Source organism: Pseudomonas sp. S60, assembly GCF_016647865.1.
GTDB classification, from domain to species: Bacteria; Pseudomonadota; Gammaproteobacteria; order Pseudomonadales; family Pseudomonadaceae; genus Aquipseudomonas; species Aquipseudomonas parafulva.
This window is the reverse complement of record NZ_JACVVH010000009.1, coordinates 1-115,343: the sequence shown is the minus strand read 5'-3', so window position 1 is coordinate 115,343 and position 115,343 is coordinate 1. Positions and strand designations below refer to the sequence as shown.

The 115,343-nt window shown below is 54.5% G+C and carries 98 protein-coding genes and 2 pseudogenes (1 of these 100 running past the window's edge); 52 read left to right on the top strand and 48 right to left on the bottom strand.

The genetic code is table 11. From position 1 onward, the window contains the following. Positions 1-937, bottom strand: the start of a protein-coding gene (locus tag IAE33_RS06980; RefSeq protein ID WP_236404039.1) for a TonB-dependent receptor. It extends 1,346 nt beyond the left edge of the window; the window shows 937 of its 2,283 coding nt (coding positions 1-937); the start codon lies at positions 935-937; its stop codon lies off the left edge, out of view. Between IAE33_RS06980 and IAE33_RS06975 the strand changes: the two genes are divergently transcribed. The 3 genes from IAE33_RS06975 to IAE33_RS06965 all read left to right on the top strand — a co-directional run bounded on the left by IAE33_RS06975 (position 914) and on the right by IAE33_RS06965 (position 4,505). Continuing rightward, positions 914-1,957, top strand: coding sequence for a LysR family transcriptional regulator (locus IAE33_RS06975; protein ID WP_201162928.1), 1,044 nt, complete (start codon positions 914-916; stop codon positions 1,955-1,957). The genes IAE33_RS06980 and IAE33_RS06975 overlap by 24 nt on opposite strands. A 131-nt stretch (positions 1,958-2,088) precedes the next feature. After that, positions 2,089-3,672 carry an ABC transporter permease gene (locus IAE33_RS06970; RefSeq protein ID WP_201162927.1) on the top strand — a complete coding sequence of 528 codons (1,584 nt, stop codon included), beginning with the start codon at positions 2,089-2,091 and terminating at the stop codon, positions 3,670-3,672. Continuing rightward, on the top strand, positions 3,669-4,505 hold the full coding sequence (locus IAE33_RS06965; protein ID WP_201162926.1) for an ABC transporter ATP-binding protein: 837 nt from the start codon (positions 3,669-3,671) through the stop codon (positions 4,503-4,505). The genes IAE33_RS06970 and IAE33_RS06965 overlap by 4 nt, the downstream gene beginning before the upstream one ends. A gap of 515 nt (positions 4,506-5,020) precedes the next feature. Here IAE33_RS06965 and ykgO read toward each other — a convergent pair. Next, positions 5,021-5,161, bottom strand: a complete 141-nt coding sequence (gene ykgO / locus IAE33_RS06960) for a type B 50S ribosomal protein L36 (RefSeq protein WP_117139605.1) — start codon at positions 5,159-5,161, stop codon at positions 5,021-5,023. 544 nt (positions 5,162-5,705) lie between these two features. On the opposite strand from ykgO, the gene IAE33_RS06955 reads away from it, so the two are divergent. Genes IAE33_RS06955 through IAE33_RS06940 form a run of 4 tightly spaced genes read left to right on the top strand, consistent with a single transcriptional unit; the run spans position 5,706 to position 10,457 of the window. After that, on the top strand, positions 5,706-7,241 hold the full coding sequence (locus IAE33_RS06955; RefSeq protein ID WP_201162925.1) for an ABC transporter substrate-binding protein: 1,536 nt from the start codon (positions 5,706-5,708) through the stop codon (positions 7,239-7,241). Then, positions 7,238-8,173, top strand: coding sequence for an ABC transporter permease (locus IAE33_RS06950; RefSeq protein ID WP_201162924.1), 936 nt, complete (start codon positions 7,238-7,240; stop codon positions 8,171-8,173). Before IAE33_RS06955 ends, IAE33_RS06950 begins: the two co-directional genes overlap by 4 nt. Then, positions 8,170-8,991 carry an ABC transporter permease gene (locus IAE33_RS06945; protein WP_201162923.1) on the top strand — a complete coding sequence of 274 codons (822 nt, stop codon included), beginning with the start codon at positions 8,170-8,172 and terminating at the stop codon, positions 8,989-8,991. The genes IAE33_RS06950 and IAE33_RS06945 overlap by 4 nt, the downstream gene beginning before the upstream one ends. After that, positions 8,988-10,457 carry an ABC transporter ATP-binding protein gene (locus tag IAE33_RS06940; RefSeq protein WP_201162922.1) on the top strand — a complete coding sequence of 490 codons (1,470 nt, stop codon included), beginning with the start codon at positions 8,988-8,990 and terminating at the stop codon, positions 10,455-10,457. Before IAE33_RS06945 ends, IAE33_RS06940 begins: the two co-directional genes overlap by 4 nt. A 197-nt stretch (positions 10,458-10,654) precedes the next feature. Here IAE33_RS06940 and dksA read toward each other — a convergent pair whose 3' ends face one another. Genes dksA through hisI form a run of 3 tightly spaced genes read right to left on the bottom strand, consistent with a single transcriptional unit; the run spans position 10,655 to position 12,868 of the window. After that, positions 10,655-11,059 (bottom strand): RNA polymerase-binding protein DksA, encoded by a 405-nt coding sequence (gene dksA, locus IAE33_RS06935; protein ID WP_201162921.1) that lies wholly within the window; start codon positions 11,057-11,059, stop codon positions 10,655-10,657. A 31-nt stretch (positions 11,060-11,090) separates the two neighbouring features. Next, entirely contained in the window at positions 11,091-12,437 is a 1,347-nt protein-coding gene (locus tag IAE33_RS06930; protein WP_201162920.1) for a dihydroorotase, read from the bottom strand. After that, complete coding sequence (hisI, locus tag IAE33_RS06925; RefSeq protein ID WP_442967350.1) at positions 12,434-12,868, bottom strand: phosphoribosyl-AMP cyclohydrolase; 435 nt, start codon at positions 12,866-12,868, stop codon at positions 12,434-12,436. Before hisI ends, IAE33_RS06930 begins: the two co-directional genes overlap by 4 nt. 80 nt (positions 12,869-12,948) lie before the next feature. Here hisI and IAE33_RS06920 point away from each other — a divergent pair, with 80 nt between their 5' ends. Both IAE33_RS06920 and hemB read left to right on the top strand, forming a co-directional pair. Continuing rightward, on the top strand, positions 12,949-13,386 hold the full coding sequence (locus IAE33_RS06920; protein ID WP_201162918.1) for a DUF4440 domain-containing protein: 438 nt from the start codon (positions 12,949-12,951) through the stop codon (positions 13,384-13,386). Between the two features lie 69 nt (positions 13,387-13,455). After that, positions 13,456-14,463 (top strand): porphobilinogen synthase, encoded by a 1,008-nt coding sequence (gene hemB / locus IAE33_RS06915; RefSeq protein WP_201162917.1) that lies wholly within the window; start codon positions 13,456-13,458, stop codon positions 14,461-14,463. Between the two features lie 70 nt (positions 14,464-14,533). Here the strand turns inward: hemB and IAE33_RS06910 are convergent, their stop codons facing one another. After that, positions 14,534-15,733 carry an N-acetylmuramoyl-L-alanine amidase gene (locus IAE33_RS06910; RefSeq protein WP_201162916.1) on the bottom strand — a complete coding sequence of 400 codons (1,200 nt, stop codon included), beginning with the start codon at positions 15,731-15,733 and terminating at the stop codon, positions 14,534-14,536. Between the two features lie 183 nt (positions 15,734-15,916). On the opposite strand from IAE33_RS06910, the gene IAE33_RS06905 reads away from it, so the two are divergent. From IAE33_RS06905 to thrS, 8 genes are all read left to right on the top strand, one after another. After that, positions 15,917-16,321, top strand: coding sequence for a Fur family transcriptional regulator (locus IAE33_RS06905; RefSeq protein WP_117139616.1), 405 nt, complete (start codon positions 15,917-15,919; stop codon positions 16,319-16,321). 48 nt (positions 16,322-16,369) lie between these two features. Next, complete coding sequence (zigA, locus tag IAE33_RS06900) at positions 16,370-17,587, top strand: zinc metallochaperone GTPase ZigA (RefSeq protein ID WP_117139617.1); 1,218 nt, start codon at positions 16,370-16,372, stop codon at positions 17,585-17,587. A 53-nt stretch (positions 17,588-17,640) separates the two neighbouring features. After that, complete coding sequence (folE2, locus tag IAE33_RS06895) at positions 17,641-18,561, top strand: GTP cyclohydrolase FolE2 (protein ID WP_117139642.1); 921 nt, start codon at positions 17,641-17,643, stop codon at positions 18,559-18,561. Then, positions 18,551-19,678, top strand: coding sequence for a CobW family GTP-binding protein (locus IAE33_RS06890; protein ID WP_201162915.1), 1,128 nt, complete (start codon positions 18,551-18,553; stop codon positions 19,676-19,678). The genes folE2 and IAE33_RS06890 overlap by 11 nt, the downstream gene beginning before the upstream one ends. Continuing rightward, positions 19,675-21,090 carry a cysteine--tRNA ligase gene (gene cysS, locus IAE33_RS06885; RefSeq protein ID WP_201162914.1) on the top strand — a complete coding sequence of 472 codons (1,416 nt, stop codon included), beginning with the start codon at positions 19,675-19,677 and terminating at the stop codon, positions 21,088-21,090. The genes IAE33_RS06890 and cysS overlap by 4 nt, the downstream gene beginning before the upstream one ends. Next, entirely contained in the window at positions 21,087-21,341 is a 255-nt protein-coding gene (yidD, locus tag IAE33_RS06880; protein ID WP_201162913.1) for a membrane protein insertion efficiency factor YidD, read from the top strand. Before cysS ends, yidD (IAE33_RS06880) begins: the two co-directional genes overlap by 4 nt. Continuing rightward, positions 21,335-21,928 carry a 6-pyruvoyl trahydropterin synthase family protein gene (locus IAE33_RS06875; protein ID WP_201162912.1) on the top strand — a complete coding sequence of 198 codons (594 nt, stop codon included), beginning with the start codon at positions 21,335-21,337 and terminating at the stop codon, positions 21,926-21,928. Before yidD (IAE33_RS06880) ends, IAE33_RS06875 begins: the two co-directional genes overlap by 7 nt. A 114-nt stretch (positions 21,929-22,042) precedes the next feature. Continuing rightward, positions 22,043-24,055, top strand: a complete 2,013-nt coding sequence (gene thrS / locus IAE33_RS06870; protein ID WP_201162911.1) for a threonine--tRNA ligase — start codon at positions 22,043-22,045, stop codon at positions 24,053-24,055. 199 nt (positions 24,056-24,254) lie between these two features. Here thrS and IAE33_RS06865 read toward each other — a convergent pair whose 3' ends face one another. Both IAE33_RS06865 and IAE33_RS06860 read right to left on the bottom strand, forming a co-directional pair. Then, positions 24,255-24,482, bottom strand: a complete 228-nt coding sequence (locus IAE33_RS06865; RefSeq protein WP_201162910.1) for a hypothetical protein — start codon at positions 24,480-24,482, stop codon at positions 24,255-24,257. A 365-nt stretch (positions 24,483-24,847) separates the two neighbouring features. Further along, entirely contained in the window at positions 24,848-26,959 is a 2,112-nt protein-coding gene (locus IAE33_RS06860) for a TonB-dependent receptor (RefSeq protein WP_201162909.1), read from the bottom strand. Between the two features lie 159 nt (positions 26,960-27,118). Here IAE33_RS06860 and IAE33_RS06855 point away from each other — a divergent pair, with 159 nt between their 5' ends. Continuing rightward, positions 27,119-27,841, top strand: coding sequence for a DUF4198 domain-containing protein (locus IAE33_RS06855; RefSeq protein ID WP_201162908.1), 723 nt, complete (start codon positions 27,119-27,121; stop codon positions 27,839-27,841). 92 nt (positions 27,842-27,933) lie between these two features. On the opposite strand, the gene IAE33_RS06850 is transcribed toward IAE33_RS06855, so the two are convergent. Then, positions 27,934-28,524 (bottom strand): TetR/AcrR family transcriptional regulator, encoded by a 591-nt coding sequence (locus IAE33_RS06850; RefSeq protein WP_201162907.1) that lies wholly within the window; start codon positions 28,522-28,524, stop codon positions 27,934-27,936. A 213-nt stretch (positions 28,525-28,737) separates the two neighbouring features. Here IAE33_RS06850 and IAE33_RS06845 point away from each other — a divergent pair, with 213 nt between their 5' ends. Genes IAE33_RS06845 through IAE33_RS06835 form a run of 3 tightly spaced genes read left to right on the top strand, consistent with a single transcriptional unit; the run spans position 28,738 to position 34,459 of the window. Next, positions 28,738-29,868 carry an efflux RND transporter periplasmic adaptor subunit gene (locus IAE33_RS06845; RefSeq protein ID WP_201162906.1) on the top strand — a complete coding sequence of 377 codons (1,131 nt, stop codon included), beginning with the start codon at positions 28,738-28,740 and terminating at the stop codon, positions 29,866-29,868. A gap of 11 nt (positions 29,869-29,879) precedes the next feature. Then, complete coding sequence (locus IAE33_RS06840) at positions 29,880-33,008, top strand: efflux RND transporter permease subunit (protein ID WP_201162905.1); 3,129 nt, start codon at positions 29,880-29,882, stop codon at positions 33,006-33,008. After that, positions 33,005-34,459 carry an efflux transporter outer membrane subunit gene (locus tag IAE33_RS06835; protein WP_201162904.1) on the top strand — a complete coding sequence of 485 codons (1,455 nt, stop codon included), beginning with the start codon at positions 33,005-33,007 and terminating at the stop codon, positions 34,457-34,459. Before IAE33_RS06840 ends, IAE33_RS06835 begins: the two co-directional genes overlap by 4 nt. Positions 34,460-34,756: 297 nt before the next feature. Here IAE33_RS06835 and IAE33_RS24895 read toward each other — a convergent pair whose 3' ends face one another. The 13 genes and pseudogenes from IAE33_RS24895 to IAE33_RS06770 form a co-directional block, all read right to left on the bottom strand. Beyond that, positions 34,757-35,023: a methyltransferase domain-containing protein gene (locus tag IAE33_RS24895; RefSeq protein WP_442967353.1), complete on the bottom strand. Its 267-nt coding sequence runs from the start codon at positions 35,021-35,023 to the stop codon at positions 34,757-34,759. 205 nt (positions 35,024-35,228) lie between these two features. Beyond that, a pseudogene (locus tag IAE33_RS06825) lies at positions 35,229-36,197 on the bottom strand (GlxA family transcriptional regulator); the annotation flags it as partial. 166 nt (positions 36,198-36,363) lie between these two features. Next, a complete protein-coding gene (locus tag IAE33_RS06820; RefSeq protein ID WP_117139632.1) occupies positions 36,364-37,800 on the bottom strand; it encodes an NAD(P)(+) transhydrogenase (Re/Si-specific) subunit beta in 1,437 nt (478 codons plus the stop codon). A gap of 5 nt (positions 37,801-37,805) precedes the next feature. Further along, the gene (locus IAE33_RS06815; RefSeq protein ID WP_117139633.1) at positions 37,806-38,117 is read right to left on the bottom strand and encodes an NAD(P) transhydrogenase subunit alpha; all 312 of its coding nucleotides are present in this window, start codon (positions 38,115-38,117) and stop codon (positions 37,806-37,808) included. Between the two features lie 11 nt (positions 38,118-38,128). Further along, positions 38,129-39,250, bottom strand: a complete 1,122-nt coding sequence (locus IAE33_RS06810; protein ID WP_201162901.1) for a Re/Si-specific NAD(P)(+) transhydrogenase subunit alpha — start codon at positions 39,248-39,250, stop codon at positions 38,129-38,131. A 75-nt stretch (positions 39,251-39,325) separates the two neighbouring features. After that, positions 39,326-40,042 (bottom strand): hypothetical protein, encoded by a 717-nt coding sequence (locus IAE33_RS06805; protein ID WP_201162900.1) that lies wholly within the window; start codon positions 40,040-40,042, stop codon positions 39,326-39,328. A 53-nt stretch (positions 40,043-40,095) separates the two neighbouring features. Continuing rightward, positions 40,096-40,944 carry an S-formylglutathione hydrolase gene (gene fghA, locus IAE33_RS06800; RefSeq protein ID WP_201162899.1) on the bottom strand — a complete coding sequence of 283 codons (849 nt, stop codon included), beginning with the start codon at positions 40,942-40,944 and terminating at the stop codon, positions 40,096-40,098. A gap of 70 nt (positions 40,945-41,014) precedes the next feature. Further along, positions 41,015-41,683, bottom strand: a complete 669-nt coding sequence (locus tag IAE33_RS06795; RefSeq protein WP_201162898.1) for a glutathione S-transferase family protein — start codon at positions 41,681-41,683, stop codon at positions 41,015-41,017. A 10-nt stretch (positions 41,684-41,693) separates the two neighbouring features. Beyond that, positions 41,694-43,460: a Rieske 2Fe-2S domain-containing protein gene (locus IAE33_RS06790; protein WP_201162897.1), complete on the bottom strand. Its 1,767-nt coding sequence runs from the start codon at positions 43,458-43,460 to the stop codon at positions 41,694-41,696. Positions 43,461-43,490: 30 nt separating this feature from the next. After that, positions 43,491-44,345 carry an aromatic ring-hydroxylating oxygenase subunit alpha gene (locus IAE33_RS06785; RefSeq protein WP_201162896.1) on the bottom strand — a complete coding sequence of 285 codons (855 nt, stop codon included), beginning with the start codon at positions 44,343-44,345 and terminating at the stop codon, positions 43,491-43,493. Positions 44,346-44,495: 150 nt separating this feature from the next. Then, positions 44,496-45,581, bottom strand: a complete 1,086-nt coding sequence (locus tag IAE33_RS06780) for a sugar phosphate isomerase/epimerase family protein (RefSeq protein ID WP_117182408.1) — start codon at positions 45,579-45,581, stop codon at positions 44,496-44,498. Between the two features lie 29 nt (positions 45,582-45,610). Further along, positions 45,611-46,954, bottom strand: coding sequence for a nucleobase:cation symporter-2 family protein (locus IAE33_RS06775; RefSeq protein ID WP_201162895.1), 1,344 nt, complete (start codon positions 46,952-46,954; stop codon positions 45,611-45,613). A gap of 100 nt (positions 46,955-47,054) precedes the next feature. Beyond that, a complete protein-coding gene (locus IAE33_RS06770; RefSeq protein WP_201162894.1) occupies positions 47,055-48,122 on the bottom strand; it encodes a Rieske 2Fe-2S domain-containing protein in 1,068 nt (355 codons plus the stop codon). A gap of 397 nt (positions 48,123-48,519) precedes the next feature. On the opposite strand from IAE33_RS06770, the gene IAE33_RS06765 reads away from it, so the two are divergent. Next, a complete protein-coding gene (locus tag IAE33_RS06765; RefSeq protein WP_201162893.1) occupies positions 48,520-49,182 on the top strand; it encodes a GntR family transcriptional regulator in 663 nt (220 codons plus the stop codon). 29 nt (positions 49,183-49,211) lie between these two features. Here the strand turns inward: IAE33_RS06765 and IAE33_RS06760 are convergent, their stop codons facing one another. After that, positions 49,212-50,000, bottom strand: a complete 789-nt coding sequence (locus tag IAE33_RS06760; protein WP_328804816.1) for an outer membrane protein OmpK — start codon at positions 49,998-50,000, stop codon at positions 49,212-49,214. A gap of 665 nt (positions 50,001-50,665) precedes the next feature. On the opposite strand from IAE33_RS06760, the gene IAE33_RS06755 reads away from it, so the two are divergent. Continuing rightward, complete coding sequence (locus IAE33_RS06755) at positions 50,666-51,721, top strand: aromatic ring-hydroxylating oxygenase subunit alpha (protein ID WP_201162892.1); 1,056 nt, start codon at positions 50,666-50,668, stop codon at positions 51,719-51,721. A gap of 93 nt (positions 51,722-51,814) precedes the next feature. On the opposite strand, the gene IAE33_RS06750 is transcribed toward IAE33_RS06755, so the two are convergent. Both IAE33_RS06750 and IAE33_RS06745 read right to left on the bottom strand, forming a co-directional pair. Continuing rightward, a complete protein-coding gene (locus tag IAE33_RS06750) occupies positions 51,815-52,198 on the bottom strand; it encodes a VOC family protein (protein WP_201162891.1) in 384 nt (127 codons plus the stop codon). A gap of 21 nt (positions 52,199-52,219) precedes the next feature. Next, positions 52,220-53,332, bottom strand: coding sequence for an S-(hydroxymethyl)glutathione dehydrogenase/class III alcohol dehydrogenase (locus IAE33_RS06745; RefSeq protein ID WP_201162890.1), 1,113 nt, complete (start codon positions 53,330-53,332; stop codon positions 52,220-52,222). 126 nt (positions 53,333-53,458) lie between these two features. Between IAE33_RS06745 and IAE33_RS06740 the strand changes: the two genes are divergently transcribed. After that, entirely contained in the window at positions 53,459-54,448 is a 990-nt protein-coding gene (locus IAE33_RS06740; protein ID WP_201162889.1) for a GlxA family transcriptional regulator, read from the top strand. An 86-nt stretch (positions 54,449-54,534) separates the two neighbouring features. Here the strand turns inward: IAE33_RS06740 and IAE33_RS06735 are convergent, their stop codons facing one another. Together IAE33_RS06735 and IAE33_RS06730 are read right to left on the bottom strand one after the other, a co-directional pair. Continuing rightward, positions 54,535-55,428, bottom strand: a complete 894-nt coding sequence (locus tag IAE33_RS06735; protein WP_236404041.1) for a metal ABC transporter solute-binding protein, Zn/Mn family — start codon at positions 55,426-55,428, stop codon at positions 54,535-54,537. A gap of 865 nt (positions 55,429-56,293) precedes the next feature. Continuing rightward, positions 56,294-57,499 (bottom strand): S-(hydroxymethyl)glutathione dehydrogenase/class III alcohol dehydrogenase, encoded by a 1,206-nt coding sequence (locus tag IAE33_RS06730; protein WP_201162888.1) that lies wholly within the window; start codon positions 57,497-57,499, stop codon positions 56,294-56,296. Between the two features lie 129 nt (positions 57,500-57,628). Between IAE33_RS06730 and IAE33_RS06725 the strand changes: the two genes are divergently transcribed. Beyond that, complete coding sequence (locus tag IAE33_RS06725; protein WP_201162887.1) at positions 57,629-58,618, top strand: GlxA family transcriptional regulator; 990 nt, start codon at positions 57,629-57,631, stop codon at positions 58,616-58,618. A 141-nt stretch (positions 58,619-58,759) separates the two neighbouring features. On the opposite strand, the gene IAE33_RS06720 is transcribed toward IAE33_RS06725, so the two are convergent. From IAE33_RS06720 to IAE33_RS06705, 4 genes are read right to left on the bottom strand one after another with little or no spacing between them, the layout of a single operon-like run. Then, positions 58,760-59,782, bottom strand: coding sequence for a FecCD family ABC transporter permease (locus tag IAE33_RS06720; protein WP_201162886.1), 1,023 nt, complete (start codon positions 59,780-59,782; stop codon positions 58,760-58,762). Positions 59,783-59,784: 2 nt separating this feature from the next. After that, positions 59,785-60,720, bottom strand: coding sequence for an ABC transporter substrate-binding protein (locus tag IAE33_RS06715; protein WP_201162935.1), 936 nt, complete (start codon positions 60,718-60,720; stop codon positions 59,785-59,787). Between the two features lie 14 nt (positions 60,721-60,734). Continuing rightward, a complete protein-coding gene (locus IAE33_RS06710) occupies positions 60,735-61,526 on the bottom strand; it encodes an ABC transporter ATP-binding protein (RefSeq protein WP_201162885.1) in 792 nt (263 codons plus the stop codon). A gap of 1 nt (position 61,527) precedes the next feature. After that, positions 61,528-63,675 carry a TonB-dependent receptor gene (locus IAE33_RS06705; protein ID WP_201162884.1) on the bottom strand — a complete coding sequence of 716 codons (2,148 nt, stop codon included), beginning with the start codon at positions 63,673-63,675 and terminating at the stop codon, positions 61,528-61,530. 922 nt (positions 63,676-64,597) lie between these two features. Between IAE33_RS06705 and IAE33_RS06700 the strand changes: the two genes are divergently transcribed. After that, positions 64,598-65,935 (top strand): carbohydrate porin, encoded by a 1,338-nt coding sequence (locus tag IAE33_RS06700; RefSeq protein WP_201162883.1) that lies wholly within the window; start codon positions 64,598-64,600, stop codon positions 65,933-65,935. 70 nt (positions 65,936-66,005) lie between these two features. On the opposite strand, the gene IAE33_RS24890 is transcribed toward IAE33_RS06700, so the two are convergent. From IAE33_RS24890 to IAE33_RS06675, 6 genes are all read right to left on the bottom strand, one after another. Beyond that, positions 66,006-66,350, bottom strand: a complete 345-nt coding sequence (locus tag IAE33_RS24890) for a winged helix-turn-helix domain-containing protein (RefSeq protein ID WP_201162882.1) — start codon at positions 66,348-66,350, stop codon at positions 66,006-66,008. Positions 66,351-66,439: 89 nt separating this feature from the next. Further along, positions 66,440-68,842, bottom strand: a complete 2,403-nt coding sequence (locus IAE33_RS06690; protein WP_201162881.1) for a membrane-bound PQQ-dependent dehydrogenase, glucose/quinate/shikimate family — start codon at positions 68,840-68,842, stop codon at positions 66,440-66,442. Positions 68,843-69,242: 400 nt separating this feature from the next. Next, the gene (locus IAE33_RS06685; RefSeq protein WP_201162880.1) at positions 69,243-70,268 is read right to left on the bottom strand and encodes a LacI family DNA-binding transcriptional regulator; all 1,026 of its coding nucleotides are present in this window, start codon (positions 70,266-70,268) and stop codon (positions 69,243-69,245) included. 253 nt (positions 70,269-70,521) lie between these two features. Then, positions 70,522-70,824 (bottom strand): hypothetical protein, encoded by a 303-nt coding sequence (locus IAE33_RS06680; protein WP_201162879.1) that lies wholly within the window; start codon positions 70,822-70,824, stop codon positions 70,522-70,524. Positions 70,825-72,261: 1,437 nt separating this feature from the next. Beyond that, positions 72,262-72,783, bottom strand: a complete 522-nt coding sequence (locus tag IAE33_RS24885; RefSeq protein ID WP_442967352.1) for a DUF6957 family protein — start codon at positions 72,781-72,783, stop codon at positions 72,262-72,264. A gap of 722 nt (positions 72,784-73,505) precedes the next feature. Continuing rightward, entirely contained in the window at positions 73,506-74,231 is a 726-nt protein-coding gene (locus IAE33_RS06675) for a metallophosphoesterase (protein ID WP_201162878.1), read from the bottom strand. Positions 74,232-74,530: 299 nt separating this feature from the next. On the opposite strand from IAE33_RS06675, the gene IAE33_RS06670 reads away from it, so the two are divergent. Continuing rightward, on the top strand, positions 74,531-75,013 hold the full coding sequence (locus IAE33_RS06670) for a helix-turn-helix domain-containing protein (protein WP_201162877.1): 483 nt from the start codon (positions 74,531-74,533) through the stop codon (positions 75,011-75,013). A gap of 180 nt (positions 75,014-75,193) precedes the next feature. On the opposite strand, the gene IAE33_RS06665 is transcribed toward IAE33_RS06670, so the two are convergent. Next, complete coding sequence (locus IAE33_RS06665; protein ID WP_201162876.1) at positions 75,194-75,682, bottom strand: hypothetical protein; 489 nt, start codon at positions 75,680-75,682, stop codon at positions 75,194-75,196. Between the two features lie 248 nt (positions 75,683-75,930). On the opposite strand from IAE33_RS06665, the gene IAE33_RS06660 reads away from it, so the two are divergent. Next, positions 75,931-76,407, top strand: coding sequence for an XRE family transcriptional regulator (locus IAE33_RS06660; RefSeq protein WP_201162875.1), 477 nt, complete (start codon positions 75,931-75,933; stop codon positions 76,405-76,407). A gap of 905 nt (positions 76,408-77,312) precedes the next feature. On the opposite strand, the gene IAE33_RS06655 is transcribed toward IAE33_RS06660, so the two are convergent. Genes IAE33_RS06655 through IAE33_RS06645 form a run of 3 tightly spaced genes read right to left on the bottom strand, consistent with a single transcriptional unit; the run spans position 77,313 to position 79,831 of the window. Further along, a complete protein-coding gene (locus tag IAE33_RS06655) occupies positions 77,313-78,206 on the bottom strand; it encodes a metal ABC transporter solute-binding protein, Zn/Mn family (RefSeq protein WP_201162874.1) in 894 nt (297 codons plus the stop codon). Positions 78,207-78,221: 15 nt separating this feature from the next. After that, positions 78,222-79,094, bottom strand: a complete 873-nt coding sequence (locus tag IAE33_RS06650; protein ID WP_201162873.1) for a metal ABC transporter permease — start codon at positions 79,092-79,094, stop codon at positions 78,222-78,224. After that, positions 79,091-79,831 carry a metal ABC transporter ATP-binding protein gene (locus IAE33_RS06645; protein WP_201162872.1) on the bottom strand — a complete coding sequence of 247 codons (741 nt, stop codon included), beginning with the start codon at positions 79,829-79,831 and terminating at the stop codon, positions 79,091-79,093. The genes IAE33_RS06650 and IAE33_RS06645 overlap by 4 nt, the downstream gene beginning before the upstream one ends. A 538-nt stretch (positions 79,832-80,369) precedes the next feature. Between IAE33_RS06645 and IAE33_RS06640 the strand changes: the two genes are divergently transcribed. From IAE33_RS06640 to IAE33_RS06600, 9 genes are all read left to right on the top strand, one after another. Continuing rightward, complete coding sequence (locus IAE33_RS06640) at positions 80,370-80,624, top strand: type B 50S ribosomal protein L31 (protein ID WP_201162934.1); 255 nt, start codon at positions 80,370-80,372, stop codon at positions 80,622-80,624. 682 nt (positions 80,625-81,306) lie between these two features. Next, a complete protein-coding gene (locus tag IAE33_RS06635) occupies positions 81,307-82,074 on the top strand; it encodes a restriction endonuclease-related protein (protein WP_236406192.1) in 768 nt (255 codons plus the stop codon). Then, positions 82,058-85,126, top strand: a complete 3,069-nt coding sequence (locus IAE33_RS06630) for a hypothetical protein (RefSeq protein WP_201162870.1) — start codon at positions 82,058-82,060, stop codon at positions 85,124-85,126. Before IAE33_RS06635 ends, IAE33_RS06630 begins: the two co-directional genes overlap by 17 nt. Beyond that, positions 85,123-87,489, top strand: a complete 2,367-nt coding sequence (locus tag IAE33_RS06625; RefSeq protein ID WP_201162869.1) for an RNaseH domain-containing protein — start codon at positions 85,123-85,125, stop codon at positions 87,487-87,489. Before IAE33_RS06630 ends, IAE33_RS06625 begins: the two co-directional genes overlap by 4 nt. A 52-nt stretch (positions 87,490-87,541) precedes the next feature. Continuing rightward, positions 87,542-89,110 carry an ATP-dependent nuclease gene (locus IAE33_RS06620; protein WP_201162868.1) on the top strand — a complete coding sequence of 523 codons (1,569 nt, stop codon included), beginning with the start codon at positions 87,542-87,544 and terminating at the stop codon, positions 89,108-89,110. After that, complete coding sequence (locus tag IAE33_RS06615) at positions 89,095-90,114, top strand: AAA family ATPase (protein ID WP_236406190.1); 1,020 nt, start codon at positions 89,095-89,097, stop codon at positions 90,112-90,114. Before IAE33_RS06620 ends, IAE33_RS06615 begins: the two co-directional genes overlap by 16 nt. A 134-nt stretch (positions 90,115-90,248) precedes the next feature. Continuing rightward, positions 90,249-90,533: a hypothetical protein gene (locus IAE33_RS06610; protein WP_201162867.1), complete on the top strand. Its 285-nt coding sequence runs from the start codon at positions 90,249-90,251 to the stop codon at positions 90,531-90,533. Positions 90,534-90,641: 108 nt separating this feature from the next. After that, positions 90,642-92,027: a GAF domain-containing protein gene (locus IAE33_RS06605; protein WP_201162866.1), complete on the top strand. Its 1,386-nt coding sequence runs from the start codon at positions 90,642-90,644 to the stop codon at positions 92,025-92,027. 1,328 nt (positions 92,028-93,355) lie between these two features. Further along, positions 93,356-93,625, top strand: coding sequence for an MbcA/ParS/Xre antitoxin family protein (locus IAE33_RS06600; RefSeq protein ID WP_328804814.1), 270 nt, complete (start codon positions 93,356-93,358; stop codon positions 93,623-93,625). Between the two features lie 880 nt (positions 93,626-94,505). Here IAE33_RS06600 and IAE33_RS06595 read toward each other — a convergent pair. After that, positions 94,506-95,618 (bottom strand): prenyltransferase/squalene oxidase repeat-containing protein, encoded by a 1,113-nt coding sequence (locus IAE33_RS06595; RefSeq protein ID WP_201162864.1) that lies wholly within the window; start codon positions 95,616-95,618, stop codon positions 94,506-94,508. 22 nt (positions 95,619-95,640) lie between these two features. Between IAE33_RS06595 and IAE33_RS06590 the strand changes: the two genes are divergently transcribed. From IAE33_RS06590 to pncB, 3 genes and pseudogenes are all read left to right on the top strand, one after another. Then, entirely contained in the window at positions 95,641-96,120 is a 480-nt protein-coding gene (locus IAE33_RS06590; protein WP_201162863.1) for a hypothetical protein, read from the top strand. Positions 96,121-96,456: 336 nt separating this feature from the next. Beyond that, positions 96,457-96,795 (top strand): annotated as a pseudogene (locus tag IAE33_RS06585) (isochorismatase family protein); the annotation flags it as partial. Then, positions 96,792-97,991 carry a nicotinate phosphoribosyltransferase gene (gene pncB, locus IAE33_RS06580; protein WP_201162862.1) on the top strand — a complete coding sequence of 400 codons (1,200 nt, stop codon included), beginning with the start codon at positions 96,792-96,794 and terminating at the stop codon, positions 97,989-97,991. The pseudogene IAE33_RS06585 and the gene pncB, both read left to right, overlap by 4 nt. A 40-nt stretch (positions 97,992-98,031) precedes the next feature. On the opposite strand, the gene IAE33_RS06575 is transcribed toward pncB, so the two are convergent. Then, positions 98,032-98,814 (bottom strand): IclR family transcriptional regulator, encoded by a 783-nt coding sequence (locus tag IAE33_RS06575; RefSeq protein WP_201162861.1) that lies wholly within the window; start codon positions 98,812-98,814, stop codon positions 98,032-98,034. A 151-nt stretch (positions 98,815-98,965) separates the two neighbouring features. On the opposite strand from IAE33_RS06575, the gene IAE33_RS06570 reads away from it, so the two are divergent. From IAE33_RS06570 to IAE33_RS06550, 5 genes are all read left to right on the top strand, one after another. Beyond that, positions 98,966-99,724 carry an ABC transporter substrate-binding protein gene (locus IAE33_RS06570; protein WP_201162860.1) on the top strand — a complete coding sequence of 253 codons (759 nt, stop codon included), beginning with the start codon at positions 98,966-98,968 and terminating at the stop codon, positions 99,722-99,724. Positions 99,725-99,769: 45 nt separating this feature from the next. Continuing rightward, positions 99,770-100,426 carry an ectoine/hydroxyectoine ABC transporter permease subunit EhuD gene (gene ehuD / locus IAE33_RS06565; protein ID WP_201162859.1) on the top strand — a complete coding sequence of 219 codons (657 nt, stop codon included), beginning with the start codon at positions 99,770-99,772 and terminating at the stop codon, positions 100,424-100,426. Further along, positions 100,423-101,166, top strand: a complete 744-nt coding sequence (locus IAE33_RS06560) for an amino acid ABC transporter ATP-binding protein (protein WP_060483139.1) — start codon at positions 100,423-100,425, stop codon at positions 101,164-101,166. The genes ehuD and IAE33_RS06560 overlap by 4 nt, the downstream gene beginning before the upstream one ends. Continuing rightward, entirely contained in the window at positions 101,163-102,449 is a 1,287-nt protein-coding gene (locus IAE33_RS06555) for an NAD(P)/FAD-dependent oxidoreductase (protein WP_201162858.1), read from the top strand. Before IAE33_RS06560 ends, IAE33_RS06555 begins: the two co-directional genes overlap by 4 nt. Positions 102,450-102,532: 83 nt before the next feature. Beyond that, positions 102,533-102,931, top strand: coding sequence for a GFA family protein (locus IAE33_RS06550; RefSeq protein WP_201162857.1), 399 nt, complete (start codon positions 102,533-102,535; stop codon positions 102,929-102,931). Positions 102,932-102,978: 47 nt separating this feature from the next. On the opposite strand, the gene IAE33_RS06545 is transcribed toward IAE33_RS06550, so the two are convergent. Continuing rightward, complete coding sequence (locus IAE33_RS06545; RefSeq protein WP_201162856.1) at positions 102,979-104,160, bottom strand: N-acetylmuramoyl-L-alanine amidase; 1,182 nt, start codon at positions 104,158-104,160, stop codon at positions 102,979-102,981. Positions 104,161-104,359: 199 nt separating this feature from the next. Between IAE33_RS06545 and yidD (IAE33_RS06540) the strand changes: the two genes are divergently transcribed. Further along, positions 104,360-104,608, top strand: a complete 249-nt coding sequence (gene yidD / locus IAE33_RS06540; RefSeq protein WP_201162855.1) for a membrane protein insertion efficiency factor YidD — start codon at positions 104,360-104,362, stop codon at positions 104,606-104,608. Between the two features lie 5 nt (positions 104,609-104,613). Here yidD (IAE33_RS06540) and IAE33_RS06535 read toward each other — a convergent pair whose 3' ends face one another. After that, entirely contained in the window at positions 104,614-105,507 is an 894-nt protein-coding gene (locus tag IAE33_RS06535) for a LysR family transcriptional regulator (RefSeq protein ID WP_201162854.1), read from the bottom strand. A 109-nt stretch (positions 105,508-105,616) separates the two neighbouring features. On the opposite strand from IAE33_RS06535, the gene IAE33_RS06530 reads away from it, so the two are divergent. The 6 genes from IAE33_RS06530 to uvsE all read left to right on the top strand — a co-directional run bounded on the left by IAE33_RS06530 (position 105,617) and on the right by uvsE (position 113,045). Next, entirely contained in the window at positions 105,617-106,678 is a 1,062-nt protein-coding gene (locus IAE33_RS06530) for a YeiH family protein (protein ID WP_201162853.1), read from the top strand. Between the two features lie 103 nt (positions 106,679-106,781). Then, positions 106,782-108,155 (top strand): nucleotide 5'-monophosphate nucleosidase PpnN, encoded by a 1,374-nt coding sequence (gene ppnN / locus IAE33_RS06525; RefSeq protein ID WP_028633765.1) that lies wholly within the window; start codon positions 106,782-106,784, stop codon positions 108,153-108,155. A 155-nt stretch (positions 108,156-108,310) separates the two neighbouring features. Beyond that, positions 108,311-108,817 carry a (2Fe-2S)-binding protein gene (locus IAE33_RS06520; RefSeq protein ID WP_201162852.1) on the top strand — a complete coding sequence of 169 codons (507 nt, stop codon included), beginning with the start codon at positions 108,311-108,313 and terminating at the stop codon, positions 108,815-108,817. Further along, complete coding sequence (locus tag IAE33_RS06515; protein WP_201162851.1) at positions 108,814-109,815, top strand: FAD binding domain-containing protein; 1,002 nt, start codon at positions 108,814-108,816, stop codon at positions 109,813-109,815. Before IAE33_RS06520 ends, IAE33_RS06515 begins: the two co-directional genes overlap by 4 nt. Next, positions 109,812-112,004, top strand: coding sequence for a xanthine dehydrogenase family protein molybdopterin-binding subunit (locus tag IAE33_RS06510; protein ID WP_201162850.1), 2,193 nt, complete (start codon positions 109,812-109,814; stop codon positions 112,002-112,004). The genes IAE33_RS06515 and IAE33_RS06510 overlap by 4 nt, the downstream gene beginning before the upstream one ends. 27 nt (positions 112,005-112,031) lie before the next feature. After that, entirely contained in the window at positions 112,032-113,045 is a 1,014-nt protein-coding gene (uvsE, locus tag IAE33_RS06505) for a UV DNA damage repair endonuclease UvsE (RefSeq protein WP_201162849.1), read from the top strand. Between the two features lie 19 nt (positions 113,046-113,064). Here uvsE and IAE33_RS06500 read toward each other — a convergent pair whose 3' ends face one another. From IAE33_RS06500 to IAE33_RS06490, 3 genes are all read right to left on the bottom strand, one after another. Next, positions 113,065-113,286 (bottom strand): hypothetical protein, encoded by a 222-nt coding sequence (locus IAE33_RS06500; protein WP_201162848.1) that lies wholly within the window; start codon positions 113,284-113,286, stop codon positions 113,065-113,067. Between the two features lie 139 nt (positions 113,287-113,425). Continuing rightward, positions 113,426-114,130 carry an SDR family oxidoreductase gene (locus tag IAE33_RS06495; RefSeq protein WP_201162847.1) on the bottom strand — a complete coding sequence of 235 codons (705 nt, stop codon included), beginning with the start codon at positions 114,128-114,130 and terminating at the stop codon, positions 113,426-113,428. 81 nt (positions 114,131-114,211) lie between these two features. Beyond that, entirely contained in the window at positions 114,212-115,117 is a 906-nt protein-coding gene (locus IAE33_RS06490; protein WP_201162846.1) for a LysR substrate-binding domain-containing protein, read from the bottom strand. Positions 115,118-115,343 lie beyond the last annotated feature (226 nt).

Genomic DNA, 115,343 nt, shown 5'->3' with positions numbered 1-115,343 from the left:
CCGAGAGAGCATTCTGATATACCTTGCTCCCGTTTCTACCGTCCGTATTGACCTTTAGCTTCTTAGGGTCGGTGATGGGGTCTTGCGCACCTACCCTGGCGTATCGTGCCCGGGTGCTCGCCAGTGGCCCAAAACTCAAAAATGAACGAGTGAGGTCGAGGTCTTCATCGTTGTACTCAGCGATCAGCCTCAAGCTGAAGTCATCGTCAGGCTCAAACAGCAATTGCCCTCGAATGCCCTGTCGGGTGCGGCCTTGGTAATCTCCGTCGTGGACGTTCTTGATGAAACCATCGGTCTCGCTGCGGCTAAGGGAAATGCGACCAGCAACAGCATCTGTGAGTGGCCCCGAGAAACTTCCTCGATACTCCTTCAATCCATACTGGCCCGTGGACACACTGAGATGGTTCTCGGGATAAAAGGTCGGGGCCTTGGTGCGGATGTTCACAACGCCCGCCGTGCTGTTTTTGCCAAACAGCGTACCTTGCGCTCCCCGCAGGACTTCCACCTGTTCGATATCCAGCAGGTCGAAGGCGGCCATGCCTGTTCGACTGAGATACACGTTATCGATGTAGACGGCTGCGCTACCTTCCAGTCCGTCGTTCCTCGGGTTGTTGCCAATACCACGAATGGACAGACTGCTCTGCGCTGCGTGCCAAAATGGCATGTTGACGCTAGGAGCAAGTTGCTGAATGTCCTGTATCGCAGACACACGATTGTCCTGAAGATGCTCACCGGTCAGCGTCGTCATCGGGGCAGGCACGTCTTGAGCTGCCTCATCACGGCGCCGTGCGTTCACCACCACCTTGGACAGCGTGGAGTCATCTCTTGCCTCTGGCTTTGAAATCGGTAAATCGTCTGCGTACACAGAAGCACCTTGCCATGTGTAAGCCAGTGCGACCGACCAGTAAAGCAGATGACACTTAAACCGATGCTGCATATGCATATATCCCCAGGGAATAAAAAAGATGCTCGTTGTGAATATTTGTTATTTGAGGTTAAAATTCGAGCAATTCCCGCGCAAATGCGTATGGCTTATAGGGGTATGCACACGATGCATTTCGAACTGAGAAACTTGCGGCATTTCGTTGCGTTGATTAATCACCGAAGCTTTGTGCTTGCAGCCCATTCTGTTAATTTGTCACAGCCCGCTTTCAGCCGAAGCATCCAGGCTTTAGAGCATCAAGTGGGATGTGATCTTGTTCACCGAGAAAAGAAAGGGCTTCCACCTACCCAGCAAGGCAAAGTTCTGCTGGATTACGCCAATGAGATTCTAAGAAAATCAGACGAACTGGCATTTAGGATTGCTGCCTTTAACAGCAATGCTCAATCCGTTTTGAATTTCGGTTGTGGCCCAGTAGCGGCTGCCTCAATAGTACCTAAAGCAATCGCAAAACTTTTGCAGAACCACCCACATGCCAAGGCTCGATTTGTTGTGGATAAGTGGAATGAACTGAGCTTAAAACTTAACCGCGGCGAAATAGACTTCTTCATAAGCAATACACTTTATTTTGAAGATGACAAGAACCACCAAATAGTTCCTCTCGCGCCAAGAAAGTGGTGCTTATACGCTCAAGCTGAACATCCAGTATTCAAAGAAACGCCAAACAAATACAACATCTTAAAATATCCAATTGGCTGTACGTTTGGTGTTAGGAAGTTACTGTCCACCTACCTATCGGAGCCGGACTACATACCGAGCTTACTTTGCGAGAACGGCTACTCCATTATGGATATCAGTCTAAACTCACACACCATTGGCTGCTCAGCCCTGCTCCCTATGATAGAAGATAATATTCAAAAAAGATTGCTCCGGGTTATCGAGCCCAGTGATTTCCAGGGGGCGCAGCAGGACAGGAATATCTTAAATGGAATTATTTCACTGAAGGGAACAATGACAACTCCTCTAAGGCAGACATTCATACAACTACTGCAAGATTACGATCAAGTTCCGCACTGAATACTTATGCAAGCCGTGCATGTCAATATGCGCTGAAGGCAATTGAGCACCAGAGCATCGCGCCATACAGTGTTCGATCACCTTCTCGGCCCGACTTCTCAGTCGCCCGCCTAGTCAGACAGGCAGCAAAGATGTCTATTTCAATACCGCAAGACCAACCCATTCGAAGCAGGTTGTTCAAATTCGGGGAATGCGCGCACTCGTTGTCCCCCTTGATACTACCGCTAGCTATAGTAATACTCTGGCATCTGGCATCACATTACGATTGGTTGAACAGTCAGGTTCTACCTTCACCGTCCGTGGTTTGGAGTTCAGCACTGGATCTTGCACAACAAGACCTGGTGGCCAGCATTTTGATCAGTCTTCGTAGACTGGTTTTAGGCCTGACCTCTGGCCTCTTGGTGGGTGTACTTCTGGGTACATTGATAGGTCTGAGTGAACGAGCAGAACGCTTGTTTCTCCCCACGTTTTCAGCACTGGCCCAAGTGCCAACGCTGGCGTGGATTCCACTTTTCATGCTGTGGTTCGGCATCGAAGAGACGCTCAAAATAGTCGTCGTCATGAAGGCGGTGATTGTGCCCATGACATTCCATACCGCTATGGGAGTGCGGGACATCCCTTCACGACTCCAGGAGGCGGCAGCAGTTCTTCGCCTATCGCCGTGGGCAAGACTAAGGTACCTCATCATTCCGGCGATGGCGCCCTCCGTCCTCGCAGGATGCAAGACGGCCCTTGGTACCGCATGGTCGTCACTGCTTGCAGTAGAGCTACTAGCCTCAAGCGACGGCTTGGGCTACCTCATGGTGTGGGGCCGCCAATTGTTTATGCTGGACATTGTGCTGGTATGTATCTGCGTGGTCGCAGTGATCGGTATTGTAATGGATCGTGGAATCCGTTGGATTGATCAGCATTGCATACACTGGCCTCAACCGAGTGCGTTAGAGTTGAAACGGCGATCACTGATTGGTATTGAAAATATAGAGCCTTGGATTATTCCTGTTTTAATGCTAACAGCATGGTACGCCGTGTCGGCTGCAGGTGCAGTCAACCCTAACATCATTATCCATCCCAACAAGGTTTTTATCACCTTGTGGCATGGGCTTACCGAGGGGAATATGGCCACATCGCTTGCTCAGAGCTTGCGCTTCTCGCTAATTGGCCTAACCGTTGGTGGTAGCTTCGGAATTATCGTTGGGGTTTTATTGGGCATGAAGCAGGTAGTAGAACATGCCTGCGGCCCAACGCTCTCGGTTATCCGTCACGTCGCAATTTTCGCATGGATTCCTTTAATTACCGCGTGGTTCGGCCTAGGAAATACATCTAAAATTGCTTTCATAGCACTCGCGTGCTTCTCTCCTCTCTATGTAGCCACTCAGACTGGAATCGCGAACCTGTCTATGGATTTGAATGAGGCTGCTCGCGTTCTGCGGCTGGGTTTGTGGCATAGAATGACCAAGCTCATTCTTCCCGGTGCATTATCCAGCATATTCAGCGGACTCCGGGTATCTTTGATTTATGCATGGCTTGCCACTATCGGCGCGGAGTACTTTATTACCACGACTTCTGGAATAGGAAGTTACATGATTGCCGCACAACAGCTATTCCGAATGGACGATGTCATGGCAGCAATGATCTTAATCGGATTAACGGGCGCCGTAATTCATAAGCTAGGCATGAAAATTGAGAAGCTAGCATCGCGCTGGAGATTTAAATGAATTCATCAATCAATGCTGCGTGCGACACGGCTATTGTTTCTTTCAAAAATGTCAGAAAAAAATTCAAGACCACCCAAGGTGATCTGTTAGCGCTTGATGACTTCACGCTGGACATCGCTGAAGGTGAGTCGATTGCTCTCTTAGGATCAAGTGGCTGCGGCAAGTCTACGCTTTTGAGGATGCTCGTTGGACTGGATACAGACTACGAAGGGTCAATCTGTGTTAAAGGCCGCCCGGTTAAGGGCATCGAGCAAGAGCGAGGCATGGTTTTTCAAGAGCACCGCTTGTTTCCATGGCTAACTGTAGCCAAGAACATCGAGTTGGGACTGCTGAATGACCAACTGAGTACACAAGAACGACAGTCGAAAATTGCTGATCATGTGAGGCTAGTTGGGCTGGATGGATTCGCAGACAGCTATCCCCACCAGCTCTCGGGGGGGATGGCTCAGCGCGTATCCATCGCACGAGGACTTGTGAGTAGTCCGCGCATCTTGCTATTGGATGAACCATTTGGTGCCCTAGACGCCAATACTCGCACGCAGATGCAGCAAGAACTTCTTAGGATCAGAGCGGAGTCTCGAATTACCACCATTCTGGTGACCCATGATATAGAGGAAGCTATCTATATCGCCGACAGGATTATTCTACTGGCCCCTCGCCCGGGAAGGATTCAGAAGGTGATAAAGGTTTGTGAAGCACACCCAAGAGAGCGCACTTCATTTGAATTTCTTCGATTACAGAAGGAGCTGCTGTACACGATGACAGGCGATGAGGCGTACGCAGCCGAGACTCGTCGACTCGAAAGCCTATCGCCGAGCGCCATCGCCCTCTAGCCGCCACCAAATAACTTTCTAAGGGTGTCCTCGTAGAGATGCGACCTAAACCGTCTATGAAAAAGATGATTGCTACGTGCCCAGGGGCTCTATCGGGACGGGATACTCAATCCGTCGAGCGCGATCAGGGCGTCATCAAGAGGATGATTTCGGGCGAAGCTCCACGCTAAAACGTAGCGCAGGACATAGGTGCAACACCACTGCAAGAATCTCTGGACTAGCGGGTGGGGTTGGTCGAGCTAACTTTGGTGGCCAGGGCCTGACGACCTTTGCCGTGCGGGGTTTACGACCGGAGATTTCTACTGCAACGGCTTTCCGATACTCGCGGCTAACCTGCTCTCTGACCTTTGTCGGTTAAGCGCATCACCACTAAAACAGATCACATCAGAAACTGATCACCCGCCGCCCAGCTGATGGAGCCTCAGCACACTGCAGTTGACCGACAACCGCGCTCGAAGCTAACAGCGAGCGCAGTTGTCAGCCTACAAAAACGAGGCTCGACATTTTTCAAGAATTTATTTTTTCTTGACACCACCTTGCCTAGCCTTAAACCGCGGGTTGGATTTGCAGATCACGTAAATCCTGCCTCGACGCTTCACGATCTGGCAGTCACGATGGCGATTCTTGGCCTGTTTGAGCGATGAAAGAACTTGCATGGCGCCACTCCTGTTATGTGATAACATTATGTTAACGCGAATCATTCTCGACTACAAGCCTCACCCTCACCCCCCCCTCATCGGTTCTGATTACTGCAGGCCAAGCCACTTGTCATGCAACGATGACTCAGTTCCCGAAACAGCCGACTGCTCACGCATGTACACGTATTGCCCGGCGCAGACGCTCATGGAACACGCCTGCACAGCTGCCTAGCGACCCCTAGGAGGTTCTCGATGAGAGCCCCAGATCTTGGGTTTCCTTCAGCGTCATCATAATGCGTACCCCAAGCGACAGGCGGTGATCAGCTGCTGCCTTGGGATGAAAAATGCGAACCGCCCCAATTACGACACGCATGGCTTGAGCGGGAACGTAACAAGATATTTCAATAATGGACGTTATATCATCACATTGCCTACCATGCGCGACTTCCGCACTGGATGATTTTTTTTCACCGAAACTGATAAGGACGAACAACTCTGAAGCGCTCGGCCTAGACAGGTCGCTTCAACGTTGCCGTCGGGTGTCGAGCAAAAGGAATGTAATGTGGTACTCAAGCCCAAGCTAAAGCTACTCGCGGCAGCAGTTGCCGTCTGCGCGACCTTCGCCTACGCAAACGTCAACGCTGATGACAAAGTCTTTGACGTCGTTGCTCCCTTCGAGATCGTGGGCCTGGATCCGTCCGTATCCGGATTCATTTTTCAGCGAATGCAGATCACTGAAACCCTGCTAGAAGCCGACCCGATAGGACAGCCCCAACCCGCGCTTGCTGAGACGTGGAGTGTCACGGATGACGGAAAAGTGTGGCACCTGGCAATCCGACCCGGTGTGAAATTTCATGATGGAAGCGAATTAACCCCAGTTGTAGCGGCTCATTCACTCAATGTCGCTCGGAACAAGGCGGGCATTCTGAGCAAAGCCAAGATTGAATCGATTACAGCCGAAGGCAACGAAGTTGTCATTCGACTGAAGGAGCCCTTCGCCCCTCTGCCCGCGCTGTTGGCTCACTCGTCCACCAGCATCTTGGCCGCGGCTGCGTATGATTCGAAGGATGTTGTTCAAAAGGTCATTGCCACCGGCCCCTACAAGACAACCCTGGTAGAGCCTCCTCAACGTCTTGCAACGCAAAGATTCGAAGAATACTGGGGCACTAAACCAAGCATCGAGAAAACCACCTACTTGGGCGCAGGGCGCGGAGAAACTCGAACCCTGATGGCCGAGAGCGGCGGCGCTGAGCTTGTGTTTCAGCTCGACCCTCCCAGCATTGCTCGACTCTCACGCTCCAAGGATGTCCATGTACTGAAAGAGCCAGTTCCGCGCGTTGTCATGCTGGCAGTGAATTCAGGCGCAGGGCCGACAGCCTCTGTAGATACCCGTAAAGCATTGAGCCTGGCAATCCAACGGGAAGGTATCGCTGCCGCCGTATTACGTGCACCAGGTACCGGCGCAACACAAATGTTTGCCGATAACGTAAGTGCCTGGCACGACGCTAGCCTTCCACCCTTGAAGTACGACCCAGAAGCGGCACGCAAGCTGTTGGGCAATGAAGGTTGGGTTGCTGGCTCAGACGGGATCTTGATGAAAGACGGGGTGCGTTTCCGTATGAAGCTGCTCACCTTCGGTGACCGCCCTGAGTTGGCACTGATCGCCACAGCCTTACAAGCGCAATTGCGAGAGATTGGCGTCGAGGTTCAAGTGGCAGTGGAAAATGTCAGCGCTATACCCGTGGCATACAATGATGGTTCCCTTCAAATGGCGCTATTCTCCCGCGCTTACGCACTCGTGCCCGATCCCCTCGTAACTATTTTCGGCGACTTTGGAAACGGCGGTGCTGAGTGGGGGCCACTGGGGTGGAAAAACCCTGCTTTTGACTCCGCGATGAACGCGCTGTTGTCCGGAAAAAAGCCAGAAGACCAACAAGCTCTGCGTAATCAGATGCTTGCTCAATTCCAGAACGAGCTCCCCCTGATTCCTGTGGCCTGGTACCGCCAGACAATCGCAGTGTCGAATCAGGTGGAAGGGGCAGCAATCGATCCATTCGAGCGCACGTTCGGGCTAACAAAAATGCGGTGGGCACAATGATCCGGCTTCTAGGCTTTCGACTGCTTCAGGCGGTCATGGTGGCTGTCGTCGTCGGCGCTCTAACGTTTATGTTGATGACGCTCCTCCCTGGTGACGCAGCGTACCGAATTGCCGCAGGCCGTTATGGTTATGACATGGTGAACGGCGCTGCTGCTGAAGCGGTACGCGCAGAGCTCAGCCTCGACCAACCAGTAATCTGGCGCTTTCTCGCCTGGATTAAAGACCTGCTTAACTTTGACCTCGGCACATCCCTGGTGTCTGGTACCCCTGTCACTGACGTTGTACTTCATGAGCTAGGGAGCTCAGTGCGCCTGGCTATTGGAGCGGTGATTCTCTCCTTCCTCATCGGCCCACCACTCGGAATCTTCGCAGGGCTGCGCCCGGGCGGAGTGCTTGACCGAGGGCTACTCATCCTGAGCACAGCAACTCGCGCTATACCGCATTTTGTGATGGGCGTGATTCTAGTATTTGTATTCTCCGTCTCACTCGCAATCCTGCCATCCGCGGGGCACGGAACCTGGGCGCACACCATACTACCTTCGCTTACCCTCGCGCTGGGACTCGCAGTTGTCTCATCTCGTGTGGCGCGAGACGCTACGGTAAAGATTGCCTCCTCCCCATTCTATGCGTTTGGCCGACTGAAAGGGCTCGGCGCGCTGAAGGTCTTCACACGCCACGGCTTACGCAACATTGGCGTACCAGTAGTTACCTACCTGGGCGTTCAACTGGTGTATCTGATTGAAGGCGTGGTCGTCGTAGAAACGCTCTTCGCCTGGCCTGGAATTGGCCATGGCTTGGTGCATGCCATCGTCCAACGCGATCTGCCGATGGTGCAAGGCGCAGCGCTAGCAATGGGTCTCATGTTTGTGGTGCTGAACACGTGTGTCGACCTGGCCAACCATCTGATTGACCCGCGCCGGAGTGACGCATGAATATTGAACTCGAAATCGCAAACGCGGCACCAAAGCCTCGCCACCTACCTCGGCTGGTCGGGTTCGCAATCCTCCTTGCTCTGATTGCCTTTGCCGTCCTCGTTCCTATTCTGTGGGACGTGGACATTGCCAAGCAGGATTACAACGCCATTCTGTCGGGCTCAATAAGCGCGCACCCCCTGGGCACAGATCATTTAGGTCGAGATATGCTCGCACGCTTGGCTTCTGCAGTACGCTTGTCATTGGGGCTAGCGCTGGTGAGCGTAATTACAGCAGCCGTGCCTGGCGTACTTCTGGGCATCCTTGCAGCCTGGAAAGGTGGATTTACCGACAAGACACTTGGCCTTGTTACGGAGTTGGTTCTGGCGCTGCCCGGCCTGCTGTTGGTTCTGCTAATCGTGGCAATCTTCCCAGGTTCCTTTGTCGCCTTGTACGGGGCGATCGCACTGGTGCTTTGGATAGAATACTTCCGCATGACACGCGCCCTGTCCCGCACCGTACTGGCATCGCCAGCCGTCGCTGCCACACGCCTGCTCGGCTTTGGGCCCATGTACGTCATCCGCCGCCACCTTTGGCCAGAGCTAGGGCCCGCGATCCTAACCATTGCGTCGTTGGGAGCCGCCTCGGCGATCATGGCAATCGCAGCCCTGGGTTTTGTCAGCGTAGGCGTTCAACCCCCGACAGCTGAGTTGGGACTGATGATCACAGAATTGCTCCCCTACTTTGCAGAAGCACCTTCAGTAATCGCAATGCCGATCATGGTTGTCTTCCTGATTGTTCTTTCACTCATGCTGATCGCTGGAGGGCGCAAACCATGAAGCCGCTGCTGAAAACTGAAGATTTGGAGATCCGAACAGTTGACACTCGCCTGGTTGATCCACTTTCCATAGAACTGTTCCCGGGTCAGGTGCTAAGCATCATTGGCGAAACCGGCTCAGGGAAAAGCCTATTCGCTCAAGGTGTTGTTGGAAATTTACCGCCGGGACTGCACGCTCAAGGCCGGATTGAGTTCGCGGACGGCGTCAGTGAGGATGGGCGAAGCAATAGGCGCCAAACACTCTGGGGGCGTGAAATTGCCGTTCTCCCTCAAGAGCCCTGGCTGAGCCTTGACCCAACCATGCGCGCACTTCCTCAGGTTTCCGAGACCTATCAGCATGTAGTCGGGAAAAACGCGTCTGAGTCTCGCGAGCTCGCGCAGAGAGACTTGGTTCGACTGGGGCTAGAGCATGCTTCCACGAAGTACCCATTTCAGCTTTCAGGCGGTATGGCGCAACGCTTAGCGTTCGCGGCGACACACGCTGGCGGCGCAAAATTGATGGTGGCAGATGAACCCACCAAAGGCTTGGATCGCGACCGGATTGACGAGATGATCAGCCTCCTGAAAGCTGGCTTGGCCGAGGGTGGTGCGCTGCTGATCATTACTCATGACATGGAGGTTGCCCGCCGCCTGGGCGGCGACATCATGATCATGCTCAAGGGGAAGATCATCGAAGCTGGTAGCGCCGAACAGGTGCTCAACAATCCTACGCACGCCTACACCCGACAGTTATTGGATGCTGACCCGCTGAATTGGAAGATTCATAAACCCGCGCTGCCTGCAGTCGAGCCAGTGGTGCAAGTTAAAAACTTGGCTGTTGATCGCGGGGGGCGCACACTTTTCCAGGGCCTTTCCTTCGATGTTCACCCAGGTGAAATCGTTGGAGTAACCGGCCCCTCAGGGTGCGGCAAGTCGACCCTCGGAGATGTGATTCTGGGGCTGATGGATGCAAGCGAAGGCAACATCGTTAAGCGCGCCGGCACCTCCCGAGTTGCGTTCCAAAAGCTCTTCCAGGATCCAGTCGCCGCCTTCCCGCCGACAGTGACATTAGCCCAAAATCTGGCAGATCTGGTACACCTGCATGGCCTTGATGCCAATCGCATCGGCCCTCTGCTAAAACGACTTCGATTGGAGCAGTCACTGCTAAGGCGGCTGCCTGAAAATGTATCTGGCGGTGAGCTGCAGCGTTTTTCATTGCTGCGAGTACTCTTGATTGACCCAGTGCTCATTTTCGCGGATGAACCAAGCTCCCGGCTTGACCTCATTACCCAGAAGGAAATGCTGGAACTGCTAGTCGAATCCGCAAAAGAAAGTGATACCGCTGTGCTCTTGGTTAGCCATGACGAAGCCCTGATTGATGCAGTTTCTGATCAACGTATTCGGCTTGGCAGCTCAGAGTATCCAGTGTCTGTACATGAAATGGCTAAGACGCCTGCGCAATCAGTTCGTTCAGCAGCCGAGGCTTAAAGTAGCTGTGGCTGGCGTACGACGCACAATTTAACGGGAGTGAGCTCATTCAGCGCCCTACTCGGTAGGGCGCCTGAGCTCTAGCTAGCTGAAGTATCTGATCCGTAATCGACTGGCCGCAGGGATCAGACTTAGTGATACCACTAACCCTTTGATTAGCTTCCACATTTTAGTGATTAACCGGCTGAATGCAGGGGTCAGTCTTCCCGCATGTGCCGCTCCTTCCTTTCCTGCCGCTCCTTCGCTTCAATGCTCAATGTCGCAGTTGGCCGCAGTAGCAAACGCCGTAACCCAATGGGCTCTCCTGTCTCTTCGCACCATCCGTACTCCCCTCGCGAGATCCGCTCCAAGGCTTCGTCTATCTTGTCCAGAAGCTTCTTCTCCCGCTCAAGAAGGCGTAATTGCCACTGGCGCTGCTCCTCGACGGTGCCCAAATCAGAAGGGTCGCTGCTAGGCTCGAACTCTCGCATGAGCTGGAACTCGCCAGATATTCGCTCCTGCAGCTCCGTACGCTGTGACAGCAGCAGGTCTCGGAAGAACCCCTGTTGCGCGGCATCCATGTAATCGTCAACTGGCAGAGAAAGCAGCTCTTGTTCCGTCATGTCGGTCACTCTCGCACGATAATTTGGGTAGTCAGGAGCGTTGCGCGCTGAATGCCAAAGGCAGCCCTTGGCAACTCTCATTCACGCATCCGTCATGCCAGGCCAGTTGGCCAGAAACTACGGTCGTCGTTACTCGGTGCCGCAGCTGGTGATTTTTGAACGGTGTCCACTGACAATGGGCAAGGATCGGGTCAAGGGCAACCGGTCGTGGCTCATCTAGACGCTCAACGAGAGCGAGATCCGCCCAGTACCCCTCACGCAAATATCCGCGCTCCTGGATCGCGAACAAGTCTGCAACCGCATGACTAGTCTTCTGCACGAGCTGGGTAATCGGCAGTACACCTTCTTCCACCAGCTCAAACAGGGCAGGAAACGCATGCTGAACCAGGGGCAACCCAGATGGAGCCGATGCATAAGCCCTCTGCTTCTCCTCCAGCGTATGAGGGGCATGGTCAGTACCGATTACATCGATTCGATCACATAGCAGCGCCTGCCGCAGAGCATCACGATCCTCTCGGCTCTTAATGGCAGGATTGCACTTGATCAGATTGCCAAGGCTTGCGTAATCGTGGTCATCGAACAACAAATGGTGCGCGCAAACCTCGGCGGTAATCTTCTTGCCTGCCAGCGGGCCTGGCTCGAATAATTTCAGCTCCTTAGCCGTGGTCAAGTGCAGGACATGTAGGCGCGTGCCAAACTTATTGGCAAGCTCTACTGCCAAGCTGGAAGATCGGAAACAGGCTTCCGCATCCCGTATTACGCGGTGCATCGCCGGCGTGATGAAATCACCAAATTGCTCTCGGTAACGAGCCTCGTTGGCCAAAATTGAAGGTGTATGCTCACAGTGCGCGAGCAAGATCGTCGGCACATTGGCAAACAGCCGCTCGAGCACACGTGGATCGTCAACGAGCATGTCTCCCGTCGACGCGCCCATGAATACCTTCACACCTGCGACCTGCCGCGGGTCAAGACTGGCGACCACGTCCAGATTGTCCTTGCTGACGCCAAAGTGAAAGCCGAAGTTTGCGACTGACGAAGCGGCGGCTCGGGCTTTCTTATCTTGAAGCGCGGCGAGGGACAAAGTAGCCGGGTTTGTATTGGGCATGTCCATGAAGCTGGTAATACCACCAGCAACAGCGGCTCGGGACTCACTCGCCATGGTTGCCTTGTGCGCAGCGCCGGGCTCACGAAAGTGCACCTGGTCGTCGATCATTCCTGGCACAAGCCAGCGCCCGTGAGCATCAATTTCGACGGAGGCATTAATACCATCGATGCTGCCTGCAATTTTCTCAATTCGGCCATATGCAATGAGAACGTCAGCATCAAACACCTCTCCCTCATTCACCAGGCGAGCGTTTCTGATGAGGATACGAGTCATGATTTGACCACTCCAGGGCTACTCTCCACCACGACCTGGTCGCCCTCGATGACGTTGTAGAAACAGCTACGCCGCCCGGTGTGGCATGCAGCACCTACCTGATCGACGAGGAGCAGCAGCGCATCGCCATCACAGTCCAAACGAATCTCCTTAACGTGCTGCACATTTCCTGAGGTCTCGCCTTTGCGCCAGAGACCATTACGGGAGCGTGACCAATAACAGGCCTGGTGGGTATTCAAAGTTTCCTGGAGAGCCTCCTCGTTCATCCAGGCGAGCATCAGCACCTCTCCGCTGTCGTGCTGCAGGGCGATCGCCGCTATGAGCCCTTGTGGGCTCCATGGCACCTGACTGAGTACGTCGCTGAGGGCAAAACGGCTTCCCGCCTCCGCCCGCTCGAGCTTGAGGAACATGATCTGTGACCCATAATTCATTAGTTATGTTATAACATATCACGTTTTTTCGATATTCTGAGTACCTCCCTCACAATTTTAAACCCTAAAGGTAAGCATTCATGACCGAAGCCCCTGCCGCGCTCCTCACCACCGAACCTTACGCCGATACTGAATTGGCGTGCCTCGCCGGAGCGAAAGCCGCTCTCTATCGTTGGGCTGCAACCGTTGCCACTCGAGATGTCGACAAGGTTCTTGAGCTCTACGCCCCTGATGCCATCTTGGTACCAACCTTGTCCAACCAAGTGCGCGATTGCAACGATAGCCGCCGCAATTACTTCGAGAATTTCTTGGCGAACGACGGTTTGGTCTGTGACATCCAGGTCTTCAAAAAACGCGTAAGCAGAAAGCTTGGCACCGTCGTAGTCGGGGGACTCTACACCTTCGTCTACCGTGACGGTGGCGAGCAAAGGATTGTACCCGCACGATTCCTCTTCACCTTCGAACGCATCAATGAAGAGTGGCTGATCACCGGTCACCACTCGTCAATCGAAGCCTGATAGAGCCCAGGTTCGCCACTCAGAACGGTCGAACCTGCTCCCCCCGGTTACCCAAAAATTGCGAAGTCTATGAATCATATTTCAAGCCTAGGAAACTTCCCTGCAGTTCGTCTTCGCCGCAACCGCGCTGACGACTGGACTCGCAGGCTGGTAGCCGAAAATACACTGTCTGCGAACGACCTGATCTGGCCAATTTTTATCAAAGAGGGCTCCGGAAAAAACGATCCCGTTGCCTCCATGCCAGGCCAAGTACGCGTCACGCTCGACGAACTCATAGAGCATGCGGGGAAGGCAGTAGATCTCGGCATTCCAGCCATCGCACTTTTTCCCGCAACCTCGCCCGATCGCAAAGATAGCGAAGGCAGTGAAGCTACAAACCCAGAGAATCTGGTATGCCGAGCCGCCCGATTGCTGAAGTTGACCTACCCTACGCTTGGCCTTATCGGCGACGTGGCTCTAGACCCCTATACCGATCATGGTCATGACGGGGTACTGCGTAATGGCTTAGTGGCTAACGATGAAAGCCTTGAGGTGTTGGCACGCCAGGCGGTGGTTCAAGCACAGGCAGGAATCGATACGCTTGCTCCGTCAGATATGATGGACGGGCGCATTGGCGTATTGAGAGCCGCCTTGGATTCTGCCGGCCTCACAGACGTGCGACTGATGTCCTATGCAGCCAAGTACGCATCCGGCTTTTACGGCCCATTTAGAGATGCACTTGGCTCATCCGGCGCACTGAAGGGCGACAAGCGTACATACCAGATGGATCCCGCCAACAGCGACGAGGCGCTACGCGAAGTTGCACTGGATCTCCAGGAAGGCGCAGACATGGTCATGGTCAAGCCTGGCATGCCCTACCTGGATATTATCCAGCGAGTGAAAGCCACATTCGCTGTGCCGACGTTTGCGTACCAGGTAAGCGGCGAGTACTCGATGATCAAAGGAGCCATCGATAACGGCTGGCTTGATCCGGGCAAGGTCGTGCTGGAGTCACTCATGGCATTCAAACGAGCTGGCTGCAGCGGTGTGCTGACCTATTTCGCCATTGAGGCCGCCGAGCGCTTGAAGCGCGGCTGAGGCCCACGGAGAGCAGCCCAAACGAGCGCCGTCAGAGTTGGCAGCGCTCAACAACGGCTCTCTCTCCGCTTTAGGCCATTCCCATACGAGCCATCGCTGCGATGAGGCTGCCTGGCGGCGGCTGCTGACGGAAGTATCCATCCACTCCAGCAAATATCGCGTCAGCCACTTTGCGCTGATGCCGCACGTCATGCAGTCTTCGACAATCACCCGCATTGGAAATGAAGCCGGTCTCGACCAGAATCGATGGAATAGCTGCAGACTTAAGCACTGCAAAACCTGCCTGCTCAACCTTCGACTGATGTAAGCCCGACACATCTCCCAGCCGCGACAACACCTGATGACCAAGATCCAAGCTGGTTGAGATAGTCGCATTCATTGACATATCGAGCAGAACGCCAGCGACCATCGGGTCGTTTTTTCGAAGCTTCACTGCCAGACCACCCCCAACGGAGTCGGCGCCATTTTCTCGCTCAGCCATCCATCGAGCCATGGAGGAGGTAGCACCACCCTGCGAAAGCGCAAAGACTGATGCACCTGATGCGGTCAATCTAGGCGCGGCATCCGCATGCACAGACACGAAAAGATCGGCATTCAATCGCTGCGCCAGCTCAGCTCGTTTACGCAACGGGATGAAGATATCGTCGGTGCGCACCAGCCGAGCTTTATAACCCTTTTGTGCATTGACTCGCTTAGCCAGCAATGTCGCGATTTGCAAGGCAACAATCTTCTCTTGTTCACCCTTGGCGCCCACCGCGCCCGGATCCTTCCCTCCATGCCCAGCATCGATCACTACCAGCAAATCGCGATTGGACTTACCCTTCGGCGGCTCTAGTGCAGCCTGGGTCGCACCAGCTGCCGCGGCAACCCTGAACGAGGGATCAACCAACTCCAGCTCCAATCTGTGGCTTCCAGCCGAGACAGGTCGTAGCTCTCCACGAACTCCGGAATTAGCCAGATCCAGAACAATCCTCAGATCGCCTGCGGGCGTCTTCCCGCTCCGAATTGCTCGAACAGGAGTACCGTCAAGCGCTAGGTTACTCAATGGCGCGTTTAGTACGGCCTGTTGAAGATCAAGCACTAGGCGCGGCGGAGATTCTAAGCTGAAGCTGTTGGCGATCACCGGGCCGCTCAGATCGAGCAAAAACCGAGTAGCACCTCCTGACTGACTAACACTCACCCGCCTCACCGCCTGAGCTGCATGCACAGTCAGCGAAGCCGGCAGCGCCAACCCAGCCAAGAGAAATTTGAGCAAGCTGCGTCTGTCCATACACCCTTCCATTTCTTCATTTTTCTTATCCAACCACGCGGGAACTCGGCATTTCTCAGCCTCTGTCCGCCCAGAACGCGCGCATGCTCGCGACATTTTTTGTGGCGTGGAGCATTATGTTACGTTATAACGTAAGCATTATGGATGACATGACTCAAGTTTCACGTTCGACGCGGGGCCTGCATGCGACTCACCACTAATCAGCAATTGGTTCTGGCCACCCTTCAGCAATCAAGTACGCCACTTAGTGCGTACAAGATCCTTGAGAGCTTGAAGGATGAAGGCTTCAAAGCGCCCATACAGATCTACCGGGCGCTTGGAAATCTTGCCAAAAGAGGCCTTGTTCATCGCCTGGAGTCTCTGAACGCGTACGTGAAATGTGACCCGTCCTCTACCTGCGACAACGGCGTAAGGGCGTTCGCGATCTGCGACTCATGTGGTCGGGTCGATGAGTTTCTCGTGCCTTCGCTTGACAGGTATTTGGGTACCTGGGTGAAGAAAAACGTGTTTGCACTGGGCAGCTCAACCATAGAGCTGCACGGGAAATGTGCCGACTGCTGCAAGCTTGAACACACCTCTAAAGGCTAGCGACTACGAGTAGTACGCTTACACCATATCTTACCGTGAGGGCTCCTGATGACAGTCCCAACCTCTAACTCGAGTGAAGCCCATAAGCTTCCCGTAACCGTATTGTCCGGATTCTTAGGAGCAGGAAAAACCACGCTACTCAATCACATCCTGAACAATCGCGAAGGCCGACGTGTCGCCGTAATCGTCAATGACATGAGTGACGTGAATATAGATGCTGCCCTCGTGCGTGACGGAGGCGCAGAGCTCTCACGCACGGATGAAAAACTGGTTGAAATGAGCAACGGCTGCATCTGTTGCACCCTACGGGAAGACCTACTGCTTGAGGTGGATCGCCTTGCCAAGGAGGGGCGATTCGATCAGTTGGTCATTGAGTCCACCGGCATTTCTGAGCCACTGCCAGTGGCGGAGACCTTCACCTTTGAGGGCGAAGATGGGCGCAGCCTCGGCGAGGTAGCTCGCCTCGATACCATGGTCACCGTCGTGGATTCCTTCAACTTCCTCAGAGACTACAGCTCACGCGATAGCTTGCAGGCGCGAGGCGAATCGCTGGGAGAGGAAGATGTTCGCACGGTAGTCGATCTGCTGATTGAGCAGATCGAGTTCTGCGACGTGATCGTCCTCAATAAAATTGATCTGGTCAGTGAGGATGAGCGGCGACAATTGATCGCCATCCTCAACAGCCTGAATCCCCGAGCGAAGATCGAGATCTCCGAGTTCGGCAAAGTCCCACTGGATCGTGTGCTGAATACAGGCTTGTTCGATTTCGACGAGGCCTCGCGAGCCCCCGGCTGGCTGCAGGAAATGCGTGGTACTCATACGCCAGAGACGGAAGAGTATGGGATCCGCAGTTTCGTATACCGCGCCCGACGCCCCTTCCATCCCGAGCGTTTCCATGAGCTGGTTGAAAGTGAATGGCCAGGCGTCGTGCGCTCCAAAGGCTACTTCTGGCTCGCCAGCGAGCCAGCTATGGCCGGTAACTGGTCGCAAGCAGGCGCAGTGGCCAGACATGGCCCAGCGGGCTATTGGTGGGCAGCCATCCCGCAAGACCGTTGGCCGACGGATCCCGAGTCCGTCGAGGACATTCGCGCTAAATGGGAAAAGGACGTGGGCGACGCACGACAAGAGCTCGTACTCATCGGCATGGACATGAATGAGCCAGCGCTGCGAGCCAGCTTTGATGCATGCCTCCTCACAGATGATGAGATGGCTCTAGGCCCGAAGGGCTGGATGAAGCTTAAAAACCCGCTTCCTGGCTGGAATTAAATTGTAAGAGCCCTCCCGTGATTGGGAGGGCCAGTAACCTGCGGATAAAGAACATGAGTGCAGCACTTCCCGACGTTTCCGTCACCGACATTGCTCCGACACTTGGCCCCCTGGAGTGGGTTGGTATGCAAGGAATCGACCTCCCAGTCACGATTGACGAGCCAGGCTATCATCGCGAGCTTCACGCCAGAGCAGACGTGCAAGTCGACTTGCCTGCGCCCCAGGTGAAAGGCATCCATATGTCTCGCCTCTATCGATTGCTGGACAGCTGGGGACAAGAGGCGCACATCTCGCCGGAGCATGTGCATACATTGCTGAGCAGCATGATCGACAGCCACCACGACTGTGATAGCCGAAGTGCACGGCTTCGGCTCGATTTTGATCTTCTCATCCGCCGCCCAGCGCTCGTGACGGAAGGTTTATCGGGGTGGAAGTCATACCGTGTTCAAATGAACGCATCGCTGGTGGGAGATAAATTTGCGCTGAGCGTTGAGTGCACTGTTGGCTACTCGTCTACATGCCCTTGCTCCGCGGCGCTGTCTCGCCAGCTGATTGAGGCGAGTTTCCTCAACTCATTCTCAAACCAGCCACTCGTTGACCCGGCAACCGTCGCGAAATGGTTGCGAGCGAACGCGTCAGTTGCAACGCCGCACAGCCAGCGCAGCGAGGCACGCGTATGCGTTTCGGTTGAACGCACTTCCACCAGCCTAGGGTTGCTATCTTTGATTGAAGCTGTTGAGAATTCTCTAGGTACTCCAGTCCAAACCGCAGTCAAACGGGCTGATGAGCAAGCATTCGCAGCACTTAATGGCCAGAACCTGATGTTCGTCGAGGATGCCGCTCGCCGGATTCGCGCAGCACTCACCGAACACCAGAATCCTAAAGTTCATGTGCGGCACCTGGAGAGCCTGCATCCTCATGATGCAGCTGCCTGGTCTTCACCTTTTGACCAGGGTTCGCACCATGAGCAGTGAAGCACGCAGCTCGCTGATCCCCGTCACACTGCTGACTGGCTTCCTCGGCAGCGGCAAAACGACATTGTTAAACCAGTTGGTGAGACAGCCGGAATTTGCCAACACGCTGATCATCATCAATGAATTTGGGGCGATGGCACTCGACCATCTTCTCGTCACCCACAGTAACGAGAACATCGTCATGGAATTGGGCAGCGGCTGCGTCTGCTGCACAATTCGTGGAGACCTCGTCCAGACATTGCGGGACATCACGTGGCGTTTCTCTCGGGAGGGGAACCGCCAGTTTGACCGCGTATTGATTGAAACCACCGGCCTAGCAGATCCTGCCCCGATCATTCACACCCTGATGACGCATGCACAGATCGCCCCCAAATATCGACTGGATGGTGTGGTAGCGACAGTAGACCTAGCCAGCGGCATGGCTACGCTTGATCACCATCAGGAGGCGATCAAACAAGCTGCTATGGCAGATGTACTGCTGTTGACCAAAGGTGACCTGGTGAGCCCCGAGCATAGGGCAGAGCTTCTCCAGCGCCTGTCAGACATCAACCCTGCAGCACCTCGCTGGGAAATCAAGAACGGCCATCTGGAGGCAAGCAAGATTCTGGGCCTTGGCCTCTTCACTCACGAGGGTAAGTCACCCGATGTTGAAGGCTGGTTAAACGAGCATGCATACGAGGCCACCTCTACCCCTAAATTCCAGATCACGCCTCAACCTGAAAAGAGTACGAGTCAAGGGTTGTTCTCTGCAGGCTTGCGAGCACCGCAACAGGACGTAAACCGTCATGGCGACCGGATTCGTGCGTTCTGCTTCACCATCGACAGCCCAATCAGTGAGCTTGCTCTGGAGTGCTGGCTAGAGGTGTTGATGACGTTACTGGGAAGCAACATTCTCCGGGTTAAGGGCATCCTCAACATTGAAGGGCGCGACACGCCGATCGCCCTGCACGGTGTTCAGCACATCTTCCATCCGTCCGCTCCACTACCCGCCTGGCCGACTGACGACCGGCGTTCCCGTTTGGTTTTCATCACTCAAGACGTCACACGAGAAATGATCGAGGCGACCTTCAGGGCCTTCAAAAACAAGGCGGGACATATCGAAGGCATCAGCGTATGACGTCGTCCATCAAACTTCACAACACGCTCACTCGAGAGAAAGAGGCACTGCGCACTGAGCGGCCTGATCGGGTGACCATGTATGTCTGCGGCCCTACCGTCTACAACTACGCCCACATCGGGAATGCTAGACCAGCCGTTGTCTTCGACATCCTTGCCAGAGTTCTGCGCCATGAATTTAAGGAAGTCGTTTACGCGCGAAACTTCACGGACGTGGACGACAAGATCAACGCGGCAGCAATTGCGTCAGGCTCTCCAATCGGGGACATCACCCGCCGCTTCATCGATGCCTACCATGAAGACATGGCAGCCCTTGGGATCGCCTCGCCCGATCTGGAACCACGCGTTACGGATCACATCCCAGAGATCATCGCGCTGATCAAACGATTGGTCGACCGGGGCCACGCCTACGTCGAACAAGAGCATGTGCTGTTCCACGTCCCTTCCTACCCTGCCTACGGTCAACTGTCAGGACGCCTGCCCCAGGACATGATGGCTGGAGCGCGAGTTGAAGTTGCCCCCTATAAGCGCAGCCCGCTGGACTTCGTTCTATGGAAACCTTCGACTCCTAAAATGCCCGGCTGGAGCAGCCCTTGGGGACGAGGTCGGCCAGGATGGCATGTTGAGTGCTCTGCGATGATTGGGCGACACCTGGGGCACACCATCGACATTCATGGCGGAGGCCAAGACCTTATTTTCCCTCACCACGAAAATGAGATCGCTCAGGGTACTTGCGCCAATGGCACTCTCTACTGCCGCACGTGGGTACACAATAGCTTCGTTACCGTGGATGCGCAGAAGATGTCCAAATCACTCGGCAACGTTTTGCTAGTCCGAGACCTTCTCGCTCAGGCACCTGGTGAAGCTATTCGATTCGCGCTGCTCTGTACCCACTACCGACGCCCAATGGACTGGAACACACAGCGCTTGCACGCTGCCGTACAGACGCTATTCCGATTTTACTCATCGCTGTCGAAAGTCAGCTCTTTGGCTGTCCCTGTCGACGTGGCACCGGATGAACTGGTGCTGGAATCACTTAAGAATGACCTAGGGGTGACCGAAGCACTTGCTCGGCTGCATGTGCTCAGATCGGAGCTCGATCAGGCGGTGACAGATGAAATGCGAATGCTTGCTAAAGCAAGGCTGATCAAGTCCGCCGGACTGCTCGGCCTCCTGCAGCAAGAGCCACATGTCGCGCTGGCTGCGCTTAGGCCTCCAGTACAGCCTGTTGAGCAACCGCTCAGTCATCGACAGCATCTTGAGTCATTGCTGGAAGCAAGAAACCAAGCACGTATTGCGCGCGACTTCTCCAGAGCCGACGCTCTGCGTGACGAGTTGCTAGAAGCTGGCTTTAGCATCGAAGACAGTCCAGAAGGCTCCACGCTGCGCCCGACAGCAAGGAGCGTGATATGAGGCGGTGGCCGAACTCTATTCTGATTGCGTTGGTACGCGGCTACCAACTGTTCATCAGCCCCGTCATAGGCAATCGATGCAGATTTCACCCTTCTTGCTCGCAGTACTCAATCGAAGCACTGCGGACTCATGGCGCCCTGATGGGCAGCTGGTTGACGCTGCGCCGGCTCTTGCGTTGCCACCCACTGCATCCCGGTGGATTTGACCCCGTACCGTCGAAAGGCAACAAGGATAAAGGTGGCCCATGCTGATTCGGAAACTGTTCAAATTCGAAAACGCCCACATAGTTCGAGGCTGTAGCACCCGTCGTTGCTCTCACTCGATTCATGGGCACTCGTACAAAGTCGAGCTGCTCTTGCGCGCCGATGCCCTTGATCACGGCCAGATGGTGTATGACTTCGGGCTACTCAAAGGTGACGTTCGGGACTTGATCGACGCTTTCGATCACGCCGTCGCGATCTGGTCGCAGGATGATCCTGATTACATTGCCTCAATTCGGAGGCATTCAGAGCGCTGGGTACTCATCCCCGTGTCACCGAGTGCTGAGCAGTTCTCCAGATTAATCTTCCGCCTGGTGGAAGCCGCCTTGGAAAACACCCAAATGAAGAACGGTGAATCCGGTGTTCAGCTCCACTCTGTAATCGTGCACGAAACCGAAACGGGGTATGCGCAGTGCTTCCGCGAGGATGTTGTGAACCCCCGTATGGGCTTGATTGACCTCGACCTCATTGAGTTCTCTCCCGAGATTACTGCCCAGTGGGCTGATCCCAAGCTGTACGAACGGCTGAAGCCGAAGCCCACCATGATCCAGACCGAGCTGGAAGGTTTGTGTAGCTGATGCCCTGCGCGAGTAGCTGTGCTCGCAGCTAGAACTTGCAGTCCACCCAATTTATGACCAGGGCGTCCGCTAGCGGACGGCCCACAGTATTTTAAGACCGAGAAGCCTGTAACGATGCCAGATAACGCACACCCCTCCCCTGTTTCCATCACGCTGCCAGATGGATCAATTCGTACCTACGATAACCCCGTCACTGTCCACGACGTAGCAGCATCCATCGGCGCCGGTTTGGCACGTAGCACGGTGGCAGGAAGGGTTAATGGTCGCTTGGTGGACGCATGCGAGATGATTGACCGCGATGCTAAATTGCAGGTAATCACCCCTAAAGATGATGAAGGCTTAGACATCATCCGTCACTCATGCGCCCACCTGGTTGGCCATGCACTCAAACAGCTCTACCCGACTGCCAAAATGGTCATTGGCCCGGTGATCAATGAGGGCTTTTACTACGATGTAGCGTTTGAAAGGCCATTCACCCCGGCAGACCTCGAAGCCATCGAAGCTCGCATGCGCGAGCTGATCGCCAAAGAGTACGATGTCGTCAAGCGCATGACGCCGCGCGATGAGGCCATCCAGATCTTCAAGGCACGAGACGAAGATTACAAACTTCGTCTGATCGAGGACATGCCAGATACCCAGGAGATGGGGCTCTACTTCCACGAAGAATACGTGGACATGTGCCGCGGCCCTCACGTACCCAATACTCGCTTCTTGAAGGCATTTAAGCTGACCAAGCTAGCGGGCGCGTACTGGCGCGGTGATGCAAAAAACGAACAGCTACAGCGCATCTACGGAACGGCTTGGGCCGATGCAAAGCAGCTGTCAGCCCACCTCGTTCGACTTGAGGAAGCCGAGAAGCGTGACCATCGCAAGATCGGAAGAGAACTCGACCTTTTTCATTTCGAGGATGACGCACCAGGATCAGTTTTCTGGCACCCGCGGGGATGGACGGTGTTTCAGTCTCTCATCGCCTACATGCGACGCAGACAGAATGACGCGGGCTATGTCGAAGTGAACACGCCAGACGTCATGGATCGCGGCCTGTGGGAAACGTCCGGACACTGGCATAACTATCGTGATCACATGTTCACGACCGAAACCGAGGATGGTCGCGCCCTAGCTCTCAAGCCGATGAATTGCCCCGGCGGCACCCTCCTCTATCGACACGGCCTCAAGAGCTATCGCGACTTGCCGATTCGCATGGGCGAATTCGGTAAAGTCCATCGGTATGAGCCCTCAGGCTCTCTCCATGGGTTGCTTCGGGTGCGTCACTTCACCCAAGACGACGCGCACATTTTCTGCACCCCCGAACAAATGAACGAAGAATGCCGATCCGTCGTGGGTCTAGTACTGGACATCTATCGCCAGTTTGGCTTCGAGGACGTGCGCATCAAGCTGTCCACTCGACCCGCCAACCGAATCGGCAGTGACGCAACCTGGGATCAACTCGAAGGAGCGCTTATCCACTCCCTCGAAGAAATGAACCTCGAGTACCAAGTCAATCCAGGTGAGGGGGCGTTCTACGGGCCCAAGCTTGAGTTCGTGCTGCGCGACGCTATTGGCCGCGACTGGCAGTGCGGCACACTTCAGGTCGACATGAACCTTCCTGAACGATTCGGTATCGAGTACGTCGACGAAGATGGCCTTCGCAAGCGACCAGTCATGCTGCACCGCGCCCTCTTCGGCTCTCTGGAGCGTTTCACGGGCATCATGCTAGAGCATCACTCTGGCAAGCTTCCAACTTGGCTTTCACCCATCCAAGTGGTCGTTTGCTCTATTTCGCAACAGCATGCCGACTATGTTCGAGATGTCGCCACACTGCTGCGCTGCAAGGGCCTGCGGGTTGAAACTGACACCCGCAATGAGAAAATCGGCTACAAAATCCGAGAGAAGACACTTCAACGGATTCCATTCCTCCTTGTCGCAGGCACCAAGGAGCAGGAGCAAGGAACCATCGCAGTGCGCACCAGAGACGGCAACGACCTTGGCGTGATGGACTTAAAGTCCGCAATTGAATGGTTACGAAAAGAAGCTAGTTCGCCGGATGAGCTTTCGTCTGATCACATTGTTGAAGAGGTACATAACCGCATCGCGTCCCGACTTCCATTAAATACCTGCGACGTTTGATTGTAGTTTTCCGCTTTACAAAAAAGCGCAGTTCAGCCACTGAGCTGCGCCTTCACACACGCCTACTGACCTCCTAATAAATCAGCGTTAGTCAATTCGTCCTAAGCCACTTTAAATCTTGATGGAGAGTACTGATCACACGACTGAACTCTAATTCCTCAGGGAAATTTCCCGCACTCTCATCGAGAGAGGGAGAGTTTCATGCCTCAAGAGTAATATTGATCTCCCACAGCCCAAGCAGCTCCGCCTGGGCGAGAATATCTTCTGGCGATGCATCAGGCATCACTATCCAGCTTTCGCTATCACCATAATGCAACTCAATTAGATGAATTGCTGCCTCGTGATCACTAAGAAATTTTTCTTCGAGAACCACCTGATAGCCCTTAGGTTCATCATTCAGGCGGTAATTCAGAGTAAAAATTGTCATCCATAACCTCCTAAAGCGTAAGCATCGTGATAACCGTGCTGAATACTTTTTCTCTCGCTCTGCAGGCAACGCCCGGTTCGGCATAACTGACGCGCGCACCTTTTAGTCCTGCCTTGCAGGGACATCCAACTGGAAGCCCCCTTTTCAAGTTTAGACAGCTAAATAGCTAACGAAGCGTTCTAAGCCATTAGACAAAACATGTTGTTACGTTAGGGATGTACAGCCCAGAGCTCTCCCGACTGAGACGCCGCCTATTCTACTCCCATCACGAATTTGCAGCCCCCAAATGATGAATTCCACCGTCGCTATGGGCAGAGGCGATACTCAACCCTGCGCTCCCGACACCACCTTTGATCCTGGAGAAATCAGAAAAAGTACCTGATCGAAGCACCAAGCGTTGTAGAGGGCTGCGGTACAATCACAAGTCCACCGCTCGTACCATAGGCAACTTCAGTCCCGTAGCGATACGGTTGGAAGGTACCATATACGCTAAACTGGTAATCGCTATAGTCGTAGCTGGCCCTTAGATCGTAACGGGTATAAGGCGGCATCTCATTTTTTTCAGTCCCTATGTAGTAGGGAATGCCATCCAGGTGATAAACGTCAGCGTTAAGAGTGACTTGACCCGCCATGAATCTATTGCGGTACTGAACCCCTGCCTTGTAGGTGTGCTCTGGGACTGAAAGGAGTGCACCGGTACCCGGCGAAGGATTATTAATCTTCGCGTCAATTATGCGCCCGTAACTGGCATACGCACTGACTGTCGATGTTGCTTGGTAATTGAAGCTAGTTTCTGCCCCCCTGCGGGTAGTACTGCCGACCTGCTCGTAAACACCTGCTGAGGTCTGAACAGTTTCATTGTCGTTCTCGATGTAGTAGAACTCTGTGGTGCTCGATAAACGGTCAGAAGGACGTACTGTGAATCCAATATCGTAGGACTTTACCTTGCTTGGCCGAACACTGCTATTGACTTGGCCTCCAGTTTCACTAGGCGCTAAGGCACTGCTGCTGCCAGAGCTAATATACTCAGCCGCAGGTGAGCGGAACCCTTGAGCTACATTCGTAAAGATTTCCAGTTCTCGAATGGGTGTCCAAGCCAAGCCAAACTTAGGTGTCGTAACAGAACTATTATAACCCGTGTCAGCATCACGGAATTTCAGATTTTCGATATCATAGTCGAACCGATCATACCGAACCCCTGCCATCAACTTAACTGAATCGGTCGGCTTGTATTGACCTTGTGCAAACACCCCATATGTGATGAGATCCATATCGAAGTCGTAATAGAAATTTGGTGTAGGCTCAAAGTTTCTATACTGCTGGCGAAACGCAATTCCTTTGTCGCGCCGGACATCGGCTCCTACCATCAATGATGCCGATTCATTCGCAACGAAGTTATAGGCTAGTCGACCCCCATATATATCGCGATCATCTTTTCCGTAATTATGAGTATTGGTGCCATTAGAAATTGCTCGAACCCGTCTAAAATCCTCGTAATACGCTGTGTAGTACAGGCCCGCTTCGTCATAAGCCGGAGCACGATTGAATACGTAGGTGTTCCTATTAGCGTTGCCGAAGCCGTACAGATTATCGGTATCTCGGCGACCAATCGTACCTGCTCGAAGCGCGGGCAAGTTGAGATAACCGTCATTTTTGAAGTCCGATTCGTAATGACTGAAGCGCGCAGAATATTTAACGTCGTCGATAACCTTACTCAACTTCCAGAAGTAATTGTCTCGATTGGTTTCAGCGGCCTTGCGGTATCCGTTAGTTTTGTAAATGTCGACGATGAACAGCGATTCTAAGCCCTCATATTCACCGCCCAACACCAGGTTAGTACGACGCCCATCGAAACTGGCAACGTCCAAACCGATACTGGAAGCCACGCTGCCACCATCCAGTGTCTCGATTTCCACCGCTCCAGCCCGATTCTGATCACCATACAGAGCAGACACCGGCCCTTTAATGACATTAGCGCTCCTGATCATTTGGGGAGTCAACCATTCCAGAAATACGGGGCCATGACCTGCTCCGCCTTGGCTGGACGGAATGTTCTGAGGTATACCATCAACGTAAACGGCGACGTCGGCACCGTGCGTACCATTGGTAGCAAAGCCTCGCATGCGAAATCCATTACCGGTATCGCCCTGATCGATGTTGTTGGCCACTACTCCGGGTACACGCCGGTAAATATTGGAAATATCTCGGTCAACGTTAAGCGTTTGTATGTCCTCCTGCGTGATTGAAGTCACACCCGCAGGCAGACTCTCAACAGCATTGCTCACCTTCCCGCGCGATAGTGGCTCGATGGGCTTTCTGTTTCCTCCCTCACCAGTAACCTGGATCGCCTCGAGCTCTGTGATCCCGCTTGCAGCTTCCAATTCTTCAGCCGAAATCGGTTCGGAAACGCCTAAACCTGTGCTCAACGCGGCACCGGTAAAAGCCCAAGCCCAAGCGGGGCGTCTGGAACGATACATAATGACATCCAAATGTTATGTTATAGTGTATCTTTAACCATACAGCATTGCAGTGTGCAGCACCATCGAATCCATGCTTCAAGCTAAGCGGCTGATTTCTTAGGGGCGTGATGTCGCTCATAGGTAGAACGCCTTCCCCAACCACGACAAGGTAGCTCCATGAGACTCCCCCTATCCCTCGCAACCGCCATCAGTTTGCTCAGCATCCAGGCAGTCGAAGCCCACGGCATCTGGACTGAAAAACGCTACGGCCAGCTAGAAGTGATTTACGGCCATGGTGCTGAAGATGACCCGTACGCGGCGGAAAAAATCAAAGAAGTCTGGGCGTATGATCTGAAGGGCAAAACTATCCCCGTTACTGTACAGCGCGAAAGCGATCACGCGCGCTTGTCCCCCCTCAGTAAGCCCGCGGTTTTAACAGTCACGTTGGACAACGGCGTCTGGAGTCAAACAAAAGACGGTAAGTCCGTTGACGCCTCTAGGGCAGAGGTTCCAGGTGCGATCAGCACCTCGCACAGCTTCAAATACAGCTTGGCAATTTTGCAGCCGGATGCCGATATCCCTGCCAACCTGCGTCTGAGGATGGTCATTCGCCCCTTGCGAGACCCAACCGAGGTGGGCGTAGGACATAGCCTTCCCGTGGAAGTAACCATTGATGGAAAGCCAATTGCAGACTTAGCACTGTTTGATGACTATCGAGGCATGCCAGATGCTACACCAGTAAAAACGGATGCAAGAGGCCGAGCGACTGTCACTGTTCGCAATGCCGGCCTTAATGTGATAGCAGCACAAGCCAAACTACCGAATGAGGGCGAAAATCAGGTCTCACAAACGAGCCTGTCTGCTACCCTCACGTTCGTTGGAGAAGCGCACCAGCACTGATTGAACCGAAGGGGTGTGGTACCAAGGAACGGCGGAGTGAGCCGAGCCGCACCCCTCCCTAAACCGCAATCAAGTCACGGCATGCCGCAAATTCAGCTAACCCTCATGATTTGCTCAACCGCTCGCTGCAGCATGGACATGTCGATCCGCTTCTTCGACTCAGGATTTCGAAGCGCTCGGGCTGATAGCCCCTCGAAAAGTGCGGCAACGATTTCGCAGCTAGATTTTACCTCGGCGGAACTACCACCAAATAGTTCATTGAAAGACGCACTCACGCTCACATCGTTCTCTTTGAGGAGCGACGCAACCTTGGGGTTGCGAGTAGATTCTGCGAGGATCTCAATCGCCAGTGCTGCATTGCTACTATCCAAGTAGCGCTCAGCGCACTTCGGCACAAGGTTGACCAGGGCCGTGATCGGGTCATTCCCATCACTTGCTACACGCACCTCATCGACGAAATCACCGAGCTCACTATGCTCTCGGGCAACGACCCCCTCGATAATGCCCTCCTTCCCTCCAAAAAAATGATGGATGTGACCAGAGCTCATGCCCGCCGCAGCTGAAATTTGGGACATGCTCGTCCGATGAAAACCCTCTCGGCGCACGCACTCTGCCGCCGCGGCCAGCACCTGCTCTTTACGGCGCAACGCCACTGCGGAATCGCCGGATTTCTTACCAACCATTGAGCTCTCCAACAGTCATTGACCTGCAAGCGGATTCTGAGCTTGCCTCCTACCAACCAGATCAGTGTACACTAAAAATAGGTGGGTCGGGCGACCTAGATTTTTTGAAAACCGCTCTCCTCCTATGAGTGCGCTCGAAGCTGCCATCAAAGGCAGCGGGGTGTAGGGACAAATTATAGGTGGGTCAAGCCACCTAGACTGGTGATACATAAAATGAGATTCGACAAACCGCTGGTCATCGGCATTACCGGCATCGCAGCGTGCGTAATGCTCTCCGCTTGTCGTGAGGGCGAAAGCGTAGCGGCTAGACAACCAGAGCCGGAGGTCAATGCGATAACCATCCAAGCAAGACCAGTCCAGCTCTCGACGACTCTCCCTGGTCGGACACGCGCCAACGTTGTTGCGGAAATCCGTCCTCAGGTTGGTGGCGTTCTGATGAATCGAGCGTTCCAAGAAGGCGCTGAAGTAAAGCAAGGTCAACTGCTGTACAAAATTGATCCCGCTCCATACCGCGCAGCGATGCTGCGAGCTCAGGCAAGCTTTGAATCTGCCAAAGCGCTGTTGAGACGCTATGAGACATTGGTGAAGTCTCGAGCTATCAGCCAACAGGAATATGACGATGCGCGATCGCAGTTCCTTCAAGCGCAAGCAGCTTTGGAGAGCGCGCGAATCGATTTGGGGTACACAGACATTACTGCCCCGATCTCTGGGCGTATCGGTCGATCAACCGTCACTAAAGGAGCGCTTGTTACTGCCAATCAGTCAGCTGCGCTTGCGACCGTTCAGCAGCTCGACCCCATCTATGTGGACATCGTTCAACCATCGATTTCGCTTCTACAACTGAAGCAAGACATTGCTGACGGCCTTCTCAAAACAGATGATGAAGACCGAGCCAATATCCATCTCGTATTGGAAAATGGTCGCAAGTACGAATATACAGGAAAACTCCAATTTTCAGAGGTCAGCGTCAACGAAAGTACGGGCTCGGTCACATTACGCGCTATTTTTCCAAACCCAAAGGGAACGCTGCTGCCTGGGATGTTTGTACGTGCCGAGCTTGAAGAGGGTACTCGTGAAAACGCAGTACTCGTGCCGCAGCGAGCAGTATCCCGTGATAGCCAAGGCATGGCTTCAATATATGAACTCAACTCTGACGACACTGTGAAATTAAGCGGCATCAAGACTGAAAGGTCGATTGACGGACAATGGCTTGTATCTAGTGGGCTAGTCCCTGGCGCCAGAGTGGTGGTCGACGGGATCCAGCACGTTCAGCCCGGCATCAAAGTGAAAGTTTCGAATACTGCCCTTGATAGTAAACTGGCAACCACCCAACACGGTGAATAACGGCGGACTACATGTCAAAGTTTTTTATTGATCGCCCAGTTTTCGCCTGGGTCATTGCAATCGTAGTAATGTTAGCCGGCGGGCTATCGCTTCTTAAGCTTCCCGTCAATCAATATCCTGATGTAGCCCCTCCTGCCATCGGGATTATTGCCAGTTACCCTGGAGCATCTGCACAAACCGTTCAGGATACTGTTACCCAAGTCATTGAACAGCAATTAAATGGCTTAGATGGGCTGCGCTACATCCGTTCGGAGAGCAACACGGACGGCAGCGCGACTATCGTAATCACATTTGAGCAAAATGTGAATCCGGATACCGCTCAAGTACAAGTACAGAATAAGCTCGCGCTAGCTACACCGATGCTACCAACATCAGTACAGCAAATCGGTTTGCGCGTAGTTAAGTATAAGCTTAACTTCATGATGGTAGCAGCCTTGGTGTCCGAGGATGGTCGCCTTGATAATTACGCGCTTGGTGATCTGGTAGTATCTCAACTCCAAGATCCTCTGACTCGTACGCCCGGGGTTGGGGACTTCATGGTGCTGGGCGCTCAGAACGCAATGCGCGTTTGGCTCGACCCTATTAAGCTCAACAACTATAACTTGATGCCTGGCGACGTGATTGCGGCTATTCAAGAGCAAAACGTTCAAATTTCCTCAGGCCAACTGGGTAGCCGCCCACTAGCGGGTAAAGTACAGCTGAACGCCACGGTCATTGGAAAATCCTTGCTGCGCACTCCCGAAGAATTCAAACAAATTCTTTTGAAGGTGAATGCAGATGGCTCGCAGGTAACATTAGCAGACGTCGGCGAAGTGGCCCTGGGTGCTGATGACTTCTCCATTAGCGCCATGTCGAATGGCAAACCTACTGCAGGCATTGCCCTTAGACTAGCAGCTGGGGGTAACACGCTCGACGCCGTAGCTGCTGTCAAAAAAACCCTAGATCGGATCGCACCTACGCTCCCTGCCGGCGTTAAAGTCGTCTACCCCTATGATACAGCTCCCGTTGTCAGCGAATCTATCAAGGGTGTCGTGCATACCTTGATTGAAGCGATCGTGCTCGTATTTTTGATCATGTATCTCTTCCTTCAAAATATTCGCGCCACGATAATTCCTACACTGGCAGTGCCTGTCGTACTTCTTGGCACATTTGGTGTCATGGCAGCATTTGGGTTCACGATTAACATCTTGACCATGTTTGGTCTGGTATTAGCGATTGGCCTACTAGTCGACGACGCAATTGTGGTTGTTGAGAACGTAGAGCGCATTATGGAGGAAGAAGGCCTTTCACCATTAGAAGCTACCCGCAAATCGATGGAGCAGATTTCAGGGGCATTGGTGGGCATCGGATTAGTATTGTCAGCAGTATTTATTCCGATGGCGTTCTTTGGCGGATCAACTGGGGTGATTTACCGACAGTTCTCCCTCACTATCGTCACTGCAATGGCCCTATCCGTATTCGTTGCGTTGATATTCACGCCGACACTTTGCGCAACTCTATTGAAACCTGCTCATGGACATCACGAGAAAAAAGGGTTCTTCGATTGGTTCAACCGGATGTTCGAAGAGAGTGCCAACAAGTACGAGCGCGGTATTTCTGGTGTCCTTAAAAGCCCAAAACGGTCACTAAGCGCATTCATCCTAATCGTTGCCGGCCTAGGCTTGCTGTTCCCGCTACTGCCTACCTCGTTTTTGCCGGATGAAGACCAAGGTTTCATCTTGGCTCAGGTAGAGCTACCAGCAAACAGTACGGCAGATCAGACAGACGCCGCGCTGAAGGAGGTAACATCTTATCTTCTGAATGAAGAAGGCGAAACTGTTGATTCAGTGTTTGCCGTAAATGGCTGGAATTTCGCTGGGCGTGGGCAAAACTCAGGTATGGCGTTTGTCATGCTCAAGCCTTGGGATCAACGAAAAACCACCGCAGCCGAACTCCAGGCGCGCTCAATGGCTCGCTTTAGTCAAATGAAATCAGCCGTTGCATTAGCATTCATGCCTCCCGCGATCATGGAGCTGGGCAATGCAACCGGTTTCAACTTCTTTCTGCAAGACTTCAGCGGGCAAGGCCATGAACATTTGATGAAGGCCAGGGCAACGCTATTGGAGGCGGCCTCAAAGCGGCCTGAACTCGCACTAGTAAGGCCAAATGGTAAAGGAGATGAGCCTCAGTATCAGATAACCATTGACGACCAAAAAGCCAGGGCTTTCGGAGTTACGCTCGCGGATGTAAACACCACCATGAGTGCCGCGTGGGGTTCGTCCTACGTCAACGATTTCATCGACCGTGAACGCGTTAAACGCGTATATGTTCAGGGGGTACCGACGTCACGAATCACTCCTGACGACTTTGCCAAATGGTACGTTCGAAACAAGGCCGGGGAGATGGTCTCGTTTGCCTCTTTTGCGAAAGGCTACTGGACTTATGGATCACCTAAGCTTGAAAGGTACAATGGGGCACCCGCTATCGAAATGATGGGCCAACCTGCCCCTGGTTACAGCTCAGGTGAGGCGATGAAAGCTATCGAAGAAGTAGCAGCGACGCTCCCTAAGAGCTTCAGTATCGAATGGACAGGTTTGTCATACGAAGAGCGCCTATCAGGCTCTCAGTCTGTCGCTCTCTATGTACTCTCGGTTATCGCTGTATTCTTGTGTCTGGCAGCACTGTATGAAAGCTGGTCAGTACCGTTTGCTGTGATGCTTGTCATACCACTAGGCGTAATTGGGACAGTGCTTGCCACGCTAGCTCGAGGACTCGAAAATGATGCCTTTTTCCAAATCGGGCTCCTCACTACAGTTGGCCTTTGCGCGAAGAACGCAATTCTTATCGTTGAATTTGCCAAGGAGCTCTACGAGAAAGGCGGTCGTAGCATCCGCGAGGCAGCGATCGAAGCATCACGCCTACGTTTGCGCCCGATAGTCATGACATCGTTGGCGTTCACAATGGGCGTCATCCCGCTTGCAATCTCGCACGGAGCAAGCGCAGGTAGTAAGCATGCTATTGGTACCGGTGTGATCGGCGGCATGTTAACTGCTACGTTCCTCGCGATTTTCTTCATTCCATTGTTTTATGTCGTCGTCTCCACGGCCTTCAGTAAAAACAAAAAACGAGTGGCTAGTCGGGATGAGGAGCACGCTAAATGAGCAACGTTAATACGATTTGCCGATTGGGCTTGGTGGTCTCAAGCTTGATAGTGGGCGGTTGTAACGGAACCCTTGCACCGAATTACGAAAAGCCATCCGCGAAGATCAGTGACAGCTGGAATATTGAACGAGCTCTTAATAAGCCAAACCAAAAATCCATGGCAACCGTAACTCAGTGGAGAGACTTGATAACTGATCAGAAGCTTCGCCGCGTCGTTAAAATTGCGCTCGACAACAACCAAGATCTGGTGATTGCCGCTTTAAATGTAGAACGAGCAAGAGCTCAATACCGCATTCAACGCTCTGAATTAGTACCTACGATGGGAGCTGGCTTCAATGGCACGACAGGCCGAACCCCAGCATCTGTTTCGAGCACCGGCGAGGCAGAAACTAGCCGCGTATACCAACTCGGGGTCGGGATTACGTCATGGGAGCTGGACTTCTTCGGAAAAATTCGCAGTCTTGAAAACCGGGCTATCCAGGATTACTTGTCAACTGTCGCCGCTCGTCGAAGCGCGGAGCTCGCGTTAACCTCAGAGGTCATTCATACGTACCTCCGCCTTGCGGCAGATCTAGAGCAATTGCAGGTAGCCCAAGAAACCGTACGCAGTCGTCAGGATGGATACCAACTTCAAACGGATCTCGAACAGACTGGCTCCTCCTCACAGCTGGAAACACACCAAGCCCTGGCAGAGCTCGAAACCGCACGCGACGACGAGCTCGCTTGGCACACTGCTATTTCTGCCGATGAGAACATGCTGGAACAGTTGCTAGGCCATCCTCTGCCGGCATCCCTATTACCAACAACTAACATAGAATCAATAATGGCGGGCAGCGTCATAAATGAGGGCTTACCATCGGATCTATTGCAGCATCGTCCTGACATAATCGCAGCGGAGCACTCCCTCAAAGGTGCGAATGCGAATATCGGAGCAGCTAGAGCTGCCTACTTCCCAAGCATCAGCCTTACAGCTGGCGTGGGGAGAGCTAGCGATTCCTTAGGCACTTTATTCTCGGGCTCCAACCGATCGTGGTCGTTCATGCCCCAAATCAACGTGCCGATATTCACCGGAGGTGCACTCGACGCCTCCCTGAAGGTCGCAGAAACTAATAGAGAGTTGGCTGTTGCGCAGTATCAAAAAACGATTCAGGTAGCGTTCAGAGAGGTTAAAGACGCGTTAGCTATCCGCGCCAATATTGATGATCGCCTGGAAACCCAGACCGTTCGACTTCAAGCAGCAGAAAACGCCTTTACCCTGGTTCAGCAGCGCTACGACACCGGAATATCGCGCTATCTAGATGTGCTCGACACACAGCGAACGCTGTACACCGCTCAACAAAGCCTGATCGCACTGCGCCTGCAAAAATTCGAAAATCAGGTGACCTTGTTTAAGGCCTTAGGCGGTGAATGGGACGCACCGCTCGCATCTGGAGTCGCTGCAAACCATTAATGACCGAGGGAGGTGGCAACCCGCCTCCCCTCTTTGCCTGTACGCTTCGAACCGCCGAGTAATCTCCGTACAAATAGATCTTCGTGTCCACTGGAACATAGCTTCAAAGTGATGAGCAAGAGGCTTTGGCGCTGGGACAGCAAATGGTTGCGAATATTGAACGAGTGCGTTCTCGACGGCTATCCTCTCACGGCGTACCGTTACTACGCGAGCACCGTTGCCAAGGGCAATCTGATAGTTGCCGATGCCATTGGTGTTTAGCAGCGTTTCTATCGACATTTTGCCGAGTATGCCATGTCACCCGGCTTCGAACGACCCAAGCGATTCGGGCATGTCGAGAAGCTCATATTCGAAGATTGTGGGAATCCGCAGGTGGTCAATATTTGAGCGATTGCGCGCCCTACCAAGCGCATCCTTATCATGGTCGATCCCTACGACTTCACCAGTCATCCCAACTATGCCACTCAGGAGAAAGGCGACGTCACCCGAATCGCAGCCGGTATCTAATACACGCATCCCGTTAGCAATGCCTGCGTCAATGAGAAGCTGAGTTGCAAAATCAATTCTAGCAGTCGTTATTCATTTTGCTCCTTGAATTTCCTGCATATATTGAAGCAAGCACACCTATCAACGCAACGAATATCTCAGCTTATTACTTTACACTACCAAGCGTTGACTCACCGCCACCTTCACCTAACTTCAAATATACGTCTCTCCGGGAAGACACACCCACTATCACCTTCCCCACACGCTTATTATCAGAGATGACGCGCTCGTTTCGTGGAGGATAACCGAAGCACTCACGATAACACTTTGTAAAGTGTGGTGTAGAGACAAAACCGACAACCGAAGCAACCTCAACTATTGATATATTTGTTTGCCTCAACAATTGACGAGCACGAATCAATCGTAGTCTTAGATAGTAACGAGATGGAGAGCAACCCAAGTATTTCTGAAAAATCCGCTCCAGCTGACGGCGAGACACTGATACATATTCAGCTAACTCATCTAAATCAATTAGCTCCTCTGTATTAGACTCCATCAACGCAACTATTTCTTGCAGCTTAGGCTGATTAGCACCAAGTATATGCTTCAATGGAACACGTTGATGATCATGTTCATTCCGAATCCGCTCATAGACGAACATCTCGGAAATCGCAGCGGAAAGCTCACGACCATGATCTCGGGTTATTAAGTGCAACATCATATCTAGAGGTGCAGTACCACCAGAGCAGGTTATTCTATTTCGATCCAGGGTAAAAAGTTTGGTACTCAAATTAACATGAGGAAAAGCTTCTTGCATACCAGCTAAGCATTCCCAATGCACGCTGCAATCAAAACCATCCAGCAACCCTGCACACGCTAGAGCCCAGCTACCCGTGCATACCGCACCGATACGCTGGGATCTGCGAGTTTGCGAACGGAGCCACATGATATGATCTCTCGTAACAGTACGCTGTATCCCAACTCCCCCGCATACTATCACCGTATCCATCATCGGTGCATTGCTAACGCCAGTGTCTGGAGTAATTTGAAGTCCATCACTGGCCCATACTTGTCCACCATCGGCACTAAGGGTACTCCAACGATACAATTCCCTACCAGATAGTTGATTCGCCATACGCAGAGGCTCAACAGCAGACGCAAGAGATATCAGAGTAAAATTATCAAGCAAGAGAAAACCGACGGACTGCATAGGTTCGGAATGCGTAAATTCTCGATAGCCAGTGGATGACATACTAGTACCTCACTACGTCAAGTGTTACCAGCTTAGACACTGTTCTATTTATTATCTCTGCTAGAGCACTAAGCGCTCTAAAACCAATCCGCATCACTGGCAAAATATGACTGCGCAACAAAACTAATCATGGGCGCTAGCCAGCGCCCTTGATAGTCAATTTCAGTCAAGCTACCGCTTTCACCATGTCTTCGATAACTTTCTTCGCATCACCGAACACCATCATGGTCTTGTCCAGGTGGAACAACTCGTTGTCCAGACCGGCATAACCGCTGGCCATCGAGCGTTTATTGACGATGATGGTCTTGGCCTTGAACGCCTCGAGGATCGGCATGCCGGCGATCGGCGATTTCGGATCGTTCTTCGCCGCCGGGTTGACCACGTCGTTGGCGCCCAGCACCAGCACCACGTCGGCCTGGCCGAATTCGGCGTTGATGTCTTCCATCTCGAACACCTGGTCGTACGGTACTTCGGCCTCGGCCAGCAGCACGTTCATGTGCCCGGGCATACGCCCCGCCACCGGGTGGATCGCGTACTTAACGGTCACACCGTTGTGAGTCAGCTTCTCGGTCAACTCCTTCAGCGCATGCTGGGCGCGAGCTACTGCCAGGCCGTAGCCCGGGACTATGATCACGCTGTCTGCGTTGCTCAGCAGGAAGGTCGCGTCATCTGCCGATCCGGACTTCACCGGGCGCTTCTCTTGCGAGCCTTGCGCCGCGCCGGCACCGGTATCGCCGCCGAAACCGCCGAGGATGACGTTGAAGAACGACCGGTTCATGGCCTTGCACATGATGTACGAGAGGATCGCACCCGACGAACCCACCAGCGAGCCGGCGATGATCAGCATCGAGTTGTTCAGCGAGAAGCCGATACCGGCTGCGGCCCAGCCCGAGTAGCTGTTAAGCATCGACACCACCACCGGCATGTCAGCGCCGCCAATTGGGATGATGATCAGCACGCCCATGACGAAGGCCAAGGCCAGCATTAGGGCGAAAGCGCTGTAGTGGCCGGTGAAGGTGAACAGCAGGCCCAGGGCAATGGTGGTCAGGCCCAAGATCAGGTTCAGCTTGTGCTGGCCGGCGAACTGTACCGGTGCGCCTTGGAACAGGCGGAACTTGTACTTGCCCGACAGTTTGCCGAAGGCGATCACGGAACCGGAGAAGGTGATGGCACCGATCGCCGCGCCAAGGAACAGCTCAAGGCGATTACCAGTGGGGATCGGATCGCTGATAGCGGTGACGATGCCCATCGACTGCGGCTCCAGTACGGCGGCGATGGCAATGAACACCGCGGCCAGGCCGATCATGCTGTGCATGAAGGCGACCAGTTCCGGCATCTTGGTCATCTCGACGTGCTTGGCCATCATCGAACCGGCGGTACCGCCGACCAGCAGGCCGACGATCACGTAGCCGATGCCGTCGGTAGCTAGCTCGGTACCAAGCTTATAGATGAGGCCGATCGTTGTGAGGATCGCCAGCCCCATGCCGATCATGCCGAACAGGTTGCCGCGCCGCGAAGTGGTCGGGTGCGACAGGCCTTTGAGTGCCTGGATGAAACACATCGAGGCGACGAGGTAGAGGAGCGTTACCAGATTCATGCTCATGCTAATTATTGCGCCTCGCTCTTGGTTTTCTTTTTGAACATCTCAAGCATGCGGCGTGTGACTAGGAAGCCGCCGAACACGTTGACCGCTGCCAGGGCCACCGCCAGGGTGCCCATCAGCTTGCCCGCAGTGGTCACGGTCAGGGCCGCAGCCAGCATGGCGCCGACGATGACGATCGCCGAAATGGCGTTGGTGACCGCCATCAGCGGCGTGTGCAGTGCCGGGGTGACATTCCACACCACGTGGTAACCCACATAGATGGCCAGCACGAAGATGATCAGGTTGTAGATGCCGTGCGAAATCAGCATGTCTTCCATTGTCGTGCTCCTTAGCCGTTCTTGCGGACGACCTGTCCGTCGCGGCACATCAGGCAGGCCGCGACGATGTCGTCTTCGAGGTTGATGACCAGTGCGCCGTCCTTGTCGAACAGCAGCTTCATGAAGTCCAACAGGTTGCGTGCATACAGCGCCGAGGCATCGGCGCCCAGCTGGGCCGGCAGGTTGGTCGGGCCGACGATGGTCACGCCGTTTGCCTGCACCACCTGGTCGGCGACCGTCAGCGGGCAGTTGCCGCCCTGGGCTGCGGCGAGGTCGATAACCACCGAGCCGGGCTTCATCTGTGCCACGGTTTCTGCGCTGAGCAGGGTCGGCGCCTTGCGCCCGGGGATCAGAGCGGTGGTAATGACGATATCGGCCTGTTTGGCCCGCTCATGTATGGCTTGGGCCTGGCGCTGCATCCAGCTGGCCGGCATTGGCCGAGCATAGCCGCCTACGCCTTGGGCGCATTCACGCTCTTCATCGGTCTCGTACGGCACATCGATGAACTTGGCGCCGAGCGACTCGATCTGCTCCTTCACCGCCGGGCGTACATCGGACGCCTCGATCACCGCGCCCAGGCGCTTGGCCGTGGCAATCGCCTGCAGGCCGGCAACGCCTGCACCCAGGATCAACACGCGCGCGGCCTTAACGGTACCGGCGGCGGTCATCAGCATGGGAATGAAGCGTGGGTAGTGATGGGCGGCCAGCAACACAGCCTTGTAGCCGGCGATGTTGGCCTGCGACGACAATACGTCAAGGCTCTGCGCCCGCGAGGTGCGCGGCGCGGCTTCCAGGGCGAAGGCGGTGATGCCGCGTACTGCCATTTTTCCTATCATGAGGTCATCGAAAGGATTGAGCATACCCACAAGTAAGCTTCCCTCACTTATAAAACTCTGCTCCTCATCCGTTGGCGGATGTACTTTTAGTATGACTTCACAGCCGTATGCATCGCTCATAGTGCCTATCGATGCCCCGCATTCCTTGTACGCTGAATCTGGAATTGCAGCACATAGCCCAGCTCCTGACTCAACAATTACCTGATGCCCCTGGAGCAAATATTTTTTTATCGTATCAACAGTTGCAGAAACGCGCGTTTCGCCCGCCAGGGTTTCTTTCGGGATACCAATTCGCAAGGCAATATCCTCACACTCGATGGCGCTACGTATCAATCTCACATCATAGCGCACTCTTATATTTGAAGTTCAGGCTTAGGCTTGCCCGACACGCTGAAATGGAAGGATCTGAGCTGATTCCTGCGGAGCAAGAGTGCCGTCAAGGATAATTTCCGAATGGGCTAACCGAGCTTGGCGCTCCGGTGAGATATCACACAGCCAATTTACGGGGCCATTTAAAACCACCTCTCCAGTGTATGGTCGGATCATAAAATTAGATATCCGAATATCAATATCACAAGAAGTTGTCGTTACATACTTAAATAAAAGCTTTCTCAACGCCTGGGTGCATCGCATCGTCCGAGGATAAATCGGAACATGGTTGAGTCTCGCTAGCAACTTACATTTCTCGCTAAAGGTAGAGTAAATCACCCCTTCTGTAACGCCAGTGAGAATACGCAGTAGATCTTGAACTTCACGAAAGGCTGCAGGGGAACTCGAAAGCGGATGCAATAGTTCCAACTCAGCCAGCCAAAGGTAGTCAGGATACAAAGCGTCATCTTGATACAGCGCAACAGCACCGAAATCCCTATGTATTCTGGCCACTCCATCTACTGAGTGCTGCTTCGCTTTAACCGAAAAATCATGTCCTGCATTGTCTATGGAAAGATGGAATACGGTGTCTGCTTCACTACCCTCAAAAACGAGACTGAAGCTTCCACTACCCAGCAATTTCTTACCCTGCAATAAAGAGGAACTCCTGAGATTCCTAAAGGCTTCCCCCGAAAATATTTGATACTCAACACTATTCATGACCCCTCCGTGCTGCAAGGTTCCATATAGAGATTAATTATGAACTTTAATATTTAGCCTTCGACCAACGCGCTGGCGTGATGGCGCAGATGATCCTCAATAAACGACGCGACGAAATAATAACTATGATCATAGCCATGATGGATACGAATATTAGCCACATGCCCAGAACGCGACGCTATAGAAGATAACGACCCGGGTTTGAGCTGGCTATGCAAAAACTCGTCCTCAGCTCCCTGATCTATCAACAAAGGCAACCGTTCTTGAGCATTTGACATCAATTCGCAGGTATCCCACTCCCGCCACTTCTGGATATTGTCACCCAACATCTGACTGAAAGCCTTATGCCCCCAGGGCGTTTTAACAGGATTGGTTATGGGCGAAAATGCGGAAACCGAAAGATAACGACCAGGATTTCGCAGCGCGCAAATCAGAGCGCCGTGACCGCCCATGGAATGTCCGCTGATGCCCCGCTTATCTGACACAAGGAAATTGGCTTCGATAAGCGCAGGTAGCTCCTCTACAATATAGTCATGCATCTGATAGTTTTTTGCCCAAGGCTCTTCAGTAGCATTGATGTAAAAACCGGCACCATGCCCAAAATCCCAAGACTTATCTACATCATCGGGTACATGCTCTCCCCGAGGACTGGTATCCGGTGCAACAATAGCCATGCCCAACTCAGCCGCCAGTCGATGTGCGCCAGCTTTTTGCATGAAATTCTCGTCAGTGCACGTCAGGCCGGAAAGCCAATAAAGCACCGGAACGCTTGGCCTCGATTCCATATTGGGGGGTAGGTAAATACCGAAGGTCATTTCGCAACCAAGCACTTGGGATTGATGCTTGAACCGGTTATACGAACCATCAAAACTTCTTTGTGACGAAATCTTGGTAATGCTCATCATCGTAGTCCTATTAGTAGTTACAGAGTAAAGTCGGGTGTCTGAGTAGAATTCTCAAACACCCTTTAGGCTAAGCGCTGACTGGCTTCTCTGAGCTTTCGGATGCTGACGAGGTGGGGAAGACACCTGACATAACAGTGAACCCTGGAAGACGCTTGACACGATCTACCCAGCGACGGATCGCCGGGTAGTCCTCAAGTGATACCCCCCCCTCATCAGCCAATACGATATAAGGGAAGCATGCGATATCGGCAATCGTCGGATGCAACGAACTGCAGATGTACTGTAGCCCCTTCAGATCGCGGAACCAGAGATGTTCATCTAAAATTTTGAGCAGTTGATGAGCGCGATCGCGACAGGACTGAACATCGAACTCGAAGAAAAAAAGATCATGAAGTCGAGCTGCTGAAATAGTGCTGGTTAGACTGTCAGCAAAGGCGATCCACATTTGCACTTCGGCCATGAGATCAGGGCGCGCGATCGGGTACCAGTATCCAGTCTTGTCATATTGAGTAGCTAAATAAACCAAGATAGCTTGGGCATCACGCAGGACTAAATCACCGTCAGTAAGCGCGGGAAGTTGGCCAAGTGGATTAATTTTGAGAAATTTCTCCGACTTATGCTCACGGGAAGGATAAAATTCCACCGGTTCAATCTTGTACTCCAGCTTGAGGATCGACAAAAAAAGTCTCACCTTGTAGCAGTTTCCGGAAAGCTCATAGTCATAGAGTGTGATCACGATTGAGGCCTCACAGGTCGAGAACAATTTTCTTGGATTTGCAGCGCGAAACACACGGCATTATCCACTTGCCACTTTCCCTTTCTTTTTTGGAAAGATAGGTATCGTGGTGTTCGAGATCGCCAGAAAGAACCGCAGTTATGCAGGTGCCGCAGACACCCTGCTCGCAAGAAGCCTCAATCTGCACGTTATTTTCCAAGCACGCCTGTAGCAGCGTCGAGCCAGCAGGCACAATGAAACTTTGACCAGACTTACTCAATTCAACTTCGTACTCTTCGTCTGAAACAGGAGCGTCATTCTTCTTACTGAAGAACTCGAATCTAATTGATTCTTCACTTACGCCATGGGCAATTGCCACCGACGACACAGTTTCTATCATAGGTTGCGGGCCACAAGTGTAGATATCAATGCTTTGAGGCTCATGCTCCCACATGATATCAGCAAGTTTTTCTTTGGTCTCCTCAGGCCCAAGACCAAAGTGCAGGTTCAAATTCTCGCCCAATGCGTTCAGTCGTTCCAGGAAAGGTACGTACTCTTCACCTCGGGCGAAATAATGGATCTCAAATGGCGTACCTTGCTCATCGAGCGCTTGAGCCATACAGAGGATTGGAGTAATACCAATGCCGCCCGCCACAAGGATAGGACGCTTACCCGTCTCTACGAAAGGGAAGCCATTACGAGGCAGCGTTACTTTCAACTGGGTACCGACCTTTACCTGTTCATGCATCGACTTCGAACCACCACGCGACTGTAGTTCTTTTTTAATGCCAATGATGAAAGATTCTTGCTCCCAAGGTGCATTCACCAATGAGTACTGCCGGATACATCCTTCAGGCGTGGTGATGCTGATGTGCATACCAGCAGTGAACGTGGGTAACGGATGCCCAATAGGCTTGAGCCAATACGAGCAGATGTCACTCGTTTCCTGCGATCGGGTTACAACTTCGCAAATATATTCGGCAGGTGGTGCTTTAGTAAGATTTTCTGTCACTAACTCAACGTTGTCGACAGTCTGATCACTAATATCATTGATGTGAATCAAATCCGAAGTCGCCGCCTCTGATAGTCGACGGATCGCGCTCATAGCGAATGCGAAACTCTTCTGGAGCTCATAACCTGAACGACCTGGTGTTAATGCTTGAGCATGAACGAGAGTCTTGGTGACGGTTGCCCGTTGCAGATAGAGGTGGATTGCAAGCGCGCCAACCTTCGTGACGATTATCGCTCGGTCGTGATGCATGGTTTTGAGATGCAAATCATCGACATCAGTCACACCAAAAACATCAACGAATGCTGACAAGTTAGCTCGCAAGACACTGATCAGATAATCACTGTCGGTGCCAATAACGGTAGTGTGAAGATTAGTTTTTACAGCATTGACCAATTGCGCATCATCGAGGATGGAGATTGGCTCTCCCTCAGGCTGGCCTAATGACGTCCAAACCAGCCCATGCTTCTCGCGCGCAGGAAATGTATTCACACGAGCTTTGCTTGGCTCAGTGGCATCTCGATGAGCTGGAACAAATGTACACCCACCTGTGCCAGTTTCATAAGTCCAACCGTGATACTGGCAGCGGACTTCGGTGCCAGTATTTGCTCCCAAAGTCAGTCGAAGGCCCCGGTGAGGACAACGGTTTTCCCAAACGTTGATATTTCCGTTGTCGTCTCGCCAAACCGCCATCTCTTGTCCCATGAGCGTCGCATGATACACGTGACGCATGGGTAGATCTTCAGGAGTAGCGATGGGGAACCACTGGTTCAAGTCAATTTTATTCACGGCGCTTACCTCTTTATTGATTCTTGTTATTCAGTCCCGCAGGGTTCCGTACTGCACGCCTTTCTCACGCATCCATCGACGATAAGCGGTCGCTAAAACGTCAGCGCGAACTGGACTTTCCCGACTAGCAGCCAAAGGGAGACGCTTGGGTACCTGGTTAATCAGGATCATCAGGTCTTGGCCAAAGATCGTTTGTTGGAAATGTCGAAGCTGCTGATCCGAGTTAACCTCATCGACGTAACACATGATGGTGTGAGCTATGCACCAATCTTCATCGACAGGCTGGATAAAGAGCCCCAAAGCATCCCAACGATCCGGCTGTGGGGGACAAGTTTTATAAAGAATTGCTGAATATGGCCGAGTAACTCTGTAAATGTACTGCATATCAATAGGCTCTACCGCTGTAGCAGAACCCTTGGGCTGAGGAAATCGACATTCTGTCGCGAATATCTCATCTCTCTCTTCATCGTGGTGAACCTTGTAAGGTTCAACCTCGGTCAACGGCTCAGCTCCCAGAATATCGGTATGCACAAATGGGAAGTGCGCCATATCCAGAAAATTCTCGATGGCACGCAGACCGGACACATTGACACGTACAGAACCCGCACTGACAATACGGCGATCCGCCTCGTTGAATTCCGGAATGTCAAACATTTCCGTGGGCTGCTCGGCAAATGACAACCAGAGAACTCCATAAATTTCCCTGGCGTGGATGCGGGACACGGATTCTGCACTTTGCTCCCATAAGGCGTTCACACCCTCAACGCTTTTTACGTAGCTGACAGTTCGCCCGAGCAATCGGCAACGGTAGCGCTTTTCCAGAGCCACATCATCCAAAGCAGCGACTGGATGCCAATCATTAAAGATTACTTCATCGGAAGACATTTTGGCACCTTTGGTTTTTCACATTGCTCATCTGGTATACCAGGTTATAGCTCGAGAATTGACTGGAAACGAGATCCAGGATCTCTACAATTCCCGAGCAAGTAGACTAAACAGTGATGACTTGGCCCTTGGCAAAATACAAGGGGGTGATCAAACCTGATTCCGATATTGGTTTACGAAATCGTTACCCTGTTCGTTTTTGGCAAGGTGGATAGCCATGCGCTCCGCATAGAGCTCTCGAACAAACTGAGCGACCAAGCAGCTGTCAGCATACATATCGTACTTCCAGCCAGTGCCGTAAGCCGCAAGGTTAATATTGTCGATAGTCATCAAACGGAGACTAGAGTTTTCCTCGGCAATATAGCTATCTATGACTTTCCGAATCAACTCTTTGGTTGGAGCAAGTTTATGAGCGTGCCAAAAATCTGTGTGCCATTCGCCTGATTTTGGATTGCTGAACGGGTATTGGATTGAGCGACCTGGTCGATCATAGCCTAGGCCATCCCATGGGCCAGTTTCACCTGCCCACCAGTTACGTGGCCCATTGGGCGCTGCTGGCCGCACTTGGGCCCAATGCACAGTATTACGAGCAAGCCATTCGTCCGCGTAGCTGTCGTCATTAAATGGATCAAGTCTACGGGTGCCTTCCTGATCACCGCGTAACTGGGCAACGGCGATCTCCACCTCATTCTCAACCTTAAAAATGCAATGGCTATAATCCATACAGATATTGAATGGTATTCCATGACGTTCGACCATATCCGCAACTTTTGCAACTCGCCGCGGGTCTTCCGACCACATATCGACATGATTCTCAAAAGTAATAATTACTCCTCTTTTTTCAGCGTATTCATACGCATTCAGATAAGAGATCGCAACCTCTTCATCAGTAATATAATGCCCATCGGCGTGTTTCGCCCAGACCATCAAATTATGATATTTCGCTCCAACTGCGATCGTCTGATCAATATTCTCGCGGATTCGTTGTTCATCTGCACCCAAGGTATACGTCCAGCTCCCGCTATAGACTGGCAGCGAGTAAGTCTGGCTTGCTTTAATATACTCGTCTAATTCAGAAGTACCCACTGGAATCCGATCTACGAAGTCCCAGAGCCCCGACTCCTTCTGGAGCCGGAACTGCTCCATGATGGGAAGCTCTTTGTCAGATACAGGCTTATGAATGGACGAAGGTTGAACCCCACGACCTGCACAGCCAAGCAAGAACATCTTTTTCATTATTCTTCTCTCTTAGGGTTGGTGTGAAATCAGACTTCAGCTTCTTTCGCAGCAGTTAACAGTGAGTTCTTTGTCTCCTCCGCACTACCGAAACCATTGAAGAAGACATTCAAAACAACAGCGCAGATGGCTGTCAGGAGCACTGGGCTTTCAAGAATTGGAGCCATATCTTTAGGCAGCTTGGCAAAGAACTGGGGCGAAACCACAGGAATCATTCCTATCGCCACACTGATTGCTACAACATATAGGTTTTTATTATCAGCGAAGCTAACCCGCGAAAGAACCTTTATACCGCTCGCAGCTACCATGCCAAACATTACTAAACCTGCACCCCCGAGCACGTACGGCGGAATGGACGCAATTATCATCGCAACCTTAGGAAACAGCGCCAGAAGCACTAAAAAGAATCCAGCCAGGGCACACACCCACCTGCTTTTCACGCCAGTTATACTGATTAAGCCAATGTTCTGAGCATATGAGGTATAGGGAAATGTATTAAATACACCCCCCAGCATTGTACCAACACCATCTGCTCTGAAGCCCCTAACGAGTTCCTTTTCCCCTACCGGCTTATCGACGACCTCTCCTAGCGCCAGGAACATGCCGGTAGATTCGATAAATGTGACCAACATAACGATGCACATTGCAACAATAGGCCACAGGCTAAACTGCGGGACACCGAAGTGAAAAGGCACAACGATCCCGAACCATGGAGCCCGACTTACGTCGCTAAAATCGATCTGTCCAGCACTTAAGGCCAAAAGAAAGCCGAACATCATACCAAGCAGAATCGAAATGTTGGATAAGAACCCTCTAGCGAATCTAACAATGATTAAAATTGCTACTAAGACTGCAGCAGCTATCGACAAATATAAAGGATTTCCGAAATCTGGATTCCCATATCCACCCGCAGACCAACTGGCCGCTACCACCATCAGCGACAAACCTACAGCTAAGATCTCCGTTCCTGTCACAACAGGTGGAAAAAATCGGATTAATTTTCCAATAAAGGGTGCTACCAGGAACCCAAATAGACCGGCAGCTATGGTCGCCCCAAAGATTTGCAGCAGACCTGCCTGGGGATCGGTACCAATTGCAACCAAGGGCCCGATAGCTGTAAAGGTAACACCCATCATTACAGGTAGTCGGATGCCAACATTCCCGAACCCGATGCACTGAATCAGCGTTGCAATACCGCACGCGAATAGATCAGCATTAATCAAGAAGGCCACTTGGTCTTTAGGCAACTTAAGTGCCGCGCCCAAAATCAGCGGTACAGCGACAGCACCTGCATACATCACAAGCACATGTTGCCACCCCATGAACATGACCTTATAAACGTTTGTTTTTTTCCGCAGGGCAAGAGATTGCATGAGCATCACCCAAGCTAATAATTATAATGTCTCGCGTTCTGGCTTCTGCCTATGCACGAGGAAAGTGTCGCACCATCGGCGCGACACGTAATACTTTGTATTACTGCTCTTCTTCAATAACCGTTGTCAAAACCGAGCTGCGAAACGCTTCACGCCCTTCAACTGCAGCAACAGACAATTCCTTATGCCATTTGCGGAACTGGATAGAAACCTTATCAGTAGCCACAGAGACCTCAGACGTTTGAATCTCCAGAGGCCATTGAGACTCAATTACCGGCTGATCCTCATCCAGCACCCGCTTCTGGAAAGCCAGGTGCATGTGATCTGGCTGATTGTCTTTCTCGCGAACTATGATCATGAAATTGCGGCAGGTTGTGGCATCAACCGGGCTGGCGGTAGTCCACAAGATGAAACGCGAGTCATCTTTCCACAATTTGATTTCGAGGTTTACGGAATAAGGCATGGTGCAGCGGTAGGTGAAATCCCCCATAGGCGCTTCAGGGGGTATACCTTTCATTTCTCGCGGTGGCGCGAGATTGAACTGCATTTCCCCACCAACTCGGTTTACATATACCGTAGGATGACTAGCGAAAAATGGATCGTACAGAGTACCTGGATGAACAAACGCAAAATGGGAAAAGTCAGTAAAGTTCTCCCAACGTCGCTCAGCAACAGTATTCCAAATGTACGAATCTGCAACTATCACTTGCATATCAGGGTTTTCGTAGTCACTCAGATAGGGAATCTGAGTACAGTCAAAGCTATTGTCTAGTCGAACCCAGACAATGCCGTATCTTACTTCACAATCGTAGGAAGATATTTTGGCACGAGGAGAAATACTCTTATCTGGGCAAGCAGGAATGAGCTTACAAGCGCCCTCTTGATCATAACGCCAGCCGTGATAAGGGCACTCCAAATAATCTGTCCCAGCATGGCTACAGACTCGCCCTATAGATAGCTGGGCCGATCTATGTGCACATCGGTCAGCCGCAGCAACAATATTCGAGTTCAGCCTGGCGATCACCAACCGTTCTCCTAGCAAGGTAACGCCCATAGGGCCATGCCCGCTAGGGTTAGCACGCTCGAACTCGTTCAGGGTGCATACGGGATGCCAGAAGTGACGGAGGTAGGTTTTGTCGTCCAAGAGAGGCTTGAGTTGTTGGTTCACGTGTGGAGTCCTCAGGGCTAGCGATTGCCAATGTTATTTTTGTGTGCCAAAAAACCTGTCAGGCTTCCCAGATCGCCTATCTGGTATACCAGTTTAGCCGGTTTTTTACGACGGATAGTTTTTTTGTATCCGCTTGCAGGTACGTGGTTGAGCCAAAAACAGAGCAGATTCCGTGCCAGATCGATCCATCGGAGGTGTGCTTACTCTGTTATCCTATTGTTTAATAATGCATTTTTCTGACCTAAGGGTCAGAATAACTCACGAATCTGTATACAATGCGTTCAATTTTTGTGTACGGCGCGTGTTTCAAACGGTGACACAGTTGGTGTCGTGTTACATTTTGGTGCTATGTTCGCAACCCGTGCACGCCCAACGAACGAGAGGGCTAAGGTAGATCATGCTGACCCAGACAATTGTCGCCGCTATTTCAGACGCCATTTATCACCGCCGACTGCCCCCAGGGACAAAGCTGAACGAGCGTGAGATCGCTGAGCTTTTTAACGTAAGCCGCACCGTTGTGCGCCAAGCGTTGATCCGCCTATCCCAGGACAAGCTTGTCGAAATTTCGCCTAAGCGCTCGACCAGCGTTTGGTGCCCAACCTTCGATGATGCCTTTGAGCTTTATCAAATGCTGCTTGTGCTAGAGAGTGGTGTCATCGATCAGCTCATCCAATGCATTACAAGTCAGCAGCTCGACGAGCTGCGTGTCCATACGCATAAAGAGCACACCGCGCACCAATGCGGGCTTGCTGATGAAGGAGACAAGCTAGGCCGAGGATTTCACTCGTTGCTGATTTCCTTTCTGGGTAATAACACAATCGATCAGATTCATGCGCAGCTGCGCCGGCGGGAAGCATTGATCAATGCTCTATACCGTGTAGGTTTTGACTACTGCAAACTGCGTAATGAGCATGCCGAGCTTGTTGGCTGTTTAGAGCGTAAAGATGCTGTTGCGGCTAAAGAACTACTGGCATCCCATTATAACCTAGTGATCAAAGGGTATAAGTTCGACGCCGCGCGCTCGCCTGACGTAAATCTTAAGTTTGCACTTCAGATCTAATGCGGGGGCTACGCCCCCGCATAAGCACATTAAAAGTGATACTTGATCATTGCGCTGGTGACGCTCTGGTCAGTTTTATACTGCGCCGTGTTCTCTATCCCATACTTGTTAGACCAGTAGTCATACTCCACTCCGACATAGAGCTTCTTCAGCGCCCCCCACAGCAACTTCCCGATATCGTATTTGACTTGAGGATTGAAGTGAAAGTTGTGCTTTAGCCCGTACTTATCACCTATCACCCAGTCGATATAACCATCGACTAAAATATCGCTTCTTCCTACAGGTATCGTATACGACCAAACGGGTGTGACCTGCCAACCACCCATCCCCTCCCCGCCTTCCGGCTTCCGGTAGTAGAAGTTCAGCATGAAATAATCAAACCCAGGGATAGATAAGTCGAAGCCTGGCCCTATAAGATAGTTAACTTGATCATCGCGACCTTTGCTTCGATTATTATCCCATTCAATCGTCGTCGCAATTAAGACATCCTTCACAATACCCCAACTAAATGAGTTGCCCGTCATTTTGGATAGAGAGAACCGGGGAGAGTATTCAGAATAAATTCCGTGATGACCGTCATAGTCAGTTTGTGAGCCGGGATACCAGTAATTATCAATGAAGAAGAAGAAGTCCCCCCACGCCCAGCCACTGGTATGCTCGAATGTTATGATTTGCATTCGCCTCGGATCTACCTTGAAATCCTTCCCATACTGATAGCTGACGCTCTCTTGATGCCAAAGCAGCATATCTCCAGCGTAAGCTGAGGGTGTCAACACGGTCGCAGCCAAAATTCCCAAACATTTTTTTGTTGATTTCACTCGACGAGCTCCTCATCACCTGACCTACGAGTCAGGTTCAGCTGAGAGCAAAAATTACGCCAAACGCTTTAGTCAAGATTCGTTAGCTATACATCTAAAATTGTATACATCTTAAGTCTGTTACTCAGGGGAACACAATTCCCTGCATTAGCGAATAAAATTTGAATTTTGATACTTAGCGTCGTTACTTACGGCGCTATTTGATCAATTACACCTACAGAAAAGTCATTAAAAAGGATGGCTTTGGTACTTTATATTCCACAATGCTTTTTAATAAGAGGCTATGAATGCCCGAAAAATGTGCACGCTTCGTACTAAACGTAACGCATTGGTGCAACGTAAACGTCTCAATGTTTCCTTGCCCTACCTTTTAATGAGCTCCAGATTGCTACTAGTCGAGGCAAATTACTTAGTTAAAGCTCTAATTCAGACCTGCTTATCAAGAAGCATTCTCCCCGCCAGCACTGCTGGGAGTTGACAGCATTCCAAAAAATGCTCTACCTTTTCTGGTGTACCAGATCTTAGATCTGACGTACCAGCCATACGAATGGTGTCAACACATAAATAGAGTGTGTTTAACCTTTCTGTGAGTAGAAGTAGGAGACATGGCAACCCGATCGTGGGGAGCTGCTAACAAAATAACGTCATCCACAAAGGCTACATACATGGAACAGGCAATCATTAATAATGACCGTGAATATCTCCGCCACTTTTGGCATCCCGTTTGTACCGTAACGGAACTGGAGAAAGCTCACCCCTCGAGTCTTGGGCCAATGGCCGTTACGCTTCTCAGTGAGCAGTTGGTAGTGGCAAAGCTAGGTGGTGAGTATGTTGCTATGCACGATCGGTGTGCGCATCGATCCGCGAAGCTCTCGTTGGGTACAATTGCGAACGACCGCCTTCAATGCCCGTATCATGGATGGCAGTACGACAGCGAGGGCGCTTGCAAACTGGTGCCGGCTTGTCCCAATAGCCCAATTCCAAACCGAGCAAAAGTGCAGCGATTCGATTGTGAAGAGCGCTATGGTCTGATTTGGGTCAGATTAGACTCAAGCTACGCATGCACTGAAATTCCTTATTTCAGTGCTGCAAGTGATCCCAGGTTGCGAATCGTTATCCAAGAACCTTATTGGTGGAACGCAACAGCGGAGCGCCGCTGGGAAAATTTCACTGACTTCTCACACTTCGCTTTTATTCATCCAGGCACGCTGTTTGACCCAAATAATGCCGAGCCTCCAATCGTCCCAATGGACAGATTCAACGGTCAGTTCCGCTTCATTTATGATACACCTGAGGACATGGCCGTCCCGAACCAGGCGCCCATCGGCTCGTTTTCCTATACCTGCAGCATGCCATTCGCTATCAACCTGGAAGTAGCGAAATACTCAAGTAAATCACTGCATGTCCTGTTTAACGTTTCGTGCCCAATAGACGATACTACGACCAAGAACTTCCTGTTATTTGCGAGGGAGCAAGCTGACGATTCTGATTATCTGCACATTGCCTTTAATGACCTGGTCTTCGCCGAAGACAAACCAGTGATTGAGTCTCAATGGCCCAAGGATGCTCCTGCTGACGAAGTCTCAGTAGTAGCTGACAAGGTGTCTATCCAGTACAGGAAATGGCTTCGCGAGCTGAAGGAAGCTCACAAGGAAGGGGCTCAAGCCTTCCGAAGCGCTCTTCTAGATCCAGTAATCGAAAGTGATCGTAGTTACACATAGCTGGCTAAAATAAGGTGGCGCATAGCGCCACCTTATTTTTTGCAAAAAAAGACGGCCTCCTAAGAGGCCGTAAAACTCGCTACGTCCAAATCTTTAAGGCTTCTTAAATGAGTACACAGCCAGTTTATTACCGTCTAGGTCGCGTACGTAAGCGGCATAAGCATTTTCAGCCCAACCGCGCTCACCTGGCTTGCCTTCATCCTTGCCACCTAACTCTAGAGCTCTAGCATGGAAGGCATCGATTGCCGCTCGACTTGGAGCTTCGAAGCTTATAGTCACTCCGTTGCCAACAGTCGCCGGCTGACCATTCGCGGGTTTAAGCACAAAAAACGAAGGATTATCAACGCCCCAAATCGACCCATTGTCTCCGAGATCAGCCAGACGTTGGAGACCAATCTCGCTCAGAACCTCATCGTAAAAAGCTCTAGCCTTATCAAGAGAGTTAGTGCCAACGGTCACATGTGTAAACACGCTCATACTTACCTCGTAAATTGCTGTTTAGAAGTGAATCACTGTTCTTATACTTTTACCTTCGTGCATGAGATCGAATGCTTCATTGATTTTTTCAAGCCCCATATTGTGGGTAATAAACTTATCGAGCGGGATGTCGCCAGCTTGCGATCTGGTGACGTAAGAGGGAAGCTCAGTTCTTCCTTTTACTCCCCCAAAGGCGGAACCGCGCCATACACGACCGGTGACGAGCTGGAACGGTCTGGTCGAAATCTCAGCGCCAGAAGGCGCAACACCGATGATAACCGACTCGCCCCAACCCTTATGGCAACACTCGAGAGCGGCGCGCATCAGATTAACATTGCCGATGCACTCAAAAGAGTAGTCAACACCGCCATCTGTAAGTTCAACGATGACGTCTTGGATTGGGCGATCGTATTCTTTGGGGTTGATGAAGTCAGTTGCGCCAAGCTCTTGGGCAATTTCAAATTTTGCAGGGTTGATATCCACAGCAATGATACGACCAGCACCTGCCATTTTGGCCCCGATTACCGCAGCCAACCCGATTCCGCCCAATCCGAAGATAGCGACAGTTGCGCCCTTCTCGACTTTCGCAGTGTTGAGAACGGCCCCGATACCTGTAGTCACTCCACAACCAAGCAAACATACCTTCTCGAGCGGCGCGTCTTTCGGGATCTTGGCCAGGCTGATTTCGGGCAGAACGGTATATTCAGAAAATGTCGAGCAGCCCATGTAGTGATAGATCGGCTCTCCTTTGTAGCTGAATCGAGTGGTTCCATCTGGCATCAATCCTTTGCCTTGAGTAGCACGTACCGCTTGGCAGAGGTTTGTCTTACCAGATTTGCAGAACTTACATTCCCCGCACTCTGCCGTGTAAAGGGGAATTACATGATCGCCCACGGCCAAGCCTTTCACGCCTTCGCCCACAGCCTCGACGATGCCGCCTCCTTCGTGCCCAAGAATGCAAGGGAAGACCCCTTCGGAATCTTGCCCGGAGAGCGTGTACGCATCTGTATGACATACCCCGGTCGCTACGACACGGATCAACACCTCACCGGCTTTCGGAGGCTGGACGTCAACCTCAACAATTTCCAGTGGCTGCTTGGGCCCAAATGCTACAGCTGCTCGTGATTTTATCATTGTCATCACCTTTGGTTACGGGGAGGTTGTGATCGCAGCTTACGCCCTCCCCCACTATCTTGAGTCCACAAGCTCCGTCGATGTCGGCCAAACTGCCGTCGATTTGGGACATGGGAGAAAAACGAAATGCTCTTAGACGACTACCAGACCAGGTCAATTGAGCTGGTTATCTACCGAGGTTTCAAAGCCTTTGAAGCAATCGGCCCAATGACCGTATTCAGCTATGCCAATAGGATTTTGGAGTCTTACGGCTATCCGCCGGGCTACAGGGTCGCTATCCGTTCAAGCAAAATCGGCCCTGTACCATCAGATACAATCATGACCCTGGATGCGACAATTGACCTAGAAATGTCTACCGATGCCCACTCAATTCTCGTCGTGGGTGCTCACTACATCGAGAATGCAGTAATCGAAAATCCATCAATTATCGAGTGGATCCATCGAGCCGCACCCAGCACTCCACGCTTCGCCGCACTATGTTCTGGCGCATTTTTCCTTGCAGCTACAGGATTATTGAATGGTCGACGAGCCACCACACACTGGAGGATGAATGATGCTTTTGCGAAGAAATATCCGGAAGTGAAGCTAGATATTGATTCCATCTATATCAGAGACGCGAACTTCTGGACATCTGCAGGGGTCAGTGCATCGATTGATTTAGCGTTAGCGTTTGTAGAGGAGGATCATGGTCATCGGCTAGCACTTGAAGTTGCTCAGGATCTAGTAATCTTCCTTAAGCGGCCTGGTGGACAATCACAGTTCAGTGCAAATTTAGTTTCACAAAGAACGCAGAACACAAGCATGCGTGAAATCCAAAATTGGGTAATTGAGAATCTCAATAGCAAAATGTCCGTAGCCTCTATGGCTGAGCGCTCGGCTATGAGCACAAGACATTTCACCAGAACATTCAGCAAAGAAGTGGGCATGTGCCCATCCCAGTTCCTAGATCAAGCCAGAATTGATCATGCCAGGCGGTTGCTAAGCGGTGGAAGCCTGCCCATCAAAACAGTATCGTTCATGAGCGGCTTTACTAGCGCTGACCATATGCGCCTTGCTTTTAAAAAGTTTCTATCAGTAACGCCCAAAGAATACCGCGACCGGTTTACAAAAGCGTGACCTAAGCAGTGCGCCATTTACATCAGAAACGCTCGCTGTGTCGCACGCGGAGATCTCATTAGCCGAGAGAACTCCGTGTGCCTAAATCACAGCATAGTCGCCCGCACTATTTGTCGCGTATTGTATTCCATCAGCTTAATATAGTTTGATGCGGGGCCATTCTCATCTGAAAGAGATTCCGGGTAAAGAACACCACCTGTCTTAGCTCCAGTGGCATTCGCAATCTGAGACACAAGCCGAGAGTCATTTGAGTTCTCAGTGAAATATACCCTAACCCCCTCTCGTCGAATTTGGTCAATCAACGTAGCTATATCAGCCGCGGATGCTTCTATCTCAGTGGAAAGGCCCAGAGGTGAGAGGAAACTCACTCCGTATTCCATTGCATAATATCCAAACGCATCATGACTCGTTAACACTCTTCGTTGCGCAAGTGGTACCTCAGCGAGCTGTATGATAATGAGCTGATTTAAAGCATCAAGCTTAGCTAGGTAAGAGTCCGCATTATCACTAAATTTCTTCGCTTGATTAGGATCTGCTTTGGTTAACTCCGCCTCAATCTTAGTCACCCAGAGTTTAACATTTGCCACACTGTTCCATACATGAGGATCTATTTTCGTTTTTCGGCCTTCAGAAAAAGTGATTGGCTTAATTCCTTCGGACACAACGACCGGTGGATTTTGATTTCCTGAGGCCAGAGCTAGCCGTTCAAACCAACTTTCTAATCCTAAGCCGCTGATGAATGTGATATCAGCCTCCTTCAGCGATTTTGCGTCAGCTGGTGAGGGCTCAAATTTGTGGGGATCGCCATTTGGAGGGACAATGCTCCTCACCTTGACACCATCACCACCTACGTTTTTGATAACATCGGCAAGTACGGTAAAGCTTGATACAACGTTAAGCGTATTCGCGCATGCCACTGAACTACCGAACAGCCAACCAATTGAGCTCATTAGTGCAACCACAGCACGAGACAGTCTCATTTCACTTCCTTCTATTCACATCATGCTAGAAGAGATTTACTTATCAACCACAGCCCCACACATACCCACCAATATAAATTTGAAGTACTCAAGCTTACACGCCGTTACATTCGTTAGCTTTGAGTAGAACCAAAGACAAACCCCCCAAACTTTCCGCCACTATCAGCCACCACAATCACTCGATAGTAGACGAAGCAAAATAATATTATAATTAAGCACGCACGCAATCGCTACACAATAAACTAAAGCTTCGAGATAGAAGCGATATAAACCAGCCTCCACTCACAGAAGTTCAACCTTACTTTCTTCTGACGACATATTGCCAGACAACATATCGCACCTAGGAAATGACCTGCAATTCAAATTATGTGTACAAAATACTCACACAGGGGAAAAATAGAAAAAACATCATCCCTTTATTTTTCATCAGTTGTTTGAGATGAGCGTATTCCCCCTGGAGATGGCGCTGCCCTTCAGCCTTCCTGTCGCACCTCTAGTGTGAACACTCTTGCGGGTTAGAGGTAGCGGTGGCGGGTTACTAAAGGTTTTACGCGCCGCTTCGATCCCTTTTCATTTACTGACTCAGTGGCGGTCGCTTTTTAACCCGACTGATGGATAACTAGATAGCTTATGATAAGAAACCACCCTCCCAAGAAAACTCCCGCACCGACTAACTGGCGATTATTCAAGGAGGTCAGTCTCAAGCTACACTTCTCTTTTGTGATTTGCTTCATTGCATTACCCTCACCGACTCAGGCCATACGGTTGACTCAAATTATCATTAATATATATAGAATTACGACATCACAACAAGCAGGTCTAACCCAACGAGAACGGCCCTGCCTTAGACAGGGCCGCTCTATATTCAAGCAGGTGTATGCTTCAGTTCCGGCTTTGGAATCACGCGCCCGTTACGATCAATGATCACTCCAGGCAAATCATGGCTAAGTGTCTCACGCTCTTGGTAATGGATTACCGAACGAATCGCCTCACCACGCTTCAGAAGGTCAAATGCATGGTTCAGTGTTTCATGATCCATATTGTGAGTGATGTATGGATCAACGTTAATCTCACCACGAAGCCATTCATCAACCATGCCTGGAAGCTCAGACCGACCCAATACCCCGCCAAAAGCGCTCCCCTTCCACACTCGACCAGTCACTAATTGGAACGGTCGGGTAGCGATTTCTTCTCCAGCGCCGGCCACGCCGATGATGATACTTTCTCCCCATCCTTTATGGCAGCATTCAAGCGCGGCTCGCATGAGTTCGACATTACCCACACATTCAAAAGAGAAATCTACACCACCATTCGTCATGTCAATGATGACGTTTTGAAGTGGCTCGTTGTAGTCCCTAGGATTTACGCACTCAGTCGCTCCAAGAGACATGGCTAATGGGAACTTGTTGGGGTTGACGTCAATGCCGATGATACGTTTCGCCCCTTGGAGAACAGCTCCTTGGATAACTGCCATTCCGACAGCGCCCAGGCCGAATACAGCAACGGTATCACCCGGACGAACCTTGGCAGTGTTCCGGACAGCACCAATGCCCGTCGGAATCGCACAACCCATAATCGAAGCCTTGGCCAGCGGAGCTGCAGGATCGATTTTAGCAACGGCAATTTCGGGCAAAACGGTGTACTCACTGAATGTGGATGTACCCATGTAGTGGAAAATTGTCCGTCCCTTATAGGAAAAACGACTTGTGCCATCAGGCATTAGTCCTTCGCCCTGGGTCTTTCGAATAGACTGGCTAAGGTTGGTCTTACCAGATTTGATGAAGGGGCAGTTTGGATCTTCTGGCGTATACAGCGGAATGACATGATCGCCTGGCTTCACGGACGTAACGCCGCGGCCTACGTCCTCAACGATACCCACCCCCTCGTGACCGAGGATGCAAGGAAATTTCCCTTCAGGATCTCGCCCGGACAAAGTGAAGACGTCCGTGTGACAAAGGCTGGTCGTGACGATCCGGACGAGCACTTCCCCGTCTTTTGGGCCCTCAAGGTCAACTTCTTCAAATTCTAGTGGCTGATTAGGCCCCCAAGCGATAGCGGCACGTGTTTTCATTGTTGTACTCCGTTAGGTTATAACGTATCAAAAGATACAACAGCTGATTGCGTCTGCAAGACCACCCGCCTCAGGTTGGCCACATTCGCTTGAAGTCTGTCCGATTGCCACAGCCAAGGAACCTATCCAATGAGGCTAACCGATGCACCGGCCCTCCACACCGTACACATTGTCATTTATCCCGGCTTCAAGTCCCTCGAAGCTGTAGGTGCGCTCACGGTGTTTGACTACGCCAATGCGCATTTGACAGCGAGCGGCGAGCCTCCCCTTTACGACCTCCACTTAGTCGCGCCAGAGGCGGGCTCGATTCAATCCGACACGTTAGCCAGACTCGATGCGGAATCTCTGCGGAGCAGAATCCTGCCTAACACCGCGCTGATTGTTGGCGCCCGTGACATTACAACAGCAGTACATCAGCATCGCCCTATCGTTGATTGGTGCAGACACGCAGCATCCCGGATTGATCGGCTCGTGGGCGTTTGCTCTGGGGCTTTTTTTCTCGCGCAAGCGGGTGTCCTGGATGGCCTTGACGCAACCACTCACTGGAGCGTTGCTACCCGGCTCGCTACCGAATTTCCGGAAATCAATGTCAACGCTGATGCCATTTTCATTCAAAACGGACGGATTTGGACGTGTGCCGGCGTATCGGCGGCTATAGATTTGAGCCTAGCTTTAGTAGAGCAGGATCTCGGACAGGATCTGGCATTAACCATAGCGCGAGAGCTAGTCGTCTATCTAAAGCGTCCCGGCGGGCAGTCTCAGTTTAGCCAGCATCTCGGTAGCCAGATGACTCCGCATTCCGGAATAAGAGAATTACAGATCTGGATTCTTCAAAACCTTAGCCGGGATCTTACTCTAGAAACACTTGCATCCCAGGCGAACATGAGCACTCGCAACCTGCGGCGGGTCTTTCAACGTCAAACCGAAAGCTCGCCCTCTGAATTCATAGAGCGCGCGAGGCTCGAGCGCGCACGACGTTTGCTAGCTGATGAAGACGTAGCTTTGAAGCGTATCGCCGCACAATGTGGATTCGGCTCAGAAGAACACATGAGGAGAGTATTTCAGCGGCACCTAGGTGTCACACCGAAAGCATACCGCGATCAATATGAAGCGCACTGAAGGCCTGGTGGACTTATGAGATGAAGCGGGGGACGGCACGAACGTCCGAACGCTAACGGTGTTCTGCGTGGTTGGGCCCGAAAGCGTAGCGACGATGCAGCATACGCACGCTATGTATCATTTTTCGGGCCAAGCTCAGACTTAACTGCGGTAGATGAATACGATAAAGAACATCCCACCTATCGCTGCAGAGACAACACCGATTGGCAAGTCCTGAGGAGCGATCACAGTCCTGGCGACGATGTCCATAGACACCACAAGCAAAGCGCCGAGCAACCCGCAGAGCGGTATTAGGCGTCGATGCTCGGCGCCCACCAGCCGGCGGGCTATGTGAGGAACCATAAGCCCCACAAAGCCGATCGACCCGCTTAGTGCCACCATTACACCCGTCATGCACGAGGTCATGACAAATACACTAATCCGCACTCGATGGACGTCCACGCCCAGACTGACAGCCGTCTGTTCACCAGCCATAAGCGCATTCAGAGAACGCCCACACGCCCAAAGCGCGAGACCTCCCAACACAATCACACAGAGCGGCAGCCACAATAGCTCCCAGCGAGCCGCACCAAGCCCACCCATCATCCAGAACAGAACTGATGAACTCGCACGATGATCACCCAGAAACAACAGGAGATTAGCCGCGGCCATCAAAACAAACGACACCGCTACACCGCTCAGCAGCAGCCGATCACTCGTGAAAGTGCCGTGCTTCCGAGCGATTGCCATTACAAGCAAAAGAGAAGCTGAAGCTCCCAGAAACGCGGCGAGCGGCAAAGTGAACTGACCCAATAGCTCCCCTACGTACATAACGACAACGACAGCCCCAAGTGCTGCACCGGAAGTCGCTCCCAGGAGATGCGGATCCGCCAAAGAGTTTCGTGTAACAGCTTGGAGAGCAGCACCAACCATTGCGAGTCCCGCTCCGACAAGAACAGCTAGGGCAACCCTCGGCGCTCTGATCAACCAGATGATGTGATCCTGCCCAGATGTGGCATCCAGCGGCTCAGCCCCAAGTAGGTGACTTTGAACAACCTGCCACGCGACCTTGAGCGGTACCGGTGCAGCTCCGATAGCGAGCGCCGTTAGACACACAAACACAATCAGGCTTGCGAGCAATACAAGGAGCCCGGCGTAAGCATCTGGGGTCTTGATCGGAGCCATGATCATCGCTCTTCATCAAATGCGGCTGCCAAAGCTTCGATTGCACCGAGGTTCTGAATTCCCGGCGTCATGGCACTGTAGGGAAGCACCACGAATCGCTTGTTTTGAATTGCCTCAATAGACTGCAACGCGGGGTTCTCACGTAGAAATTGAATCTTCTCCGCCGCGCTTCGCTCACCGTAGTCAATAATGACGATGAATTGCGGGTCTGCCTCCACCACGCTCTCCCATCCGATCTGCGTCCAACTGGCACTAATGCCATCCATAACGTTCCGCCCTCCAGCCGTCTCAATCAAGGCTTGAGGGATAGCCTGTCGGCCCGCAGTGAAGGCACGATCTTCCCCACTGTCATAAACAAACACTCGAGGCTTCTTCTTTCCGACCACCCGATGAATAACCGCCTGCTGACGCTTGCGTAGCTGCGTGATCAGCAATTGCGCGCGATCTTCGACATCAAAGATTTTGCCGAGGTTAGCCAGGTCGGTGTAGACCTGCTCCAAGCTAGCTGTAGCACTTGGTTCAATGAGCGAGCAGGATTCAGTCAGCTCATAAACTTGGATACCTAGAGGCTTCAGCGTCTGAGGCGTGACATCACCTCCGACCATCATTCCGTAGTTCCAGCCAGCGAAGAAGAAATCTGCGTTCACGTTCAGCAGTGTTTCCACGGTTGGATAATGCGTGGCCACCTCCGGTAATCCCTTGAGGGCGGTCATCAATCCGCCGGTGGGTTTATTCCAGCCCGTGACGCCGCTATAGCCGACCATGTGCGACTGCAGCCCCAGAGCGACCATCATTTCTGTCAGATTCACGTCCTGGCTGACCGCCCGCGCAGGTGGGTGAGTGAAGACGACGCTTCGGCTGCAGCTTTTAACGGTGACTGGATATGAACTCGCTTGGGCAGTGATCGAAGCCAACAAGCTGACCAGCAAAACTGCCATCGTAAAGATAGGTTTCACACGATTTTCCAAGTAATACGGGGCGTCCCGATTTGGGGATGCGCATCGACTAAGGCTTCAACGCCGTAGGTCTCGAACAAATTATCTGGCGTGAGGACATCCCACGGGCGTCCTTGGGCAGTGATCCGACCATCCTTGATAACGTAAAGACGGTCGCAAAACGCCGCGGCTAAATTGAGATCGTGAAGACTCGCGATCACCGCCACGCCCAGCTTCTTGACATGAGCCAGCAACTCAACCTGATGCTTGGGATCAAGGTGGTTGGTGGGTTCATCCAGGATGAGTACCTGGGGATCTTGAGTCACAGCCCGGGCAAGCAACGTCCGCTGTTTTTCTCCACCGGAGAGCAGCCCAAAGTCGTGATCCTGGAGGTGGACTAAGCCCATTGTCTCGAGCGCATCATTGACCGTTACCCGATCCCTGGTGCTTTCGCTCTGAAATCCCCGTTGGTACGGAATGCGCCCCATCGCCACCACTTCCCGCACGCTTAAACCGTAGGTTGAAGGAAACTCTTGCCCAACGACAGCAATTCGCTGGGCACTCCATCGCGCAGGCTGCGCCCAGAGGTCATCTCCTGACAGACCCACCACGCCACTCTCTGGTTTGCTGTAGCGCATGGCGCAGCGCAGTAAGCTGGTCTTTCCTCCTCCGTTAGGCCCGATAAGCCCCACGAATTCGCCTGACTCGATGCGCATGTAGATGTTCTTGAGCGTGAATGGCTCAACGCCAGAGCCACTCCTTGGTGATGTCCAGCCCACGTCCCTGATAGTTAATAGGGCGCCTGTCATATTAGAAGTCGATGTCGGCAGTCAGATAGAAGGAGCGAGGCTCACCCAGGATCCACTGCTGCCCCTCGTTGTATTGCGTGCTCGCATACTCTCGGTCGAAAACGTTCCTGAGCTGCAGACCCAATTTTGTGTTCTTCAAGGCTTTCCAGGAAACGGCTGCATCGACGACGGTGTAGGAGGGAAGCTTGTTCATGTTCGCGATGTCGGCATAGCGAGCATCGACATAGCGCAGGCCCGCCCCTGCATTCAAGTCCTGCGAAAACGCCTTATCCAGCCAGAGATTGGCAGTGCGTCGCGGTACATTAATCGGTCGATTGCCGCTGCGTGACACCGCAACGCCATTCACCGCCTGATCAAAATCGTCGTACTTCGCCTTTACCAGAGCGGCATTTGCTTGGAGCTTCCAGTCATAGGGCAGTTGAAGATCCAGACTGGCTTCGACTCCGTTCGACGACTGCTGACCCACCTGTAATGACGACCCAGGCGCTTGCGGATCTGCGGTTAAAAGTTTCTTTTTAACAATGTGATAGGCAGCAACTGTCCAAGACCCCTTTTGATCCCAAAACATTTGCTTGAAGCCCATCTCGGTCTGACGGGCTTTGGCTAGGTCAAACTGTTGCTGGCTCGGGCTCAGGCTGATTAGCCCCCCTACCCCGTCGGTGCTGGTCGACTGCTGACCATAGATGGACATATCAGGCGTTAACTCATAGACGATGCCGACCTTCCAATTATTTCCAATCAGATTTTTTCCGGAGCTCGAGCCGCTTCGCAGGTCGTCTCGGTTGATATCCACATAATCACGTCGCAAGCCGGTGATGAGAGACAGGCGTTCCGTCAATTCAGTCCGATTTTCTGCAAAGAACGACGCTTGGCGGGTAACGCTTTTCGACAGTGGAAGGTATTCCGAGGCACTGTGGAATCCGTCCCGGTTCGGGTGGTGCAGATCGATCGGCTCGCCAGCTGTCACCACATCATCGTAAGGAGAGTTATTGGTCAGCTTGAAGCGAATACGGTTGACATCAAACCCTACAAGACTCTGACTGTTCAGCCCGAATAAGGAGTGCTGAATCGTGAAGGTTTGTCGGTCGCCAACCTGCTCCTGATTGTGCTTGATACCGTAGAACCCGCTACGCAGTAGCTGCTGGTTATCGGTGTCCCAATTGTAGTTTTCCGCGTTAGCCCATCGACGCCGCGACTTCAGGTAATACAGTTCATTGGTAGAACTGACCGCATCGGAAATCTGCCAGGTAGCCGTCAGCCGCGTCCACTGGTCATCGTAATGCTGCTTAGCCCCGCCAACGTTATAGTTTTTGTATCGCAAACTGCTCTTGTAGTGACCATCAACGAGGGGCACACCGAAATTGTTCATCGGGGTGTGGTCACCCGAATCATGCGATAGCTGAAGCGAGAACGCCTCGTTTACCTGCCAGCGAAGCGAGCCACTAATGAATGTGCCTTGAGAATCGCCGTGATCGATCCATCCATTGCTACGCAGCTGATTCAGATTCAGTCGATACGTGAATGTATCGCTTAGTGAGCCACCACTGTCCAAGGCCGCCTGCTGGCTGTCGTTGGAACCGTAACCCAGGCGAAGCCGATTCCGGATCTCTCCATCAAACGGCTTCTTCGGGATGACATTCACTACAGCACCAGTGGCGCCTTCACCGTAAAGAACCGAGGCAGGGCCTCGGAGCACGTCGACACGCTCGACCGCCCAGGTATCGACGGGGAATGTCGAGGAGCCCATTCCCGAGTACAGGCGAGTGCCGTCAAAAAGCTGCATCACAGACCCCTGCCCCGTGAAGCCGCGGGCAGATAGCGCCGTTCCGCCATCGCCGGGCGCACCTATACTCGTAATGCCAGGACTGCGCGCGACAGCATCCTGCACCGTAGTGTCGCCGTGGCTTCTGATGCTCCCCCCCGTCAGAACCGTTGTACTCGCTGGCGTCTCCAACGCGCTGAGCCCCAAGCGGCTTCCGGCAGTGTTAGACACATCAAGCCCGATCTGCGTCTCATCAGCGATGAGGTCAGCAGCAATAGTACTAGCGGGAAGGGAAATCGAGGTTGGTTCTGCGGCGTAAGCACTTGAGTCAGCAATGGCAAGCCATAGCGCAGATACGAGAAACGGAGTGGATGCTAAGGAGTTCATGGATGTCATTCGAGTTCATGGTTAACCCGAGCGTCAGAACGCACAGGCCTAAAAGATACGTTATAACATATCCATAATCGAAATGCGGGCGATCACCGCTTGAGCCCTCCTCCACGCTGGACTGAAAGAAGCTCAAAGGCTCTTCGCAAGCCTCCTCAAACCGGAATCATTAATGGCCGTTTCAGTCCTATTCGGCGCCGTTCGCTACCACCTGTGGGTGATCTCTCGCACGCATCCTTTTCGCCAACTGCTGAAGAAAGGTGCTCTGCAAAGACGACGTCCCAGGCCAGATGACTCGTGAACATTATGACTCGCAAGCTTGACCTCAAGCGCGCAGCAGATTTATTTCGCATCAGCATCGAGCCTGATCGCCTAGCCGAGATCGAATCATCACTACGTGTCAAGATTGATGAAATGGAGGTTTACGAGGACGAACTGCTAGTGGTGAGCTATTACAGCAGCAAGGCGTCCGATTCCGTACGGGTTCGAATCCAGCAGCGCCTTACTCAAAAACGATTAAGAGGCTGTATCCAATGCAGGATGCATACGTCTTGGCATCAGTGATTGCTACGCCGAAAGCACTCCAACACTGACCAAGCTTTTTAACTTCCCCAGCGACCTTAGCCTGTATCGCGGAGGCTATTGCAATCAATAATTTTACCGAGCATTTCACCAGATTAACGAGCGGGAAACAGAGGCTCCCGACTAATAGATCTTGGGGGCAACGCCTGAATAGCGTTACCCGTACCAAATTTATTTGCAATAACAATTTACTCGAACTTTTTTGTTAGCCGACGTTCTCGCAGGACGAACCAGAGAAATTTAACCTTTCTGCAGTACGCCAGTTGGTAAAATCGCAGAACACCATGGCAGTCCTCTAAGCTTTAGGTGTACGTACAGAAACCAAACATAGGAACTATGGATGTACCTCCGCCATACCTTCACCACCTCCACCTTAAGCATTCTTGCCCTAATAAATCTTTACACTCCTCAGGCGCTTGCGCATGAACCACTCTCGCCCTCTTCGCCTTGGATGCTCGGAGACTGGAACGGCTCCCGGGGAGAACTTGCTGACCAGGGTGTTGATCTAGAATTCAGCTACCTGAGTGAAATTGCAGCGAATGTCCATGGGGGCGCCTCCCACCATACCGCCCGTTATGCAGATCAGTGGTCAGCAGGTGCAAAGTTAGATCTTTCGGAATTGCTGTCCTGGAAAAATGCGGAAGCGGAAATCCGTCTATCAAATCGCAATGGTCGCGGCCTGGATGAGGATGCTCTTAACGACCGTCGCGTCGGTGGTTTCGGAGCGACTCAAGAAATCCACGGCAGAGGAAGTGTTACACGGCTAAGCCAATTCTGGCTGTCGAAAGGCTGGATCGACAACAAACTGAACGTAAAGATCGGGCGTTTCACAGTAGGCGATGAGTTCGCCACTGCAGATTGCGCATTCCAAAATTTATCGTTTTGTGGTTCGCAGCCTGGCAACTACGTCAATGACATCTACAACAGCCCTATCAGTTCGTGGGCAGTTCGTCTTCAGTATGCATTGGCAGATGACCTTGTCGCCAAAATCGCTGCCTACAACGTTGATCCCTCGAGCCTGGACAACGACAACGGTTTAAAGCTTCGAACACACGGAACAAGTGGCACCATGGTGCCGGTGGAGCTTGTCTGGACACCACGTATCGGGAAATTACCTGGTGAGTACCGTGTTGGATACTTCAAGAATACGGTCAACCGTCCTGACGTACTCAATGACGTCAACGGTCAACCAGCAGCGCTCACTCAGAATCAGTACAGAGTCCATGATGGTCGCAGCGGCTGGTGGCTTAATGCAAAGCAACAGATCAGCAGCAAGAACAACGATCAAAGCCGAGGTCTAGTGCTTGCAGCAAGCCTTAGTTTTCAAGACCAAGCAACTACTCCCGTCGATAGCTATATGCATATCAGTTTGGTGTATAAAGGGCCTTTTGATTTCCGCCCGCTTGATCAGCTAGGGCTTGGCCTGTCGCGCGTACACGCTAGCGATCAATACCTAGAAAACGCCCAATTCAAGAACCAGGTTAACGGAGTGTATTTTGACAGCCCTTCGTACATCCCAGAGCAGCATACCAGTTACCAAGCCGAGCTAAACTATCGAATCCAAGCTACTAACTGGCTTCACTTGATGCCTAACATCCAATACATCCGTAACCCTGGAAACGTCAGGGAAGTAGAAAACGCGGTAGTGATCGGCCTGCAGGTAGGGTCAAGTTTCTAACTTTCCTCCCAGCTTCCCTTCGCTGCGCGAGTCACTCGCGCAGCGACCCTCGACAGCAGAATTTTTCTACTCACGTGCAGAGTTTGAAACCCGCGCTCCTCGAGTTCATAATTTTTGCACTGCATCCGATATCTTTGAGCTCCCGCCTCAACCTAGTCAATTGCACATCTACTACTTTTGTTCCAGGGTCAAATTTAAGTCCCCAGACCTCATCCAGAAGTTTCTCTCTAGACACGATGCTTTCACAATTCTTTGCTAGCAAAACCAATACACCGAACGGTATGGAGGAGAGCCTCACACGGCTGCCCCCACAGCTAATCTCTCGCTTATCAAGATCGACATTCAAATCCAAAACCTGAAACTGCACAAATGTCTCCCCCGTGATTGGCAAAGACAGCCACAAGCCCTGGTTCATCTTCGAACCTAGGGGTGGCATTCATGGAGCTGCGGAAAGTAACCAAGGCATCACAGTGCAAAGACTGCGACACCTTGGTATTTGGGGGCTTATTCAGCTTTCGACTTCAGGGAGTAAGCAATCACGTAATCGCCGCGATTCTTGTTGGTACCAGTACGAGTGGCCCCACCAGCAACAACCACGACATACTGCTGGTCGTCATTGCCTACGTAGGTCATCGGGACACCCTGGCCGCCAACCGGCAGACGGTCACGCCACAGCTCTTCACCAGTATCGTTGTCCAGTGCACGCACATAGTAGTCGAGCGAACCGTGGAAGAACGTCAGGCCACCTTTCGTGACGAGTGGGCCACCCAGGGTTGGCATGCCGATTGGCAGATACACGCCCGGGGCGATGCCTTTTATAGGCGCATCTTGAATGCTACCCATCGGCACCTGCCACTTGACCTTCTGGGTCGCGAGATCGATGGCAGTCATCGAGCCAAACGGAGGCTTGAAGCACGGCGTTCCCAGAGGCGACAGGAACATCGAGCGCTCAACACCCCACGGAGTGCCCAACTGCTCGGAGTATTCACCTTCGGTTGACGGCACCAGGCCGGCTTTGTTGGCCTCTTCACGCTTGATGAATTTGCCCCACATCGCCATACGAATATCGTTGACGATCAACGTACCAGTACGCGCATCCAGAGCACCACCACCCCAGTTAAAGCCACCGTAGTAGCCTGGCCAGATGAGCGTTCGTTTCTGGTCGGAAAGCGGAGTCCATTCACCTTCCCAGCGCATCTTCAGGAAATCGATACGGCAGAGCATCTGATCGAACAGTGTTGCACCCCACATGTCCTTTTCCTTCAGTGGCTCTACGCCCACTGAAAGTGCGGAGTATGGCTGGTGGTCAGCCACCTTCATGCCTGGCATAGCATCCGTAGGTACTTTCTTGTACGTAACGGGTACAACTGGCTCGCCTGTTGCGCGATCCAAGACGAAGATCTGACCACGCTTGGTTAGCTGAATGACCACTGGACGCACGGTGCCATCTGGCAGCGGGAGGTCATACAGGATCGGTTGCGACGATACATCGTAGTCAAACTGGTCGGTGTTAGCCGTACGGAAATGCCAGCGTTCTTTGCCTGTTTTCAGCTCAATGGCAACGATCGAGTCGTTGTATTCATCCGAGTAGCTGTGACGGTTGCCAGTCCAGAAGTCCGGAGTCTGGTTGCCGGTCGGGAAGTATGCCAGGCCCAGCTTCGGATCGTACGAAGCGGTACCCCAGAAATTCGGCGACTCCTTGGCATAAACCTCACCCGCTGGCAGCGGGCTGCTGTCCTCGGCACCGCGGGAAGGATCCCACGCCCACAACAGCTTGCCAGTGACCGCGTCGTAACCACGAACTACACCCGAAGCCTCACCAACGGTCATGTTGTCGTTGAGCTTGCCCCCCACCATGATCACTCCATCAGCAACCAGCGGCGCAGAGGTGAGATAGTAAGAGCCGGCTGCAGTGTCACCCAGACCGTCCAGCAGATTCACGAAGCCGTTGTCACCAAAATCGGTGCACGCCTTACCAGTCTTGGCGTCCACTTCGAAGAGTCGAGCATCGTTCGTTGTGCTAACGATGCGCTTCTCACAAGCCGCAGGCTGTGGAGTGGTGGGCTGAGAATTGCCGTCGGCACCTGCAGATGGGGCCAGGTCGATGTAGCTGACACCTCGGCATCGTTTCCAACCCTTATTGCCACGAGTGACCTCCATCTTAGGATCGAAGCGCCAACGCTCAGCACCGGTCACCGGATCAAGAGCGATCACCTTGTTCAAGGGAGTGCATAGGTACAAGGTGTCATCGATTTTGATTGGAGTTACCTGGTATTCAGAACCGTCGACCGACAGATCGCCTGTTCTGTACGTCCAGGCGACCTTCAGATCTTTCACGTTCTGCTTGTTTACCTGATCGAACTGGGCAAACTTATCGCCTGCCAAGTTCCGACCCCATGCCGGCCAGTCTTTGCCCTCTGCATCACCCGCTTCAGGATGAATAATCGGGAACTTGGCGTCAGCTTGAGCTTCTACCTGTGCGTGTGGGCGGAACATGGATGCGAAGGTCGAGATCAAACCAACGGCAACTATTACGCTCAAAATAGTGGCCGGAGCACGCTTGATGCCACCTTGCTCGCTTGCATTGAGCTGAGGCGCCAGAGCGGTCAACACCAAGCAAATCACACCGAAAATCATGACGCGAGAAACAAGCTGCCAGAAATCGCTGCCTACTTCCCAGTAAGCCCAAATAGCAACGATCACGAACATGAGCCAAGCGAGCCAGAATGCTCCGGGCCGACGCTTCAATGTCAGCCACCCTGTGCATAGCATGAGCAGACCAATAGGAAGGTAGAACCACGAACCTCCCAGTGTGATGAGATAAAAGCCTCCTCCCGCCAAAGCAGCTCCCGCCAGCCCTAGCAAAACGCCGACCACTCGGATCAGCAGTATCAACCATTTCTGCATTTCTTTTCCTATCCACAAACCGGCAGTACATCCGGTGTAAGGTATTAGCGCCGATTAGAGCTCGAGCAGATGCCATCCGCCGCAAAAAGCAGAGAATTAGCGATATCAAGCTCATAAATTAGGGTTGCGCTAAACCCATCGCGAGAGTGCGACAAGTTGAAGCAGGCGCGATGCAGATGGTAAGCCTGTCGCTTCAGAAGACAGCCCAAAGACAAGGCGTTTTTGACCGATTTCGGTCAAAAACCAAGCGGCATTGTAAAAAAAATTTACTGAAGCACTTGTCAGCTCAGGCATGGACTACCCGCACGTGAATTACGTGATCACAGACAGCTGGGACGGATGCTGCAGCTAAAAGATGCTAGGGCAAGCGCGCTGGGTTCACTGGGAAAAACCTAGTTTCTTAGTCGACCAAGGGAAGATCGCTCCAGTTTTCTGCGCTAACAAGTCGAAACGGCACTCGAGCTCGAGGGGCCGCGGCAATCTCACCGTGTGCATGCAGTATCAGCTGGAGACCAGTTAGCGCTTGGGCAGAAGGATCCTGATCGATCAACAGCGCAACTTGTCCGCTGCGAAGCAGCTTCACATGCCGCGGGCTCGCTTCATGCGTAATCCAGATAGGATTGCTCACCCTATCGATCGTCTCCAAGGCCTGTCGGATGCCCTCATTCGCACCGCCGCTGTTGTAAATAGCCACAGTAGCCACTTGGCGAGAAAACGCCTGGCGCGTGGCCGTAAGAGCTCGATCATTCATGTCTGCAACATCGATCGGCCCCACAAGCTGCAAGTGAGGTGCATACTCCGCCAGGGCGTCCTCAAACCCCTTGGTTCTTTGCCGGTGAACCTCATAATCCTGCGAGCCTGTAATCATGAGAACCCTCCCACGATTGTGCACAAAGCGGCTGATCATCAAAGCAGCCGTCCGCCCCGCCGCCTCGTTATCAATGCCGACGAAGCTTCTCGGTGTCTTGAGCCTGATGTCCGTGGTTAAGGTAACGATAGGAATTTTTTGACGACCCAGTCGTTCAAGGGCGTAGCGTACTTCCAGGGTGTCGAAGGCAAGGACGATTGCGCCGTGCGGACGAAAATCTAAATTTCTAAGCCGCTCGCTTAGCTCAAATGGCGAGAGGTTTGTCAGGCGCACCAGCTCAATCTGGCTGGGAAGCGACTCTGCAGCTTGATCCAACGCCATGTCCATACGCTTGAAGTACGGATCATCGTCCAGCCCCATGCGGATCACCAAGACCTTGAGACTATGCCCTTCCGGCAGCACAGGAAGCCGGCTTGCCCCCAGCTCACGAACGGCCTCAAGCACCTTTCGCCGTCTCTGCAGCGACACGCCGGACGCGCCATTCAACACGCGACCAGCCGTGCTCACGCTTACGCCTGCAGCGGCTGCTATTTCAACGATGGTTACCTTCTTACGCACTAGCGACTCTCTGGTGATGGCTTTCTAAAAGCCGTGTATGAGCGCCCTTTCCAACACCAAGTCGCAGCCAGGTGCCGGCGACTCTTTGGATGTGCTCATTCACGGAAACGTAACGCAGGTCACGGTGAAATGGCCGACCTATGATCTTGGTTACTGCTCGGAATTTGTTCGAGCTGTCGCTCAATGAACCGCATTGATGCGATCAGGCTGGCTGCCGCGCCGATGGATTTCAACATCCGTTGATTGCACCGGATTACGCCGAAGGCTCAGGGCAGATAAGAAGCAGCAGTTCCGAAACCAACTCTCGCGCATCCTGTTCATACCCTTCACGCCAACGGTGCGACCAATGCTTAGGGTATCCTTCCTCCTCCCACTCGGCCAATGCAAGGCCATTGACGATCTCCATCTCAAACCAGAGGGCCTGCCACCTTCCACCATTTTTTACCAGAGTGGGGTTTTGCCAGACGAATTCAATCTGCGCCACGAAGCTCGACCAGCGCCTCAGATTCTGAGGTGCCTCCTGCGCCAGTATCAGCAGCTCCGAAGCTGTCAGCATGAATTTCCTCCAAAGACCGCGATTGATAGATCGACAGTTTGCCAGAGTACGGTGGCCGCCCGTATAGAGCACATAGGATCTGTGCCGCTGCTGAACCGACCTCATCCAGCGAAGTCGCATGGGTCACAGTAAACGTTGATGGAGCCAGCATTTGCTTAGATTAGCCACCCTGTCATTGTCGTTGTCGTTGCTACTCGCTGCCTGCACGCAGTACCGCTACATCAACCCAGACACTCCCGAAGGCCTGGATTGCTTGAAGAAGCTAGACGCAAAGGTCAGTGCGTGCGAAGCCGATGTCAAAAAACTGCAAGACAATTTCGACTCGCTTCATGAAACACAGGCACGCTCCACTCAGCAGTGCGAGCACTTCAATACCTCCAACACACCAAATGCTTGCCCGCCTACACCAAGCCTCACCAAGGTAGATAATTACTGCCGCTCTGGTTATCGCGAGAAATTCGAGGCGTGCGGTGGCCGAGTCGAGGAGGTTGAGCCTTAGCACTCCCTCCACTAGCTCGGGAGCGCTAGGACTTTCAACACAGAGGTGCGCCTACTCTGACATTCTCAGAAACTACCCCAAGGCGGCGAGCTAGATGAAGCGGTCTACGCGTCTTGAAAGGGAATTTGTCAGGAGGCAAGGATGTGACATCGCGCGATGTGTTTTGGGCGTGGGCCGATCCGGATCTCAAGCATCATTCCCATGAGGAAGTACTTGTCGATGGAGCGCTGCAAGATACTCAAGGCGGCCCACAGACATCCGCCAAGCCTCAGGCACCTATATCATGAGCTAACAGATCTTCAGCGAGCGCTTCTGACCCCCGACCGATTGCCAGGATCTGACGCTGTAATCTTCGCTGGAGGAAGTCCAACAACCTCCTACGCAGTTCCATGTGCCATCCATGGTCGTGGTACCAAACGTGCCTCCTCGACTTCTCCAGCAGCGCCTCACGCAGCGCCGCATAGGCCCGCTCTCCGACACAGTCCGGCGTTATTCTCACCAAGTCATCCATGCCCGACTTGCGGACATAGCTGTCTAGCCAGGTACTGAGTACCGGCGCCAGGCACTCCATCTCATTAGCAATACGCCAAACCTCCTGATCAACCGCTTGCATCCGGATGCCGCCCCTCATCACACGTACACTGACTGGCAGCCCGACAGGGCATTAGGCCATCAATATACCTGCAACTCATCACCTCTACATGCTTGTCGAAAAGTGCAATGGTCGCGTGTTGGCGGTCGCTCATGGATACCGCTAGGTCAGCCAGGAGAAAGAGTCGGTAAGGAGTTGGCACTCGGCTTAAGCGAGCTCGTTGCGAGCGATTTCAGGAGCTATCGCCATAGGAGAACCAGGATCGCTCATCGTCGCTAGCCTATGCGTCAATGAAACCCATCAGGATCCTTCAGTGGCTGTTGCCTCCAGCGTGGTGAGGCCACATTCAGTAACTGCCTCGGCCTAGATGGTCACGCAGAGCAGTGATGGCTGGCAGGCTGACGCATTTCCGACCTCCAGGGCCGGCCAAGATGAAAGTGGTGTCATCAGCTCGAAAGAGCCAACCGTAGGACTCTGACTCGTAACCCGAGATGATGTCCTTTCCGCCCCTCATGTGTGTGCGACTGTCATGCACGATACTGTTGGCATACAGAACCGTTGCTTGCAATCCCTCACGCTCTAACTGCGACTGCTCACCTTCGGGCAACAGGACATCAAGCAAGAGCCAATGCCTGACGACGCATACCTCCTGCCCGGCATAGTCCTCTCCAGCAACGCGCGCGAGACCCTCATCATTGAGGCCTGACCCACTCAGGCTTTGCGCTGGCCCATACAAAATATCGGAGATGAGATGTTCGTCCACTTGCTTGCCCCACTGAAATGTCGTTACGGCGCAGCTTAGCGCTGGCTTGAAAATGTCACGGTTTGATTGATCGTTCACAGGAATAGACCCACGATCCGAATGCATCCGCGACGCGCAGCAGTGCTTGCCTTGGAGGTATCCCCTCAGCTCGCATCTGAAGAAGGCCATTCCGAATGTAATCCATGTACGCCTCCATGCCGACTGTGTCTACATCCCCCCAGGTATCGAACCGCTGATGATTCTGATGACGCGTTACGAACACCGCGGCGTGCCTTCGAGCTTCAAGATAACCCGGCTGGCCAAGTACCTCTGACGGATTGATCGACACCCTCCCCTCGTGAACCTCCAGGGTTTTAAGCGCCTTGATTGAGTCTGTGATCATCTGCTCCGAGTCGCTCAAACGCGATCGTCGCCAAGGCATCCACATGTGCAACCTCCGAGCGTTCAACTGCTATTGCAATGAGTAAAACGGGCCAAGCTCTCCGTTCTCGTGGTACCAGTGCGCTACGACAAACAGTCCACCGGTTTCGGCCTCTACTACCAGATAACCCCTCCGGTGGAAGCGGTTTACGATTAGGGGGTACGCATGGGAAAGCCTTCTGGAAAGGTATGCCTGTGATCGCAGAAGATGAGGCCGGTCATTCGCGGAGGTTGTTCTAGCGCACAGGAAAGAAAACCGACAATGTCTTCTGACGGAGTCGCCTCCTTCGCTCTCTGGACAACCTTGGGAAGTCGGTAGAGCTCACAGGCATTCAGTGAGGCACCGAAGGTCTTGATCATGTAATACGCGTACCCCGGAGCACACGCACATCCACCCTCGTCGGCCATCAGATCTCGATCACCAAAGACGGATCGAATCCGCACGCTTCGCCGGGGTAACCCCTTGGATTCGAGACGACTCGGCACATGCCCACAACCGTATCGATCCGGCGATGCGTATGACCGAAGACCCAAAGGTCTGCCATGTCTACTAGATCAGCCCATTCGTTGGTGTATGCCGCCGTCAGATGGCTATCAAGCTTGTCACCAGCGACCTTGCTGACAGGACAGTGATGAGTAATGACCACTGTTTTACCTGGAAACGGCTTTTTCAACTCCTGCTCAAGCCACTCGCGCGCAACGAGGTTGCGCAGTACAAGATCGCCCGGGGTCAGGCGACGATAGCTTTCGCCCGTGCGGATCACGCTGAAGTCATTCATCCACTCAAGCGCCATGCGCTTAGCCGCGGTCACGTCACCCGTGCTTGAAAAGTCAGTCCAAGCTGTTGTTCCCAAGAACCGCGTGTCGTTCAACACGAAACTTTCGTTCTCAAGCACATGGACATATTGGGTCTGGATCGCCTTCATTTTTTTGAGCGTATTTTCCACGTGGCCGCCGTAGAACTCGTGGTTGCCCGCAACGTAGAGCACTGGGCAGTCGAAAGACTCATCGGCCCACTGGACACCCCGCGCCTTGGCAATATCGCCAGCTAAGAGGACGATATCAGCGTCGCATGGCGGCGGGGTGAAAGGCGCGAACTCAAGGTGTAAGTCAGAGAAAACACGTAGCTTCATCGTCCGTTCCTGTGCGCTGGCTCAACGATTTTGAGCACAATTGAAGTCCTCACTTTTAAAGCGGCAGCCTCAACTCCACTCTCCTGTAGCCGCCCGATCGAGCAAATCCCCACACGCGCTCGATTTACATCTAAATTGATCTGCATCCCAGGCGGGCGCTGATAGCGCTTGAGCATCCGACTAATGACCCGGCTCGCAAAGAGTCACCACGCAGCCCATATTCCGAATGGCAAGACTATACAGTGTAGAACCGGAATACTCAACATGGCTACATGCTTGGCTTTGGGCGCTGATAACGCATGAGTCTTAAGCTGGCACTGGCAGCCGTTTTACGAGCGCTTCGAGCGGCCAAAGGGTTGAAGCAGGAAGAATTGGCGGATGCCGTGAGTGCTGACTATCTCAGCACGCTGGAAAAAGGCGCAGCCACCCCTACCCTGGATAAGCTTCATGCTCTCAGCGCCGCGCTGGGCGTCAGCCCGACAGCCCTCATGGCACTCACGCAAGGCGTAGAAGCCAACGAGCCACCGTCGGCGATGCTTGAGCGAGCCCAGCAGGAAATCCTCGAGCTCCACCGGCATGGCATTACTGACCTTTTGCAGGCTCAGATTGTGGCTGGCAAGTTGATAAAGCGGCCTGCCGGCAAGCGGTTTGATGAAACCAAACTCAAGAACGTTCTGGCGTGCAAAGCCGAAGGCCTGACACAAACGCAAACAGCGAAAAGATTGGGCATGAGCACCTCAACGGTTCATGACCTCTGGCGGCGAACGCCTGATGCGGATTGATTGCTTGCCTGGATCTTGCCGGCAGGTTTCATCAGCGGCCCGTTTCTCAAGGCAAAAAAAGGCCCGCGATGGGGAGAGCGGGCCGGATGGAATCTGCTAGGAGCTCTGTGACCTTACCCCAGCTGATGTGAAAATCGTGTGATGATCCTGACCTTCACGGAATAGTTGAGCACTCTTGGGTTACACAATGAAGCCGCTTGCAGCGAGCTGCCCTCGTAGATAGCTGTCTTTAAGAACCTTGGGAAACCCGACAATCAGTTTCCACATCACGTACACGAACACGATTGGCACAACGATCCCGAAGTACCCCCCGAACAACAGACCCACCAGGCTAAGTGGAACGAACAGGAGAGCGAGCACGCCGCCGCTGATCCGCATCTTCCTGATCCAACTGTTGAACCCATCGGCCTCGTACAGCTTCTCCCCAGCCTCGGTTTTGATGGCGTACAGAATGAACCCCAGTCGGCCAAGCTTCACAAAGTGAAATTCACCGGCAAGCCCCGGCTTGAGGTAGGACGCGATGTAATGCCCTACCCCTACTTTTTTCATCATGCGCACGGCGCCACCCGGCTCTTTGAAGCGCAGGTATGTGAACTCACTACCCTCGGGTAGATTGTTGTGAGGGCCGACGACCTCAAGCACGCCTTTCATGACACTCGCGTCCGACATAATTACCTCTCCTTTCGTGCTCGAAAGCCATTGGCTTCGAGCTGATCTGTCCGTGCGGACTGCGATTCACCTTCATAAAACGTCCAGTGGTTTCAGCAAACCCACCCTCACTCTCCAGCGGGCGATGGGCATTCAGGTCTGCTCTGGCTGTGTCGCGATATCAAATCGACATCCCGATAGAGGCACTATATTGCATAGTGTGAGACCGATCAACGTGGCTTCATCCTCGCATTTGCGAGGTAAGAACAATGGCGTTGATGCCGGCGCTGGCAGCCCTGGTTCGCGGGATCAGACACGCTAAAGCGTTCACACAAGAGCAGATGTCCGGCAGCGTAGAGGCGCGCCATTTGCACAATATTGAGAACGCGCGTTCCAGCATTACCCTCGACAAGCTAGAGGCCGTAGCGCTAAGGCTCGAAATCGATCCTGCCGCACTACTGGTGCTTGCGTCTGCGCTCACTAATGGGCTGACTGATGATCAAATGCTTGACCACCTGCGCACTGAGTTCAAGAAGCTTGACGCTCTGTGCCCAAGGGAGGGTCTCACAAAGCACTTTGATCAGGGGAGAGTCACTCGGGTGAAACCAGGTCGTCAAATTGACCCTGACAAGCTAGAGGCTATTCGCCAGGCAAAAGCTGCAGGTGAGACACAGAAATCCGTGAGCTTGAGACTGGGCATGCCCAAATCAACTGTTGGCCGGCTGTGGCATTCACTCGAAGATTGATGTCCCGCATTTCTAAGGGACAAATGGCGGTAACGCGTCCTCGGCCTAGCTCGTACAGTAGAAAGAGCGTCTTCAAGCGATTGGTTCACACGGTGCCAAACAAGGCTATGTGCAGCGTTGATGAGCTTCGAGTGCGAAAGCGGACGGCAACACCTGAAAGCTTTCGACCTAAACTTCCGGTGGGGACAGACAGCAGCCGAAAAATGCACTCACTTAGATTTTTTGCGAAAAGGTAACTCGGTCGAATGCAGAGTTTATAAAGCTGAATGCTTCGACAAAAGCTACCATTGCAGTAGCTTCTGCCAGCGAAAACCTATTTCTTTGAAGACTTGCTAGGCTTCAAGTCAGGATTGTTACCTGGCGTATCTTTATTGTCACGGCGACGCTTGTCCACTTCACCGGTTGATTTGGCAATAGGCTTTGGGCCTGGTTTTAGCGCCATAAGATTCACCTCAGTAATAAAGTCAAAATTAGATGCTGCAAGTCGATCTTATTTCTACCGAGACGATCTTTCAAGAGGCATGCGATGCTATATTTTAGCGCCCTAAATAATGTAACAATATTTTACAAAATTCATGAATCATCATCCGATGGCTCTTGATTTCCGCTCATTGGCGCAGAGCTACAAGTAATCAAAGCAGATCCAGATTCATTCATACATTGCCATAGGCACGCTACCTTCCCCTCCAGGCCACCCGCATTTGCGGATGACCCAGATCGGCTTACCAAGCGCAGAGGCAAATCCATTGCCCGTTTGAGTGACTTCAACCTCTGCAGCAAGTGAAGGAAAACGACACGCCTCCCCACTAAACAGTCGGGGGCTATCCCCCTCCATGCCTAGAAGCCCCTTAGCTGAGCGACGCTTCGCATACCGCTCACCTAAGTGGACGCTAATCAGCTGCTACTCACTTTTTGAAAGCTTTCACCATTTGCTGCGTGTTGTACTCCATCATTTTCAGATAAGTAGGTACCGGCCCTTTCTCATCAGAAAGCGACTCAGGGTAGAGCTCTCCGCCGGCAACAGCGCCCGTTGCGCTGGCAATCTGCTTAACTAGCCGGGAGTCATTCGAATTTTCGATGAAGTAAACCTTGACATCTTCACTTTTGATCTGATCGATGAGCTGTGCTACGTCTGCTGCAGAAGCTTCAGTTTCTGTCGACAAGCCGAGTGGGGACAAGAACGTCACACCATACTCTTTGGCATAGTATCCGAAGGCATCATGACTGGTGAGTACCTTACGCTGATCCAAAGGAACCTCAGCAAGGTGCATGCTGATACGCTGATTCAGAGCATTGAGCTTCCCCACGTAGCGCTGCGCATTGGCATGAAACACCTCTGCCTGTGACGGGTCAGCTTTACTCAGCTCGGACTCAATGCGAGCTACCCATACCTTTACGTTCGAAGCACTGTTCCAGACATGTGGATCAGTGATCGTTTTCTCATCCTCAACAAATGTGTGAGTTTCAATCCCATCCGAAACTACTACCGGGCTCTTCTGGCTACCTGATGCGCGAGCCAGTCTCTCGAACCAGCTCTCCAAACCTAAGCCACTGAGGAAAGTGACATCAGCCTCTTTGAGAGCCCTAGCATCCCTCGGGGATGGCTCGAAATCATGAGGATCCCCATTGGGCGGCACCAGGCTTGTGACATTCACACCATCGCCCCCCACATTCTTCACGACATCGGCCAATACGGTGAAACTGGCAACAACGTTCAGTGTTTTGGCGGTGGCTGGTAACGTGACAGCCAGCAGCCCAATAGAGCTGATCAACGCCAACAAAGACCGGGAAAATCGCATTTTGTCTCCTTATTATTACCGGGTACGCGAAATAGGGCGGACAATTCGCCACATGAAACCATGAGGGCCGAATAGGAGTGCCAGCACGTAGATCAGGCTATTCACTAAAATGATGGTAGGCCCTGATGCAACGCTCAAATAGTAAGAAACCAGTAACCCCACGTACCCGGAAATGGCCGCGCTCGCCGCCGCGATCATCAACATTGACGGCAAGCGTTTAGACAACAGTTGAGCTGTGGCAGCCGGAAGCATCATCATCCCAACCGCCATCAATGTACCCAGGGTCTGAAAGCCAGCAACCAAATTGAGTACTACGAGAAGCAGGAAGATGAAGTGATACAGGGCACCTCGCCCTCCAACAGCTCGCAAAAATCCAGGATCAATGCACTCTACAATCAGTGGTCTGTATACGAGAGCGAGCACAAGCAAGGTAAATGATGTAATCCCTCCCACTAGAAACAGCGCCTGACTATCAATGGCCAAAATAGTGCCAAACAAGACATGTAGCAGATCAATATTCGACCCACGCAAGGACACAATCATGACGCCCAGGGCCAAGGATGTGAGGTAGAAACTGGCAAAGCTTGCATCCTCTCGAAGAGAGGTAATCCGGCTTACCAGTCCCGAGAGCAGAGCGACGCTCAACCCTGCTATCAAGCCGCCCAGCCCCATTGCCGGTAGCGAAAGTCCGCCAGCAATCATGAAGCCAATTGCAGCGCCAGGTAGCACGGCGTGGCTCATGGCATCCCCTACGAGACTCATACGCCTGAGCATTAACAAGACGCCCACAGGGCCCGAGCTCAAACCGATAGCGAGGGTTGCTACTAACGCGCGTCGCATAAAGCCGTATTCAGTGAATGGCGATATGAGCAAAGAGATAACCGTCATGCCACCCGCCGCTCTTGATCAGTGGAAACATCCCAGCATTCGGCCAGGGCTCGAGCCTTGCTCAAGTTGCTTTCTGTGAGCACATCCTCAGTGCTCCCCCACGCGACAACCCTGTGGGATAGCAGTAGCGTTTGTGGGAAGGTCGATCTGATCTGATCAAAGTCATGCAATACCGCTATGACGGTTCTGCCATCCTGCTTCCATCTTAGAATTAGCTGCGTCAGGTCATGAATGGTGCGCGAATCGACCGCAGTGAACGGCTCATCAAGCACGATAACGCGCGCATCCTGAACCAGTAATCGAGCAAACAAAACGCGCTGAAACTGCCCTACTGATAGATCACTGATTGGCCGGCTTTCCATACCAGCCAGTCCGACGTCCTGGAGTGCCTGACGCATGACAGCGGTGCCCTTCATTGAGAGCCCGCCGAACACGCCGATGTGTTTCCAGGCACCCAAACAGACCGCATCTGCGACCGTGATTGGGAAGCTTCGATCGATTGCAGATGCCTGGGGTAGATAGCCAATGTCAGGCGCCTGCACAACACCGAGATCAACGGAGCCTGTGGTAGCAATCTCGCCCATCAGTGCCTTCAATAGCGTTGACTTACCAGCTCCATTCGGGCCCGCAATCGCAGTCAGGCTACCGGGCTCAAACACCCCAGTGACCTCGCGAATAGCAGGTGCAGCTCCGTACGAAACCGAGAGCTTATCGACGCGAATCGCTGCACTATTCATGGCAAAGCCACCGCCCAGCTTATCGCAAGCCACAGTGGAACCAAGGCTGCAGCCACCCCTACCAGCCGGTGCCACGCCGGCATGGCTAGCAGCGAGTTAAACGAGGTTTTTTGCATAGTCAGAAGGCATCCTCGGATTTTATTGATACGTTATAACGTACCACTTACCGATTCTCAGTGCATCCTGGATTTTTTCTTAGATGAAACATCACGCCCAGAACGGAAGAGAAAACCGATACGGAACAATAGGTTGCTAGGGAAACCGCCAGGGATTAGCAAAACGATATATGGTGCCCACGCGACGACTCACCTCAGAAAGATAAGGTTTCAGCACCTCAAGCCAGCCTGCATGCTGCTTACCGCCAGTAGCGACGCTGCGCGGCTAGAAGGAATAAGGGTACTGAGGGCCCTGTTAGCGTGATTCTGTGGGTGAAAAAGTCCTCAGTGATCAACATCAACGCCTGACCCAGACCTAGACAAGCTGCGAAATGAAAGTCATTATCTGCAATGTTATTTTATATCATTACGCAGGATCCATTATGAAGCCCGGCATTCATCCCGACTACCGCCCCGTCCTTTTTCACGACGTATCTGCCAATGCGTTCTGGCTGATTGGTTCCACCATTGACACGGAGAAAACCTACGAGCACACCGACGGGAAAACCTATCCCTATGTGACCCTCGACGTTTCCAGCGCCTCGCACCCGGTCTACACCGGCCAAGAACGCAAAGCGAAGACCGAAGGCCGTGTGGCCGGCTTCAATAAGCGGTTCGCAGCCTTCACCAGTAAGTAAAGCGCATCGTCTAGCAGCTCTGCGCCCGCCCCATCTGGTATTTGTTCCGCAGCCCGATGTGCAAGCTCTCCCCGCTTGACCACGTCGGGCTGTTGGCAAGTGCTCCTACTTCACTCCACATATAGCTCTAAAGCACCACCCCCTCGAATAGATCATCACAACGACAGCCATCTAACTGAGTTGGATCTGCGCAAGCTCCCCAATCCCACACAAAACGTCACAGATTGAGTAGTGGCAATCTAAAATCAATTGATTGATCATCGGCTTAAGCAAGCCAAGGCCCGGGATGTCGTAAACCTGCCACGTGCAGAGCTCATCCTCGTTCATTTGGTGTTTGCCAATGCCAGGCTTCGCTCGATTGCACAACAGCCTGGCCTTCTGGTTCTGAACGGCATCAGGCGCAGGGAGCGTACACGTGGATACCCAACGATCAGAGTACCTTCTGAGACTGCTGTCAAAGGCAGCGTCCTTGTGTGAGTCAGATCGAGGCGCCGCTCTAGCGTTACTCCGAGAAGCTCAGGCACATCTATGGCGGCTCTCTCCCACCGACCCCGTCAGTTCAGCGCTGCAGCTGGAGCGTCAGCTGTCCCTTCCTTTAGAGTCGTGGCTGCCAGAATCCGTACGGCTTGATTACACCGGCCCCCTCCTCGCCTCAGGTCTTTCCACTCAGATCTGCAACGAGATGCTCCTCGAACTGGACGTTCATCAGCTCTGGGAAGAAATTCAGTCGATCGTCCGAGAGGTACGTGACCTGTGCCAGGTGATTTCCAAAGGGGATGAAATCTACAGGCGTTTCAGGCGGTTCCTGATCGAGAACGCCGTGATCGACCCTGTCCGAGCGGCGAGCGTTTTCATTCCACTTGGCAGGGATCTCGATGAGTTTTATGAGCCTATCCCGGAGCATCTCGCTCACAACGGAAAGCTCTATCAATGCCCAGAATGTCGATGGCCCCTGAACCCACAGAGACGAGAGGTTCAGTGCGACTCTGCATGGTGCAGAGAAAAAAGCAGCTTGTACCGGTGGATGCATGGACGACTGGTCAATGTGGTCACCGACCAAGAGCTGGAAGGCGAAACCGCTGGCAAGCGCCACATGCTTAAGAGCGCACTTTGGAAGTACACATTGCTGCCCGGACTGCTGGAGCTTCAACTGGCCGAGAAGCTCACCAAGCATGGGCTCGATGTCACCTTATGGCCTAACGTTGACCGCTCAGATCTGCGAATCAAATACGGCGGCATGACGCTCGATATCGATGCGAAAGTCTGGGTATCGCCGCGCGCACTGGGGGCCTACCTGGAATCAATGCGGCCATCAACCATGCGCTGGTTCGTCATTCCAGATTACCAGCAGGCGCATATCCCATGGCTCAGAAGCGAATGCCAGGGCTCCCAGATATTCACCCAAAGCGAATGCATCAAGGAGCTGACCACTCGTGCGAACCCTTTCTGACGTCGCAACCACGCTGTTCATGGCTCTGGCGGCACGCCACACTGAAGGCACGCCTTGTTTGGCAGATGCAGCAGCGCTCATTGCAGGCCGCACCCACAAATGGAGCACGTGGGACAGCCTCACTGATGCACAGCAGATCACGATCGCGATGGGGCTCCGGCTCAGACCCTCATCGCTCGCGCAGCCGGCGCGGTTCGTCGAGGTTGCAGCGATCGTTCTTGCAGACGAGCTATGCCCTTTTGAACTGAGTGAACCGGAAACCTTGCGCCCTAAGCTGGCCGAGGGTGATCACTACCGCATCAAAGTGATTTTGGACGTCGACCAAGTTATCCAGGAAAGCCTGGATGCGTTGAAGCGTTGGCATCAGCCCCCAGCCATCGCAAAGCTGCCTGAATCAGGCAACCTGGTCTTCAAGTACATCACCGCGGAACGCACCCGTATCTTCAGCATCCCGGCGAGCGAGAGGAAGCGATTACCTTCCTCTGGTCAATGTCTAGAGATTTCCGATACGCCAGCGATCCCTGACATTAGTTGGGACTACGAAAATCTCCGCTCGCTCGCCGAGCGACTCGATGCCGCCGATACACCCCATACGCAACACTGCGCGTCCCTTAACAACATTTGGGGCAACAGCAGCCAGCGATCGGCAAACTCGGGCAACTTCTATCGTGTGAATGCCGCCACCGGTACTGGCAAGACGGTGGTCATGTCATTGATGGCACTCGACGCAGCTAGCCGCGGCCGCAAAGTCGTTATCGCAGTGCCTGGCTATGTGGAGCTGGACAATACCGTGAGGATCATGCGACTGGCAGCATCAGTCGTAGCGTCAAATCTGAGGGTTGCGCCGTTACATTCACTTTCTCGAACCCATGAGCGCGCGGGCGTGCATTTCAAGCAGCGCAATGAGGATCACCCCTACGATTACGCTTGCTTGCTAAACGCCTACTCGAGCGAGCTGGAAGCTATGCCGGCAGGTTCGGAGCCTTGCTTCAAGCTTCACGTCGTGTCCTCCAAAGGCAATGCGAAGGAAGAGACAAAGCGCTTAAGTCATTGCCCTTTCCTCTTCTCTTGCGGTCGAACAAAGATGCTGTCGCAAGCGCTGGATGCTGACGTGATCGTCATCAATCACCATGCCTTGCTGTCCGGCACATCGCGCATACCGCTCAATGATTCAGAACAGTTCCCGGGCCCTCGTAGCTTCATCGAGCTTTTGCTACGTATCTCGCCTGTGTTCTTGATCGATGAGATCGACGGGCTGCTCAAAACCGCGATCGACACAAGCGCCTTCAGCCTCCAGTTGGGTAACACGGGCGAGGCAAGCCCGCTCGTTCAGCTCTTCACTGCGATTTTCAGCCGACTGAATATTCCAGGCATCGAAGAAAGCAGCCGAATTCGCTTGTCCCTAGCCCTCGGCTTCTGCTGTACCAACGTCGATCAGTTGATGAACCTTCAACAACGCAAGTACTTCGACTGGCCCAAGAAGGAGACAACCTGGGCAGAAGCAGAAGACGGCTACATCATGACCAAGCTGGAGATTGACTTCGAAACACTTAAGGCGCTCTACAGCAGCGGCAATGCCAGCGTTCCGGAACACCTGCGTAGCTTGCGAGAAAACCTGATCTACTGGCAAACGAATGAGATGGCCAGCAGGCCGGAGAATCAGGCGATGGAGCTGGGGCGATTGCTCACAACGCTCGCCGGTAGCGGCCACCTGAAGGCAAAACTGAACTCGAAAGACCTGCAGCGCCTTAAAGCAGCACTGATTCTGCGCGGCATCCTGGACAACCTTGAAGTCGCCTTACGGAATCTGCAGATCGAACTGCCCAGCTTTGCCAATGCTGAAGTCCCTTATGCCCAAGAGGTCTACAGAAATCTGAAGGGTCGCGAGCCACTCTCGTTCAGTCCCATCGGCCCACTGCATCGCACCGTCTTTGGATTCAAACGCAAGCCGGCCAGCGAGGCGACATCATCACTGAACGTCGTGGCAATGCGAGGTGATCCCCACGGCACCCTTCTGGCTCTTCCCGAGCTCGCGTCGCTTGGGTATGCCGGCGTCAGGCGCATGTTCATGGGTTTCTCGGCCACTGCTTACTTCCCTGGTGCCAGTGCATACGACCTCAAGGCCAAGGACTTCATTGATGTGCCCGACGCAGCTGGCCAGGTTGCATTCGAGAATGTAGGACTCACCACGACGGTTTCAGGTGCACCTTTCTTCGAGCGAAAGGATCGGATCAAGCAACTTGCCGCGGAGCTATGGCCTTGGATTGAAAAGCGGCTGAAAGCATTGGCCAAGGATCCGGTCACCGCGGATCGTGCTCGATTGCTCCTGGTCGCCAGCAGCGACGCCGATGCTGAGCTACTGGCAATCACGCTTGCTGGCTTATCTCCAAGCCCAACCGTTGGCTGGGTGCGAGGTCGAGCTAGCGAGTACAAGCCCACATTGCTAAACGCTGAACACACGCTGGTGTACGACGATCTAGCGCAGTTCATTGAGGGTGCGCACCGGGACAAAACGATTCTGGTCAGCGCCCTCCACCCCATGGCTCGGGGCCACAATATCGTAAACAAAGATGGCCTCTCAGCGATCGGTGGCGTGGTGATCTGCGTGCGCCCATTACCGGCCTCTGATAGCCCCGAAAACAACCTTGCGCACATCAGCTACGAAACCTGGCACCGGATGCGTCCCGAGCCCAGCCTCCAGCATGTGTTGCACAAAGAACGTGGTATTGCGAACTCAATCCTCAATGACATTCGCACCGCTCCGCCAGCTTTTGGCCAGCAGCCCGCCAACATACGCCATTACACCGTGATGAACATACTGGTGACCCTCACGCAATTGATCGGGCGTGGTCGGCGCGGCGGCACCCCGGTGACCTGCTATTTCGCAGATGCAGCGTTCACCAATGGCCGGACGCCGTGGGCAAAACTGCTCTCGGAGTCCGTCCAAAGACTAAAAAATGAAGGCAGCTGGAATCAATTTTTCCTGCACCACAACGGCATCGCGAGTGCTATCACGCACTACATTGATCGATCAGCTAAGGAAGCTCGATGAAGAACCTTGACCTGCGCACCAGCCTCTTCAGTTTCGACCCGCAAGCACTCGCGCATGCCTATCGCGCCCAGATCGGCGAACACTATCTGGCGGCCTGGCAAGTCCTGCAGAACCTGGGGAAAAAGCATCACCCTGGACTGCCCACGAATGCGCTGAAAGAAATGCTAGCTGCGGTCTCGGGTGGGCCCGTTGAAATCAACCTGTACCCCTACAGAGACAAAGGCGCCTCAGCAATCCTCATGCTCAAGCCTCTGCCCGTCGATACGATCAATCAGATTCTGTATCTCTGGTCACTCGAAGTGATGCGCATGTGGGACGAGCAGGTAGAGGGACTGGAAACCAAGCTCGCGGTCATAGAACTCCTCCCCCTGCTTCCAGGCGACCTGATCAACCCCGACGGAGTCTCACCTTTGGCCTACCACGTTGTTCCGTGGCTGGTTGGCCAAGCAATGTGCTCGACACCTCTTGAGTCGACCCAGAACGGTAATCCCGATCCCCTACCAAAACTCATTCCCTTGCAGCAAGCCTCCGATGGTTCGCTGATTGCCTGGAACGATCCGATAATGCCCTCAGGCGATCGTAATGCCAGCGCCCTGCATGTCATCGAACCCAGCCTGAAACTACTTCGCGACTGCACAGAGCCCTTCATCCAACTGCGCGTGAAGCTCAGCCAGATCATGCCCAACTCGGTCGGGCGTAAGCGGCACGCTTGGGTGCATACTGGCAAATCGATTGTGAAAGCAGGTATTCGAAGCAAAAAGACCGACACGGGTTGGCAGACTGTTTACGACTTCCCGACCAACAAGCTGCTCGCCTTCATGGGTGTTCAACCCCTTCCCGATCTGATTGAAGGCGATATACCTGTCGACAGTCTTGTGAAGCCAATCTACGTCACACCACCACTCATGCCCGCCATCGGCTCTGGCCCGGGCCCCCTCTTCCTCGACCAAACGTGCTTCCACCTGCTGCGCAGTCTCCGGGGCTCGCAGCCACTTTTGGCTCGTAAGGCCGTTTCCAGTATTCGCGTGGCAAAAGTTGTGACGAGTTCAACGCCTGTGAAGGTGTATGCTGCGGTATTGGCAGCACACTCCGAGATCATGCTGCGACTGGTCAAAGCCAGCGAGACCTTGGGCACGACCATGCCGTTCTTCAAAAAGAACGCCCCGCCAGAAATCCAACTGACGCGCCTGGCTGTCGAAGGCGCCGCTTCCATGCTGGAGGGTAGCGCTTCTACCATTGAGCTAGATGAGTGGCTTAGAAAAAGCGTCGTCCCCGAGATCAAGAAACTCAGCACATCAATCCTGATCGTTGAAACCAGCACCGTCGCTGCAGCACTCGATTCAGACAGAGACCCAAAGCATTACATCCGCAGGGTACTGGCCGAGCATGGCATCGTGACTCAGTTCATCATGCATGATGTACCAGACCCGTCCAAACCGAAGCCCAAAAAAGAGTCACGGGACTTCAAGGCGCTTAACACTGTCACCGAAGCGATCCGCCTAACGGGATACTTCCCTACCGCTTTCATCAAGGCTAAGACTATCCCAGCAGGCACGACCATTTTGTCTGTTCGCCTGGATCGCATTACAGAAAGGGGTGACATGATCTACCTGCCGATCATCACCAGGACGGTAGCGGGCAGTCAAAAGTGCGAGGTCTACTGGTTCGTTAATAACGACCCTAGCCGCGGTCAGTGGTACGCCTTCACTGAAGGTGTGGCCGCGATTCATGCCACGCCTTCGCTGATTAATCCCGAGGCCATCAACAAGCTGGTGACGTGGTCAATGCTGGTGGCCACGGACGAAGCGGATACCCCGCTGATCGTCTGCTTGGATAGCAACTTGCGCACATTCTACCGGGGGCTCAAGGACAGCCCAGACAACGGTTTACCTCCCGTTCCAGCCAATGCAGCCGTTGTTCGGATCAGGGTGGATAACGACATCGCTCAGATGTCCGGAAACCAATCCGAGCACCCTGACCAACCACAGTACATTGGACAGAAAATCGGCGTCTTCCAGTCACTTCGAAGCCCTGCCGTCTATTACTTCGTATCGCCCTCGAAGATCTACAGCAAGGCTGGAGGCCAGCGTAAAAACACCCGCTACCAGGTCAATGACTTCTTGTTGGCGGATCCTTGGCAGCAACTCGGCGTTACCGAGATTACCATCATTGACTCCGGCACCTTCGTGTCACCAACCGCCGTCGCGGAACAAGTCGCCATGCTCTGCCGAAACGCGCCCTTGTGGGATGGCCAGCTCAAGCTGCCAAGTCCGATGCACCTAGGGGCTCAGATCGCAAATGACCATCCCATCATGGAAATGCGCCGAAAGAGTGAAGCCAATCGCTTGGCCGAAAAAGCCTGACCACTCGATGCGTGCTAGCCGACCTTGAACTCAACTGTGGGACTGATCTGAAATGCCAGCCATCAAGAAAGTGATGCTTCAAAACTTCAAGAAATTCGAGTCTCTCTCACTTGAGTTCGATGCCGGGGTGAACGTACTGATCGGTGATAACGAGACGGGGAAAAGCAGCGTACTGCTTGGCCTCGATCTCGCGCTCAGTGCCAGTCGTAGTCACGTTGAAAGCATCGGGTACGAGTCACTGTTGGCGCAATCTGCGGTGAAGGCTTTTCAACAGGGCCCACGTACGCTCGACCGATTGCCTGAACTGGTAGTGGAGGTATTTCTCGAGGAAGGCGATGATCAAGGCTACTACGGCACACAGAATCTGGCTGGAGCCATGACTGACGGCGTTGGGATGAAGATTGCTCCGCTGATTGAAGAATTCGGTGCAACGATCCATCAGCTCCTTCAGGACGACCCGGAAGGTTTCCCATACGAATACTACGGTGTGAAGTTCTACACCTTCTCTGGTGCCCCCCATGTCAGCTATCGCCGCCCAGTGAAGCACCTTCTCTTGGACAGCTCTCGCATCGACAGCGAATACGCAGCGAGGGAGTACACCCGCACAGTGTTCAGCATCAACGCTGAGCCGCCAGAACGTTACAGCCTAGAAAACCGCTACCGCCGCGGCAAGGAATCTTTTCGCGACAATGAATTGGCCGCACTCAATGCCGACCTGGGTGCCTACCAGTTTGGTGTGAGAACCAGTATCCGCTCCAATCTCGAAACCGACCTTGTCATAACCAAGGATGGCATCCCAATCGAGAATCGAGGTAAGGGTGAGCAGTGCTTCATCAAAACCGAGTTCGCACTGAGCCGGCATGAAGCCAAGGGCGAACTCCATGCCCTCCTCCTGGAAGAACCTGAGAATCACCTCAGCCACACCAAGATGAAGCTACTGGTTGAGCAACTGGCCGCCACGGCAGGAACGCAGCTTTTCATCGCCACTCACAGTAGCCACATCTGTTCTCGACTCGACCTCCGGCATGCACTTCTCTTGGGTAGCGATCAACAGGCTGGTCGTCTGAAGGCGCTCACCGAGCCGACCGCGAGCTTCTTCATGAAGGCACCAGACAACAACGTCTTGGAGTTTGCCCTCTCGAAGAAAGTCATCCTGGTAGAGGGTGATGCCGAATTCATCCTGATCGAGGAGCTGTACAAGAAGCACGCCAATGGCCGCACTCCACAAGCGGATCAGGTACACATCATCTCGATCGGAGGCACCAGTTTCAAACGCTACCTGGAACTCGGAAAGCTGTTGGGAATTCGCGTCGCGGCGATCCGTGACAACGACGGCGATTACCAGCAACACTGCGTGGAAAACTACAAGGACAGCCTGTACAAAGGCGCACAGATCTTCGCTGATGTGGATGACGCACGTTCGACCTTCGAGATCGGGTTGTATCAAGACAACAAGGCGGCTTGCGATGAGCTGTTCGCAGCCGGACGTAAGAAGCTGACCGTCCAGGAGTACATGCTGAAGAACAAGGCCGACACTGCGTTTGAGTTGCTCAGGAAGAAATCAGCCGCGCTCGTGGCCCCTCAGTACATCAAGGATGCGATCGCATGGATAAACGAGTAATCTTTGCGGTGGCTGGGTCAGGCAAAACGACCCACCTCATCAGCAAACTCAGCCTTGAGAAGCGCGCCCTGATTATCACCTACACGGAGAACAACTACAGCCATCTGCGCAGCAGCATCATGAAAAAGTTTGGCACCATCCCGTCGAACATCACCGTCATGACGTACTTTGCGTTCCTACACGGTTTCTGCTTCCGACCATTCATGCAGAACGAGATGAACACGAGAGGCCTGAATTTCCGGAGGCCACCACAGCGTAATTACGCACTGACAGATAGAGAGCGGTACCGTGATCCGAGTGGTCGGCTCTACCACAACCGACTGGCCAAACTGATCGAGGTCGAGGGATTGCTGCCTGGCGTCAAGGCGCGGATCGAGCGCTTTTACGACTCAGTCTACGTTGACGAAGTGCAGGATTTTGCCGGCCATGACTTTAACCTGCTGCTTCAGGTATCAGCCGCTAACACCGAGATGCTGTTCGTAGGTGATTTCTACCAGCACACCTTCGACACCAGTCGCGATGGTTCGGTGAACAGCACCCTGCACGACGACATCACGAAATACGAGAAGCGGTTCGCCAAAGCTAAAATCAAGGTGGACAAGGAGACCCTGAGCAAGAGCTGGCGTTGTGGTACGACGGTTTGCGATTTCATCAGCGCCCACCTGCAGATCAAGATTGACTCCCACAAAGGCAGGGTGACCCAGATCATCAAGGTCGATTCTCAGGAGTTTGCAGACCGTCTGCATGCTGATCACGGCATCGTTAAGCTGTTCCAGGAGCAGCACTACAAATACGGCTGCTACTCGCAGAACTGGGGGGCCAGTAAGGGCCAGGATCACTACGAGGACGTCTGCGTTGTCCTGGGCATCAAGGCTTGGAAACAGTACCTGGATTGGCAAGCTTCATGGGGCTTTGGCGCAGACGCGAAACAAGCTTTATGTGGCGTTCTCGCGAGCCAGGGGGGAGGTTTATGTTGCGCCGGACAAGCTGTTCAAGGCTTATAAATCATGAGCTGGATTCATCTGCACATCGCAACGAAAGCGGGCGCGAGAGCGGGGTCAACGAAGGAGCAACAGAAACTTGAAATGCCATCGATTAACCTCGATCATGCCATCATTAGCTGACCAAGGAGCGATCGATGGCGGTATTTATGGTGACATGGAACCTGAACAGAGAGCGTAGCAATTATGCTCAGGCGCGAACCGCTTTCATCCAACATTTAGAACGCTACCAAAATGTCAAAGATCCTGGATTGGAGTCCGTGCGCTGGATCAGCATCAATGCGACGGCGGAGCAGGTCTGTACCGACCTTAGAGCCAAGATCGATGCTAATGACCGTATTTTTGTGACTCAAATTACTGCCGGCACCCATCAAGGGTGGCTTGAAAAAGCCGTTTGGGACTGGATCAACGCACGTCTTTAAGCATTCCGGAGCGCTCCCCTACAGGAGCGCCCTGATGCTCGTTCGGCGGCTTAAGCAAACGCCCGTTGTTATGGACAGATCTAGCAGGACGCCGTAAGGAATTCGATCATGAGTACCGATGCCACGAACGCCCCCTCTTCCCCCTTGGTCGACAACTCGAGTGAGCCCCCTCAGAAAAAACGGCGTTTTTTTGCGTCCGCCTGGGGCTCATTCTTTCTCGCGTTTGCGAGCGTATTCAGTGCTGCATTCATTTCCGTCTGCAGTACACCAATCCTTACGCAACTTGAAGCGCTCTCCGAACGCAACTTTGAAGTGAGTTACAAGCACTCTCTATGGGCCTTGGGCTTATCGATCGTCGCGTTGTGGATGGTTTATCGACGTGAGCGAGCCTTAAGTGCCGTCACAGACGAGAAGGAAGCTGAGCTACACCGCCAAAGTCAGGTGCTCCAGGAAAGGCTACGACTTCAAAATCATGAGATGGAGGGGCGCTTGACTCATCTTCCACCACGCCAATTTATTCATGAGTATGTGGAAACTCAGGCCAACATCGGGCAGCTTCGAAGGTTGTCCAAGACAGAAACCAACATCACGCGGGACAAAATCGTTGAACGCATGCAGTCCATGCTCGACAGCATCCTCGCGTTGACCAGGCTCTGGGATGGGGTCTCCGGAACCAATAAACATGTGGCATACCAAGCGAATATCATGAGCGTGTTCTCCAGGGATGAAGTCGCCTTGGATATCCTTGTGCTACCACAGCAATTGCCAGGCATGGAGGAAAAGGCTCCGGATGAAGTCGAGCCTTCAGCGAGCGACGCGGCATCGCAACCTATGTCTGCCGCTGGCGAGGAAACGACAGCAGATCAAGTCCAGAGCAATCCGATGCCTGCCGGGCCACGGAGGGCTTCGCGCTTCACGAAAGAGGTATGGTTCATGCACGATCACTTTTTCTTGCATAATCAGAATTACGATGTAGCTCTGGAGCGCTGCTCGGGCATCCTCTTCCTTGAGGACGAGCTCACTGCAGCCTCAATGGGTTGCGACGCTCCGAAAAGCGGATTGGAGCAGGTGTGCATGCCCTACACAGATGACTTGATTTTCGATGACGATTACCACCATCCCAACCTTCCTGGAGCTCCTCGCGTTGCTGCATCAGGCCAGCCTGAGTACATTTCCAGCACGTCGACCGTAGTGAAGGAATGGGTCAACCGCCAACGCGACGAGGTACGCGAATTCAACGGCCGGTATGAGCAGAAGATCATGCAGTACTACCGGAACCTTGAGCACGCAAAATCCATTCTAAGCATGCCGATTCTGCATAACGATGAGCTCATCGGTGTACTCAACGTTAGTCGTAACGCAGAGCACATGCTGCTCAACGCTGACCGCGCGGAGCAATTTGCCCACTTTATGGCTCCGGTTTGCTACCACCTTGGCAAAATGTTAGCTTTACTACACACCACAGACATTCCTGACGCACCTACCGGAGGTTGATCATGACAAATGAGCTACGCGTTACTCTGGTTCGCAAAGCCTGCGCTGCAGCGGCCCCGAAGAAACGCCCGAAAACTGCCGATGAGATCAGCCGCGAGCTTTCCAGTCGCGCACGCAAAATTTTGGCAGGCGAAGTCTTGGAGTCAAATGCCAAGCACCTAAACAGCTACTGAGCCTTCTGCTCCAGGAAAGCCGCCTTAAGGGCGGCTTTTTTGTGTCCGGTAACCGTACCGCTTGCTTGAGAGCATCCTCACCAGACCTTGAAAGCTCGTTGCCCCCTAGCCGTCGAAACCCGAACGATCGAAACCTCAATCATCTCTCATGAATCTCCCGTGCGCGGAAGCATGGTACGAGCGCATCCATCCGTTCCACTGATCCTCTTCATTCCTCCGCGACGAAGAATACAAGGCGTTGTGCATTGGCTTCATGGACTCTGTAGAACGCATTCGCGCTGAGCGCTTTGAATCCGCCTGCGGAAATCAATGGCCGCTACCTCTGACCATCCGATTGCCGGCTGGTGATTCCCCGCCAACCATGTAAGCGCCTTCGCGCTAGAGCAAAATTTCAAGTGTGTCCGTACCTGAGCGCATCACGTACTACCTGAAGAGGTGACAGATGATCGGCGTGTCTGCTGCAGGCTCCACAATGTTCAACCACACTCAACAACAGCGCCAAATAAATGATCTACGGATAATGCCCGAGTTCAGGCTATTTCTTACCCGCCTGCAACCTTCAGTCAGTGCAATGAAGATCTACCAACGGGAATTGCAGAAATCTTGATTAGGCCAATAATTTTGGAAGAGGTTGTAGTCCAGGCGTAGAGCTACCTCCCGAGCTTTATTGTCCACTGCCGCCCATGCCGCGCGCATCCGCTCTTCCCTGTTCTGAGCGGCTAGCAATCGGTCTACAACCTCACTAGCCCACCCTTCTCCGCCAAAAATCCCCTGCGCAACGCTAATAGCAGATCGCCCTAATTCCTGACTTAGCTGAATAGCTGAATAGCTGAATAGCTGAATAGCTGAATAGCTGAATCCAGCATATGATAAAGGAGCCCTAGGGCTTGAAATTTCGACAGCTCCTCGCTTTCTTGCCTTTCGATGCTGTGCTTGATATTAAACTTACCATCGGAAATTTCAAAAAAAATCTTGAGCTGCGACAGGGTCTGCCCCTTATTATTGTTCTTTCTTATAAAATATCGTTGAGCTCTCACCTAAACAAGCTTAGCGGTGCAATGGAGCTTGTGGGGTTAAGGCGGCGTTCATCCCTAAAGTCTAGCCTGCGCCTCGGCCAAGGATACCTATTGCCCTCACCGAACTGCTTGCCGCACTATGAGGGGGATAAGCAACCCATATCGCGACTGGTACGAGATGGGCATGGCTGGAGTTGCGGATAACAGTGGGGGCTACATGGACTATGTGAACCACATACTGGCTGAGGCCGAGAGCGTTTTTGGTGACAAACGAAAAGCTGCCGTATGGCTTTCTAAGCCACGTCCTGCTTTTGGCGGAAGGACTGCCTTGGAGCTCGCGCGCGATCAGCCAGGACACCAGAAGGTGATGGAAGAACTGAAGCGCCTGGGGCATGGTTACGGCTGCTAGTGCCAGCTAACCCCAGACGCGCTTTAGGCTTAAACTCGATTAACCTAAAGCTTGATGATTGGGTGCTTTCGGCGCAGCTGACTCGCAACCTGCTTAAAGCACCCTGTGACAACAAACACTGTGGCGCACGCAGCAACATAGGGGAAAGACTCCCAGAGTGTCATCCCGAGGATGAGCTCTTGAGTGGCCCCCGCAAGCTTCCGCATTCCCTTGCCTGCCATGGCCAGGCATCCGGGAATGAGTACCCAGGCACCGAGCACCTTGGCATGTTGGGTTTGAGTGTATCTGACTAGCTCAAGCAGGATTTTCACCTTTGCCTCCTTAGGCGCTTGGAAGGCCACCAGGTTGACTCATATTCCGAGCGATGGCGAACCAAAATGGGGGACGGAGTTCGTTGCCACCCCTTCTGCGTCGCTTCCAGAAAGGCAACCACGCAGGCCTGGCCAGTCATCACGCGAGCGCAGCACATTGCCCGTTGATTCCTAGCCAGACACACGCAACGACATGGATTAAATCAGCACGCACCAAAAATAGCTGTTGACTGAAAAGCTGTATACGCATACAGTATATTTGTCTACCGACGGGTTCCCTCTCCAACCTGGTTAGCTGTATGACCTTTGCGATGTTCCCCGGTAGCACCACATCATCGACTGGATGACGATGATGTGGCAAAGAGCCCTTTCGGGGGCTTTTTTCGTTTCTGTTTCCGAAGAAAATCTAGTAACCACCACGTACATCTTACGTGGCGTGATCAAATCTCTTAGCTAACGCTCCCGGTCTGATTGTCAACACTTAGTGCGGATCCGCTTCCTCATAACAGCGAGTCTACGCTTCACGCCGATTCTAGGATTTAGAAATAGCAATTTGCGATTTCCTAGGGTTACTGTAAAAGATCCAAATTCAGGAGCTTCTTTGAAAATCGATCTATAAATTTTCGAGCATCTCGAATGCCATCAGATAGCTCAGCTGCGCTCGCCTCATGAGCGCGGTGAATGATTCCATCTCGGCGACCAACCAAAGAGCTGAGTTGATCGCGATGCGGCAGACGCTGGGGGGCGGTTATCACGCCAATACGCTGGAGTGCATCCTGCAATGCTCTCAGCGCCTCCCTAGGGCCAAGCGTTTCGGTACCATTCTCCTTAAATGCTGAGAGGGCCAAGTCCTCTCGCCGCTCAAACAATCCATATAGAAACATCTCGACAGCGTGGACGGTAGCAATGGCGGCGAGCCTGCGGTTATTTGCGCCACCCTCCCACTGCAGCTCTTCGGCCTTCCTGAAAAAGTCCCTAGCCATCAGCAAGAAACCGTCAACCTGGGCAAGCATCTGAGTCTTGTTGGTCAGGTAGGACAAAACCACCCCAACAGTGAAATCGGTCGTCCACGGCTCAGCATCCCAGTCGCCCAAAACTGATTGCTGTGACAGCACCCATGACTCGCCAGCTTCAAGCACGTGCGGAACGTCCCCTGCCTGATCCGATCTTCGGATAGCCTCCAACGCCAGGACAGTGCTGACTAGATCAGGCTCCTCGTCGCCCTCATTTCGAGGAAAGCCATGACTATCCGGTAAGATGCGTGTAAGTAGCCAAGCGACAGCCTTGCCAATAGCTTCGTGGTACCGGTCATCGCCCAATCGCTGCAAGGCAACAGTAGCGTATGCGGTGATGCGAACGCTTCCGAGCTGATTCGGCTCAGCCCCCCAACAGCCAGAGAGGTCTTGTCGACGGATCAATCGGTCAGTAAGAACCGCCGTCTCTCTACGTAGGCGCGCCACTACTGTGCGGCTTTGGCTGCAACGCCAGAGTGCATAACCAATGTCTTCAATTCGGCCCTCCCTATCTTCTTCGCCCCCAAGTTCGATAAGGCGTTGGGCGCAGACGCTCAGCACTTCCTCGAGCCGATCCCTCTCTGTTGGACTTCCATACAGCCCCAAAAACCATGCGACAGAAAATGACCAATCCTCAAAGACTACTGCTGTTATTTTGAAACACCCCATTAGCGGGAGTTACCAGCACTGTTTGGAAACACTAGCAGATGCAATAGATGACGAGGTAGTTCTGGCATCGTCGCTGATCGACTGCGTTTTGGAGCTAATAAACATTGGCGTTCCAGAAAGAGAGCTAACCGCACTCGGCAATTTAGTCAAATCACTTGAAGCCTATGACTTCACTGAAGCAACGGAGCCACTCGCGGACTTGGCGTACACAACCATGAGCGATCTGCTTGATGAGATGTTCGAGGAAAGCGACGTGTTCGGAAGGGGCGATGATCTGTCTGCGGCCAACCGAACACTAACCAATATGATTGACGAGAAATTTTCGAGTTGGCATGTAGCCCCTTCCGAGGCACTGATCGACGGAATCGTTGACGCCTATGACATACCCTACCGTATGAGGCGTTATTTTGAACAAGAGGAGCAGAGTTACGTCTCGCCCCGAGCGGAACAGAGCCAGCTTGAAGCGATGGGCATCGATGATCTGTTCAGCCGAGAGCGTTAGTTTTTTGCAGGTTGGATGAGGGTGTCATTCGGCTTTCTGGGCTTTTTTGTAGCATGGTCAGCGGCGAATGAGGTCGCTCGGCGGGCTGGTACTGAAGGACTTTCGGAGAGGCATTGGATGGAATCTTCGAGATCGTAGCACCTACCGGGGGTGTGATTCTGGGACTCGCCAAGTGCTCTGTTGGATTGGTCTTCTCCGAGCAGGCTGAGGTGGCTGAGGTCTTCCCATTGAAGGCACTAAAGGGCTGGAGGCCTGTCAGATCAGGGGCTTCAGGGTTGAAGGGGGAGCCAGGTGACGTTGACAAGAAATAAGTGGTTTTGGTGCATTTCACAAAACGTGTGGAAAGGCGTCGAACCCGACCTGCACCCCTACGGCGCCTGTTATCACGACCTGGCCGAGCGCCGTTCCACCGGTGTGATCGAATACCTCAAGGTGCAGCAGGTAGGTGCAGTGATCGTCGGCGGCCTGGCCCTGGATTACTGCGTCAAGACCACCGCCCGGCAATTGCGCCAGGCGGGCTTCCAGGTGCTGCTGTACCTGCCGGCCTGCCGCGCCCTCACCCAGGCCGGTGCCATCGAAACCTGCGGCGCGCTGGCAGCAGAGGGTGTGGTGCTGTGCGGCGATGAAGCCGCCCTCGACCACCAATTGGCTTTGATCAAGGAGCAGCGCTCATGAGCGACAGTGTTTTCGGCCCACGCATCATCCAGAATTTGCTGGACACCGACTTCTACAAGATCACCATGATGCAGGCGGTGCTGCACAACTACCCTAATGCCGAGGTGGAGTGGGAGTTCCGTTGCCGCAACGGCGAGAACCTGGCCCCGTACCTGGCCGAGATCCGCTACCAGGTGGAGCAACTGGCCGAGGTCAGCGTCACCCAGGACCAACTGGCCTATCTGGAAAAAATCCCGTTCATCAAACCCGACTTCATCCGTTTTCTGAGCCTGTTCCGTTTCAACCTGCGCTACGTACAGGTTGGCCTGGACGATGCCGGGCAACTGGCCATTCGCGTTCGCGGCCCGTGGCTGCACGTGATCCTCTACGAAATCCCGCTGCTGGCCATCATCAGCGAAGTGCGCAACCGCTATCGCTACCGCGAAGTGGTGATCGAACAGGTGCGCGAGCGGCTGTACCAGAACCTCGACTGGCTCAAGGCCGAGGCCAGCGCCGACGAACTGGCGGGCTTCCAGCTGGCCGACTTCGGCACCCGCCGGCGGTTCTCGTACCGGGTGCAGGAAGAGGTGGTGCACATCCTCAAGCGTGACTTCCCCGGCCGCTTCGTCGGCACCAGCAATGTGCACCTGGCCCGCGAATACGAACTGCGCCCCATCGGCACCATGGCCCACGAATGGTTCATGGCCCACCAACAGCTGGGCCCGCGCCTGGTGGACAGCCAGGCGGCGGCGCTGGAATGCTGGGTTCGCGAATACCGCGGCTTGCTGGGCATCGCCCTCACCGACTGCATCACCATGGACGCCTTCCTTGGCGACTTCGACCTGTACTTTGCCAAGCTCTTCGACGGCTTGCGCCACGACTCTGGCGACCCACTCGCCTGGGCAGAAAAGGCCATCGCTCACTACGAGAAACTGGGTATCGACCCCATGAGCAAGACGCTGATCTTCTCCGACGGGCTGGACTTCACCAAGGCCCTGGCACTGTACCGGGCACTGCACGGGCGCATTCAAGTGAGCTTTGGCATCGGTACCAAGCTGACGTGCGATATACCGGGCGTGGAGCCGATGAACATGGTGATCAAGATGACCGCGTGCAATGGCGCGCCAGTGGCCAAGATCTCGGACAGCCCGGGGAAAACGCAGTGCCGGGATGAGAACTTTGTGGGGTATCTGCGGCATGTATTCAACGTGGGGTGAACGGTAGCAGAGGCGGCAGAACGAAGCGCCTCGACTAAGCCTACAACTGCAACGCCCGTATCGAAGTTGTAATCGCCCGCGCGCACTCCAGCACTGCGGGCCCTAGCCGCCGCTCCGCTTCCTCCACCGTCCACCGGCTGGTGGGCGCCACCACGTGCACCGCCGCCACGGGCAAACCCTCGCTGTTGCGCACGGGCGCCGCCAGGGCCATGTCCCCGAGGAACAATTCCTCGCAGTTGGTCGAAAACCCGTCCCTGCGCGCCTGGTCCACCCGCTCGAGGATGTCGTCCAGGCCAACCCGTGTCTGGCGCGTGTGCTGCACGAAGGTGCAGCCGCTCAGGTGTTCATGGGCCTGCTCGCGCGGCAATGCGCTCAGGTACGCACGCCCGGAGGCTGTGCAGTACATGGGAATACGGCTCCCAAGGGGCATATGGATGGGGATGAACTTGGGGCCCACGAACCGGGCCACGTAGATCATGTCGTCTGCCACCGGCTCGGTCAGGTTGGTGGTTTCGCCGGTCACCTGGGCAAGCTCTGCCAAAAACGGGTTGGCCACGTCTACCAGGGTGTTCGACGCCAGGTAGTTGTAACCAATCTCCATCACCTCGGGCGTTAGCTGGAAACGCTTGGTGATTGCGTTCTTGCGCACGTAGCCCAGGGCCTCGAGGGTGTGGACCATGCGCTGGGCGGAGCTTTTATTGATGCCGGCTGCCTGGGCAACTTCAGCCAGATTCATTGTTCTGCGCCGCGCATTGAACGCTTTCAAAACCGCCAACCCCTTCTCAAGGGATTGATTGAACAGGGCATTTTCAATGTCACTCACGGTTTTTCACCCTATACATATCGATATGCGATATTTATAAATCTCTTTACGATTTTTGTAAATCAATTATATTCGACTCAAGGCCACTGCCCTGGTCCAAGGCCTCACTCTTTCGATAACGACAAAAACCACGAAATCAGGAGTCCACCCCATGCGTTCACAACTTCGTGCACTCACTTGCGCAGCCGCCCTGGCAGCCAGCTTCATCACCGGTACTGCCTTCAGCGCAGACACCTACCGGGTCGGTGCCACCGCCACCGGCGTGCCTTTCACGTTCCTGGATGTGAAGAGCAACCAGATACAAGGGATGATGATCGACTCGGCGCAGGCAATCGCCAAGGCAGGCGGGTTTGACGTCACCATCTTGCAGAACAACTTCTCGGCACTGATCCCCTCACTCACGGCGAACAAGATCGACATCATTTCTGCAGCCATGCTGAAAACCCCAGAGCGGGAGAAAGTGGTGCAGTACTCCAAGCCGGTGTATCAGTACGGCGAGGCGCTGGTGGTCAACCAGGATGACAACGGCACGTACACCAGCATGGACGACTTCAAGGGTGAAGTGGTAGGCGCGCAGGTCGGCACGGTGTTCATCGACGAGCTCAAGCGCCGTGGCATCTACAAGGAAGTCAGGGGGTATGACTCCATCTCCGACCTGCTGCGCGACCTGGCCCTGGGGCGAATCAAGGCGGGCTTTGCCGACAAGCCGATCCTCACTTACCAGGCGTCTCAAGGGCTGCTGAAAAAAGTACGCCTGGTTGACGGCTACAAACCCAGCCTCAACGGCGAAGTGTGCCTGATCGTGCGCAAAGGCGACCAACAGCTGCTGGAACAGATCAACCGCGGCATCGATGCGGTAAAAGCGGACGGCACGCTGGATGCGATCATCGCCAAGTGGCACATCAACTGACGCCATTACGCGCGTCAGGCGCCTACCGGACAAGCGGGTACTTCTATGTTTCTGCAGAACGCTCTGGACTTTCTTCCTGTGTTGCTGGAAGGGGCAGTGGTCACGGTTAAAGTGACCGCGCTGTCGTTCATTCTCAGCTCGGTCATCGGGCTGGTGTTTGCCCTGATGATGGTGTCGAACAGCAAGCTCATCGCCAGAACCGGCTACACACTCGTCAACATCATCCGCGGGCTGCCGATCATCGTGCAGCTGTTTTACATCTACTTCGTGCTGCCCGACTTCGGCATACAGCTGAGTGCGTTTCAAGCGGGTGTGATCGGCCTGGGCATCGCCTACTCGGCTTACCAGGCCGAGAACTTCCGCGCCGGTATCCAGGCAGTGCAGCAAGGGCAGATCGAGGCCGCCGAATCGATCGGCATGCGCGGGGCGATGATCATGCGCCGGGTGGTGCTGCCACAGGCCTTCAAGATCGCCCTGCCACCCTACGGCAATACCTTGGTGATGATGCTCAAGGATTCCTCGCTGGTGTCCACCATCACCGTGGCGGAAATGACTCGGGCCGGCCAGCTGATCGCATCGTCCACCTTCGAGAACATGACGGTTTATACCTTGGTGGCCCTGCTCTACCTGGCGCTGAGCCTGCCACTGTCGTATGGGTTGCGGCGGCTGGAAGCCCGCCTTGGGACGAGGAACAACGCATGATCAGTATCAAGGCGCTGCACAAAAGCTATGGGTCCACCCGCGTGCTCGAGGGTATCGACCTGGAAGTGAACAGCGGCGAAGTGGTGTGCCTGATCGGGCCCTCCGGCTCGGGCAAGTCCACCCTGCTGCGCTGCATCAACGGCCTGGAAACCTACGAGGGTGGCGACATTCTGGTGTCGTCCGAGCGGGTAGACCGGCACGCCAGGTCGATCCACACCATCCGTACCGAAGTGGGCATGGTGTTCCAGCGCTTCAACTTGTTCCCGCACCGCACTGCCCTGCAGAACGTGATGGAAGGCCCGGTGTACGTGAAGAAAGAGAGCCCGGCCGCCGCTCGCGCGCACGCGGTGGAACTGATGGAAAAGGTGGGCCTTGGCCATCGCCTGGACGCCTACCCGGATCAACTGTCGGGTGGCCAGCAGCAACGCGTGGCGATTGCACGGGCGTTGGCCATGCGGCCCAAGGCGATTCTGTTCGACGAACCCACCTCCGCGCTCGACCCCGAACTGGTGGGCGAGGTGCTGGGCGTTATGCGCACCTTGGCCAAAGAGGGCATGACCATGGTGGTGGTCACACACGAGATGGCCTTCGCCAGGGAGGTTTCCGACAAAGTGTGCTTCCTGTACGGCGGCAAGATCGTGGAAGCGGGTGTGCCCCAGGATGTGTTCGGCCGCCCTGCTCACCCGCGCACCCAGGATTTCCTGCGCCGTCTTCTCAACAGCAGCGAGCCACAGGCATGAGCGTACATTCATTTGCCATGCCCCAGTCCCTGTGGGCTGCCACGGCGCAGCCAGGGCCGCAAACGCCGCCGCTGACAGAGGACAAACAGGTCGATGTGGCCATTGTCGGGGCCGGCTATACGGGCCTCACCACAGCGCTGCATCTGGCTAGCGCTGGCACAGCCACCTGTGTACTGGATGCAGGTGAGCCAGGCTGGGGTGCCTCGGGGCGTAACGGTGGGCAAGTGATTCCGGGCCTGAAGTACGACCCGGACGAGCTGATGAAGCTGTTCGGTGATGAAAAAGCGGAGGCGATCATTCGCGTTGCCGGGGGGGCTGCGGATGAAGTGTTCAAGCTGATCGACCGCTACGGCATCGACTGCGATGCGGTACGCCAGGGCTGGATACAGCCTGCCTGCACCCCGGCGGCCATGCGCGCCATCGAACAGCGGGCCCAGCAGTGGCAGCGCAGGGGCGTTGCGGCTGAGCTGCTCGATGCACGCGGCGCTGCTGCCCGCATCGGCAGCCAGGGCTACCTGGGCGCCTGGGTCGACCCCCGCGCCGGCAGCGTGCACCCGCTGAAGCTGGCACGGGGGCTGGCCCGTGCCGCACTCCATCACGGCGCTGCAATACATGGCCGTACCCGCGTCACCGGACTCAAACGCGAGGGCAATCAATGGGTGCTCACCACCGAACAGGGCGCCCGGGTCACCGCGCAACGTGTGGTGCTGGCGACCAATGGCTATTCGGATGACCTGTGGCCCGGCCTGAGGCAGACCCTCATCGCGGCCAACAGCTTCATCGTGTCCACACCGGTGCTACCCACAGCACTGGCGCAGCAGATCCTGCCGCGGGGCGAAGTCTGCTCGGATGCCCGCCGCTTGCTGCTGTACTACAAAAAGGACGCGCAAGGGCGGCTGCTGCTAGGCGGCCGCGGGCCGTTCTCCGAGCCGCGCTCGCCAGACGACTTCAACCAGCTCAAGCGCGCCGTCACGGCGTTGTTCCCGCAACTGGAAGGGATCGGCTTCGAACATCACTGGAGCGGCAGGGTGGCGCTGACCCGGGACTTCCTGCCACACGTCCACGAACCGGCGCCAGGGCTCAGCATTCTGCTGGGCTACAACGGCCGGGGCATCGCCATGTCGACTACGCTGGCCCGGCATTTGTCGGGTCACCTGCTGGGCGCCTCGAATGACCTGGTGTTTCCGGTCACGCCAGTCAACCCGATCCCGTTTCATGGTTTGCAGCGTCTGTACCTTGGCGCGGGCATTGCCTGGTATCGGTTGTTGGATACCTTTGGTTGAACGGTCAGCTGAACAAATAGCCGTCGCAGTGGAACCACTGCGGCTAAGCTTGCATCTCTCGCACAAGCTGAAGAGGAATGGGTATGCAAAGCACTGCCTACGAAGGTGGCTGCCTGTGCGGCTGGATCAGGTACAAGGCCCTGGCCCCCGCGATACAGCCACACACCTGTTCGTGCAAAACGTGCCAACGCCATACCGGTGCCGTGACGGCGGTGTGGGTGGAGTTCACACAGCAGAGCGTCACCTGGGTGGGTGGTGGTGGCGTGCCTTCCTTGTTCAGGTCATCAGATTACTCCAGCCGGGCGTTCTGCAGCCGGTGTGGCAGTTCTGTCGGTGCCATTGACGATGATTCGACGGTCGCATTGCTGGTCGGTGGTTTTGACGACAATGACCTGGCAGAGCTGCAACCGAGGTTTCATGCGTTCGAAGACAAGCAGCCCCGCTGGTGGTTTGACGCCGGCGCTAGACCGGGGCAGTTTTAGGCTGCCCTGGGGCAGCGCGGTTTGGACCAAGGGCACCGCATGCCGTTTTAACCCACGTTGCTGTACATCGCCGCTATCAGGCTGCCTGCCGGTGGCCTCGTCCGGAAGTAGCCTTCTATACCCGCAAAGATCGCCTGGGTGATCTTGTCCTGATGCCGGCTGTCATGCAGCCGCTGGCAGTCGGTTGGGTTGGAGATGAAGCCGGTTTCCACCAGTATCGACGGCACAGCAGCCGACTTCAGCACGGCAAAGCCTGCCTGTTCCACCCGCGCCTGATGCAGGCGGGCGATACCGCCCAGTTGTTCGAGCACAGCATGGCCAAGGTCCAGGCTGGTGGAGATCGTTGCATTCATCGCCATGTCCAGCAGCACCCCGGCGACCATGGGGTCATCCTGTTGCAGCTTCACCGCCAGCCCTCCTCCCACCGCATCCGCACCGTTTTCACGTGCTGCCATCCAGCGGGCCATCGAGGAGCTGGCGCCGCCCTGTGAAAGGGCGAACACCGAGGCCCCTGAGGCGGTAAGCCTGGGCGCCGCGTCGGCATGGATCGAAATGAACAGGTCTGCATTGAGCCGCTGCGCCACCTCGGCGCGTTTGCGCAGTGGGATGAACACGTCATCGCTGCGCACCAGCCGGGCCTTGTAGCCCTTCTGCGCATCCACCCGCCTGGCCAGGCGCTTGGCGATGTCCAACGCCACGCGCTTTTCCTGCTCACCCCGGGCACCCACGGCGCCTGGGTCTTTACCGCCGTGCCCGGCATCGATTACCACCAGAAGGTCGCGGTCACGGCCGCGCGAGGCCAGCGCGGTAGCCGGGGCTGCGAGGGGCGCAAGGCGCTTGTCAGTGCCCGTTGGCAACCACAGTTCCAGCCTGCCCCCGCGATGATGCAACTCACCCTGAATGCCTGGCCCTGCGAGGTCCAGCACGATCCGCAGGTCGCCAGACGAGGTTGTGCCGCTACGAATCGCGACCACCGGTGTGTCGTGCAGGTTCAAGGCGGCCAATGGCGCCCCGAGCTGTGTATTGTGCAGGTCGATGACCACCCGAGGAGGCGATTGCAGGCTGAAACTGTTGGCGACCGCCGGGCCATCAAGGCTCAGTACCAGCTTGGTGACACCTGGTGAACGCATAATTTCAACATTTCGCAGGCGCTGTGCTGCATAGGCCTGCAGCGAAGCCGGAAGCGCCAGTCCCGCCAGTAAAAATTTCAAAAGGCTACGTCTGTCCATACTGCTTCCACACCATGGTTTCTCTGGTACGTACAAAAGCGTTACGTTATAACACTTATGTCGGTTACTGTACCTAGCCCATTGCGCGGAAAATCGCGGTCATAGCTAGCTGCCAGACTGTTAGCATCGGCCCGATTGCTGGGCATGCTTTGGCATTGAAGATACTGCGCAAGGCGCCCGCCTGCCCCAGGAGCGTGATATGAAACACTGGCCACGTCTGGCACTCGTCGCTCTGATCCGCGGCTACCAGCTGATCATCAGCCCTCTGCTTGGGCCGCGCTGCCGGTTCTACCCTTCCTGTTCACACTACGCCATCGAGGCCCTGCGGGTGCACGGCGCTGGGCGGGGCAGCTGGTTGACGCTGCGCAGGCTGCTGCGGTGCCATCCGCTACACCCAGGCGGGGTCGACCTGGTGCCGCCTGAAAAGAACAGCACTGATGGGCCGTAAGCCCCTCAACCCGCTTCAGACCCCAGCTGCCCGACACAGAGCTCGTAAAACCGCGCCGCCACCCGCGATGGGCTGGCAGCATGGGGCATCAGGATTGAAAACCGCCTGACCAGCGCCTGTGGCGCGATGGGTATTCTGCACAAGGCGCCATCCTCGTGCCGGATCGACATGGCCGATACAAAGCCGATGCCCATGCCCGCACGCACCGCCTCCTTCACCCCTTCTACCCCCGCAATCTCCAGGGCCACTCGCATCGCCACCCCGCTTCGGGCAAAAGCCCGCTCTACGATCTGCCGTACCCCGGAGCCACCCTCGCGCAGCACCAACGGGTAAGCCCCCAGTGCTGCCATGGTTTGCGAAGCGGTGCCGGCCAGCGGGTGGCCGCCGGGCACGATGGCGACAATCTCGTCTTCTCGCCAGGCTGTGAGCTCGGTGCCCACCGGCAATGCCTGGCCAGCAGGGCCCTCGATCATGGCGATGTCTACGCTGTCCAGCGCTGCCAGAATCTCGGCAGTGTTGCCCTGGGTGGTGGTGATGAGCACGTCAGGGTAGCGCGCCTGGAAGTCGGCAATCAGATAGGGCAGCAGGTAGCTGGCTGGCGTGGTACTGGCACCGATGCGCAAGGTGCCCCGCTCCAGCCCGCGCATGGCTTCCCGCAGCGCCTGGGCCTGGCGGTAGGTGTCGCGCAGGCGTGTGGCGTGTGCCAGCAACTGCAGGCCGGCGTCGGTGAGCTTTACCCCGCGGCCCGCCCGTTGATACAGAGGCTCGCCAAAGGTCTCCTGCAGCACCTTCAACTGCCCCGACACGGCGGGCTGGGACAGATGCAGTGCCTGCGCCGCGTGGCTGATGTTGCCGAACTGGGCGACGGTGGCGAAGGTTATAAGCTGTTCTGGTGTCATGAATGTAAAGTATCAGCTGTGCGGATATTTGCCATTTCAAATTACGATTTTTTATAAGCTTATAACCAGATTATCGTGGCCCTGTCTTGTCCCCTGCCAGGTGAATGCCATGATCACGTCTTCCACCCCCTCGGCGGCAACCCCGGTACTGACCACCCGCGGTCGGCTCAACGGTGTGCTGTTCGTGGCACTCTTCGCCCTCGCCGTCACCCAACTGGCCGCCATGCCCTTCATCGCCGGCCTTGGCATCAGCCCGTTGATCGTCGGCATTGTTGCGGGTGCGCTTTATGGCAATGCGTTGCGCGAGGGGCTGCCTGCCAGCTGGGCTGCTGGTGTGAACTTTTCTGCGCGCGGCCTGCTGCGTATCGCCGTTGCCCTGTTCGGGCTGCGGGTAAGCCTGCAGGAGATCGCCCAGGTGGGTTGGCCAGGGCTACTGGTATCTGTACTGGTGGTGGGTAGCACACTGCTGATCGGCCTGTGGTGCGGCACCCGGCTGCTGGGGCTGGACCGCGACACAGCCCTGCTCACGGCCGCAGGCAGCGCGATCTGCGGCGCTGCGGCAGTGCTGGCATTCGAGTCGGCGCTGCGCAGCGCGCCACACAAAAGTGCGATGGCGGTGGGCAGCGTGGTGCTGTTCGGTACCGTGTCGATGCTGCTATACCCCTTGCTGGTCAAAAGCGGCTGGCTGCACCTTGATACCCTGGCGGCTGGGCTGTGGGTGGGCGGCACACTCCACGAAGTAGCGCAAGTCGTGGGGGCAGCCAGCAACATCAGCCCGCAGGCTACCCACATTGCCACGATCGTGAAGATGACCCGGGTCATGATGCTGGTGCCGGTGCTGCTGCTGGTTGGTGTGTGGGTCAACCGCACACGCCAGGCCGGGCTGGCCCAAGGCAAAGGCCGCACCAACGTGCCGTGGTTCGCCTTTGGTTTCCTCGCACTGGTGGTGGTGAACTCACTGCAGGTACTGCCGGCAAGCTTCACCCAGGCTGTAAATGGGTTGGACACCTTCGCGTTGACCATGGCCATGACTGCCCTGGGCATGGAGACGCGTATCGATCAGATTCGCCAGGCAGGGCCTCGGGCACTGATTACCGGGGCGATCCTGAACCTGTGGCTGCTGGTCGGCGGCCTGGGCATCACACTCGGCGTGCTGAAGCTGCTGGGGTAATGGGCCATTTGGAGGCTTTTTTTCTACCCCCCTCGTTGCCGCTCACATTTCTCGGTATGGTGTTGTCAAAGAAGGATGTTTTACCCGCACAGGAAAGACTTAGATGCCTCAACGCCATGTCATCAATGCATCCGTCAGCCCCAAAGGCAGCCTGGAGACGCTGTCACAACGTGAAGTGCAGCAACTGAGCGAAGCCGGCTCCGGCAGCCTCTACACCTTGTTCCGCCAGTGCGCCCTGGCCATCCTCAACACCGGCGCCCATGTCGACAATGCCAAGACCATCCTCGAGGCCTACCAGGACTTCGAAGTGCGTATCCACCAGCAGGACCGCGGCGTACGCCTGGAGCTGCTGAACGCGCCCGCCGACGCGTTCGTCGATGGCGAGATGATCGCCAGCACCCGTGAAATGCTGTTCAGCGCCCTGCGCGACATCGTCTATACCGAGAGCGAGCTGGCCAGCCAGCGCATCGACCTGGAAAGCTCCCAGGGCATTACCGATTACGTCTTCCACCTGCTGCGCAACGCCCGTACCCTGCGCCCGGGCGTGGAACCGAAGATGGTGGTGTGCTGGGGTGGCCACTCGATCAGCACCGAGGAATACCAATACACCAAAAAAGTCGGCCACGAGCTGGGCCTGCGCAAGCTGGATATCTGCACCGGCTGCGGCCCGGGTGTGATGAAGGGCCCCATGAAGGGCGCCACCATCGCACATGCCAAGCAGCGCATGCCGGGCAGCCGTTACCTGGGCCTGACCGAGCCGGGCATCATCGCCGCCGAGGCGCCTAACCCGATCGTCAACGAGCTGGTCATCCTGCCGGATATCGAAAAACGCCTTGAAGCGTTCGTGCGTGTCGGCCACGGCATCATCATTTTCCCGGGCGGTGCGGGCACGGCGGAAGAATTCCTCTACCTGCTGGGCATCCTCATGCACCCGGACAACCAGGATGTACCGTTCCCTGTGGTACTGACCGGCCCCCGTAGCGCCGAGCCCTACCTGCAGCAATTGCATGCGTTTGTCGGCGCGACCCTGGGCGAGGCAGCGCACCGGTTCTACCAGATCATCATCGACGACCCGGCAGAGGTTGCCCGGCACATGGTGGAGGGGCTCAAGCAGGTGAAGCAGTTCCGCCGTGAACGTAACGATGCGTTCCACTTCAACTGGCTGCTCAAGATCGAAGAAAGCTTCCAGCGGCCGTTCGACCCCACGCACCAGGCAATGGCCGACCTTGCGCTGCGCCGCGACCTGCCGCCGCACGAACTGGCGGCGAACCTGCGCCGGGCGTTTTCGGGCATCGTGGCGGGTAACGTGAAGGACAAAGGGATCCGCCTGATCGAGGAGCACGGGCCCTACCAGATCCGCGGCGACAGCGCTGTGCTGGACCCGCTGGGGCGTTTGCTGCAGGCGTTTGTCGACCAACACCGGATGAAGTTACCCGGTGGGGCGGCGTACGTGCCTTGCTACCAAGTGGTGACCTGACCCACCCAACTGCCGCTGCATAAAAGGCAAACCACAGTACTCACGGGCAAAAATAACTGCGCCTGGGCACACAGGCTGAACGTTCCTGGCCCCACGCAAGTCGCAGCACTAAGACACAGAACACTGTGCGCACCCGACCCGTGAGGACCTGCACCATGACCGCAACCCCTGACCAGGGCGCCCTACAGCGCCCTTTGCAGATGACCATCAACGGTGAGCACAAAGCGCTGACCGTACACCCCTGGACCACCCTGCTCGACCTGCTGCGCGAACAGCTGGACCTGGCCGGCACGAAGAAAGGCTGCGACCACGGCCAGTGTGGCGCCTGCACGGTGCTGCGCGATGGCAAGCGCATCAACGCCTGCCTGACCTTGGCGGTGATGTGTGAAGGTGCCGAGCTGGTCACCATCGAAGGCCTGGCCGACGACGACCGCTTGCACCCCATGCAGCAAGCCTTCATCACTCAGGATGCGTTCCAGTGCGGGTATTGCACACCAGGGCAGATCTGCTCGGCGGTGGGTCTTGCCAATGAAGGGCGAGCCCACAACCGCGATGACATCCGTGAACTGATGAGCGGCAACCTGTGCCGCTGCGGCGCCTACAGCAACATCGTTGCTGCGGTGGAAGAAGCCTTGCCCTTGATCAAAGGGGCACGCCCATGACCCCTTTCAGCTATCACAAGCCGGCGTCACTCGATGAGGCCGTGAGCCTGGCAGGCCCGTCATCACGCTTCATTGCCGGGGGCACCAACCTGGTCGACCTGATGAAGGAAAACGTCGAGCGTCCTGAACACCTGATCGACATCACGGGGCTGGCCCTGAAGGCGATCGAGGAAACGCCCGAAGGTGGCGTAATGGTCGGCGCGCTGGTCAGCAACGCCGACCTGGCCTGGCACCCGCTTGTCGAAGCGCGCTACCCCTTGCTGGCCCAGGCCATTCTGGCCGGCGCGTCCCCGCAGCTGCGCAACATGGCCAGCACCGGCGGCAACCTGCTGCAACGTACCCGTTGCTATTACTTCTACGACACCGGGACCCCTTGCAACAAGCGCGAGCCAGGCAGCGGATGCCCGGCGCGCCAAGGCCTCAATCGTATGCACGCCATCCTTGGCGCCAGTGACGACTGCGTAGCCACACACCCTTCGGACATGTGCGTGGCACTGGCCGCACTCGCGGCAGTGGTGCACGTTCACGGGCCCGCAGGGGCGCGGCAAATACCGTTTGCCGATTTCCATCGCCTGCCTGGGAACACGCCGCAGCGTGACAACCAGCTTGCCCAGGATGAGTTGATCACCGGCATCGAGCTGCCCGCTGAACCGTTTGCAGCGCATTGCCGCTATATCAAGGTGCGTGACCGGGCTTCCTATGCCTTCGCCCTGGTGTCGGTGGCGGCTGCGTTGCAGATCGAGAACGGGGTTATTCGCGAGGCGCGCCTGGCGTTGGGTGGTGTCGCACACAAGCCATGGCGAGACCCGGCAGTGGAAGCCCTGTTGCAGGGTAAACCCGCCAGTACCGAGCTGTTCACTCACGCTGCCGATGCCCTGCTGCAGGCGGCAAAACCGCTTGCCCAGAACGGCTTCAAAGTGCCGCTTGCGCGCAACGCCATTATCCGCGCACTGAGCGAGGCCTGCGCAGCCGACAACAGCCAGGGGGGTATGCAATGAACAGTGTCGTGGGAACACCCATGGACCGCGTGGACGGCGCGGCCAAAGTCACCGGCCAGGCCCGTTATGCCGCCGATCACCCGCAAGAAGGCCTGCTGCATGCCAGCGTGGTGTCCAGCACCATCGCCCGTGGACGGGTGGTGAAGGTGAACAGCGAAAAGGCCCTGCAAGTGCCCGGCGTGATCGCCGTGCTGGACCATACCAACCGCCCGCACGTGTCCAGCTACGATGACGACTACAGCGACGACGACGCCGCCGAAGGCTCGCCCTTCCGCCCATTGTTCAATGAGCGCGTACTGTACAGCGGCCAGCCGCTGGTGCTGGTGATTGCAGACACCCTGGAGCTGGCCCGCTACGCCGGCTCACTCGTCACCATTGAGTACAGCCAGCAAGCGCATCAATCCGACTTGCTCGCTGCGCTACAGCAAACCCACGAAGCCCCCGCCGAAACACCAGAACCTCGCGGTGATTTTGCAGGGCATTTCGCGGGGGCCGATGCCAAGGTGGACGTGACCTACCTGACCGCCAACGAGCATCACAACCCCATGGAGCCCCACGCCTCGACGGTGTGCTATCAGGCCGACGGCAGCCTGGTCATCCACGACAAAACCCAGGGCACGCAGAATTGCCAGGAATACCTGCACAATGTCTTCGGGCTGCCCAAAGACAAGCTGCGGGTCAAAGCGGCTTTCGTCGGTGGCGCGTTCGGCTCCGGCCTGCGCCCGCAGTACCAGCTGCCCCTGGCGGTGATGGCTGCGCTGCACCTCAAGCGCTCGGTGCGTCTCACCCTCACGCGCCAGCAAATGTTCACTTTCGGCTATCGCCCACGCACCCAGCAACGCCTGCGCCTGGGCGTGGATAAACACGGAGCCCTGGTCGCCATCGGGCACGATGCCATCGGCCAGACATCGCGCTTCGAAGACTTCACCGAACACCTGGTGGAATGGAGCGGCATGTTGTACCAGTGTGACAACGTGGCGTTGAGCTACCGCCTGGCGCCGCTGGATGTCTACACACCCCTGGACATGCGCGCCCCAGGCGCAGGCTCCGGAGTACTGGCGTTGGAGTGCGCGATGGACGAACTGGCCAGTGCCGCCGGGCTAGACCCGGTGGAACTGCGCAAGCGCAACTTCGCCAGCCACAATGGCAACGAGGGCAAGCCCTACTCGAGCAAGGAGTTGCTTGCCTGCTACGAGCAGGGTGCCGAACGCTTTGGCTGGGCCCGGCGGCAGGCCTCGCCCGGGTCCATGCGCGACGGTAACCAGCGCATCGGTTGGGGCATGGCGGGTGGTGTGTGGGAGGCCATGCAGATGAAGGCCAGTGCCAAGGCCAGTTTGGACAGCGCCGGGCACCTGACTGTCAGCAGTGCGACCACTGACATCGGTACAGGTACTTACACGGTGATGACCCAGATTGCGGCCGATGCCGCGGGTATCGACGTAGGTAACGTGACCTTCAAACTGGGGGACTCCTCGTTGCCTACCGCGCCGTTGCAAGGGGGCTCGTTCACCGTGTCTTCGGTTGGCTCTGCGGTACGCCAGGCGTGCCTGACGTTACGCGAGCGGCTGATCGAGCGTGCCCGCCAGCAGCGGCCTGAGTTGGCAAGCGAAGCGGATACCGCTTTCACCCTTGAAAACGGCCAGCTGAAGGCCGGCAAGCACTCGGTCCCGTTGGCTGAGCTGCTGGCCGTGGACCCGCAGCAATGCCTGGAGGTGCAGGTCGAAGCCAACCCGGACGACAAGCGCAAGCCCTACTCCACCGCTACCCACTCGGCCGTGTTCGTGGAGGTGCAGGTGGACGACGACCTGGGCACGGTCCGCGTTACCCGAGTGGTCAGCGCGGTGGCGGCCGGGCGCGTGGTCAACCCCAAGACCGCACGCAGCCAGATACTCGGTGGCGTTGTCTGGGGCATAGGCATGGCGCTGCATGAAGAAAGCCAGACCGACCATGCCCTGGGGCGCATCCTCAACCACAACCTGGCGGAGTACCATGTGCCGGTGAACGCCGACATCGGCGACATCGACGTCATCTTCGTCGAGGAAGACGACCGTGTGGTCAACGCGCTGGGTTCCAAGGGGGTAGGTGAAATCGGCGTGGTGGGGGTGGCGGCAGCGGTGGCCAATGCCATCTACCATGCCACCGGCAAACGTGTGCGTGAGTTCCCCATCACGCTGGACAAACTGATCTGAACGGGCTGGGCCCTCTGGAGCATCCCCATGTCACGCCTGGGCTTTGCCTGCATGTACCGGCACCCTCACCGCAGCCTGGCGGTGAAGGCGCTGGAAACCATCGAACGCACGTTCAACCCGCGTACCACCACCTTGCGTTGGGTCAGCGGGGCCAGCCAGGAGGCGGCCCGCGCCAAACTGCTCGAACTGGTGCAGCACAACCTCGACGCCCAGCTTCGGCTGCTGGCTTATGTCAGCGAGCTGCCCCCTGCCCTGCGCATGTTGCGGCTGAGCAGTGACCTGTTGCCGTTGTACAGCCACCCCAGCGTGGCGCATGTGTACCAGGAAGCCGATTTTCAGGGGCTGATGGCTGAGCGGTTTGCGGCGATCGGCGCCCTGGCGCGTCAGCAGGATATTCGGCTGTCGTTCCATCCTGGCCAGTACTGCGTGCTAGGCTCGGATCGCCCGGAGGTGGTGGAGAACAGCCTGGCCGAGTTCGAATACCACGCAGACATGATCCGCATGATGGGCTACGGCAAGGTATTCCAGGACTTCAAATGCAATATCCACATTGCAGGCCGCCTGGGGGGTGAAGGCATCCGGCATGCATGGCCGCGCCTGTCCCAGGTGGCGCGCAACGTGATCACGTTCGAGAACGACGAAAAAACCTATGGCCTGGACGACTGCCTGGCACTGGCCGACCTGGCACCGGTGGTGCTGGATATCCACCACTGCTGGATCCACGAGGGCGATTACATCGACCCCGCCGACCCACGGGTGGCGCGGGTGATCGACAGCTGGCGCGGTGTGCGTCCCACGATGCACTACTCGCAACCCCCTGAGCACCTGCAGGCATTGGGCTTCACCGCCGAGCGCAAACTGGTGATGGACGAGTTGCTGGCGCAGGTGAACAAGCGCGACCTGTATGCGCACAGCGCAATGATGTGGAATGACTGGACCAACCGCTACGCGCTGCAGTTCACCCAGTGGTTCGACATCATGTTCGAAGCCAAGGACAAGAACCTCGCAACCCTGGACTACTACCACCGTTACCTGGCCTGAGCTACAGCCCCGGCAGCCTTCAGTCGCTGCCGGTTCGGCCCTCGGTCTCCAGACAGCCATTGCGGCACGTGCACTCGTACTCCGCCTGCGCGCGGGTGGGCAGGTTCAGGCTCAGCCGTATTTTGTCCTGGGTATCGTAGAGGTCATACCCTTCCCCCAGTGCGGATGGAAAGCCGATGCGTCGTGGGTGTATTTCTCGTATCAACGGTACAGCGGGAACCACAACGAAGCGCGTCTGCATGATCGTCCCTCTCGGCAGTACCTTAGTATTAGTCCTGCTATGAGAAAGCATCAAGCATACTCATGCAATTAGGTGCCCGATTGCCGGTTGCCCTGACCTACGGTAGTGGCTGGCCCTGACGCATCGTTCAACGGCAGTTTCAGACGCTGCGGGTAAGCCCGCCATCCACCCTGATGTTCTGGCCTGTTATATAGGCGGCGCCGTCGCTGGCCAGGAACCCGACCGTGGCGGCGATCTCATCGCTGCTGCCGTAACGCTTGAGCGGTACGCTGTCGCGGCGCTGATCGGTGGCGGGCAAGCTGTCGATCCAGCCTGGCAGCACATTGTTGATGCGAATGTTGTCGGCGGCGTAGGTGTCGGCGTAGATCTTGCTGAAGGCAGCCAGGCCTGCGCGCATCACTGCCGAGGTGGGGAACAGGTCACTGGGTTCGAAGGCCCAGGCGCTGGAGATATTGATGATGACCCCGCTTTGCTGACGCTGCATCACCGGTGTCACCAGCCGCGTGGGGCGGATCACATTGAGCAAGTAGGTATCCATGCCCAGGTGCCAGTCGTCATCACTGATGTCCAATATCGGCCCCCGGGGACCATGGCCGGCACTGTTGACCAGTACATCGATGCGGCCCCACTTGCGCACCACTCCCTCGACAAGGCGCTGGAGGTCATCGACCGACTGGTTGCTGCCAGTGATGCCGAAGCCATTCAGCTCCTCAGCCAATACCTCGCCTTTACCAGATGACGACAGGATGCCGACCTTGAAACCGTCGGCGGCAAGCCGGCGGGCTGCCGCTGCGCCCATGCCGCTACCGCCTGCCGTGATGATCGCTACCTGTTCAGTTGCCATATTGCCTCCAGTGGTTCGCGGGAAATGCGTGAACTCACGGTAGCAGCGATACCAAGGTGCAGGTAGGCAGCCGGCACTGGGCTAGGCAGTAGATTTTCTATCGCCTGCTTCGGTTTGCAACCAGTCGATCACCGCCTGCAACGTAGGGTGAGGCCGGCCCTTGCGCGGCCAGACCAGATAGAACGCCTTGTCCAGCTGCAGTTGCTGGGGCAGCGCCAACGCCAGCCTGCCGGCGGCAATGTCGTCGCAGACAAACGCGTAACTTGCCAACGCGATGCCCTGCCCGCCCACCGCTGCCTCGATAGCCAGCGAGGTCTGGTTGAAACGCACTGATCGGGCCGCGGCCGGCGGGTGGCCGGGGAATGCCGTGGCGCAAAACGAAGGCCAGAAGTCATGCGCATCGTGCAATGCCACGTAGCGTTGCAACGCGGCAAACGTCTCTGGCGGCCCGTTTTCGCTCAGCAACCCCGGGCTCACCACGGCAACAATGGGCTGCTCCATCAGCAGCAGGGTTTCCAGCCCAGGGCCAAATGGCGGGCGACCGTAGCGCACCGCCAGGTCCACGCCATCGGTGTGGAAGTGTGAAAGCCGGTCAGTGGCCAGTACCCGCAGGTCAATCCTGGGGTGTAGCTCTGCAAGCTGGCCCAACCGTGGGATCAGCCATTTGGAGGCGAACGTAGGGGTCACGCTGACCGTAAGGTGCAAGGCCGCCGGCCGCAGCGCCCGTGTTGCATCGTCGATCATGGCCAGGGCGCTACGCACGCTGTGGCTATAGGCGCGCCCTGCATCGGTCAGCCCGAGCCCGCGTGGCAACCGCTCGAACAGGCGTACCTGCAGGGTGGCCTCCAGCCCACGCACCTGCTGGGCAACGGCCGCCTGGGTTACGCCAATTTCTTCGGCCGCGAGGCGAAAGTTGAGGTGACGGGCCACCACTTCAAACACCCGCAGTGCGTTGAGCGATGGCAGTTCAGGGAAACCGACAGGCATGGGGTGAATATCTGGGGCTGAAGGAGGGTTTGCAGGCTAGCGGCAATGGGGCGGGAAGTCGATCTTGGGCTGGGATGGCAGCGCAGGGTTTCGGATTTTCCAGGGCCGGCGCCCCCACGCCTACCGGATTGCGGGTAGACGGGTGTGTAGGCTTACAGGTGCCCGCCTTGAGGGTTTTTTCGCCTGTGAGATCGAGCGCCGCCCGCGCGGCGCATCGCGAGCTGCG

Excerpts from the sequence above, each read along its gene's own strand:
- IAE33_RS06975 (WP_201162928.1), top strand. The coding sequence starts at position 914 with ATGACACTTAAACCGATGCTGCATATGCATATATCCCCAGGGAATAAA.
- IAE33_RS06970 (WP_201162927.1), top strand. The coding sequence starts at position 2,089 with ATGTCTATTTCAATACCGCAAGACCAACCCATTCGAAGCAGGTTGTTC.
- IAE33_RS06965 (WP_201162926.1), top strand. The coding sequence starts at position 3,669 with ATGAATTCATCAATCAATGCTGCGTGCGACACGGCTATTGTTTCTTTC.
- ykgO (WP_117139605.1), bottom strand. The coding sequence starts at position 5,161 with ATGCAAGTTCTTTCATCGCTCAAACAGGCCAAGAATCGCCATCGTGAC.
- IAE33_RS06950 (WP_201162924.1), top strand. The coding sequence starts at position 7,238 with ATGATCCGGCTTCTAGGCTTTCGACTGCTTCAGGCGGTCATGGTGGCT.
- IAE33_RS06945 (WP_201162923.1), top strand. The coding sequence starts at position 8,170 with ATGAATATTGAACTCGAAATCGCAAACGCGGCACCAAAGCCTCGCCAC.
- IAE33_RS06940 (WP_201162922.1), top strand. The coding sequence starts at position 8,988 with ATGAAGCCGCTGCTGAAAACTGAAGATTTGGAGATCCGAACAGTTGAC.
- dksA (WP_201162921.1), bottom strand. The coding sequence starts at position 11,059 with ATGACGGAACAAGAGCTGCTTTCTCTGCCAGTTGACGATTACATGGAT.
- IAE33_RS06930 (WP_201162920.1), bottom strand. The coding sequence starts at position 12,437 with ATGACTCGTATCCTCATCAGAAACGCTCGCCTGGTGAATGAGGGAGAG.
- hisI (WP_442967350.1), bottom strand. The coding sequence starts at position 12,868 with ATGAATTATGGGTCACAGATCATGTTCCTCAAGCTCGAGCGGGCGGAG.
- IAE33_RS06920 (WP_201162918.1), top strand. The coding sequence starts at position 12,949 with ATGACCGAAGCCCCTGCCGCGCTCCTCACCACCGAACCTTACGCCGAT.
- hemB (WP_201162917.1), top strand. The coding sequence starts at position 13,456 with ATGAATCATATTTCAAGCCTAGGAAACTTCCCTGCAGTTCGTCTTCGC.
- IAE33_RS06910 (WP_201162916.1), bottom strand. The coding sequence starts at position 15,733 with ATGGACAGACGCAGCTTGCTCAAATTTCTCTTGGCTGGGTTGGCGCTG.
- IAE33_RS06905 (WP_117139616.1), top strand. The coding sequence starts at position 15,917 with ATGCGACTCACCACTAATCAGCAATTGGTTCTGGCCACCCTTCAGCAA.
- zigA (WP_117139617.1), top strand. The coding sequence starts at position 16,370 with ATGACAGTCCCAACCTCTAACTCGAGTGAAGCCCATAAGCTTCCCGTA.
- folE2 (WP_117139642.1), top strand. The coding sequence starts at position 17,641 with ATGAGTGCAGCACTTCCCGACGTTTCCGTCACCGACATTGCTCCGACA.
- IAE33_RS06890 (WP_201162915.1), top strand. The coding sequence starts at position 18,551 with ATGAGCAGTGAAGCACGCAGCTCGCTGATCCCCGTCACACTGCTGACT.
- cysS (WP_201162914.1), top strand. The coding sequence starts at position 19,675 with ATGACGTCGTCCATCAAACTTCACAACACGCTCACTCGAGAGAAAGAG.
- yidD (WP_201162913.1), top strand. The coding sequence starts at position 21,087 with ATGAGGCGGTGGCCGAACTCTATTCTGATTGCGTTGGTACGCGGCTAC.
- IAE33_RS06875 (WP_201162912.1), top strand. The coding sequence starts at position 21,335 with ATGCTGATTCGGAAACTGTTCAAATTCGAAAACGCCCACATAGTTCGA.
- thrS (WP_201162911.1), top strand. The coding sequence starts at position 22,043 with ATGCCAGATAACGCACACCCCTCCCCTGTTTCCATCACGCTGCCAGAT.
- IAE33_RS06865 (WP_201162910.1), bottom strand. The coding sequence starts at position 24,482 with ATGACAATTTTTACTCTGAATTACCGCCTGAATGATGAACCTAAGGGC.
- IAE33_RS06860 (WP_201162909.1), bottom strand. The coding sequence starts at position 26,959 with ATGTATCGTTCCAGACGCCCCGCTTGGGCTTGGGCTTTTACCGGTGCC.
- IAE33_RS06855 (WP_201162908.1), top strand. The coding sequence starts at position 27,119 with ATGAGACTCCCCCTATCCCTCGCAACCGCCATCAGTTTGCTCAGCATC.
- IAE33_RS06850 (WP_201162907.1), bottom strand. The coding sequence starts at position 28,524 with ATGGTTGGTAAGAAATCCGGCGATTCCGCAGTGGCGTTGCGCCGTAAA.
- IAE33_RS06845 (WP_201162906.1), top strand. The coding sequence starts at position 28,738 with ATGAGATTCGACAAACCGCTGGTCATCGGCATTACCGGCATCGCAGCG.
- IAE33_RS06840 (WP_201162905.1), top strand. The coding sequence starts at position 29,880 with ATGTCAAAGTTTTTTATTGATCGCCCAGTTTTCGCCTGGGTCATTGCA.
- IAE33_RS06835 (WP_201162904.1), top strand. The coding sequence starts at position 33,005 with ATGAGCAACGTTAATACGATTTGCCGATTGGGCTTGGTGGTCTCAAGC.
- IAE33_RS06820 (WP_117139632.1), bottom strand. The coding sequence starts at position 37,800 with ATGAGCATGAATCTGGTAACGCTCCTCTACCTCGTCGCCTCGATGTGT.
- IAE33_RS06815 (WP_117139633.1), bottom strand. The coding sequence starts at position 38,117 with ATGGAAGACATGCTGATTTCGCACGGCATCTACAACCTGATCATCTTC.
- IAE33_RS06805 (WP_201162900.1), bottom strand. The coding sequence starts at position 40,042 with ATGAATAGTGTTGAGTATCAAATATTTTCGGGGGAAGCCTTTAGGAAT.
- fghA (WP_201162899.1), bottom strand. The coding sequence starts at position 40,944 with ATGAGCATTACCAAGATTTCGTCACAAAGAAGTTTTGATGGTTCGTAT.
- IAE33_RS06785 (WP_201162896.1), bottom strand. The coding sequence starts at position 44,345 with ATGTCTTCCGATGAAGTAATCTTTAATGATTGGCATCCAGTCGCTGCT.
- IAE33_RS06780 (WP_117182408.1), bottom strand. The coding sequence starts at position 45,581 with ATGAAAAAGATGTTCTTGCTTGGCTGTGCAGGTCGTGGGGTTCAACCT.
- IAE33_RS06775 (WP_201162895.1), bottom strand. The coding sequence starts at position 46,954 with ATGCAATCTCTTGCCCTGCGGAAAAAAACAAACGTTTATAAGGTCATG.
- IAE33_RS06765 (WP_201162893.1), top strand. The coding sequence starts at position 48,520 with ATGCTGACCCAGACAATTGTCGCCGCTATTTCAGACGCCATTTATCAC.
- IAE33_RS06755 (WP_201162892.1), top strand. The coding sequence starts at position 50,666 with ATGGAACAGGCAATCATTAATAATGACCGTGAATATCTCCGCCACTTT.
- IAE33_RS06750 (WP_201162891.1), bottom strand. The coding sequence starts at position 52,198 with ATGAGCGTGTTTACACATGTGACCGTTGGCACTAACTCTCTTGATAAG.
- IAE33_RS06745 (WP_201162890.1), bottom strand. The coding sequence starts at position 53,332 with ATGATAAAATCACGAGCAGCTGTAGCATTTGGGCCCAAGCAGCCACTG.
- IAE33_RS06740 (WP_201162889.1), top strand. The coding sequence starts at position 53,459 with ATGCTCTTAGACGACTACCAGACCAGGTCAATTGAGCTGGTTATCTAC.
- IAE33_RS06735 (WP_236404041.1), bottom strand. The coding sequence starts at position 55,428 with ATGAGACTGTCTCGTGCTGTGGTTGCACTAATGAGCTCAATTGGTTGG.
- IAE33_RS06730 (WP_201162888.1), bottom strand. The coding sequence starts at position 57,499 with ATGAAAACACGTGCCGCTATCGCTTGGGGGCCTAATCAGCCACTAGAA.
- IAE33_RS06725 (WP_201162887.1), top strand. The coding sequence starts at position 57,629 with ATGAGGCTAACCGATGCACCGGCCCTCCACACCGTACACATTGTCATT.
- IAE33_RS06720 (WP_201162886.1), bottom strand. The coding sequence starts at position 59,782 with ATGGCTCCGATCAAGACCCCAGATGCTTACGCCGGGCTCCTTGTATTG.
- IAE33_RS06715 (WP_201162935.1), bottom strand. The coding sequence starts at position 60,720 with ATGGCAGTTTTGCTGGTCAGCTTGTTGGCTTCGATCACTGCCCAAGCG.
- IAE33_RS06710 (WP_201162885.1), bottom strand. The coding sequence starts at position 61,526 with ATGACAGGCGCCCTATTAACTATCAGGGACGTGGGCTGGACATCACCA.
- IAE33_RS06705 (WP_201162884.1), bottom strand. The coding sequence starts at position 63,675 with ATGAACTCCTTAGCATCCACTCCGTTTCTCGTATCTGCGCTATGGCTT.
- IAE33_RS06700 (WP_201162883.1), top strand. The coding sequence starts at position 64,598 with ATGTACCTCCGCCATACCTTCACCACCTCCACCTTAAGCATTCTTGCC.
- IAE33_RS24890 (WP_201162882.1), bottom strand. The coding sequence starts at position 66,350 with ATGAACCAGGGCTTGTGGCTGTCTTTGCCAATCACGGGGGAGACATTT.
- IAE33_RS06690 (WP_201162881.1), bottom strand. The coding sequence starts at position 68,842 with ATGCAGAAATGGTTGATACTGCTGATCCGAGTGGTCGGCGTTTTGCTA.
- IAE33_RS06680 (WP_201162879.1), bottom strand. The coding sequence starts at position 70,824 with ATGCTGACAGCTTCGGAGCTGCTGATACTGGCGCAGGAGGCACCTCAG.
- IAE33_RS24885 (WP_442967352.1), bottom strand. The coding sequence starts at position 72,783 with ATGCATTCGGATCGTGGGTCTATTCCTGTGAACGATCAATCAAACCGT.
- IAE33_RS06675 (WP_201162878.1), bottom strand. The coding sequence starts at position 74,231 with ATGAAGCTACGTGTTTTCTCTGACTTACACCTTGAGTTCGCGCCTTTC.
- IAE33_RS06670 (WP_201162877.1), top strand. The coding sequence starts at position 74,531 with ATGAGTCTTAAGCTGGCACTGGCAGCCGTTTTACGAGCGCTTCGAGCG.
- IAE33_RS06665 (WP_201162876.1), bottom strand. The coding sequence starts at position 75,682 with ATGTCGGACGCGAGTGTCATGAAAGGCGTGCTTGAGGTCGTCGGCCCT.
- IAE33_RS06660 (WP_201162875.1), top strand. The coding sequence starts at position 75,931 with ATGGCGTTGATGCCGGCGCTGGCAGCCCTGGTTCGCGGGATCAGACAC.
- IAE33_RS06655 (WP_201162874.1), bottom strand. The coding sequence starts at position 78,206 with ATGCGATTTTCCCGGTCTTTGTTGGCGTTGATCAGCTCTATTGGGCTG.
- IAE33_RS06650 (WP_201162873.1), bottom strand. The coding sequence starts at position 79,094 with ATGACGGTTATCTCTTTGCTCATATCGCCATTCACTGAATACGGCTTT.
- IAE33_RS06645 (WP_201162872.1), bottom strand. The coding sequence starts at position 79,831 with ATGAATAGTGCAGCGATTCGCGTCGATAAGCTCTCGGTTTCGTACGGA.
- IAE33_RS06640 (WP_201162934.1), top strand. The coding sequence starts at position 80,370 with ATGAAGCCCGGCATTCATCCCGACTACCGCCCCGTCCTTTTTCACGAC.
- IAE33_RS06635 (WP_236406192.1), top strand. The coding sequence starts at position 81,307 with ATGCTCCTCGAACTGGACGTTCATCAGCTCTGGGAAGAAATTCAGTCG.
- IAE33_RS06625 (WP_201162869.1), top strand. The coding sequence starts at position 85,123 with ATGAAGAACCTTGACCTGCGCACCAGCCTCTTCAGTTTCGACCCGCAA.
- IAE33_RS06620 (WP_201162868.1), top strand. The coding sequence starts at position 87,542 with ATGCCAGCCATCAAGAAAGTGATGCTTCAAAACTTCAAGAAATTCGAG.
- IAE33_RS06615 (WP_236406190.1), top strand. The coding sequence starts at position 89,095 with ATGGATAAACGAGTAATCTTTGCGGTGGCTGGGTCAGGCAAAACGACC.
- IAE33_RS06610 (WP_201162867.1), top strand. The coding sequence starts at position 90,249 with ATGGCGGTATTTATGGTGACATGGAACCTGAACAGAGAGCGTAGCAAT.
- IAE33_RS06605 (WP_201162866.1), top strand. The coding sequence starts at position 90,642 with ATGAGTACCGATGCCACGAACGCCCCCTCTTCCCCCTTGGTCGACAAC.
- IAE33_RS06600 (WP_328804814.1), top strand. The coding sequence starts at position 93,356 with ATGAGGGGGATAAGCAACCCATATCGCGACTGGTACGAGATGGGCATG.
- IAE33_RS06595 (WP_201162864.1), bottom strand. The coding sequence starts at position 95,618 with ATGGGGTGTTTCAAAATAACAGCAGTAGTCTTTGAGGATTGGTCATTT.
- pncB (WP_201162862.1), top strand. The coding sequence starts at position 96,792 with ATGAGCGACAGTGTTTTCGGCCCACGCATCATCCAGAATTTGCTGGAC.
- IAE33_RS06570 (WP_201162860.1), top strand. The coding sequence starts at position 98,966 with ATGCGTTCACAACTTCGTGCACTCACTTGCGCAGCCGCCCTGGCAGCC.
- ehuD (WP_201162859.1), top strand. The coding sequence starts at position 99,770 with ATGTTTCTGCAGAACGCTCTGGACTTTCTTCCTGTGTTGCTGGAAGGG.
- IAE33_RS06560 (WP_060483139.1), top strand. The coding sequence starts at position 100,423 with ATGATCAGTATCAAGGCGCTGCACAAAAGCTATGGGTCCACCCGCGTG.
- IAE33_RS06555 (WP_201162858.1), top strand. The coding sequence starts at position 101,163 with ATGAGCGTACATTCATTTGCCATGCCCCAGTCCCTGTGGGCTGCCACG.
- IAE33_RS06550 (WP_201162857.1), top strand. The coding sequence starts at position 102,533 with ATGCAAAGCACTGCCTACGAAGGTGGCTGCCTGTGCGGCTGGATCAGG.
- IAE33_RS06545 (WP_201162856.1), bottom strand. The coding sequence starts at position 104,160 with ATGGACAGACGTAGCCTTTTGAAATTTTTACTGGCGGGACTGGCGCTT.
- yidD (WP_201162855.1), top strand. The coding sequence starts at position 104,360 with ATGAAACACTGGCCACGTCTGGCACTCGTCGCTCTGATCCGCGGCTAC.
- IAE33_RS06535 (WP_201162854.1), bottom strand. The coding sequence starts at position 105,507 with ATGACACCAGAACAGCTTATAACCTTCGCCACCGTCGCCCAGTTCGGC.
- IAE33_RS06530 (WP_201162853.1), top strand. The coding sequence starts at position 105,617 with ATGATCACGTCTTCCACCCCCTCGGCGGCAACCCCGGTACTGACCACC.
- ppnN (WP_028633765.1), top strand. The coding sequence starts at position 106,782 with ATGCCTCAACGCCATGTCATCAATGCATCCGTCAGCCCCAAAGGCAGC.
- IAE33_RS06520 (WP_201162852.1), top strand. The coding sequence starts at position 108,311 with ATGACCGCAACCCCTGACCAGGGCGCCCTACAGCGCCCTTTGCAGATG.
- IAE33_RS06515 (WP_201162851.1), top strand. The coding sequence starts at position 108,814 with ATGACCCCTTTCAGCTATCACAAGCCGGCGTCACTCGATGAGGCCGTG.
- IAE33_RS06510 (WP_201162850.1), top strand. The coding sequence starts at position 109,812 with ATGAACAGTGTCGTGGGAACACCCATGGACCGCGTGGACGGCGCGGCC.
- uvsE (WP_201162849.1), top strand. The coding sequence starts at position 112,032 with ATGTCACGCCTGGGCTTTGCCTGCATGTACCGGCACCCTCACCGCAGC.
- IAE33_RS06500 (WP_201162848.1), bottom strand. The coding sequence starts at position 113,286 with ATGCAGACGCGCTTCGTTGTGGTTCCCGCTGTACCGTTGATACGAGAA.
- IAE33_RS06495 (WP_201162847.1), bottom strand. The coding sequence starts at position 114,130 with ATGGCAACTGAACAGGTAGCGATCATCACGGCAGGCGGTAGCGGCATG.
- IAE33_RS06490 (WP_201162846.1), bottom strand. The coding sequence starts at position 115,117 with ATGCCTGTCGGTTTCCCTGAACTGCCATCGCTCAACGCACTGCGGGTG.